This is a genomic window from Dactylosporangium thailandense (assembly GCF_059739745.1).
The window spans coordinates 3117520-3231013 of record NZ_AP029195.1 but is presented as its reverse complement, the minus strand read 5'-3'; the positions used below and the strand labels follow the sequence as shown (position 1 = coordinate 3231013).

106 protein-coding genes (2 of these 106 running past the window's edge) are annotated in these 113494 nt (G+C 71.8%); 44 read left to right on the top strand and 62 right to left on the bottom strand.

Annotation, left to right across the window (positions count from 1 at the left end; all coding sequences use genetic code 11):
* Both AC6JBM_RS14535 and AC6JBM_RS14530 read left to right on the top strand, forming a co-directional pair.
* On the top strand, positions 1 to 359 hold the final stretch of the coding sequence (locus tag AC6JBM_RS14535; protein ID WP_497984144.1) for an alpha/beta fold hydrolase. It extends 589 nt beyond the left edge of the window; the window shows 359 of its 948 coding nt (coding positions 590-948); its start codon lies off the left edge, out of view; its stop codon occupies positions 357 to 359.
* Positions 360 to 1079: 720 nt separating this feature from the next.
* Positions 1080 to 1718, top strand: coding sequence for a transglutaminase domain-containing protein (locus AC6JBM_RS14530; protein WP_497984143.1), 639 nt, complete (start codon positions 1080 to 1082; stop codon positions 1716 to 1718).
* A 239-nt stretch (positions 1719 to 1957) separates the two neighbouring features.
* On the opposite strand, the gene AC6JBM_RS14525 is transcribed toward AC6JBM_RS14530, so the two are convergent.
* Positions 1958 to 2191, bottom strand: a complete 234-nt coding sequence (locus AC6JBM_RS14525; RefSeq protein ID WP_497984142.1) for a hypothetical protein — start codon at positions 2189 to 2191, stop codon at positions 1958 to 1960.
* 181 nt (positions 2192 to 2372) lie between these two features.
* On the bottom strand, positions 2373 to 2639 hold the full coding sequence (locus AC6JBM_RS14520) for a hypothetical protein (protein ID WP_497984141.1): 267 nt from the start codon (positions 2637 to 2639) through the stop codon (positions 2373 to 2375).
* On the opposite strand from AC6JBM_RS14520, the gene AC6JBM_RS14515 reads away from it, so the two are divergent.
* Both AC6JBM_RS14515 and AC6JBM_RS14510 read left to right on the top strand, forming a co-directional pair.
* Positions 2632 to 2943, top strand: a complete 312-nt coding sequence (locus AC6JBM_RS14515; protein ID WP_497984140.1) for a hypothetical protein — start codon at positions 2632 to 2634, stop codon at positions 2941 to 2943. The two genes, AC6JBM_RS14520 and AC6JBM_RS14515, sit on opposite strands and share 8 nt — an antisense overlap.
* 25 nt (positions 2944 to 2968) lie before the next feature.
* Complete coding sequence (locus AC6JBM_RS14510; protein ID WP_497984139.1) at positions 2969 to 3322, top strand: hypothetical protein; 354 nt, start codon at positions 2969 to 2971, stop codon at positions 3320 to 3322.
* Here the strand turns inward: AC6JBM_RS14510 and AC6JBM_RS14505 are convergent.
* The 9 genes from AC6JBM_RS14505 to AC6JBM_RS14465 form a co-directional block, all read right to left on the bottom strand.
* Positions 3271 to 4080 (bottom strand): CoA-transferase subunit beta, encoded by an 810-nt coding sequence (locus AC6JBM_RS14505; RefSeq protein ID WP_497984138.1) that lies wholly within the window; start codon positions 4078 to 4080, stop codon positions 3271 to 3273. The genes AC6JBM_RS14510 and AC6JBM_RS14505 overlap by 52 nt on opposite strands.
* Positions 4077 to 4931 carry a CoA transferase subunit A gene (locus tag AC6JBM_RS14500; protein WP_497984137.1) on the bottom strand — a complete coding sequence of 285 codons (855 nt, stop codon included), beginning with the start codon at positions 4929 to 4931 and terminating at the stop codon, positions 4077 to 4079. The genes AC6JBM_RS14505 and AC6JBM_RS14500 overlap by 4 nt, the downstream gene beginning before the upstream one ends.
* Complete coding sequence (locus AC6JBM_RS14495) at positions 4932 to 5996, bottom strand: MBL fold metallo-hydrolase (RefSeq protein WP_497984136.1); 1065 nt, start codon at positions 5994 to 5996, stop codon at positions 4932 to 4934.
* The gene (locus AC6JBM_RS14490; RefSeq protein WP_497984135.1) at positions 5986 to 6750 is read right to left on the bottom strand and encodes an enoyl-CoA hydratase/isomerase family protein; all 765 of its coding nucleotides are present in this window, start codon (positions 6748 to 6750) and stop codon (positions 5986 to 5988) included. The genes AC6JBM_RS14495 and AC6JBM_RS14490 overlap by 11 nt, the downstream gene beginning before the upstream one ends.
* Positions 6747 to 7622, bottom strand: coding sequence for an enoyl-CoA hydratase ChsH3 (gene chsH3 / locus AC6JBM_RS14485; RefSeq protein ID WP_497984134.1), 876 nt, complete (start codon positions 7620 to 7622; stop codon positions 6747 to 6749). The genes AC6JBM_RS14490 and chsH3 overlap by 4 nt, the downstream gene beginning before the upstream one ends.
* A 21-nt stretch (positions 7623 to 7643) precedes the next feature.
* Entirely contained in the window at positions 7644 to 9266 is a 1623-nt protein-coding gene (locus AC6JBM_RS14480; protein ID WP_497984133.1) for a class I adenylate-forming enzyme family protein, read from the bottom strand.
* 106 nt (positions 9267 to 9372) lie between these two features.
* The gene (locus AC6JBM_RS14475; protein ID WP_497984132.1) at positions 9373 to 10257 is read right to left on the bottom strand and encodes an SDR family NAD(P)-dependent oxidoreductase; all 885 of its coding nucleotides are present in this window, start codon (positions 10255 to 10257) and stop codon (positions 9373 to 9375) included.
* A gap of 36 nt (positions 10258 to 10293) precedes the next feature.
* Complete coding sequence (locus AC6JBM_RS14470) at positions 10294 to 11439, bottom strand: acyl-CoA dehydrogenase family protein (RefSeq protein WP_497984131.1); 1146 nt, start codon at positions 11437 to 11439, stop codon at positions 10294 to 10296.
* Positions 11439 to 12545: an acyl-CoA dehydrogenase family protein gene (locus AC6JBM_RS14465; protein ID WP_497984130.1), complete on the bottom strand. Its 1107-nt coding sequence runs from the start codon at positions 12543 to 12545 to the stop codon at positions 11439 to 11441. The genes AC6JBM_RS14470 and AC6JBM_RS14465 overlap by 1 nt, the downstream gene beginning before the upstream one ends.
* Positions 12546 to 12722: 177 nt before the next feature.
* Here AC6JBM_RS14465 and AC6JBM_RS14460 point away from each other — a divergent pair, with 177 nt between their 5' ends.
* The 4 genes from AC6JBM_RS14460 (at position 12723) to AC6JBM_RS14445 (ending at position 16414) form a co-directional block, all read left to right on the top strand.
* Positions 12723 to 13415, top strand: a complete 693-nt coding sequence (locus tag AC6JBM_RS14460; protein WP_350611327.1) for a TetR/AcrR family transcriptional regulator — start codon at positions 12723 to 12725, stop codon at positions 13413 to 13415.
* 113 nt (positions 13416 to 13528) lie between these two features.
* Positions 13529 to 14674: a thiolase family protein gene (locus AC6JBM_RS14455; protein WP_497984129.1), complete on the top strand. Its 1146-nt coding sequence runs from the start codon at positions 13529 to 13531 to the stop codon at positions 14672 to 14674.
* Entirely contained in the window at positions 14671 to 15312 is a 642-nt protein-coding gene (locus AC6JBM_RS14450) for a PaaI family thioesterase (RefSeq protein ID WP_497984128.1), read from the top strand. The genes AC6JBM_RS14455 and AC6JBM_RS14450 overlap by 4 nt, the downstream gene beginning before the upstream one ends.
* 85 nt (positions 15313 to 15397) lie before the next feature.
* On the top strand, positions 15398 to 16414 hold the full coding sequence (locus AC6JBM_RS14445) for an aromatic ring-hydroxylating oxygenase subunit alpha (RefSeq protein ID WP_497984127.1): 1017 nt from the start codon (positions 15398 to 15400) through the stop codon (positions 16412 to 16414).
* Positions 16415 to 16495: 81 nt separating this feature from the next.
* Here AC6JBM_RS14445 and AC6JBM_RS14440 read toward each other — a convergent pair whose 3' ends face one another.
* The 12 genes from AC6JBM_RS14440 to AC6JBM_RS14385 all read right to left on the bottom strand — a co-directional run bounded on the left by AC6JBM_RS14440 (position 16496) and on the right by AC6JBM_RS14385 (position 32554).
* Positions 16496 to 17296, bottom strand: a complete 801-nt coding sequence (locus AC6JBM_RS14440; RefSeq protein WP_497984126.1) for a hypothetical protein — start codon at positions 17294 to 17296, stop codon at positions 16496 to 16498.
* Positions 17293 to 18081: an SDR family NAD(P)-dependent oxidoreductase gene (locus tag AC6JBM_RS14435; RefSeq protein ID WP_497984125.1), complete on the bottom strand. Its 789-nt coding sequence runs from the start codon at positions 18079 to 18081 to the stop codon at positions 17293 to 17295. The genes AC6JBM_RS14440 and AC6JBM_RS14435 overlap by 4 nt, the downstream gene beginning before the upstream one ends.
* 40 nt (positions 18082 to 18121) lie before the next feature.
* Positions 18122 to 19258, bottom strand: coding sequence for an acyl-CoA dehydrogenase family protein (locus AC6JBM_RS14430; protein WP_497984124.1), 1137 nt, complete (start codon positions 19256 to 19258; stop codon positions 18122 to 18124).
* Positions 19255 to 20424: an acyl-CoA dehydrogenase family protein gene (locus tag AC6JBM_RS14425; RefSeq protein ID WP_497984123.1), complete on the bottom strand. Its 1170-nt coding sequence runs from the start codon at positions 20422 to 20424 to the stop codon at positions 19255 to 19257. Before AC6JBM_RS14425 ends, AC6JBM_RS14430 begins: the two co-directional genes overlap by 4 nt.
* A 65-nt stretch (positions 20425 to 20489) precedes the next feature.
* Positions 20490 to 21335 carry an enoyl-CoA hydratase/isomerase family protein gene (locus AC6JBM_RS14420; protein WP_497984122.1) on the bottom strand — a complete coding sequence of 282 codons (846 nt, stop codon included), beginning with the start codon at positions 21333 to 21335 and terminating at the stop codon, positions 20490 to 20492.
* Positions 21332 to 22936: an AMP-binding protein gene (locus AC6JBM_RS14415; protein ID WP_497984121.1), complete on the bottom strand. Its 1605-nt coding sequence runs from the start codon at positions 22934 to 22936 to the stop codon at positions 21332 to 21334. Before AC6JBM_RS14415 ends, AC6JBM_RS14420 begins: the two co-directional genes overlap by 4 nt.
* 25 nt (positions 22937 to 22961) lie before the next feature.
* Positions 22962 to 24101 carry a CaiB/BaiF CoA transferase family protein gene (locus AC6JBM_RS14410; protein ID WP_497984120.1) on the bottom strand — a complete coding sequence of 380 codons (1140 nt, stop codon included), beginning with the start codon at positions 24099 to 24101 and terminating at the stop codon, positions 22962 to 22964.
* Positions 24098 to 25687: an AMP-binding protein gene (locus tag AC6JBM_RS14405; RefSeq protein ID WP_497984119.1), complete on the bottom strand. Its 1590-nt coding sequence runs from the start codon at positions 25685 to 25687 to the stop codon at positions 24098 to 24100. Before AC6JBM_RS14405 ends, AC6JBM_RS14410 begins: the two co-directional genes overlap by 4 nt.
* A 91-nt stretch (positions 25688 to 25778) precedes the next feature.
* Positions 25779 to 27878 (bottom strand): hydantoinase B/oxoprolinase family protein, encoded by a 2100-nt coding sequence (locus AC6JBM_RS14400; protein ID WP_497984118.1) that lies wholly within the window; start codon positions 27876 to 27878, stop codon positions 25779 to 25781.
* Entirely contained in the window at positions 27875 to 29950 is a 2076-nt protein-coding gene (locus tag AC6JBM_RS14395) for a hydantoinase/oxoprolinase family protein (protein WP_497984117.1), read from the bottom strand. The genes AC6JBM_RS14400 and AC6JBM_RS14395 overlap by 4 nt, the downstream gene beginning before the upstream one ends.
* An 85-nt stretch (positions 29951 to 30035) precedes the next feature.
* The gene (locus AC6JBM_RS14390) at positions 30036 to 30944 is read right to left on the bottom strand and encodes an alcohol dehydrogenase catalytic domain-containing protein (RefSeq protein WP_497984116.1); all 909 of its coding nucleotides are present in this window, start codon (positions 30942 to 30944) and stop codon (positions 30036 to 30038) included.
* Positions 30941 to 32554, bottom strand: a complete 1614-nt coding sequence (locus tag AC6JBM_RS14385; protein WP_497984115.1) for a class I adenylate-forming enzyme family protein — start codon at positions 32552 to 32554, stop codon at positions 30941 to 30943. The genes AC6JBM_RS14390 and AC6JBM_RS14385 overlap by 4 nt, the downstream gene beginning before the upstream one ends.
* Positions 32555 to 32686: 132 nt before the next feature.
* Here AC6JBM_RS14385 and AC6JBM_RS14380 point away from each other — a divergent pair, with 132 nt between their 5' ends.
* Positions 32687 to 33910 carry an acetyl-CoA C-acyltransferase gene (locus AC6JBM_RS14380; protein ID WP_497984114.1) on the top strand — a complete coding sequence of 408 codons (1224 nt, stop codon included), beginning with the start codon at positions 32687 to 32689 and terminating at the stop codon, positions 33908 to 33910.
* Positions 33903 to 34901 carry an NADPH:quinone oxidoreductase family protein gene (locus AC6JBM_RS14375; protein ID WP_497984113.1) on the top strand — a complete coding sequence of 333 codons (999 nt, stop codon included), beginning with the start codon at positions 33903 to 33905 and terminating at the stop codon, positions 34899 to 34901. Before AC6JBM_RS14380 ends, AC6JBM_RS14375 begins: the two co-directional genes overlap by 8 nt.
* Positions 34902 to 34968: 67 nt before the next feature.
* Here the strand turns inward: AC6JBM_RS14375 and AC6JBM_RS14370 are convergent, their stop codons facing one another.
* The 6 genes from AC6JBM_RS14370 to AC6JBM_RS14345 all read right to left on the bottom strand — a co-directional run bounded on the left by AC6JBM_RS14370 (position 34969) and on the right by AC6JBM_RS14345 (position 42345).
* On the bottom strand, positions 34969 to 36597 hold the full coding sequence (locus AC6JBM_RS14370) for an AMP-binding protein (RefSeq protein WP_497984112.1): 1629 nt from the start codon (positions 36595 to 36597) through the stop codon (positions 34969 to 34971).
* 170 nt (positions 36598 to 36767) lie between these two features.
* Positions 36768 to 37589 carry a FadR/GntR family transcriptional regulator gene (locus AC6JBM_RS14365; RefSeq protein WP_497984111.1) on the bottom strand — a complete coding sequence of 274 codons (822 nt, stop codon included), beginning with the start codon at positions 37587 to 37589 and terminating at the stop codon, positions 36768 to 36770.
* Between the two features lie 26 nt (positions 37590 to 37615).
* On the bottom strand, positions 37616 to 38353 hold the full coding sequence (locus AC6JBM_RS14360) for an ABC transporter ATP-binding protein (RefSeq protein ID WP_497984110.1): 738 nt from the start codon (positions 38351 to 38353) through the stop codon (positions 37616 to 37618).
* A complete protein-coding gene (locus AC6JBM_RS14355; RefSeq protein ID WP_497984109.1) occupies positions 38353 to 40197 on the bottom strand; it encodes a branched-chain amino acid ABC transporter ATP-binding protein/permease in 1845 nt (614 codons plus the stop codon). The genes AC6JBM_RS14360 and AC6JBM_RS14355 overlap by 1 nt, the downstream gene beginning before the upstream one ends.
* Before the next feature lie 2 nt (positions 40198 to 40199).
* Positions 40200 to 41066 (bottom strand): branched-chain amino acid ABC transporter permease, encoded by an 867-nt coding sequence (locus AC6JBM_RS14350; protein ID WP_497984108.1) that lies wholly within the window; start codon positions 41064 to 41066, stop codon positions 40200 to 40202.
* A 124-nt stretch (positions 41067 to 41190) separates the two neighbouring features.
* A complete protein-coding gene (locus AC6JBM_RS14345) occupies positions 41191 to 42345 on the bottom strand; it encodes an acyl-CoA dehydrogenase family protein (RefSeq protein ID WP_497984107.1) in 1155 nt (384 codons plus the stop codon).
* 159 nt (positions 42346 to 42504) lie between these two features.
* Here AC6JBM_RS14345 and AC6JBM_RS14340 point away from each other — a divergent pair, with 159 nt between their 5' ends.
* The 6 genes from AC6JBM_RS14340 to AC6JBM_RS14315 all read left to right on the top strand — a co-directional run bounded on the left by AC6JBM_RS14340 (position 42505) and on the right by AC6JBM_RS14315 (position 49217).
* Positions 42505 to 43554 carry a hypothetical protein gene (locus AC6JBM_RS14340; protein WP_497984106.1) on the top strand — a complete coding sequence of 350 codons (1050 nt, stop codon included), beginning with the start codon at positions 42505 to 42507 and terminating at the stop codon, positions 43552 to 43554.
* The gene (locus AC6JBM_RS14335; protein ID WP_497984105.1) at positions 43551 to 44354 is read left to right on the top strand and encodes an enoyl-CoA hydratase/isomerase family protein; all 804 of its coding nucleotides are present in this window, start codon (positions 43551 to 43553) and stop codon (positions 44352 to 44354) included. The genes AC6JBM_RS14340 and AC6JBM_RS14335 overlap by 4 nt, the downstream gene beginning before the upstream one ends.
* A 47-nt stretch (positions 44355 to 44401) precedes the next feature.
* Positions 44402 to 45607, top strand: coding sequence for an ABC transporter substrate-binding protein (locus tag AC6JBM_RS14330; RefSeq protein WP_497984104.1), 1206 nt, complete (start codon positions 44402 to 44404; stop codon positions 45605 to 45607).
* Positions 45608 to 45693: 86 nt separating this feature from the next.
* Complete coding sequence (locus AC6JBM_RS14325) at positions 45694 to 47082, top strand: MFS transporter (protein ID WP_497984103.1); 1389 nt, start codon at positions 45694 to 45696, stop codon at positions 47080 to 47082.
* 66 nt (positions 47083 to 47148) lie between these two features.
* Positions 47149 to 48186: a DUF7064 domain-containing protein gene (locus AC6JBM_RS14320; protein ID WP_497984102.1), complete on the top strand. Its 1038-nt coding sequence runs from the start codon at positions 47149 to 47151 to the stop codon at positions 48184 to 48186.
* The gene (locus AC6JBM_RS14315) at positions 48183 to 49217 is read left to right on the top strand and encodes a phosphotransferase family protein (protein WP_497984101.1); all 1035 of its coding nucleotides are present in this window, start codon (positions 48183 to 48185) and stop codon (positions 49215 to 49217) included. The genes AC6JBM_RS14320 and AC6JBM_RS14315 overlap by 4 nt, the downstream gene beginning before the upstream one ends.
* A gap of 3 nt (positions 49218 to 49220) precedes the next feature.
* Here AC6JBM_RS14315 and AC6JBM_RS14310 read toward each other — a convergent pair whose 3' ends face one another.
* The 3 genes from AC6JBM_RS14310 to AC6JBM_RS14300 are packed head-to-tail and all read right to left on the bottom strand — an operon-like array spanning position 49221 to position 51843.
* Positions 49221 to 50006, bottom strand: coding sequence for an enoyl-CoA hydratase/isomerase family protein (locus AC6JBM_RS14310; RefSeq protein WP_497984100.1), 786 nt, complete (start codon positions 50004 to 50006; stop codon positions 49221 to 49223).
* Positions 50003 to 50905 carry an LLM class flavin-dependent oxidoreductase gene (locus AC6JBM_RS14305; RefSeq protein WP_497984099.1) on the bottom strand — a complete coding sequence of 301 codons (903 nt, stop codon included), beginning with the start codon at positions 50903 to 50905 and terminating at the stop codon, positions 50003 to 50005. The genes AC6JBM_RS14310 and AC6JBM_RS14305 overlap by 4 nt, the downstream gene beginning before the upstream one ends.
* Positions 50902 to 51843 carry a TIGR03619 family F420-dependent LLM class oxidoreductase gene (locus AC6JBM_RS14300; RefSeq protein ID WP_497984098.1) on the bottom strand — a complete coding sequence of 314 codons (942 nt, stop codon included), beginning with the start codon at positions 51841 to 51843 and terminating at the stop codon, positions 50902 to 50904. The genes AC6JBM_RS14305 and AC6JBM_RS14300 overlap by 4 nt, the downstream gene beginning before the upstream one ends.
* A gap of 95 nt (positions 51844 to 51938) precedes the next feature.
* Between AC6JBM_RS14300 and AC6JBM_RS14295 the strand changes: the two genes are divergently transcribed.
* Entirely contained in the window at positions 51939 to 52697 is a 759-nt protein-coding gene (locus tag AC6JBM_RS14295; protein WP_497984097.1) for an SDR family oxidoreductase, read from the top strand.
* Positions 52694 to 53830, top strand: a complete 1137-nt coding sequence (locus AC6JBM_RS14290) for an NAD(P)H-dependent amine dehydrogenase family protein (RefSeq protein ID WP_497984096.1) — start codon at positions 52694 to 52696, stop codon at positions 53828 to 53830. Before AC6JBM_RS14295 ends, AC6JBM_RS14290 begins: the two co-directional genes overlap by 4 nt.
* 33 nt (positions 53831 to 53863) lie before the next feature.
* Here AC6JBM_RS14290 and AC6JBM_RS14285 read toward each other — a convergent pair whose 3' ends face one another.
* Positions 53864 to 54448, bottom strand: a complete 585-nt coding sequence (locus tag AC6JBM_RS14285) for a TetR/AcrR family transcriptional regulator (protein WP_350611291.1) — start codon at positions 54446 to 54448, stop codon at positions 53864 to 53866.
* A 230-nt stretch (positions 54449 to 54678) separates the two neighbouring features.
* On the opposite strand from AC6JBM_RS14285, the gene AC6JBM_RS14280 reads away from it, so the two are divergent.
* From AC6JBM_RS14280 to AC6JBM_RS14270, 3 genes are all read left to right on the top strand, one after another.
* Positions 54679 to 55425: an enoyl-CoA hydratase-related protein gene (locus AC6JBM_RS14280; protein WP_497984095.1), complete on the top strand. Its 747-nt coding sequence runs from the start codon at positions 54679 to 54681 to the stop codon at positions 55423 to 55425.
* On the top strand, positions 55422 to 55877 hold the full coding sequence (locus AC6JBM_RS14275; protein WP_497984094.1) for a pyridoxamine 5'-phosphate oxidase family protein: 456 nt from the start codon (positions 55422 to 55424) through the stop codon (positions 55875 to 55877). Before AC6JBM_RS14280 ends, AC6JBM_RS14275 begins: the two co-directional genes overlap by 4 nt.
* A gap of 71 nt (positions 55878 to 55948) precedes the next feature.
* Positions 55949 to 57112: a CaiB/BaiF CoA transferase family protein gene (locus AC6JBM_RS14270; RefSeq protein ID WP_497984093.1), complete on the top strand. Its 1164-nt coding sequence runs from the start codon at positions 55949 to 55951 to the stop codon at positions 57110 to 57112.
* A 97-nt stretch (positions 57113 to 57209) separates the two neighbouring features.
* On the opposite strand, the gene AC6JBM_RS14265 is transcribed toward AC6JBM_RS14270, so the two are convergent.
* Genes AC6JBM_RS14265 through AC6JBM_RS14255 form a run of 3 tightly spaced genes read right to left on the bottom strand, consistent with a single transcriptional unit; the run spans position 57210 to position 60323 of the window.
* Positions 57210 to 58355, bottom strand: coding sequence for a thiolase family protein (locus AC6JBM_RS14265; protein WP_497984092.1), 1146 nt, complete (start codon positions 58353 to 58355; stop codon positions 57210 to 57212).
* 31 nt (positions 58356 to 58386) lie between these two features.
* Positions 58387 to 59142 carry an SDR family NAD(P)-dependent oxidoreductase gene (locus AC6JBM_RS14260; RefSeq protein WP_497984091.1) on the bottom strand — a complete coding sequence of 252 codons (756 nt, stop codon included), beginning with the start codon at positions 59140 to 59142 and terminating at the stop codon, positions 58387 to 58389.
* Positions 59142 to 60323 (bottom strand): acyl-CoA dehydrogenase family protein, encoded by a 1182-nt coding sequence (locus AC6JBM_RS14255; RefSeq protein ID WP_497984090.1) that lies wholly within the window; start codon positions 60321 to 60323, stop codon positions 59142 to 59144. Before AC6JBM_RS14255 ends, AC6JBM_RS14260 begins: the two co-directional genes overlap by 1 nt.
* Before the next feature lie 44 nt (positions 60324 to 60367).
* Between AC6JBM_RS14255 and AC6JBM_RS14250 the strand changes: the two genes are divergently transcribed.
* Both AC6JBM_RS14250 and AC6JBM_RS14245 read left to right on the top strand, forming a co-directional pair.
* Complete coding sequence (locus AC6JBM_RS14250; protein ID WP_497984089.1) at positions 60368 to 61000, top strand: TetR/AcrR family transcriptional regulator; 633 nt, start codon at positions 60368 to 60370, stop codon at positions 60998 to 61000.
* 32 nt (positions 61001 to 61032) lie between these two features.
* Positions 61033 to 61788, top strand: a complete 756-nt coding sequence (locus AC6JBM_RS14245; RefSeq protein ID WP_497984088.1) for an enoyl-CoA hydratase/isomerase family protein — start codon at positions 61033 to 61035, stop codon at positions 61786 to 61788.
* Positions 61789 to 61813: 25 nt separating this feature from the next.
* Here AC6JBM_RS14245 and AC6JBM_RS14240 read toward each other — a convergent pair whose 3' ends face one another.
* Genes AC6JBM_RS14240 through AC6JBM_RS14225 form a run of 4 tightly spaced genes read right to left on the bottom strand, consistent with a single transcriptional unit; the run spans position 61814 to position 66184 of the window.
* Entirely contained in the window at positions 61814 to 62809 is a 996-nt protein-coding gene (locus AC6JBM_RS14240) for an NAD(P)H-dependent flavin oxidoreductase (protein WP_497984087.1), read from the bottom strand.
* A complete protein-coding gene (locus AC6JBM_RS14235) occupies positions 62806 to 63702 on the bottom strand; it encodes an SDR family NAD(P)-dependent oxidoreductase (RefSeq protein WP_497984086.1) in 897 nt (298 codons plus the stop codon). The genes AC6JBM_RS14240 and AC6JBM_RS14235 overlap by 4 nt, the downstream gene beginning before the upstream one ends.
* On the bottom strand, positions 63702 to 65324 hold the full coding sequence (locus AC6JBM_RS14230) for an AMP-binding protein (RefSeq protein WP_497984085.1): 1623 nt from the start codon (positions 65322 to 65324) through the stop codon (positions 63702 to 63704). Before AC6JBM_RS14230 ends, AC6JBM_RS14235 begins: the two co-directional genes overlap by 1 nt.
* Complete coding sequence (locus AC6JBM_RS14225) at positions 65324 to 66184, bottom strand: enoyl-CoA hydratase/isomerase family protein (protein ID WP_497984084.1); 861 nt, start codon at positions 66182 to 66184, stop codon at positions 65324 to 65326. Before AC6JBM_RS14225 ends, AC6JBM_RS14230 begins: the two co-directional genes overlap by 1 nt.
* A 63-nt stretch (positions 66185 to 66247) precedes the next feature.
* Between AC6JBM_RS14225 and AC6JBM_RS14220 the strand changes: the two genes are divergently transcribed.
* Genes AC6JBM_RS14220 through AC6JBM_RS14195 form a run of 6 tightly spaced genes read left to right on the top strand, consistent with a single transcriptional unit; the run spans position 66248 to position 73019 of the window.
* Complete coding sequence (locus AC6JBM_RS14220) at positions 66248 to 67126, top strand: branched-chain amino acid ABC transporter permease (protein ID WP_497984083.1); 879 nt, start codon at positions 66248 to 66250, stop codon at positions 67124 to 67126.
* Positions 67126 to 68961 carry a branched-chain amino acid ABC transporter ATP-binding protein/permease gene (locus tag AC6JBM_RS14215; RefSeq protein WP_497984082.1) on the top strand — a complete coding sequence of 612 codons (1836 nt, stop codon included), beginning with the start codon at positions 67126 to 67128 and terminating at the stop codon, positions 68959 to 68961. Before AC6JBM_RS14220 ends, AC6JBM_RS14215 begins: the two co-directional genes overlap by 1 nt.
* Positions 68958 to 69653, top strand: coding sequence for an ABC transporter ATP-binding protein (locus AC6JBM_RS14210; protein ID WP_350611276.1), 696 nt, complete (start codon positions 68958 to 68960; stop codon positions 69651 to 69653). Before AC6JBM_RS14215 ends, AC6JBM_RS14210 begins: the two co-directional genes overlap by 4 nt.
* A gap of 26 nt (positions 69654 to 69679) precedes the next feature.
* The gene (locus AC6JBM_RS14205; protein WP_497984081.1) at positions 69680 to 70909 is read left to right on the top strand and encodes an ABC transporter substrate-binding protein; all 1230 of its coding nucleotides are present in this window, start codon (positions 69680 to 69682) and stop codon (positions 70907 to 70909) included.
* A 30-nt stretch (positions 70910 to 70939) separates the two neighbouring features.
* Positions 70940 to 72076: an acyl-CoA dehydrogenase family protein gene (locus AC6JBM_RS14200; RefSeq protein ID WP_497984080.1), complete on the top strand. Its 1137-nt coding sequence runs from the start codon at positions 70940 to 70942 to the stop codon at positions 72074 to 72076.
* Positions 72066 to 73019, top strand: a complete 954-nt coding sequence (locus AC6JBM_RS14195) for an acyl-CoA dehydrogenase family protein (protein ID WP_497984079.1) — start codon at positions 72066 to 72068, stop codon at positions 73017 to 73019. The genes AC6JBM_RS14200 and AC6JBM_RS14195 overlap by 11 nt, the downstream gene beginning before the upstream one ends.
* 86 nt (positions 73020 to 73105) lie before the next feature.
* Here the strand turns inward: AC6JBM_RS14195 and AC6JBM_RS14190 are convergent, their stop codons facing one another.
* The 5 genes from AC6JBM_RS14190 to AC6JBM_RS14170 form a co-directional block, all read right to left on the bottom strand.
* Complete coding sequence (locus tag AC6JBM_RS14190) at positions 73106 to 73861, bottom strand: FadR/GntR family transcriptional regulator (RefSeq protein WP_497984078.1); 756 nt, start codon at positions 73859 to 73861, stop codon at positions 73106 to 73108.
* Positions 73862 to 73917: 56 nt separating this feature from the next.
* Complete coding sequence (locus AC6JBM_RS14185; RefSeq protein WP_497984077.1) at positions 73918 to 74703, bottom strand: SDR family NAD(P)-dependent oxidoreductase; 786 nt, start codon at positions 74701 to 74703, stop codon at positions 73918 to 73920.
* A 44-nt stretch (positions 74704 to 74747) separates the two neighbouring features.
* On the bottom strand, positions 74748 to 75854 hold the full coding sequence (locus AC6JBM_RS14180) for an acyl-CoA dehydrogenase family protein (protein WP_497984076.1): 1107 nt from the start codon (positions 75852 to 75854) through the stop codon (positions 74748 to 74750).
* Positions 75851 to 76813: an acyl-CoA dehydrogenase family protein gene (locus AC6JBM_RS14175; protein WP_497984075.1), complete on the bottom strand. Its 963-nt coding sequence runs from the start codon at positions 76811 to 76813 to the stop codon at positions 75851 to 75853. The genes AC6JBM_RS14180 and AC6JBM_RS14175 overlap by 4 nt, the downstream gene beginning before the upstream one ends.
* A gap of 478 nt (positions 76814 to 77291) precedes the next feature.
* Positions 77292 to 79283, bottom strand: a complete 1992-nt coding sequence (locus AC6JBM_RS14170) for an ATP-binding protein (RefSeq protein ID WP_497984074.1) — start codon at positions 79281 to 79283, stop codon at positions 77292 to 77294.
* Positions 79284 to 79388: 105 nt separating this feature from the next.
* Between AC6JBM_RS14170 and AC6JBM_RS14165 the strand changes: the two genes are divergently transcribed.
* Entirely contained in the window at positions 79389 to 80408 is a 1020-nt protein-coding gene (locus AC6JBM_RS14165) for an NAD-dependent epimerase/dehydratase family protein (protein ID WP_497984073.1), read from the top strand.
* On the top strand, positions 80405 to 81646 hold the full coding sequence (gntF, locus tag AC6JBM_RS14160; protein ID WP_497984072.1) for a guanitoxin biosynthesis pre-guanitoxin forming N-methyltransferase GntF: 1242 nt from the start codon (positions 80405 to 80407) through the stop codon (positions 81644 to 81646). Before AC6JBM_RS14165 ends, gntF begins: the two co-directional genes overlap by 4 nt.
* Before the next feature lie 40 nt (positions 81647 to 81686).
* Here gntF and AC6JBM_RS14155 read toward each other — a convergent pair whose 3' ends face one another.
* Positions 81687 to 81998 (bottom strand): hypothetical protein, encoded by a 312-nt coding sequence (locus AC6JBM_RS14155; protein ID WP_497984071.1) that lies wholly within the window; start codon positions 81996 to 81998, stop codon positions 81687 to 81689.
* Between the two features lie 314 nt (positions 81999 to 82312).
* On the opposite strand from AC6JBM_RS14155, the gene AC6JBM_RS14150 reads away from it, so the two are divergent.
* The gene (locus AC6JBM_RS14150) at positions 82313 to 82705 is read left to right on the top strand and encodes a hypothetical protein (protein WP_497984070.1); all 393 of its coding nucleotides are present in this window, start codon (positions 82313 to 82315) and stop codon (positions 82703 to 82705) included.
* A 24-nt stretch (positions 82706 to 82729) separates the two neighbouring features.
* Positions 82730 to 83203 carry a hypothetical protein gene (locus tag AC6JBM_RS14145; protein ID WP_497984069.1) on the top strand — a complete coding sequence of 158 codons (474 nt, stop codon included), beginning with the start codon at positions 82730 to 82732 and terminating at the stop codon, positions 83201 to 83203.
* Between the two features lie 314 nt (positions 83204 to 83517).
* Here AC6JBM_RS14145 and AC6JBM_RS14140 read toward each other — a convergent pair whose 3' ends face one another.
* The 3 genes from AC6JBM_RS14140 to AC6JBM_RS14130 form a co-directional block, all read right to left on the bottom strand.
* Positions 83518 to 83889: a hypothetical protein gene (locus AC6JBM_RS14140; protein WP_497984068.1), complete on the bottom strand. Its 372-nt coding sequence runs from the start codon at positions 83887 to 83889 to the stop codon at positions 83518 to 83520.
* 306 nt (positions 83890 to 84195) lie between these two features.
* A complete protein-coding gene (locus AC6JBM_RS14135; protein ID WP_497984067.1) occupies positions 84196 to 85224 on the bottom strand; it encodes a sensor histidine kinase in 1029 nt (342 codons plus the stop codon).
* Complete coding sequence (locus AC6JBM_RS14130) at positions 85221 to 85886, bottom strand: response regulator transcription factor (protein WP_497984066.1); 666 nt, start codon at positions 85884 to 85886, stop codon at positions 85221 to 85223. Before AC6JBM_RS14130 ends, AC6JBM_RS14135 begins: the two co-directional genes overlap by 4 nt.
* An 86-nt stretch (positions 85887 to 85972) precedes the next feature.
* On the opposite strand from AC6JBM_RS14130, the gene AC6JBM_RS14125 reads away from it, so the two are divergent.
* Positions 85973 to 87349, top strand: a complete 1377-nt coding sequence (locus AC6JBM_RS14125) for an ABC transporter permease (RefSeq protein ID WP_497984065.1) — start codon at positions 85973 to 85975, stop codon at positions 87347 to 87349.
* Positions 87346 to 88002 (top strand): ABC transporter ATP-binding protein, encoded by a 657-nt coding sequence (locus AC6JBM_RS14120; RefSeq protein ID WP_497984064.1) that lies wholly within the window; start codon positions 87346 to 87348, stop codon positions 88000 to 88002. The genes AC6JBM_RS14125 and AC6JBM_RS14120 overlap by 4 nt, the downstream gene beginning before the upstream one ends.
* A 32-nt stretch (positions 88003 to 88034) precedes the next feature.
* Here AC6JBM_RS14120 and AC6JBM_RS14115 read toward each other — a convergent pair whose 3' ends face one another.
* Complete coding sequence (locus tag AC6JBM_RS14115; protein ID WP_497984063.1) at positions 88035 to 89681, bottom strand: MFS transporter; 1647 nt, start codon at positions 89679 to 89681, stop codon at positions 88035 to 88037.
* Positions 89682 to 89951: 270 nt separating this feature from the next.
* On the opposite strand from AC6JBM_RS14115, the gene AC6JBM_RS14110 reads away from it, so the two are divergent.
* A complete protein-coding gene (locus tag AC6JBM_RS14110) occupies positions 89952 to 90548 on the top strand; it encodes a helix-turn-helix domain-containing protein (RefSeq protein WP_497984062.1) in 597 nt (198 codons plus the stop codon).
* 53 nt (positions 90549 to 90601) lie between these two features.
* Here the strand turns inward: AC6JBM_RS14110 and AC6JBM_RS14105 are convergent, their stop codons facing one another.
* Positions 90602 to 91567, bottom strand: a complete 966-nt coding sequence (locus tag AC6JBM_RS14105) for an NADP-dependent oxidoreductase (protein ID WP_497984061.1) — start codon at positions 91565 to 91567, stop codon at positions 90602 to 90604.
* Positions 91568 to 91750: 183 nt separating this feature from the next.
* On the opposite strand from AC6JBM_RS14105, the gene AC6JBM_RS14100 reads away from it, so the two are divergent.
* Positions 91751 to 92122 (top strand): ArsR/SmtB family transcription factor, encoded by a 372-nt coding sequence (locus AC6JBM_RS14100; RefSeq protein ID WP_497986453.1) that lies wholly within the window; start codon positions 91751 to 91753, stop codon positions 92120 to 92122.
* 45 nt (positions 92123 to 92167) lie between these two features.
* Here the strand turns inward: AC6JBM_RS14100 and AC6JBM_RS14095 are convergent, their stop codons facing one another.
* Positions 92168 to 93691, bottom strand: a complete 1524-nt coding sequence (locus AC6JBM_RS14095; RefSeq protein ID WP_497984060.1) for a tannase/feruloyl esterase family alpha/beta hydrolase — start codon at positions 93689 to 93691, stop codon at positions 92168 to 92170.
* Between the two features lie 283 nt (positions 93692 to 93974).
* Between AC6JBM_RS14095 and AC6JBM_RS14090 the strand changes: the two genes are divergently transcribed.
* The 3 genes from AC6JBM_RS14090 (at position 93975) to AC6JBM_RS14080 (ending at position 96349) form a co-directional block, all read left to right on the top strand.
* Complete coding sequence (locus tag AC6JBM_RS14090) at positions 93975 to 94520, top strand: dihydrofolate reductase family protein (RefSeq protein ID WP_497984059.1); 546 nt, start codon at positions 93975 to 93977, stop codon at positions 94518 to 94520.
* A 138-nt stretch (positions 94521 to 94658) separates the two neighbouring features.
* Positions 94659 to 95081 carry a YciI family protein gene (locus AC6JBM_RS14085; RefSeq protein WP_497984058.1) on the top strand — a complete coding sequence of 141 codons (423 nt, stop codon included), beginning with the start codon at positions 94659 to 94661 and terminating at the stop codon, positions 95079 to 95081.
* Between the two features lie 2 nt (positions 95082 to 95083).
* Positions 95084 to 96349, top strand: coding sequence for an RNA polymerase sigma factor (locus AC6JBM_RS14080; RefSeq protein WP_497984057.1), 1266 nt, complete (start codon positions 95084 to 95086; stop codon positions 96347 to 96349).
* 92 nt (positions 96350 to 96441) lie between these two features.
* On the opposite strand, the gene AC6JBM_RS14075 is transcribed toward AC6JBM_RS14080, so the two are convergent.
* Positions 96442 to 97407: a methyl-accepting chemotaxis protein gene (locus AC6JBM_RS14075; RefSeq protein WP_497984056.1), complete on the bottom strand. Its 966-nt coding sequence runs from the start codon at positions 97405 to 97407 to the stop codon at positions 96442 to 96444.
* Between the two features lie 164 nt (positions 97408 to 97571).
* On the bottom strand, positions 97572 to 99404 hold the full coding sequence (locus AC6JBM_RS14070) for a GAF domain-containing sensor histidine kinase (RefSeq protein ID WP_497984055.1): 1833 nt from the start codon (positions 99402 to 99404) through the stop codon (positions 97572 to 97574).
* 907 nt (positions 99405 to 100311) lie between these two features.
* Between AC6JBM_RS14070 and AC6JBM_RS14065 the strand changes: the two genes are divergently transcribed.
* Positions 100312 to 100764, top strand: coding sequence for a DUF6153 family protein (locus AC6JBM_RS14065; protein ID WP_497984054.1), 453 nt, complete (start codon positions 100312 to 100314; stop codon positions 100762 to 100764).
* Positions 100765 to 100851: 87 nt separating this feature from the next.
* The gene (locus AC6JBM_RS14060; RefSeq protein ID WP_497984053.1) at positions 100852 to 101484 is read left to right on the top strand and encodes a DUF305 domain-containing protein; all 633 of its coding nucleotides are present in this window, start codon (positions 100852 to 100854) and stop codon (positions 101482 to 101484) included.
* 168 nt (positions 101485 to 101652) lie between these two features.
* Here the strand turns inward: AC6JBM_RS14060 and AC6JBM_RS14055 are convergent, their stop codons facing one another.
* The 6 genes from AC6JBM_RS14055 to AC6JBM_RS14030 form a co-directional block, all read right to left on the bottom strand.
* Complete coding sequence (locus tag AC6JBM_RS14055) at positions 101653 to 101832, bottom strand: hypothetical protein (protein ID WP_497984052.1); 180 nt, start codon at positions 101830 to 101832, stop codon at positions 101653 to 101655.
* A 1202-nt stretch (positions 101833 to 103034) separates the two neighbouring features.
* Positions 103035 to 104063 (bottom strand): LacI family DNA-binding transcriptional regulator, encoded by a 1029-nt coding sequence (locus tag AC6JBM_RS14050; RefSeq protein ID WP_497984051.1) that lies wholly within the window; start codon positions 104061 to 104063, stop codon positions 103035 to 103037.
* Positions 104064 to 104101: 38 nt separating this feature from the next.
* Entirely contained in the window at positions 104102 to 105598 is a 1497-nt protein-coding gene (locus AC6JBM_RS14045; RefSeq protein WP_497984050.1) for a glycoside hydrolase family 13 protein, read from the bottom strand.
* Positions 105595 to 106410 carry a carbohydrate ABC transporter permease gene (locus AC6JBM_RS14040; protein WP_497984049.1) on the bottom strand — a complete coding sequence of 272 codons (816 nt, stop codon included), beginning with the start codon at positions 106408 to 106410 and terminating at the stop codon, positions 105595 to 105597. Before AC6JBM_RS14040 ends, AC6JBM_RS14045 begins: the two co-directional genes overlap by 4 nt.
* Complete coding sequence (locus tag AC6JBM_RS14035) at positions 106407 to 107336, bottom strand: carbohydrate ABC transporter permease (RefSeq protein WP_497984048.1); 930 nt, start codon at positions 107334 to 107336, stop codon at positions 106407 to 106409. Before AC6JBM_RS14035 ends, AC6JBM_RS14040 begins: the two co-directional genes overlap by 4 nt.
* A complete protein-coding gene (locus AC6JBM_RS14030) occupies positions 107333 to 108622 on the bottom strand; it encodes an ABC transporter substrate-binding protein (protein ID WP_497984047.1) in 1290 nt (429 codons plus the stop codon). The genes AC6JBM_RS14035 and AC6JBM_RS14030 overlap by 4 nt, the downstream gene beginning before the upstream one ends.
* 231 nt (positions 108623 to 108853) lie before the next feature.
* Here AC6JBM_RS14030 and AC6JBM_RS14025 point away from each other — a divergent pair, with 231 nt between their 5' ends.
* Complete coding sequence (locus AC6JBM_RS14025; RefSeq protein WP_497984046.1) at positions 108854 to 111466, top strand: ricin-type beta-trefoil lectin domain protein; 2613 nt, start codon at positions 108854 to 108856, stop codon at positions 111464 to 111466.
* A 70-nt stretch (positions 111467 to 111536) separates the two neighbouring features.
* Positions 111537 to 111875, top strand: coding sequence for a hypothetical protein (locus tag AC6JBM_RS14020; protein WP_497984045.1), 339 nt, complete (start codon positions 111537 to 111539; stop codon positions 111873 to 111875).
* A 47-nt stretch (positions 111876 to 111922) separates the two neighbouring features.
* Here AC6JBM_RS14020 and AC6JBM_RS14015 read toward each other — a convergent pair whose 3' ends face one another.
* Together AC6JBM_RS14015 and AC6JBM_RS14010 are read right to left on the bottom strand one after the other, a co-directional pair.
* A complete protein-coding gene (locus AC6JBM_RS14015) occupies positions 111923 to 112585 on the bottom strand; it encodes a response regulator (RefSeq protein WP_497984044.1) in 663 nt (220 codons plus the stop codon).
* A protein-coding gene (locus AC6JBM_RS14010) for a sensor histidine kinase (protein WP_497984043.1) crosses the window boundary here: on the bottom strand, positions 112582 to 113494 show its 3' portion. 266 nt of this gene lie beyond the right edge of the window; the window shows 913 of its 1179 coding nt (coding positions 267-1179); its start codon lies off the right edge, out of view; it ends in the stop codon at positions 112582 to 112584. The genes AC6JBM_RS14015 and AC6JBM_RS14010 overlap by 4 nt, the downstream gene beginning before the upstream one ends.

The following is a 113494-nucleotide window of genomic DNA, read 5'->3' as shown; positions in this document are numbered from 1 at the left end:
CCGCGATGACGGCCGTGCCGGACTCCATCACCAACGAGGACGTGGCCGAGTTCGTCCGCGTCTACGCCCGCCCCAACGGATGGCGTGGAGCGATCGGGCTGTACACCTCGATGCTCGCCGAGGGAGAACAGCTGCAGGCCCTCGCGGCATCGGCACCGCTGAGCGTGCCGGCCCTCGCGGTCGGTGGCTTCGGTGGACCGTTCACCGAAATCACCCTCAACCAGGTCTCCACCAAGCCGGCCAAAAGCGTTCTGCTCGAGGGCGTTGGGCACTACGTGGCGCTCGAGGCGCCGGAGGCTCTTGCGTCGGCGATCCTCGAGTTCGTCGGAGACGTCGACGGCAAGGAGATCGGGGTCTGAGAGGCATGACCGCCGGGCCCATCGTTCGGCCGCCTGGCGGCCGGACGATGGGCCCGGCGGTGCGGCAGGCGTCGCCCGTGTCAGGTTCGACGAGAACGCCCACCAACGCGCACTTCCTGTTCAAGGAGATATGTTCGCCGGACAGCGCACCCGATCAATGGAAGCCGGATGATCCAACTCCGATCCTGACGATGGCGTCGACGTGCGCCCTACTCAAGGCGTCGTTGAATGGCCCGCAACGCTGGCCGCCGGCGGGTCCCGACCCGACCCGCGCCACGATCGCCGCCCACGCCACTGCCGGCGCAACGAACAACCAGGGCCGAGACACGCCAAGAACAAGAGCAACCACTGGCCGCGCCACCGCAAGCACGACCGGGATCGAACCCTCCAACCCAGGCGCAGGAGTGATACGCTATCCCAAACTTGAACACGTTCAAATCGGAGGCTCGTCATGGTTGAACCGGATCCGAACCATGCGACATGGCAGCAACGGGAGCCGGTTCGGCCCGCCGGTGTCATGACCGCCACTGTTCTCCTGCTGGCCCTGTGCTCACCACTTCAGCTGGCTTTCCTCGCCGTGTCGACCGCGAGCGGTACCACTGGCGCGATCTTGTGACTAGCCGGATACTCACTCCCTGGTGGCAGGCTCGGACTGCGTCCGTTAACACCAGTGCCGGCAGTACCGCGGCGACGCGGATCCTCGACTGGGCCAGCGTCCCGGTGCTCAAGCTGATGTCCGATCTTGAACCCGGCGTCGATCCGTTGACTCGGCTGCGTTCGGCGCACAGCCTGATCGCGGCCCGGGTTCGGCCCGTCTACGCCGTCGACGATCAACAGCCGGTTTCAGACACGCTGGCTCGTCGTCGTGGATCGTGCAGCCAGCGACTCGCGGTGCTGGAAGCGGTTGCCCGGGCGATGGGGATCGCCACCCGCTGCCGGGCACTGTTGGTGGACGGGCGTTTCTGGTACCCGCGTTTCCCCCGGTTGCGCTATCTCGTCCCCACTGAGGTGCTGCTGGCCTGGCCCGAGTTCCGTCTCGGCTGCCGGTGGATCTCCACGACCGAGCTGTTCGGCTCGGTCGAGCAACTCAGTGCCAGCGGTGGCGGCTTCACCAACAGCGGCGGAGAGACGCTTTTTGACGCGGTGGCACGCACTGCCGTGGACTGGGACGGCGTAAGCAGCACGCCGGGCGCCTGCGTGGCTTGCGATCTGTCCGCGGCAGTCCTTGCCGACCTGGGCCATTTCGACTCCCGAGATCAACTATTCGCCACACACGGCCAGACCATGTGCTGGGGAGCTCGGACCCTCGCCGCGCCAATCCTGAACCGCTGGACAGCGGGTCGCCCTCATCGAGGCTGATTTCGACAGGTGGCCGATCGGTATCGGTTCGCACCAACACGACATCGCCGACCGAAGCGCCCCTGGGCACGAGATGACGCATCACAACTTCGGGCCGCTGCCACTCTCGGCCATCTCCGGCCATCTAGATCTAGCGACTGAACTCTCAAGATCACACATCCGGTCATAGCCGCGATGGGCGCTGGGTCCAGCCTCGGCCGGAAGGTGAGCGACGGTGCGGACGTGCAGGTACGGACGTCCTACGGTTCGACGGCGGTGAGCACGAGGTCGTGCGGCCACTCGTCGTGCAGGACCCGGTCGAGTTCGGGGTCGGAGGAGCTGTCACAGTAAGGCGTCTCGTCCGGGTTGCGAACGACCGCTTGGACGGGGACGGCGAGCAGACTCCACGGCGCTATGGCGTTCGCGAGCCAACCCGCCACCACGAGGTCCTGATACGCGGGACCGACTTGCGGGCATTCGAGCTTGTCATCCACGTGCCCGCAGTCCGCTCCTGTTCAGCCAGTTCCAGCACAGGGTCCGGCAGGGTGAAACGGACATGACGGTTGTGCAGGTCGACGGTCCGACCACAAGACGGGCACTCAGGCAGCACGGCTCGAGTGTCCCAGGCGACTCCCCGACAGGGTGGCACCGGACCTGGCCGGTGATGCAATCCGACTACGGCTCGGTAGCACCGCTCTCCAACGCCAACGGCATGGTCAGGTGCGCGCCCATGCCGTGACGGTCCAGCTGGCGGCTCGGCGCGCGGAAGATGCCGATGGGCGGATGGTGCTTGACTGTGCCTCCGGGCAGAATTCTGGTCATGCTGGGCAGACGGAAGCGGGCCAGTTCAAAGCCGGCCGCGGTGTCCGATGGGTCGCCGACTCCGCCTCCGGGCTTCTCCATCGCGCAGATCACCGCAACACTGAGGTCCAACATGGCCAACGCCGGAGACTTCAGCTTCGAGGCGATCAAGGCAATGGGCAATGCCGTGCCGCTTCTCGTGACCAATCGTGGGGAGACGATTCTGGAGCTGTGGCTTGAGCCTATCGGTCAGGACTACTGGCTGCTGCCCGGCGAGACCGTCACGGTCACCTCCTACGGAACCTGGAGCGGCCATCCGTTCGAGACGCTCCACGAGCCCGGTCGGCTGACGGTGTGGGCCACCTCATGCTTCGCCACAGTCTCCGACGAAATCGGCGCCGAGGTTCCCGGCGGGCGGAACCGACCGCCGACAACCAGCGATTAGCCGCGCCGCGCCCTCATATCGCCGTGTGCTCGCTGACCGCCGCACGGCGCGTTCGGCGCTGCTGTCGGCATGGCCGCAGCCGCGCAAGCCGCTCCCGCCGCGGCCCGCGAAGCTGGACGAGTTCAAGCCGGTCATCGACGGCATCCTGCTCGCGGACCTGGAGGCGCCCCGCAAGCAGTGGCACACCATGAAACGGATCTACGATCGGCTGATCGCCGAGCACGACATGCTCGACGTGTCCTACGCGGTGGTGCGCGCCTACGTCGCAGACGACACTCGGCACCGGGGAGCTTGCCCCTGCCGCCACATGGCAATGACACGCGCCGATCAAACCGGCATCGACCGGCCGGTCGATGGGCGGAAGCCGCGCTTGCGGTAGCCGTGCGGGTCGATCCTCTCGCGGATCAGGCCGACCTGCTCGGCCGTCGGCGGTGTGGTGCTCGCGACCCGGGGCGGGAGGACCGGCGCGAACCCGGTGGCCGACAGCACCTCGTCGACGCTGATGCCCGGATGTACCGACTTCAGGCGCATGCGCTGCGAGTCGGGCGCGAAGTCGAAGACCGCCAGGTTCGTCACCACGAGGGCCGGCCCGCCGCGCAGACCGAGCCGGGCCCGCTCGCCGTGCCCGCCGAGGTAGCCGGCGCCGGAGCGGAAGTCGACCCGTTCCACCAGCGTCCGCGGGCTGTGGTCGGTAACCCAGTAGATGAGCTGCTTGTCGAGCGCGCCCATGTCGCCCAGTCCGGCGGTGCCCGGCAGCCGCACCCGCGGGTGGTCGAACGTGCCGATGACGGAGTTGTTTGCGTTGCCGTACGCGTCGAGCTGGGCCGCGCCGACGCAGAACTTGCGCAGGAATCGGTCGCTGGCCACGTAGTCCCAGAACTCGGCGTAGTGCTCGAGGTACATGACGGCGTCGCGCCACAGTGGGGCCTCGAAGCTGGAGGCGGTGAGCTGCGGGTCGAGCGGGTCCACACCGGACGATCCAGCGATCCAGACGAGGTCGGGTGCGTGGGTCAAACGGGCCAGCTGGATCGCGCACACCGGCAGGACGGAGGACAGGCCGTTGCAGACCTGGTCGTCGTTGTCGAAGCACGCGGCCAGCGTCGCGATCATCAGCTCGTCGACCGAATAGTCGGTCACCGCTGGCCGACCAGTCCCAGGTACTCCCGCTGGGTCGCGGGGCCGCGCACGTACCGATCCAGGAACGCCCGGCACGCGTCGTCGTCGGCCGCGGCCTCGACCCACGCGGTGAAGAACCCGGCGTCGTAGTCGTACGCCGGGAACAGCGACGTCGGATGCGCGCCGAACGGCGCCTCCACCACGGCATCGACGGCGAAGCCGGGCAGGATCGTGCGGTCCGGCGCCCGCCGCAGCTCGGCCGAGCCGACGACCCGCTCGACCGACACGATGACCCGTCGCGACGCCCGGGGCAGCGTCGTCAGCGTGGGCAGGCGTACCCCCGGATCGATCCCGACGTTGCCGGAGCGATCGGCGCGATGGGCATGCAGCACGGCGACGTCCGGCCGCAGCGCGCGGCAGGCGACGACGGGCGGCCCGCCGAACGGGTCCGGGATGACCTTCAGCGCGTCGTTGCCGACATCGAGCAGGTCGGTGCCGATCAGCCCACGCGTCGGCAGGAACGGCAGCCCGCGGCTGGCGGCGCCGAGCCGGGCGTACAGCGCGGTCTCCGACAGCTCCTCGACGGCGATGGCGCCCGACTCGACACCGCGCCGGAACCGCTGGCACAGCCCGAAGTGCTCCATCGTGACGGCGGCGAACGTGCACCGGGCCAGCGATCCGGCGGCGGCGAGCCAGTCGACGGGCAGCCCGCCGCTGAGGCAGACCAGCGACAGGTCGCGACGCCCGGCGCGGATGATCTCGCGCACGAGCGTCATCGGGGCGCACTGGGTCGGGCCGGCCTGCAGGCCGACGACGTCGCCGTCCGAGATGAGCTCGACCGCCTGCTCGGCCGAGACGACCTTGTCGCGCACCTATCCGGCCCAGTACTGCCGGACCCCGTCGTCCTCGGTGCGCCGCAGCCGGCCGGTGCCGACCAGGACGTCGAGGTGCGCGGCGGTCTCGGTGACGGCCAGGCAGCGGCCGAGCACGTCGAGGTCGTCGAAGGCGCGGCCGCGGCGGGTCCACCGCAGTCGCTGCGCGACCTCCAGCGCGGTGGCCGCACCCGCGGCGACCACGGCGGCGGTCTGCTCCAGCCGGGTGTCGTGGTGGGCGACGAGCTCGTCGACGCGCGCGTGCACGCTGGGCCCCGGGTGGCCGTGGGCCGGCAGCATGGTGCGGTCGGGCAGGTCGCGGACCAGCCGTAGCGAGTCGAGGTAGTCGCGCAGCGGCGACGCGGCCGGGCTCGGCTCGAAGCCGATCGACGGGGTGATGTGCGGCAGGACGTGGTCGCCGCAGAACATCACGTCGCGGGCGGCGTCGACGAACACGACGTGGCCGCGGGTGTGCCCCGGGGTGGGGTACGCCTGCCACGTGGCGGTGTCCAGCGCGATGGCCGACGGCGGGTCGATCCACTCGTCGGGGAACGCCCAGTCGGCCGGGTCGTGCTCGACGGGCACGTCGGCGACGAGCTCCTTGGCCAGCGCGGGGGCGCCGCCGAGGCGCAGCTGCCCGCACAGGGCGGCCCAGGGTTCGGTGACCAGTGCCTGCGCGGCGCACAGCGTGCCCTCCTCGGCCAGGCCGAGGCCGATCCGCAGCCGCGGGTGGCGCTCCCGCAGCCGGACGGCGAGGTTGTAGTGGTCGCGGTGGGCGTGGGTGACGAGGATCCGGCTGATCCGGTCCTCGTCGGCGTCGAGGGCGCGCAGGGCCTGCCGCAGCCGGGCCTGCGCCTCCGGCAGCGCCCAGCCGGAGTCGACGAGGACGATCGCGTCGCCGTCGCGGACCGCGTAGACGTTGACCGCACGCAGGCCGTCCTGCGGCATCGGCAACGGGATGCGGTACAGCCCGGCGCCGAGCTCGTACACGCCGGGCTCGGTCCAGTCACGCCCGGGATCGTCGGGGCGGACCGGCAGCGGTGCCCCGTCGCGGTCAGCGGCCACGGAACACAGCCGGTCGCTTGGCGGCGAACGCCGCGAACGCCTCGGCGACGTCGTCGGTCGCGGTGTTGACCGCGGACGCGGCCGCCTCGGCGTCGAGGGCGTCGTCGAACGTCGAGGTGAAGGAGGCGTCGAGGAGCCGCTTGGTGAGGGCGAGTGCGATCGGCGGTCCGTCGGCGAGGCGACGGGCGAGCGTGCTGGCCGTGTCGAGCAGGTCGTCGGGGGCCGTCACCTCCGACACCAGACCGAGGTCGCGGGCCTGCTCGGCGGTGATCGTGTCGCCGAGCAGCGCGAGCCGCTTGGCGGTCTGCAGGCCGACCAGGCGGGGCAGCAGCCAGCTGCTGCCGAAGTCGGGCGACAGGCCGCGCTTGACGAAGACCTGGCAGAAGGTCGCGGCCGGCGAGGCGACGACGAGATCGCAGCCGAGGGCGAGGCTCATCCCGGCGCCGACCGCCGGTCCGCCGACGGCGGCGACGGTCGGTTGCGGCAGCCGGTGCAGGGCGCGGGCCGCGTCGTTGATCCGGTCCATGAGGCGCACCACGGACTCCTCGGGCACGCCGGCCGAGAGGTCCGCGCCGGCGCAGAACGCACCGCCGGCGCCGGTGATGAGCACGGCCCGGTCGGCCGGCGTCCGGGCGATCTCGCCGAGTACCCGGCCGAGTTCGGCGAACCCGTCGACGGTGAGGGCGTTGCGCCGCTCGGGACGGTCGAGGGTCAGCCGGACCACGCCGCTGTCGCGTTCCACGGCGATGCTCACGCGGGCAGTCCTTCCTCGACGGTCAGCTCGCCGCCGGCCAGGGCGGGGGCGTTGTCGCGCTCGTCGACGGTGGAGACGAAGAGCAGCCGGCCGTCCTCGCGCCAGACCGACGTGCGCAGCGTCTCACCGGGGTACACGACGCCCGCGAAGCGCGCCTCGATCGCCCGGACCCGCTCGGCGCGGCCGTCGAGCACAGCGTCGACGATCGCCCGGCAGGCGATGCCGTACGTGCAGAGCCCGTGCAGGATCGGCCGCGGGAATCCGGCGGCCTCGGCGACCGCGGGATCGGCGTGCAGCGGGTTTCGGTCGCCCAGCAGGCGGTACCACAGCGCCTGCTGCGGCAACGTCGGGGTGACGATCGTGTGGTCGGGCGCGCGCTGCGGCGGATCCGGCGGGCCGGCCGGGCCGCGGTGGCCGCCGAAGCCGCCCTCGCCGCGGGCGAACATCCGCATGCTGGAGGTCCACAGTGCGACACCGTCGATGCCGGTCGCCTCGGTGTCGACGACGATCACCGCCGCCGATCCCTTGTCATAGAGGTCCGCGACCCTGGTGCGGACCGCGGCCTTGCCGTCGCGCGGGATCGGGTTGTGCAGCTCGACCCGCTGGCTGCCGTGCAGGATCTTGCGCAGGTCGACCTCGACGCCGGGGTACGCCACCCGCGGCGGCCGGGTCGCCCGCAGCATCGGCGCGACGACGGCGAACGTCGGCACGACGACGGAGCCGGACTCGGTCGCGTAGCGCAGCTCGGCCGGGTCGACCGGGTCGGCGCCGGCGCCGAGCGCCAGGTGGTAGAGCAGCACGTCGGACGCGTCCCACCCGATCTCCTCGACCGTCGGGGGCGCCGCCAGGGCTACGCCGGGATCGATCGGCATCCGGTTCTCCTTCTCGTTGGCTTACTGTTCGGCCGGGCGCGCGGCGGCCAGCTCGGCGTTGGTGTCGTCGCGGACCACGAAGCGGCGGACCTTGCCCGACGCCGTCATCGGCAGCGCGTCGACGAACCGCCAGACCTCCGGGAGCTTGAAGCGGGCCACCTTGTCCCGCAGGTATTCGGTGAGTTCCGGCCCGGTCACGGCGCTGCCGGGGGCGCGGACCACGACGCCGGCGACGCGTTCGCCGAGCCGCTCGTCGTCGATGCCGACCAGGACCGCCGAGGCGATCCCCGGGTGCGCGGCGAGGCACTCCTCCACCTCGGCGGGGTACACGTTCTCGCCGCCGCGGATGATGACGTCGCGGACCCGGCCCTGGAACGTGACGTTGCCGAACTCGTCCATCGACGCCAGGTCGCCGGTGCGCAGGTAGCCGTCGGCCGGCAGGACCTCGGCAGTCTGCTCGGGCATGCCCCAGTACCCGCGCATCACGTACGGCGAGCGGGTCCGGATCTCGCCGACGGACCCGATCGGCACGGCCTCGCCGGTGGCCGGATCGACGATGCGGACCTCGACGTCGGCGACGGGCCGCCCGACGGTGCCCGCGATCGTCGCCGCGTCGTCGTCGATCTCGGTCGAGGTGATGGCCGGGCACTCGGACTGCGCGTAGGTGTTGATGACCGGCGCGCCGAGCGTCCGGCGGATCCGCTCGACCAGGTGCTGGGTCACCGTGGCCCCGCCGACCGCGACCGAGCGCAGGCCGGCCGTAGCAGCCCGGGCGCCGAGGTGGTCGAGGGCGTCGATCACCATCGTCGGGACGCCGCCGATCCGGTTGACCACGCCGTGGTCGAGCAGTCGCATCGTCTCGGCCGGCACGTACTTCTCGACGACGACGAACGCGCCGGCGTCGACGAGGCCACCGAGGACGACGAAGCAGGAGCCACCGATGTGGTGGTACGGCACGGGATTGAGCCAGGTGTCGGCCGGGCCGATGACGTCGCGGCGGTTGCGTTCGCGGGCGGCGTTGAGCACGGCCTGGTGGGTGAGGACGGCGCCCTTGGAGCGGCCGGTGGTGCCGGAGGTGAACTGGATGAGGAACGGGTCGCCGGTGGCGACGTCGGGCAGTTCGCCGGGCTCGGCGCCGGCCGCCCAGTCGCGCACGCCGGCGAGGTCGAGGACGATGCCGTCGCCGCACACGCCGGCCGCCCGGGGCACCAGGCTGTCGCCGGTCGGGCCGGTCCCGGCGAACACCAGCACCGGTGTGGTCAGCCGGTTGGCGTGGTCGACCTCGGCGTCGGTCCAGGCCGTGTTGAACGGGGTGAGGATCAGCCCGGCCATCGCGCAGCCGTACTCGAGCACGACCCACTCGACGCTGTTGCGCGACCAGACGGCCACCCGCTCGCCCGGCGCGGCCCGGCCGGCCAGCGCCCGGGCGACCGGGCCGGCCGCGGCGGCGAGCTCGGCGTAGGTGAGTTTGGCCAGGCCGCCGTGCTCGGGCCACCAGAGTGCCGGACGGTCGCCGTACCGGTCGGCCTGCCGGGCCAGCAGCCCCGGCACCGAGTCGGTCAGCAGCTCGTCACCGCCCTGGGCGGTCCACTCCGACCGCGGCCCGATCCGCCGCCCTGACCCGATCGTGGTTCCTGTCGACATGGCCTGCTCCACGGTGAGCGCCGTTACCAACCGGCTGGTTGATAATTCCTGCATCGTCGCCCAACCGGTCCCGGTTGCGCAACGCCTTCGCGTGCTCGTCCGGCGGTCAGCCCGGCGGGAGCTGCACCGCCTGCGCCGGCACGGTCCACGACGTGGTGTCCAGAATGTCCGGCAGATGCGCGGCGATGTCCTCCACGGTCGCATCGGGGTTTTCGTACCCGGCCGTCTCGATGATCAGGTTCCGGGCGTATCGTCCCGCGGCGGCGAACAGGATCTCGCCGGTCAGGCTGCACGACTCGTGGCAGAGGTAGGCGACCATCGGCGCGACGCGGTCCGGCGACATCCGCTCGTGCAGGTGCTCGGGCAGCATCGCGGACGTCATGGCCGTCGCGGCGCCCGGGGAGATGAGGTTGACCCGGATGCCGTGCCGGGCGCCCTCGACGGCGAGGGTGCGCCCGAGCCCGACCAGCCCGGCCTTGGCCGCGGAGTAGTTGGCCTGGCCCAGGTTGCCCCACAGCCCGGCGACCGACGTGGTCATGACGACCCGGCCGTACCGGCGTTCCCGCAGCACCTGCCACGCCGCGCGGGTCAGGCCGATGGTGCCGTGCAGGTGGACGTCCAGAACGTCCTTGATCTCCTGGTCCGACATCTTGCCGAACGAGCGGTCCCGGACGATCCCGGCGTTGTTGACGACGATGTCGACCCGGCCGAAGGCCTGCATCGCGGTGTCCACGACCGCCGGCCCGGCCGACGGTTCGGCGATGGACCCGTCGTGGGCGACCGCCGAACCGCCCAGCTCGGCGATCTCCGCGGCGACGGAGGCGGCCGGGGTACTGCCGGTGTCGTCCTTGCGGTCGATGTCGTTGACGACCACGTGCGCGCCGCGGGACGCCAGCAGCAGCGCGTAGGCCCGCCCGAGTCCGCCTCCCGCGCCGGTGACGATCGCCACCCGGTCGTCGAAGCGCAGCTGATGCAACGACTGATTGGTCAAGACGCTCTCCCTCGCGCAATCGTGTGTGGAATCGGTTCAGCCTCGGCGGCTGCGGGGCAGCCCCAGCCGGCGTTCGGCGATGACGCCGCGCAGGACCTCGCTGGTACCGCCGTAGAGCGTCGAGATCTGGGCTTCGCGGTACAGGTGCTGCAGTTCGGCCGCGGGTTCGCCCGGCCCGGCCGCGAGCCCGTCGGGTCCGGCCGCGTCCAGCAGCGCGCCCGCCCCGGCCAGCAGTGCCTCGGTGCCGTACACCTTGGCCATCGCGCCCTCCACGGCGCCGGCCTGGGCCGAGGAGCGCAGCCAGGTGGCCTGCGAGCCGAGCAGGCGGGCGACCTCGGTGGCGGCGGCGACCCGCCCCAGCCTCCGCAGCAGCCGGGCGTCGCCGGTGCGCCGCGCCGCGTGCGCCCACGTGACCGTCGCATGCACCAGGCGGCGCAGTTGGGCGGCGAACTCGCCGCCGCGTTCGAACGCGAGGGCCAGGCTGACGATCGGCCAGCCCTGACCGACATCGCCGATGCGGGCGTCGTCGCCGACCTGCACGCCGGAGTAGAAGGTGAGGTTCGTGCGTTCGCCGCTCAGCGTGTGCACGGGCGTCAGGGAGAAGCCTTCCGCCGACGTCGGCACCAGGAACATGGTCAAACCGGCGTGCTTGGGCGCCTGCGGATCGGTGCGCGCCAGCAGGAAGACGTAGTCGGCCTCGTGGGCATGGGTGGTGAAGTTCTTCTGCCCGTCGATGCGCCAGCCGTCGCCGTCGCGCACGGCGCGGGTGCGCGCCGAGGCGAGGTCGGATCCGGCGTCGGGCTCGGTGTAGCCGAGGCTCAACAGCAGCCGGCCTTCCCGCACCGGACCGAGGATCCGTTCCCTCTGCTCGGGCGTGCCGACCCGGCGGACGGTCTCGGCGATGATGAGCGTCACCGCCATGCCCTCGACGGGTGCGCCGGCCGCGGCCAGCTCCTCGTAGAGGATGTCGAGGTCCGCCCGGTCGCGGCCCTGCCCGCCGTCCGCGACCGGCCACCCCGCGCCGATCCAGCCCTGCCGGGCGACCGCGCGGTGGAACTCCCAGTCGTGGTAGGTGCCGGATGCGGCCACCCGGGCGCGGACCGCGTCGGTCAGGTGCTCGCGCAGGAACGCCTGCACCTCGGCGCGGAATGTCTCGGCCCGCTCGTCCAGCGCGAAGTCCATCAGTGTGCTCCCCCGGCCATCGTCGCTGCCCCGATCTCTTCCCAGAGCAGATCCGGGTCGCCGGCGCTCAGGCGGGTCGCCTTGGCCCGGCGCAGGTACAGCTGCGCGTCGTACTCCAGCGTGAACCCGTATCCGCCGTGCACGTGCAGGCACAGTTCGGCGGCGCGGACGGCGGTCTCGGCGGCGTGCGCGAACGCGACCGCCGCCGCGCCGACCCACGACTCCAGCCCGTGGTCGTGACGCCAGGCGGCTTCCCGCGCGACGAGCCGGGCGCCGTCGGCGGCCATCGCGACGTCGGCGAGGGGTTGCTGGAGCGCCTGGAACGAGCCGATGGGGGCGCCGAACTGGTGGCGCTCGGTCGCGTACCGCACGGCGATGTCGAGCGCCTCGGCGGCCAGCCCGGTGCATGCGGCGGCGGTGCCGAGCCGCCAGCGGTCGCGGGCCCGGCGCCACAGGTCGTGGGCCTGCACCCCGGCGGCGAGGACGTGCCGGTCGAGGCCGGTCCCCCGCAGTGGGCGGTCGGCGACGGCCTGGAACCCGAGATCGCGACCGGCCGCGACGCCGGGACCGCTGGGGCCGACGGAGTCGTTCTCCGGGCCTAGGCCCGTGCGCCCGCCCGGGCCGCCGCCGTGGTCGCCGGGGGCGCTCGGGCCGTACACGAGGACGAGTTCGTCGCCCTCGAGGGCGATGACGCCTTCGGCCACCGAACCGGCCGGGACCCGGCGGGCGACGCCCTGCTCGGCCGGGCGCGGCGCGAAGACGGTGATCCGTTCGCCGCTGACGGCCTCGGCGACGAGGTCGGCCGGGGCGCCGGCGTCGGCGAGCAGCCGGGCGGCGACCGCGGCCTCGATCAGGGGAACGCAGGCGAGCCGGCGTCCGGCCGCCTCGGCGATCAGCGCCAGCTCCACGAAGCCGCCGCCGCTGCCACCCGCGGTGGCCGGGACGGCGATGCCGATCGCGTCCATGCCGGCAAGCGTCTTCCACAGCGCGGGATCGAACCCCGCGGCTTGCGCGGCGCGGACGCGCTCGCTCGACGAGTCCCGGGCGAAGACGCGCGCGAATGCCTCGGCGACGTCACGCTCGTCGGGCGTCAGCTCCAGGTCCATCGGTCCTCCTTCGGGGACTCCGTTATAACCAACTAGCCGGTTGGTTGGCAAGCCAGCGCAGCTGTTTACCGTCCCGGAACGAAACCGACCCACCGGCCGGTTAAACTCGGATCAGCCCGGAGTGCAAAGGGTTGACACAACACAGTCGGAGGTCACGAGTGCGGACACGAGTGCGGCATGCCTAGGCCGTCCCGCCGGGATGAGGTCCGCGCGACAGCGGCCCGGATATTCCGCGAGCAGGGCTACCTCGCCGCGACGATGGACCTGATCGCCGACGAGGTCGGGCTCAACAAGGGCACCCTGTACCACTACTACCCGGCCAAGAGCGCGATCCTCAACGAGCTGCTCTCCGAACAGGTCGACGCGACGCTGGAGCTGCTCGCCCGGGTGCCGCTGACCGGCAGCGGGCTGGACCGGATGCGGTTCTTCGTCCGGGAGCAGGTCGCCCTGGTGGCGACCAAACACGACGAGCTCGTCGTCTTCTTCCAGGAGGTGCCGTGGATCGACCAGCGGCTGCCCGAGGAGCAGGCCCGGTCGATCCGCCAGCGGATCTACCGCTACGAGGAGTTCGTGAAGTCGCTGCTGGCGGAGGGCACCCGCACCGGGGAGTTCCGGCCCCTCTCCCCTTCGACGATCCTCTACTCCATCATCGGGCTGCTGGCCTACCTGCCGAACTGGTACCGCCGCCCGGCGAACGCCAGCACCGACGCCCGGCTCATCGACGAGGTGACCGAGTTCGTCATCAGCGGCATCCGCGCCGTCGAGCCGCCCGCCGCCACGAGCGCGGCGCCGGCCGGTTCCGGCAAAGTCACCGCTACCACCGCCGCGGCCACCCCGAAAGCCCCGCGCCGCCAGCGCGTCAAGGGCTGAGCCGCCCCTGACGCCGCTTGACGCACGCCGGACGGCGCCCATAGTTTAACCAACCATATGGTTGGTTGATTATATGGTCGCCGGCCAGCGTCGTCGAGGCAAGGGGGCAGGACGTGCGGGATGCCGTGATCGTCGAGGCAGTGCGGACACCGGTGGGCCGGCGCAACGGTGGCCTTTCCGGAGTACATCCGGTCGATCTCTCGGCCCATGTGCTCCAGGCGTTGATCGAGCGCAGCGGGATCGACCCCGCGCTCGTGGACGACGTCGTCTGGGGCTGCGTCGACCAGGTCAGCGAGCAGGCGTTCGACATCGCCCGCACCGCCGTGCTGGCGGCCGGCTGGCCGGACACGGTGACCGGTGTGACGATCGACCGCCAATGCGGCTCCAGCCAGCAGTCGGTGCACTTCGCGGCGGCCGGGCTGATCGCCGGGCACTACGACGTCGTGGTCGCCGGCGGTGTGGAGTCGATGTCACGGGTACCGATGGGCAGCGCCTCCGGCGACGCCGACCCGAACGGCTCGCGCTTCGCCGCGCGCTACGGCGGGGTCGCCCCGAACCAGGGCGTCGGCGCCGAGATGATCGCCGAGCGGTGGGGGTTCTCCCGCACCCGCTGCGACGAGTTCGCGCTCGCCAGTCACGAGCGCGCGGCCGCGGCACAGGACGAGGGGCGCTTCGACGCGCAGATCGCGCCGGTCGCACTTCCCGACGGCACTGTCGTCGCCCGCGACGAGGGCATCCGCCGCGGCGGCACCGTCGAGGGGCTGGCTCAGCTGCGCACCGCGTTCCGGCCCGACGGTGTCATCACCGCCGGCAACTCGTCGCAGATCTCCGACGGCTCGGCCGCGCTGCTGCTGACCACCAGCGAGCGAGCGCGCGAGCTCGGACTGACGCCGATCGCCCGGGTACACACGGCGGTGCTGGCCGGCAGCGATCCGGTCATCATGCTGACCGCGCCGATCCCGGCCACCCGAAAGGCGCTGGAGCGCTCCGGGCTGCGGCCGCAGGACATCGGCGCGTTCGAGGTCAACGAGGCGTTCGCGCCGGTGCCCCTGGCGTGGCTGGCCGACATCGGGGCCGACGCCAACGCCCTCAACCCCAATGGCGGCGCGATCGCGCTCGGGCACCCGCTCGGCGGCTCCGGCGCGCGCCTGATGACGACGCTGGTGCACCACATGCGCGAGCACGGCATCCGGTACGGGCTGCAGACGATGTGCGAGGGCGGCGGGCAGGCCAACGCCACCATCCTCGAGCTGCTGTGACGCCCTCGCCCGAGTCGGCGCACGACCGGGTACCGCTCGCGCCGTTCTGGCAGCAGTGGAGCGACCGCGCGGCGGCTCGCGCCCCGACCGGCTGGACGGGACTGATCGACGAGCTGCGCGATCTGCAGGACGCGGCCGCCGCGAGCGCGCCGCCGGCGGAGGCGGTGGCGCGGGTCAGCGCGCTGCTGGCCGATGCCCGCCGACTGCTTGCCGCGCACACTGTCGCCGACGACGAGCAGCTCTACGGCAAGCTCCTGCGCCTGCCGGGCCGCGGGCAGACGCTCAGCCCGCCGCTGCGGCTGGTCTCCTGGACGGCCACCGAGATTGTCGGTGAGGTCGTCTTCGGGCGGTTCCACTCCGGCAGCAACGACGCCGTCCACGGCGGCGCGGTTGCCCTGGTCTTCGACGAGGCGCTCGGCCGGCTGTCCGACCTCGACGACCGGCCACCGTCGCGGACCGTCTCGCTGCGGGTGGAGTTCCGCAGCCTGACGCCGATCGGGCGGCCGCTGACGGTCCGCGCACGGCTGCTCGGACAGGACGGCCGCAAGCGGCGGCTGACCGGGCTTCTGCACGACGGCGATCGGCTGTGCGCCGAGGCCGACGGCCTGTTCCTGGCCCTCCGGCCGGGCCAGCGCTGAGCCCCGCGCCGGTTGACGAACCACAGCGCGGGTGGTTTTATACCAACCAGATGGTTGGTTATCCTTCAGTGAATGGGAGAACGACATGAAGGACTGGCCCTACACGGTGTTCCCGACGGGCTGGTACCAGGTCGGGTACTCCTCCGAGTTGCAGCCCGGGGATGTTCGGCCCGCGAAGTACTTCGACCAGCATCTCGTGATGTTCCGCACCGAGAACGGCGAGGTGTCCCTGCTCGACGCGTACTGCCAGCACCTCGGCGCGCACCTCGGCTACGGCGGCACGGTCAAGGGCGAGTGCATCGAATGCCCGTTCCACGGCTGGCTGTGGCAGGCCGACGGCGAGCTCGCCGAGATCCCGTACGCGCCCGGTGAGCGCCGGCGGGTGAAGATCGCACGGTGGGTCACCCGCGAGGTCAACGGCCTGATCCTGGTCTGGTACGACGCTTTCGGCCGCGAGCCGTTCTGGGAGTGGCCGGGGATCCCCGAGTTCGCCGACGTCGAGCACAACTACCCGATCGTCCACGACCACGTCGGCATCCGGAAGATCATCCCGCAGTCTCCGGTGGAGAACACCCCCGACTACTACCACTTCATGTGGGTGCACGGCGCCGGCCAGCCGGGCAAACCGTTGCTGTGGAAGGAAGACCAGCACTACCTGCACACCCGGGTCGGCTTCTGGTACGGCCACGGCAAGAAGGCGACCTGGATGACGCCGAACGGACCGGTCTTCGGCGAGATCGAAACCGAGGCGTGGGGGCTGGGCCTGTCCAACGCGCGCTTCGTGCTCGACAGCTTCATCACCAACCAGCTCACGGCCGCCACCCCGGTCGACACGGAGCACTCCCAGCTGTTCGAGACCATCACCGTCAACCGTCAGCCGGACGGCGGGGCCGAGCCTACCGGCCGCGCGGCGCGGATGATCGAGTTCCAGAAGGGCCAGATCCGGCGCGACTTCGCGATCTGGGAGAACCAGCGCTACGTGGAGCACCCTCCGTTCGCCGGCGGCGAGGAGGAGCACTACGCGCGGTTCCGCCGGTGGTCGCGCCAGTTCTACTCCGACAAGCCCTACAACGCGAGCACCGAGGTCGCCGCCGCGAGCTGAGCGGCGCCCACGAAGAACGGCCAGGCCCGGATGGGCCTGGCCGTTCTTGTGTCTCGATCTGGGGCCAGGCGATGTTCTGGGTCAGTACGGATCGGGCAGGTCGTCGACGGGCGCCGACGGCTCGCTGGGTGCGTCCTTGCGGGTCGTGTGCTCGACGAGCCCCAGGCCCGTCATGCCGGACCGGACGAAGACGAACGGGGCGGCGCTCCACCACACCCAGCCGGTGCCGTCCGGGGCCGGCTCGACGAACGTAAGGTGGTGCGGCGTGTCGCGGATCTCGCCGGTCACCAGCCGGGGCGTGCGGCCACCCAGGACACAGCTCAGGCGGTGCACCGCAACCCCGTCCCGACCCCGCACCGCGAACTGCTCCACGGGCACCCGGCGGACCTCGGCATTGACCATGGCGGCGCCGGCGGTGCCGGCGTTGTGCCGCACGGCGAACATCGCCGAGCGGTCCTGGAAGACGGCCCGCGCCCGCTGCACCACGGGATCCGCCGGCGCCGAACTCAGCCAGCCGGTCCCCTCGACGCGGGAGATCACGCTGCCGACGGCGATCGATCCGGTGGCGTGCACGACGGCGACCCGCTCCGGCCGGTCGCCGGCCAGCGCCAGGTCGACGGCGGCCGGCTCCAGCGCCACGGCGATGCTCAGCGGTACCTGCCGCGCGGCGACCGGCTCGCCCGCCACGATGCGGGCCGGCGCGGTGAACAGCGCGGCCATCGCCGACACCCGCACCGCGTCCGGGCGCATCTGGGCACCACTGGCCCAGAACGTCTCGCCAGTCGGCAGGAACACCAGCACCCGCGCCGCCGCTCCCCCACCGCTCACGCAGACCACGGCGCCGGTGTCGGCGCACATGAACACCAGCTCACTGCCGGTCACAATGACTCACCCCCGTCAATTCCAACGGTCTCACCCGTGACGAACCCGGAGTCCTCACCGCACAGGTGGGCCACCAGCGCCGCGAACTCGCCGGCCTCGCCGGCGCGGCGGGCCGGCACCCGGCGCAGCAGGTGTTGCCGGGCCGCCTCGTTCTCGAACTGCGCCCGGGTCATCGCGGTCCGGAAATGTCCGGCGGCCACGGCGTTGACGGTGATCCCGTACGGTGCCCATTCACGCGCCAGTGACCGGGTCAGCTGGACCAGGGCGCCCTTCGCTGTGTCATACACGCTGCAGTACGCCATGCTGCGCCGGACCACGTTGGACACCACGTTGACGACCCGGCCGTAGCCGCGGGCCAGGAGGTCGGGGCCGAACGCGCGCAGCATCCGCACGGCGCCCCCGACGTGGACCGCCATGACGGCGTCCCACTCGTCGTCGCTCACCGGCCGATCGAACCCCGGATAGGCGTGTTCCTTGCCCGGCAGTGGGACGAACGGCCGGTACAGCAGCGTCCCGGCGTTGTTGACGACGATGTCGACCCGGCCGAAGCGGTCCAGGACTGCCTCCCGGGCCCGGTCGACGTCCGCCGTGGACGTGACGTCCACGGGCAGGCTCAGCGCCTGAACGCCGGCGGCCCGCAGCTCGCCGGCGACCGCGTCGATCTCACCGGCCGAACGGGCCAGGACCGCGACGTCGGCGCCCTCGGCGGCCAGGCGCAGTGCGGCGGCGCGACCCAGGCCGCGGCCTCCCCCGGTGACGACCGCGACGCGTCCGCGCGCGATCACCGCGGTGCCGCATCGAGGCGCGGGCCGACCGTCCGGCCGGTCACCACAGGCTGCCCTCCCGCCGCACGACCAGCGCGTGGTGGATCTCGCGGAGCCGGTTGGCGCGCTTGCCGCCGCGCAGCTGCATCGCCTTGGCTCGCAGGAAGTGGTGGTGTAGGACGTGCTCGGTGGTGGTGCCGACGCCGCCGTGGATCTGGGCCGCGGTGAGGACGATCTCGACGTAGGACCGGCCGGCGGCGAACAGCGCCACCGCGGCGATCGCGGACTCCTCGGCGCCGGGCTGGGCCCGCGTCAGGGCCTCGTTGCAGGCCAGCCGGGCCGCGTCCAGCGCGATCAGCATTCTCCCCAGATGATGGCGTACCGCCTGGAAGCCGCCGATCGGCTGGCCGAACTGCACCCGCTCGGTGGCGTACCGCACCGTGCGCTCCAGCACCGCCTCGCACCCGCCGACCATCGCACTGGCCCGCAGCAGGTTCGCCCGGGCGAGTGCATAGCGAGCCGTGCCGGCGTCGATGCCATCGAGGGCCACGTCGGCCGCCGCGAGGGTAAGGCCGTCGAGGTCGACCCGGGCGACGCGCTCGTTGTCGATGCTGGGCACCGCCTCGGCCCGCGCGCGCAGGTCGGCGCCGGGCAGCAGTGCGCACAGCCAAGTGTCGCCGCCGGCCGGCGGCCGATCGTCGCCGCCCGCCACCGGCAGCAGGAGCACGACGTCGTCGCTGTGCTCCAGCCACTCGACCGTGACGGCGGGGCCGGCGAGCCGGTACGCACCGTCGCCGGTCGCCTCGGCGCGCAGCGGACTGTCGGCGGGCGCCACGAGGGCGGCGGACGATCCGGCGGCGATCCGGGCGAGGAGGTCGTCGAAGACGCCGCGGCCGAGGGTGCCGAGCACGGTGCCCGCGCGCATCGTCGACAGCAACGGCGAAGCGATGGCCGCCCGCCCGGCTTCGCGCGCGACGACGCCGGCCTCCGCCAGCGTGCCGCCGGCCCCGCCGACCCGTTCGGGCAGGTTGATGCCGGTCCAGCCGAGCTCGCACATCTGTTGCCAGCGCCGGGTCTCGTAGCCGTCGGGCGACGCCTGCTGGGCGTTGAGGTAGGCGTTGTCGACGAAGTCGGCGAAGTAGGCGCGAGCCGTCTTGGCCAGCATCGCCTCGTCGTCGGTCAGATCTGTGTCGATCATCGTGGCATCCCCAGACCGCGCGTCGCGATAATGTCCAGCTGGATCTCGTTGGTGCCGCCGCCGAACCGCCACACCGGCGACGAGCGCAGGCCGTGCTCCAGGTGTCCGTGCGCCGGGGCGTGCGGCGAGCCGGTGGCGATCGTGCCGTCCTCGCCGATCAGGTCCAGCCCGGTGTCGCAGATGCGTTGCCGCAGCTCGCCCCACCAGATCTTGTTCACCGAAGCCTCGGCGTGCGGGACCCGGCCCTCGGCGAGCATCCGGGCCCCCCGCTGGGCGAACAGCCGGCAGATCTCCACGTCCACCGCGTGCTCGCCGACGACCGCCTGCAGCTCGTGCGCCTCGGCGCTGTCGCCCTCCAGCAGGCCCGCCGCGGCGGCCCAGTCGGTCAGCTGACGCAGCTCCCAGCGCGGCTCGTTGTGGTAGAACATCCGCTCGAAGTTCAGCGCGGTCACGAGCGCCGACCAGCCGTCGTTCTCGGCGCCGATGCGCGAGCTGACCGGGATCCGGACGTTGTCGAGGAAGACCGCGTTGGTCCGCTCGCCGCCCTGGGTGATGATCGGCGTGATCGTGATGCCGGGCGTGTCCATCGGGGTGATGAAGATGCTCACCCCCCGATGGCGGTCCTCCGGCGCGCCCGTGCGGACGGCGAGCCAGAAATGAGTCGCCACCGAGGCGCCGGTGGTCCAGATCTTCTGCCCGTTGACGACGTACTCGTCGCCGTCGCGCACGGCCCGGGTGCGCAGCGACGCGAGGTCGCTGCCGGCGTCCGGTTCGCTGTAGCCGATGGCGAACTCCAGCTCGCCGGCCCGGATCCGCGGCAGGAACTCGGCCTTCTGCTCGTCGGTGCCCACGATCATGAGCGTCGGCCCGATGGCGTTGAGCGTCAGCAGCCCGTTGGGCAGGCGGCGGCTGTAGAGCTCCTCGGCCAGCAGCCAGCTCTCGATCGCGGTACGGCCCTGCCCGCCGTACTCCCGGGGCCACGACACGCCGAGCCAGCCGTCGGCGCCGAGCCGGCGCAGGAACCGCCGCCCGTGCTCGCGCGGCTGCATCGGGTCCTCGATGTTCTCGATCCGGGTCGCCTCTACGAGCTGCGGATCCAGACCGTCGAGATACGTCCGCAGCTCGGTCAGGAACGTCAACTGCTCATCGCCCAAAACGGTCTTCACGAACCGACAGTATGCGGGCCGCGAGTCGTAGTCAACCGGTTGGTGGGGAAACCCGGAAGCCCGCGTCAGCCACGGCGACGCTGGACGCGCTGCGCCAGGCGGTCCATCGCGGCGCGGGTCTCCGGGTGGTCGAAGAGCGTGACCTGGGCGGTGTACTCCGCACGCAGCTGCGCCTCGAGTTCGGCCGCGGCGGACCGGCGCAGCAGGCGCTTGGTCAGCCGGGCGCCGAGCGGCGGACCGGACGCGATCCGCCCGGCCAGCTCCATTGCCCGCTCCAGCAGTTCCTCGTCCGGGACCACGCCGGACACGAGCTGGAGCTCGCGCGCCTCAGCGGCGTCGACCAGCCGGCCGGTCAGCATCAGCTCGGCCGCGGCGGCGAAGCCGGCCACGCGCGGCAGCAGGTGGCTGATGCCGAGCTCCGGCGCGAGGCCGGCGGCCGCGAAGCCGGTGCCCAGCCGCGCGGTCGACGCGGCCAGCCGGATGTCGTGCAGCAACGCGATGCCGAACCCGCCGCCGACCGCCGCGCCGTTCACCGCGGCGATCGTCGGCTTCTCCAGCGCCCACATCCGCAGCGCCCAGCGGCCGGCATTGCCCAGTTCCTCGGCCGGCACGTCGGCCGGTGACCGCGCCGGCAGGCCCTTCTCGCCGCCGATGAGGTCGCTGACCAGCAGCTCCCGGGCCGGTAGATGCCGGACCCGGTCGAAGTCCGCCACGTCGGCGCCGACGCAGAAGGCGGCGCCGACGCCGATCGTGACGACGACCCGGACGGTGTCGTCGCGGCCGGCCTCCTCGAACGCGGCGGCAAGGTCGCGCAGCATGGTGCCGCCGATGGCGTTGTGCCGCTGCGGCCGGTTCAGCCGCACGAGCAGGACCCCGTCGTGCCGTTCGGCCAGCACATCGCCGCCGGTCACTGAGCGGCCGCCGTGGTCGGGCGGCCGGTGCGGCGGGCGACGAGGCCCTGGCTCGGCAGGTCCCACGCGCCCGGCGGCACCCCTTCGTCCCGCAGCACGTGCTTCATCACCCGGCCCAGCGCGTTGGTGGGCAACCCGGCGCGGAGGTCGACGTAGCGCGGGACGGCGAAGTACGGCACCCGCTCCTCGACGAACGCGAAGAACTCCGCCGCGGTCAGCGACGCGCCGGCACTCAGTACGACGCACGCCTTGATGTCCTCGTCGCCGAGCTTCGACGGCAGGCCGCACACCGCGACGTCGGCGACCGCCGGATGCTGGCGGATCACGTTCTCCAGCGCCAGCGACGAGATGTTCTCGCCGCGCCGGCGCAGCACGTCCTTCTTGCGGTCGACGAACGTGATGATGCCGTCGGCGTCCATCCGGCCGAAGTCGCCGGTGTGGTGCCACAGGTCCTTCCACGCCTCGACGGTGCTCTCCGGCTTGTTCCAGTACCCGCTGTACATCGCGTTGGGCACCGTCGGGCGCACGACGATCTCGCCGGACTCGCCCGTCGGCACCTCGTTGCCGTCGTCGTCGACGATGCTGGCCTCCAGCAGCGGCGAGACCTGGCCGGACGACGAGCGCTTGCGGACGCCGTAGGGGTCGCTGTTGGTCACCGGCACGCACTCGGTCTGCCCGTAACCCTCGGACATGACCGGGGTGGCGAACCGCGTCTCGAACTCCCGCTGGCGCTCCTCGGGCAGCGGTACCCAGGAGGCCAGCCGGAACGGGTGAGCGCCGTCGTCCGCCGCGGGCGGCTGCTCCAGGATCATGCTGGCCATGACACCGACACCGACGAGCATCGTGGCGTCCATCTCCGCGGCCTCCCGCATGAAGCTCGACGCGTGAAACTCCGGCGCGATGCCGATCGACGCGCCGTTGACCAGCGCGCTCATGAACGCCACCATCTGGCCGCTGGTGTGGAACATCGGGAAGCCGGTGTACATCCGGTCGCCGGGCACGACCCAGTTGCGCAGCCCGTACGCCCGGCCGACCGCGACGAAGTAGCCGGTGCTGAGCATGCAGCCCTTCGCCGCCGCCGTCGTGCCCGAGGTGTACATGATGGTGAACAGGTCCGCCGGGCGCGCCGACGGCTCGAACGTCGAGCGCTCGGTCAGCAGGTCCGAATAGGCAACACCGCCCGGTTCGACGGCGTCGACGTACACGCGCTCGACGACGTCCGTGCGGTCGAGCAGCGGGCCGGCCGCCGCATAGCCGGGGCCGTCGGCGACGAAGACCTTCGCGCCGCAGTCGATCAGCTGGTACTCCAGGAAGTCGCCTTTGAGGAAGTAGTTCAGCGGAACCTGCACGGCGCCCAGCTTGGCCACGGCCAGCAGCAGTTCCACGGTCTCGATGCGGTTGGGCAACAGCGTGGCGATGTGGTCGCCGCACCGCACGCCGAGCCGGGCCAGACCGGTGGCCAACCGGTCGGTGCGTTCGTCAAGCTCGGCGAAGGTGAGCCAGCCGCCGCCGCAGGCGACGAACGGCCGGTCGGGTTCGGCGGCCAGCCGCTCGCGGAAGACACCGTCAACAGTGGTCGCGGTCGTGCTCGGGCTCGTCACGGTGCTTCCTTCCTCGGCGCCGCCGTCATGCGATGTCGCCCGCGGCGCGCAGCTTCTCGATGTCCTCGGCGGCGAAGCCCCATTCGGCCAGAACCTCGCCGGTGTGCTGGCCGGGCGTGGGCACAGGGCCGGCGATCCGGGCCGGGGTCCGGCCGAACCGCGGCGCCGGGGCCGGCTGGACCAGCCCGTTGTGGGCCACGAAGGTCTCGCGGACCGCGTTGTGCGGGTGCTCCGGCGCCTCCCACGGCGACAGCACCGGCGCGAAGCACGCCTCCGCCGCCTCCAGCGCGGCCGACCACTCGTCGCGGGTCCGCGTGCGGAACACCGCGGCGAACCGGGCCCGCAGCGCCGGCCAACCGTCCGGCCCGGGTTGCGTGCGGGGCAGGTCGTCGAGGCCGAGGGCATCGAGCAGGTTGCGGTAGAAGTGCGGTTCGAGCGCGCCGACCGCGATCCACTTGCCGTCGGCCGTCTCGTAGGTGTCGTAGTACGGCGCGCCGGTGTCGAGCATGTTCCGGCCGCGTTCCTCGCCCCACAGGCCCATCGCCCGCATGCCGTACAGGAAGCTGTTGAGCAGGGCCGCGCCGTCGACCATCGCGGCGTCCACGACCTGCCCGCGGCCGGACGACGCCCGCTCGGCCAGCGCCGCGCAGATGCCGACCGTCAGCAGCATGCCGCCGCCGCCGAAGTCGCCGACGTAGGTCAGCGGGGCCACCGGCGCCTCGCCGTCCCGGCCGATCGACCACAGGGCCCCCGACAACGCGAGGTAGTTGATGTCGTGCCCGGCGTACGGCGCGTAGGGGCCGGCCTGTCCCCAGCCGGTGATCCGGCCGTAGACCAGGCGCGGGTTGCGGGCCAGGCACACGTCCGGGCCGATCCCGAGCCGTTCGGTGACGCCGGGACGGAAGCCCTCGATGAGCACGTCGGCGCGCTCGACGAGGCGCAGCAGCGCGTCGATGCCCCCGGGCGTCTTCAGGTCGACGCCCACGGAACGGCGGCCGCGGGCGAGTACGTCGGGCGGCGGAGGGCCGGCCGCGGCCCGGACGGACGCGGTGCGCTCCACCCGGACGACGTCGGCGCCGTAGTCGCTGAGCAGCATGGCGCAGAACGGCCCCGGCCCCATGCCCTGCAGCTCGACGACCTTGATCCCAGCCAGAGGTCCGGTCATCGGCGGGCACTCCGCTCGATGACGAGGCCGAGCGCCTGGAAGTCCACGGTCTGCGGGGAGTTCCAATCGTCGCGCAGCCGGTGCTTGAGCACCCGGGCGACCGCGTTCTTCGGCAGCTCGCCGAGGAACTCCACGTACCGCGGCACCGCGTAGTAGGGCAGGTGCTGGCGGAAGTACTCGAACAGCTCCGCCGGGCCGAGCTCCGCGCCGGCGTTGAGCACGACGCACGCCTTGATCTCGTCCTCGCGTACCCCCGCGGGCACCGCGTGCACGGCGACCTCGGCGATCGCCGGGTGCTTGAGGATGGCCAGCTCGAGCTCGACCGACGAGACGTTCTCGCCCCGGCGCCGCAGTGCGTCCTTCTTGCGATCGACGAAGTACAGCGCGCCGTCGGTGTCGAAGAACCCGAGGTCGCCGGTGTGGTGCCACAGGTTCTTCCACGCCTCCAGGGTGGCCTGCTCCTTGCGCCAGTACCCGGCGTACATGGAGTACGGCTCCATCGGCCGCACCACGACCTCGCCGGTCGCCCCCTGCGGCAGCACCCGGTCGGCGTCGTCGACCACCCGCACGTCGAGCCACGGCAGCGCGCGCCCGGCGCTGGTGCGGTCGCCGTCGCCGGCCGACCGGCCGTCGCCCATCGTCGCGGGCAGCACCTCGGTCTGGCCGTACCCCTCGCCGATCGCCTGGATGCCGAAACGCTCCCGCAGCCGGCGACGGACCGGTGGGGCGAGCGGGATGAAGATGGCCCGCTCGATGCGGTGGTCGGTGTCGCCGGGCTGCTCCGGGGTGGCCAGCAGCGCGGCGGCCATCGCGCCGACGCCGAAGAACTGGGTGGCGCCGATGTCACGGGCCCGGCTGATGAGCGTCGAGGCACTGTAGACCGGGTCGAAGGCGACCCGGCAGCCGGCTACGACCGCGTCCATGAGGGCGCTGATCGCGAACCCGTGGTACAGCGGCAGCGGGCACAGCGACGTGTCGCCGGCGGTGAACCAGCCGTGCATCATGTGCGCCTTCGGCATGTGCAACAGGTAGCCATTGTTGATCATGCAGCCTTTGGGCATGCCGGTGGTCCCCGAGGTGTACAGCACACAGACCAGGTCGTCGGGCGCCGGGTCCGGCCACGCGCGGACCGGATCGGCGAAAAGGTCCTGGAACGCCAGCGCACCCGCGGCGGGCTCGTCGATCGCGACCAGCGTCGCGCCCGCCCGCTCCGGCGCGCCGAGCAGGTCGGCGAGCAGCGGCAGGGCCGCCCCGTCGGCGACGACCACCTTCGGGTCGGCGTCGCCGAGCTGGTACCGCAGGAACTCGCCCTTGAGGTAGACGTTGAGCGGCACCTGGATCGCACCGAGTGCGGCGCAGGCGAAGAACAGCTCGACCGCCTCGTCGCGGTTCGGCATCATCGACGCGACCCGGTCGCCCCGGCGCACGCCGAGCCGGTGCAGGCCCGCGGCGAGGCGCAGCGCCCGCTCGTGCACCGCACCGACGGTGCGCCAGTCCCCGCCGCACGCGGCGAGGTGGCGGTCCGGGTCGTCCTCGAGCCGAGCCGTCAGGTGCCCGAAGACCGTTGCCGGGTCGCCTGTGGACATGTTGCACCTCCTTGTTCATCGATTGGTTGGTAACGACAGGCCGAACATTCGTCCGGGGCATCCGTGCGCCGGGCAAGCCCCACGGTGGCGGTCAGGCCGGCGCCGCCTCGGTCCACCGGCGCGGGCTGCTCACCACCGAGCACGCCGCGCCGGCCGGCACCGCCTCCACGAGCAGCAGGCGCCCGGTGACGGGGTCCAGGTAGCTGCGCTCGACGACCGCGCCGCCCAGCGGCTGCTCCAGCACCGGGCAGCCGTCGGTCCACACGTCGGGCGCGTGGGCGAGCACCGCCCCGCTCGCCCGCGCGAACGCCGTGCCGCCACGCTGGTCGACGCCCGGGTAGATGGTCTGCGCCGGCCGTTCCCGGTCGCCCTCGTTCGCCGGCGCCGACCGGGGCCGGGACGGCGGACGCGCCGCGTCCAGGCGCTGCCGCAGCAGGGTCGCGCGGGTCCGGGCGGTGCGCTCGGCGTCGATCGCGCCGTCGACGATCGCAACGCCGTACACCGACAGCGCTTCGGCCTCGGTCAGCCGGGTCAGCCGGACGTCGCGGGCCACCGCGTCCGGGTCGCGATCGAACGGGTCGCCGTGCCCACCGGCCGAGCCGATCCGGAACTCGATGGACTCCCCCGCCGACACCACCACCGCACCGCTCTTGCCCGGCAGGGCGCGCTCCTCACCGGCGCCCGACCGCAGCACGAACTCGCTCACCGAGCCGGGCCGGCCCCCACCGGAGCCGTTCGGCGGCAGGTTCTCACGGACGGCGAGGAGCTGACCGACCACGGCGTCGACGCCGTACGGGCCGAACCGCATGTTGCAGCCCGATCCCCCGCGGAAACGGCCGGCGCCGAACGCCCCCGGACGGATCCGCTTGAAGTCGACCAGGACCGGGTACCACGCCTCGAGCATCTCGACGTCGATGGCCTCGAGGATCGGCTTGCGGGCCACGATGAAGTTGCACAGGTCCGTGCCGTCGCGGTCGTAGGCGGCCGCGGTGTCGGCCATCGCCCCGTCGAGCATCATCCACCCGTCGGGGTACCCCTGCGGCGTGGTGTAGGCCCAGGTCTGGATCGCCATCGCGCTGGGCGCCACCGGACCGGTCAGTAGCCGCGCCACGTCGCTGGACCCGGCGGCGACCGCCAGCATGATGCACTGGTGGGCCGCCATGCTCGCGGTCAGCGAGACGTCGATGTGCGCGGATGCGACCGGTGCCGGCGGATTGCTGTTGACGATCGAGTTGGCCGGGCAGTGCACCGTGACCGGGTTGAACATGCCCTGGCTGAGCGGGATGTCGTGGGTCAGCACGTCCGAGCCGTCGCCGACGATCTGCGCGGTGATGATGTGCGGCTTGGTGTTGAAGAAGTGGTTGGTCTGCCCGGGCGCGCCGGAGAAGTCGAAGTGCAGCGTGTCGCCGGCAACCGTCATCGTGCACGGGATCTCGTAGCGCTCGTCGTACCACTCGGTCCAGCCGGTGTAGCGGTATACGCCGTCGGCGAGCTGCGTGATGCGCCGGCGCATCTCGTGCTCGGCACGGCGGCGCAGTTCACCGATGCCGTCGAGCAGGTGCTCCCGGCCCGTGAGCCGCGCGATCCCGACCAGCTTGTCCCGCGCGACCTCGCACCCCGCCACCAGGCCGCGCAGGTCCATCTCGACCACGTCCGGCGTGCGGACGTTGGTGCGGATGATCTGCCAGACGTCGGTCTGCTCCTCGCCCTGCCGGAACAGCCGCACGGGCGGCAGGCGCAGCGCCTCCTGGTAGCAGTCGGTGGCGTCGGGCGACCACGACCCGAAGACCATGCCGCCCATGTCGAGCATGTGCCCGGAGTTGGCCACCCACGCCACCAGCTCGCCGTCGACGAACACCGGAAGCTGGACGACGACGTCCTGGGCGTGCAGGCCACCGCCGTTGTGCGGGTCGTTGCAGAAGAAGACGTCGCCGGGCGCCACCGAGTCGCCGTGCGTCGCCAGCGTCGCCCGCACCGCGTGGCCGCAGATGCCGAAGTGGTGGCTGATCGCGCCGCCGGCGACGATCAGGTCCCCGTTCGCCTCCAGCAGCGTGCAGGAGTAGTCGCGCGACTCGGAGATGATCGGGCTGATGGCGGTGCGCTCGATGGTGATGGCGCCCTCTTCGGCGACGGCCTGCAGGCGGGAGCGCAGGACCTGCAGTTCGATCGGGTCGAGGCCGGTGTTCGTCATGACAGCTCCATCTCCAGGGTGAGGAACTCGTCCAGGCGCGCACCGGCGCCCGGCGGGACCCAGCTCGTCGTGTCCGCGGCGTCGATCAGTGCGGGGCCGGTGATCTGCTGGCCGGGCCGAAGGTCCGCGCGGTCGTACACCGGCACCTTCACCGGCTCGGACGACCGGCCGAGATACACCGGCCGGCTGCCCAGGATGCGCGGCTCGCCGGTGGCGGGTGCCGTCGTCACCCGGGTCAGCCCGGCCCGGGCCGTCCGGCCGAGTCCGACCGCCCGCACGGTCACGAGCTCCACCGGAGCGCCGGCGACGATCGCGCCCTTGCCGTACCGCGCGGTGTAGTCGCCGAGGAACCGGTCACGCTGACGGAGCTGGGCCGCCTCGTCGAGCCCGTCGTCCCAGATGATCGGCAGCTCGAAGGTCTGGCGGTGGAACCGCAGGTCGGCGGCGAGCTCGACGGTGATGTCGCCGGGCGCCACGCCGTCGGCCGCGAGGTCGTCGCGGACGGCGCGGGTCAGCTCCTCGACGATGCCGCCGAGCAACCCCGGGTCGACCGGGAACAGCGCGCCGACCGAACGGCTGCGCTCGCGGCGCACCTGCGAGGCCGCGGCACCGAAGGCGGACAGCACCGACGCGAGATCGGGGACCAGGACCCGGCGGATGCCCAGATCCCGCGCCAGCGCGGCGCCGAACAGCGCACCGCACCCGCCCATGCTGAGCATCGCGAACGTCCGGGGGTCGACGCCGCGCTCGGCGAAGCGGGCGCGCAGGGCGCGCGCCATGCTGGCCAGTGCCACCTCCCAGATGCCCCAGGCCGCGTCGGTGCGATCCAGCCCGAGCTGTTCGCCGACGCGGGTGCAGGCGGCCCGGGCGGCCTCGGCGTCGAGCACCATCGTGCCGCCGAGGAAGTTGTCCGGGTCGATGTAGCCGAGCACGACCAGCGCGTCGGTCACCGTCGCCTCGGTGCCGCCGCGGCCGTAGCACGCCGGCCCCGGCTGCGCACCGGCCGAGCGCGGGCCGACCCGGAGGATCCCGAGGCTGTCGACCCAGGCGATCGAGCCGCCGCCGGCCCCGACCGAGTCGATGTCGACCATCGGCATGGCCGTCCAGATGCCCATCAGCTCGCCGTTGCTGCGGCGACCGGCCTCGCCGCCGGAGATGAAGGAGAGGTCGAACGACGTGCCGCCGACGTCACCGGTGACGGCGTCGGTGATGCCGGCCGAGCGGCAGACCTCCAGGGCGGCGACCACCCCGGCCGCCGGCCCCGACTCCGCCAGCAGCGCCGGCATCCGGCGTCCCTCGCCGACCGAGATCGATCCCGCGCCCGAGTGCACGAGTAGCGGAGGCCGGCGCAGGCCGAGCTTCTCGAGCTCGTCGGCGAGTTCGACCACGCCGTCGAGCGAGCCCGCTGTGTAGGCGTTGAGCAACGCGAACTGCGTGCGCTCGTACTCGCGGATGACGGGCAGCAGGTCCGCTCCCGACATGACGGGCACGCCGGGAAAGAGCTCCGCGAGCTGCGCCACGGCCGCGCGCTCGTTCGCGTCGTTGAGGAAGGACCACAGGAACGACACCGCCAGCGACCGGGCGCCCCGGTGCTCCACGAGCTCCCGGCCGGCCTCGCGCACGCGCTCGCGGTCGAGCTCGATCAGCATCGTGCCGTTCCGGTCCACCCGCTCGGCAACGCCGAGGATGCGCTCCCGGTCGACCAGCGCCACCGGCGGCAGCAACCAGCCGTCGCTCGGCACCCGCTTGCCGCGGGCGATCGGGACGAGGTCCTCGAAGCCGCGGGTCGTGATGAGCCCGACGTCCAGCCCGGTGCGGGCGGCGATCGTGTTCGTGACCGCGGTCGTGCCCAGCCCGAAGCGCGTGACCTTCGGCAGTAGCTCCTCCAGCGTCGTGCCGGCCCGCCCGGCGACGAGGCGGCAGGCGTCGAGCACGCCGCGGCCGAGCGCGCCCGGGGTCGTCGGCGCCTTGGCGCTCCAGACCTGGGACCCGGCGCTGAGCACCACGTCCGTGAAGGTGCCGCCGACGTCCACGCCGACGCACACCGATTCGTCTTCTGCAGCGATGCCCATGTGTCGCCCACCTCACATCGTCGGCCTGGAAGGTCTCCCACCGTAACGCCGCCGAAACGGGATATCAACCAACTGGTGGGTTGGTTTAAGCGCGGATCCGGATCACGGCATCCGGCTCGGGCCGCCCCCGGTCCAGGGCGGCCGGGGTCTCGTCGCCGAACGGCAGCACGCGGCCGGCGATCGGCGCGAGGGCCCCGCGGGCCAGTTCCCCGGCGATGGCCGACCACGCGCCGGCCAGGCGCCCGTCGTCGCCGCGCACCCAGTCCTCCCAGGCGGCGCCGACGACCTCGATGTTGTTCAGCAGCAGCCGGTTCACCCGGACCTCGCCGGGCGAGCCGCCGGCGAGCACGGCCCGGCCCTCGGCGGCCAGGCAGCGCAGCGCGTCGACGAACCCCTCGCCACCGGCGGCGTCCACGACCAGGTCCACGGCACCGGCCGAGCGCACCGCGTCGCGGAATCCGTCGACCGGCACCCATTCGACGCCGGCGTCCCCGGAAGGCTCACCGGCACCCACGAGCCGGTCGGCGCCCACCGCCCGCGCGACCCGCAGCGCGGCGGAACAGAAGCCGCCGACGCCCCGGACGAGGAGGGACTCGCCGGCCGCGAGTCGGCCGCGCTCCACCACGGCGAAGTACGCCGACAGGTACGGCACCAGCGAGGCCGCCCCCTGCTCGAAGGTCCATCGCGCCGGCAGCGCCACGGTATGGCCGGCGCGTGCGACCGCGACCTCCGCGGCACCCCCGGTCGAGCAGAACGCCAGCACCCGGTCCCCGGGCGCGCGGCCGCTCCCGGGCGGCACGGCGAGCACGGTCCCGGCCACCGCCGCCCCGAGCACGAACGGGGGTGCGGGCGGCACCTGCCCGCAGGCCACCCGCCCCACCCCCGCGGCGTGCACCAGGATGCTCACCTCGCCGGGGACGGGCACCGGCCGCGGCACGTCGCGCAGTGCCACCGCGCCCGGCCCGTCGAGCGATGCGACGACGAGGGCCCTCACGCCGGCGCCGCGGCGGCGATCTCGGCGTTGGTCTCGTCCCGTACGACGAACCGGCGGACCTTCCCCGAGGCCGTCATCGGCAGGGACGGCACGAACCGCCACGCGACCGGGATCTTGAACCGGGCCAACCGGCCGGTGAGGAACGCGGTCAGCTCCTCCCCGCCGACCGTGCTGCCCGGCGCGCGCACGACCACCCCGGCGACCCGCTCGCCCAGCCGCTCGTCGTCGAGGCCGACCAGGACCGCCGCGGCGACGCCGGGGTGTTCCAGGAGGATCTCCTCGACCTCGGCCGGGTACACGTTCTCGCCGCCGCGGATGATCACGTCCCGGGAGCGGCCGCGGAACGTCAGGTAGCCGGACTCGTCCATCTCGCCGAGGTCGCCGGTGCGCAGGAAGCCGTCCGCGGTCATCGCGGCGGCGGTCTGCTCCGGCATGCCCCAGTAGCCGGCCATCATGTACGGCGCGCGCACGAGAATCTCGCCGGGCGTGCCGATCGGCACCACCGCGCCGGTCTCCGGGTCGGCGATGCGCACGTCGGCGGCCGGGAGCGGACGGCCGAGGGTGCCGCCGATGGTGGCGGGGTCGTCGGCGATGTGCGTCGAGGTGATCAGCGGGCACTCGGACTGTCCGTAGCCGATGAGCACCGCAACGCCGAGGACGTCCCGCACGAGGTTCACCAGGTGCTGGGTGACGGTGGCACCGCCGAGCGAGACGGACTCCAGCCCCACGTCACGCGCGGCGTCGCCGAGCTTGGCCAGGATGTCCACGAGCATGGTCGGCACGCCGCCGATCCGCTTGATGACGCCGAGGCCGAGCAGGCGCAGCACGACCGCCGGGTCCCAGCGCTCCATCACGACGAAGGCGCCGGCATCGATGAGGCCGCCGAGGATCACGAAACAGGATCCGCCGATGTGGTGGTACGGCACGGGGTTGAGGTAGAGGTCGGGCTCGGGGCGCACGTCGTGCCGGTTGCGCTGGAGCGCGCCGTTGAGCGCGGCGCGGTGGGTGAGCACCGAGCCCTTCGACCGGCCGGTCGTGCCCGAGGTGAACTGGATGAGGAACGGGTCATCGCCGGACACGTCCGGCAGCGCGCCGGGCGCCCTGGTGGCCGCCCATCCGTCGAGGTCCCCGAGGTCGGCGACCGTCACCGCCGCCGCGTCGGCGCCGAGTGCGGACGCCCGCGCCGACAGCGGCGCGCCGGCGTGCGTCGCGCCCGCGAACAGCATCACCGGCCGGGTCAGCTCCACCGCGTGCCGGGCCTCCGCGTCGGTCCAGGCGGTGTTGAACGGCACCAGCACCAGGCCCGCCATGGCCGTGGCGTGCTCCAGGATCACGAACGGCAGCACGTTGCACGACCACACCGCGACCCGGTCGCCGGGCTTCGCCGCGCCGGCCAGCGCCCGCGCCAGCCGCTCGGCCGCCGCGCCCAGCTCGGCGTAGGTCAGGCCGGCCAGGCCGTCGCCGTCCGGCCAGTACACCGCCGGGCGATCGCCGTGCGTGGCGACCTGCCGCGCCAGCACCTGCGGCACCGACTCCTCGATGACCTCGCCCGCCGGTTCGGCCGTCCACTCCGACAGGGGACCGATCCGGCGCCCCGGCACACCCGCCATTGCTCCGCCTCCATTCACCAACCGCATGGTTGGGTATTGGGCATCGTCACCCAGCGGGCGGGCCGGCGCAATACCCGGGGTGCGCAACCGGCGCTATAGCCAACCATCTGGTTGGCTTGATACCGTCGGCGCGTGCGAGACGCAACGATCGTCGACATCGTCCGGACCCCGCGCGGCAAGGGCAAGCCCGGTGGCGCGCTGTCCGGGGTCCATCCGCAGGAACTGCTCGCCGGAGTGCTGGTCGAGCTCCAGAAACGGGTCGGGTTCTCACCCGGCGAGGTCGCCGACGTGCTGACCGGTTGCGCCAACGCGATCGGCGACCACGGCGACAACGTGGCCCGCCTGTCGGCGCTGGCCGCCGGATGGCCGCTGACGGTGCCCGGCCTGACGATGAACCGCGCCTGCGGCTCGGGCCAGCAGGCGGTCAACTCGGCCGCGATGATGGTCGCCTCGGGCCAGGCCGACGTCGTCGTCGCCTCCGGGGTGGAGCTGATGTCGCGCTACCCGGCCGCCACCCGCCCGACGCTCGACGCCGGCAACGAGCGGCTGCGGGAGCGCTATCCGCTGATCCCGCAGGGTATCTCGGCCGACCTCATCGCCACGCTCGGCGGGTTCAGCCGGGCCGACGTGGACGCCTACGCCGCCGAGTCGCAGCGCCGCGCGGCCGAGGCCATCGGCGAGGGCCGGTTCGCCGGCTCGATGGTCCCGGTCACCGGCCCCGGCGGTGCCACGCTGCTCGACCGTGAGGAGCTGCCGCGGGCCACGACCGTCGAGGCGCTGTCGGCGCTGAAGCCTTCGTTCGAGGCGCTGGGCACCCTGGTGCTCGACGGCTACGAGCGCAGCTTCGACGCGATGGCGCGTCAGGTGTACCCCCAGATCGACGCCGTCGCGCACGTCCACCACGCCGGCAACTCCTCCGGCCTGGCCGACGGCGCCGCGGCCGTCCTCGTCGCCCGGGCCGGCGTGGCCCGCGAGCGCGGCTGGCGAGCGCGGGCCAGGGTGGTCGCCACGGCGACGGCCGGCGCCGACCCGGTCATCATGCTCACCGCGCCGGGGCCGGCCGCCGAGCAGTGCGTCCGCCGGGCCGGCATGACGATGGGCGACATCGACCTGTTCGAGGTCAACGAGGCGTTCGCGGCCGTCGTGCTGCGCTTCGCCCAGGACACCGGCGTGAGCCTCGATCGGGTCAACGTCAACGGCGGGGCCATCGCGCTGGGCCACCCGATCGGGGCGAGCGGCCCGATCCTGCTCGCAACGCTGCTCGACGAGCTGGAGCGCCGCGACCTCAGCACCGGTCTGGTGACGATGTGCACCGGCGGCGGCATGGCCACCGCCACCATCATCGAGCGTGTCTGACCCGATTCGAGACCAGTCGATGATGCGCGCCGCGCGGGTAGTCCGACACACCGGTCCGTCCGGCATCGAGGTACAGCGGATCCCGGCGCCGACCGCCGCGGACGGCGAGGTCCTCGTGGAGGTCCGGGCGGCGGGCGTGACGTTCCCCGAACTGCTGCTGTCCTATGGCCGCTATCAGGAGCGCCCATCGCTGCCCTTCGTGCTGGGCGGGGAGTTCGCGGGTGTGGTGCGTCAGGCGCCGGTGGGATCGCCGTTCGCGCCGGGCGACCGGGTGGCGTGTGCCAGCGCCCAGCGGGGCTTCGCCGAGCTCGCCGCGGTGCCGGTGGGCCATGTGCTGCCGCTGCCCGGCCGCATCGGCTTCCCGGTGGCGGCGTGCCTGCCGGCCAACTACCTCACCATGACGTTCGGCCTGCTGCACCGGGGCCGGCTGCGCCCCGGCGAGACGGTGCTGGTGCACGGCGCGTCGGGTGGGCTGGGCGTGGCCGCGATGCAGCTGGCCTCCGCGTTCGGCGCGACCGTCATCGCGGTCACGTCGACACCGCTGGCCGAACTGCTGGCCCCGGTCGGGTACGCGCCGGACCACGTCGTGCCCGTCGACGGCTTCGCCGCCGCGGTCCTGGACCTGACCGGCGGGCGGGGCGTCGACCTCGTCGTCGACCCGGTGGGCAACGACCGGCTGGAGCAGTCGCTGGACTGCCTCGCGCCGCTCGGACGGGCACTCGTCCTCGGCTTCGCCGGCGGCACGATCCCGGTGCTGGCGACCGGCCGGTTGGCTGCACGCAACGCCGACATCGTCGGGGTCGGCTGGGGCGCGTTTCTGGCCGCCCGGCCCGAGCGGCTGCAAGCCGAGTGGCGCCGGCTGCTGCCGCTGGTCGAGCGCGGCCTGGCCCGGCCGCCGATCGGCCGCCTGCTGCCGCTGCACAGCGCCGCCGAGGCGCTCACCATGCTGGAGCACCGGACCGCCCGCGGCCGGATCGTGCTGCTGCCCTGACCCATCGCACGCATCCGGACGCTCCCATGGCCGGTCGCGCACCGCACGACCGGCCATGACCCCCGGCTCAGGCAACCGGCTGCCGCTGCGCCTCCGCCAATGCGCGGGCGGCCGGGTAGTCGGCCTTGCCGTTCGGGGAACGCGGCACGCTGTCCACGAACACGACGTGCTTGGGCGCCTTGTAGCCGGCGAGCCGCGCCTTGACGTGGCCGATCAGCTCGGCCGCCGTGGGCGCGGAGCCCGCCTCGACACTGACGACGGCGGCCACCGACTGGCCCCACTGCGGGTCGGGCACGCCGACGACGAGGACGTCCGTCACCGCCTCGTGGTCGAGCATGACGCCCTCGACCTCCTCGGTGAAGATCTTCTCGCCGCCGGAGGTGATGCACAGCGAGTCGCGGCCCATGAGCTGGATCGTGCCGTCGGGGTGGATGATGCCGTGGTCGCCGGGCACCGACGTCCGCACGCCGTTGATCTCGCGGAAGGTTTGCGCCGTCTTGCCGGGGTCCTTGTAGTAGCCCATCGGCAGGCGGTTGCGCACGACGAGCTTGCCGATCACGCCGGAGCCGGGCTCGACCGGTTGCCCGTGCTCGTCGAGCACCCAGACGTTCGGGCCGGGAGCGAAGCGGCCGGTCTCGGGGACGTTGTCCTTCGTCGCCAGCGACCAGCCCATGCCGAAGCCCTCCGACGACGAGAAGCCGTCGAGAATCGCCGCGGCCGGCCAGTGCTCCAGCAGGGCCCGCTTGCTCTGCTCGCCCAGCATGCCGCCGGACGTCAGGACGTTGCGGATCGTGGAGCTGTCCCAGCGCCCCGGTTCCGCGGCGAGGGCGTCGACGACGCGCTTGGCGAAGACCTCGCCGCTGATCGCGAGGCTGGCGACGCGGTAGCGGTCGATGCTGTCGAGCAACTCGGCCGCGTCGAACCCGGGCGCGGTCAGCGACACGACGCAGCCGCCGCCGTGCATCGCCATCGTCGCGCCGAAGTACCCGGTGCCGTGCATGTACGGGCTGCCGGAGATGTGCGCCTGCCCGGGTCCCCGCAGGTCGCGACGGATGCCCTCGGCACCGTCCTCGAGCGTGTAGTGGACGGTGGACACGTCGTTGACCTGCCGCAGCATGTCGACGGCGCGCCACATCACGCCCTTGGGCATGCCGGTCGTGCCGCCGGTGTAGAGCAGGAACAGGTCGTCACCGCCGCGGCCCCACGGCGCACGGACCCGCTCGGGCGACGCCGCGGCGGCCTGCTCGTAGGGGATCGCCCACTCGGGGCACGGCTCAGTACCGTCGTCGACGTGGATCCACTGCCGCACCCGGGGCACCCGGTCGCGCAGGGCGCCCACGGTCGCGGTGAAGGAGCCGTGGAAGACGACCGTGGTGACGTCGGCGTCCTCCCACAGGTAGCGCAGCTCCTCGTCGCGGTACCGGTAGTTCGAGTTGATCGCCGGAATGCCGATCTTGAACGCGGCGTGCGAGACCTCGAGGTACTCCGGGCTGTTGCGCAGGTACTGCGCGACCCGGTCGTCGCGGCTCGCCGGGCCGTCCAGCAGCGTGCGCGCGACGCCGTTGGCCCGCCGCTCGAAGTCGGCCCACGTGAAGGTGCGCTCGCCCTGGATCTGTGCCGGGGCATCCGGCAGCTCCTCCGCGATGGTCTCCCAGACGGTCGCCAGGTTCCAGTCGAACTCTGCTGTTGCACTCATGATGTACCTCTCGCGCCTATGCGAAGAATTCGTACGACTGGTCCGTGTCGCCGCGCCGGCCGCCGACGTAGCCGGCCCGCTCGGTCGTGCGCTCCCACTCCGGTCCGGCGAGATCGTCCTCCATAGCCTCATCTCCCAGGGGCGCAGAGGCGACTCGCGTCGCCCCGCACCTAGTTCGTTGGTTCCGAAGCAACCGGCGGCGGACGGCGGCTGCCGTACTCGTCGAGCACCCGGACCGAGCCGCCGGCGTCCGAGACGTAGCGCGACGTGACCCGCAGGTGCTCGCGGGTCAGCCGGGTCGCCTCGCCGTCGTCGCCCGCACCGATCGCCGCGCCGATGCGCAGGTGCGCGCGCAGGACCTCGCGCCGCCGGCTCTCGTCCGGGTACTGGCCCTCCGCCACCGCCGACCGGGCCCACGTGAGCTCCTGGGTGTCCCAGATGCTCTCGATGACCCCGGCGAGCAGCTGCAGCGTCTGTATCCCGGCCGCCTGCACCAGCTCGTGATGGAACCGGCCGGCCAGCCGGGTGAAGGCCAGCGCGTCGTCCGCACGCGACTCCGCCTCGGCGGTGAGCGCGGCGAGCCGCCGGCCGATCGCGCGGTGGTCGCCGCGGCGGGCGGCCTGCCCCGCGGCGAGCGGCTCGACGAGGTTGCGGGCGACCGCCAGGTCCTCGATCGAGATGTGCCGGGCGTGCAGCAGCAGTCCGACGTGGTACGCGGCCGAGTCCGGCGTCGGGTGCCGGATGATCGTCCCGCCGCGCTTGCCGCGCCGGACGGTGAGCAGGCCCTCGGTCTCCAGGATGCGGAACGCCTCCCGCAGGCTCGACCGGCCGGCCGGGAACTGGGCCAGCAGCGCCGTCTCCGGCGGCAGCTCGGAGCCGTCGAACAGGTCGCCGTCGAGGATCCGGGTCCGCAGCCGTGCGGCGACGGCCTCCGCCACACTCGGCGGGGTGAGCCGGGGCGGCGCCGGCGGTCCCCCACGCTCCTGCAGCATTGCCTCCCCCAACCTGCCGCGAAGGCCTACAGCGACGAGTAGATGCTCGCCGCGACGTCCTCGACCGCCAGGTTGGCGGCCCGGTCCCGCAGCGCGACCCGCCCGCGCTCCAGCACGATCACCTCGTCGGCGATGCCGCCGAGCACCTCGTCGACCAGCTGCTCGACGAGCAGGATCGCCAGTCCCTCGTCGCGCAGCGCGCTCAGCACCTCGAACACCAGGTCCACGAAGACCGGCGCGAGGCCGGACGACGGCTCGTCGACCAGCAGCACCCGCGGCTTCGTGGCGAGCGCGGTGGCGATGGCCAGCATCTGCTGCTGGCCCCCGGACAGGTCCGCGGCCCGCTGCCGGCGGCACTCGCCGAGAATCGGGAAGCGCTGGTAGAGCCTCGCCAGCTCGTCCTCGCGCTCGGCGCGCTTCACCCCGCCGCCACGCAGGCCGAGCACCAGGTTCTCCCGGACGGTGAGTTCGCGGAAGACCCGCTTGCCCTCCTGCACGACCGTCAGCCCGCGCGTCACCCGCGACCAGGCCGGCAGCGCGGTGACGTCCCGCCCGTCCAGCATGACCGTGCCGGCCTTCACCGGCAGCAGTCCGCACAGGCCGTTGATGAGCGTCGTCTTGCCGGCGCCGTTGCGCCCGACCAGGGCGGTGATGCTGCCGGCGTGCAGCCGCAGCGAGACCTCCCAGACGGCGACGAGGTCGCCGTAGGCCACGCGGACGCCGGTGGCGTCCAGCAGCGGGCCGGTTTCCGTGAGGTCCGCCATCAGGCCACCCCCGACTCGGAAGGGACGTCAGCGCGTGGTCCGGCGCCGGCTTCCGTTCGGCCACGCCGGCCGAGGTAGCTGTCGATGACCCGCTGGTCCCGGCGGACCACGTCCGGCGGCCCGGAGGCGATGACCCGGCCGAGCTCCATCGCGTGCACCCGGTCGGCGACGCTCATGACGAACGGCACGTTGTGCTCGACCAGCACCACGGTGCCGCCGGCCTGCCTGGTACGGCGCATCAGCATCTCCAGCTCCCGCAGTCCTTCGTCGTCCAGCCCGGCGGCCGGCTCGTCCAGCAGCAGCACGTGCGGCTTGCCCGCGACCGCGCGCACGACCTCCAGCAGCCGCCGGGTGCCCAGCGGCAACGATCCCGCCGGCTGGTGGGCCAGGTGTTCCAGCCCCGCGAACGACAGCGCGACGAGCGCCGCCGCGCGGTCCTCCCGGCGCACCCGGTAGTACCGTGGCAACCGGAGAATGGCCGGCAGCAGACCGACGGCGCCGCAGCGCAGGCGGCCCGACTCGACCACTTCGAGCACGGTCATCCGCGGCGGGATCAGCGGCGTCTGGAACGTCCGCCCGACGCCGAGGCGGCTGACCTGATGCGCGCGCAGCCCGGTGATCGGCCGGCCGGCGAGGGTCACCGTCCCGGCGTCGGCGCGCAGCACGCCCGAGATGAGGTTCAGCAGTGTGGTCTTGCCCGCCCCGTTGGCCCCGATGATGGCCGTGATGGTGCCCGGTTCCACCGTCAGGTCGACGCCGTTGAGCGCCTTGAGGCCGGCGAAGGCCTTCGCGACCCCGGCGACCTCCAGCCGCTCGCCCGGGATCGAGAGCTCGCCGAGCCCGTCGGCCGCCCTGGTGCCACCGGCGGCCCCGGCGCGCGCCAGGCGGCGCAGGAGCAGCCGGCGCCGGACGACGCGGGCCAGGCCGGCCAGCCCCATCGAGAAGACGACACCGACGAAGACGAGGAAGATGCCGTACACCGCGCTGGAGTACTTCTGGAAGGACGCCGCCTGCAGCGGTCCCAGCACCAGGATCGCCGCACCGACCGGCGCGCCCCAGACGCTGTCCGCGCCGCCGAGCACGGTGGCGGCGAGCACCGCGATGAGCAGGCTCAGGGTGAACGTCGTCGGGCTGATGAATCCCGTCATGTAGGTGAACAGCACGCCCGCGATACCGGCGGGCAGCGCCCCGATGACGTACGCCTGGATCTGCAGCAGGTGCACCGAGCCGCCCAGCGACTCCGCGAGCGTCGGGCTCTGTGCCAGCACCCGCAGGAAGGTGCCGAAGCGGGAGACCACCATGTTGCGCAGGACCAGCATCCACAGCAGGGTGGCGGCGATCGCGACGTAGTAGAAGTCCCGGCCGAACAGGGGCCGGCCGAACAGCGTCGGGCCGAGCACGCCGGGCAGGCCCGCGCTGCCACCGGTGTACTCGTCCAGAATGGACACCAGGCTCGGGATGAGCAGCACGAAGAAGAACGACACCAGGGCCAGTGACCAGTGGCTCAGCCGCAGCCCGGGTATCCCCGAGATCAGCCCGGCGACGCCGGCGAGCGCGGTCGCGACGAGCAACGCCAGGAGGATGTCGGTATGCCCGTGGTTGAACAGGATCGCGGCGACGTAGGCGCCGGAGGCGAACACCGCCACCTGGCCCAGCGCCAGCTCGCCGGCGTAGCCGAAGCTGAGGTTGAGCCCGCTGCACAGCAGCGTGTAGACGGCGATGAGCATGACCTGTCGCTGCCAGTAGAAGCCCAGCCCGAGCGACGGCAGGGCCGCCACGATGACGAAGCCGGCGATGACGAGCAGCGGGGTGTCGGTCAGGAGGGTACGCAGCCGGGCGGTCATCGTCACACCGCCCGCATGCCGTGCTTGCCGAACAGGCCGGTGGGTTTCAGCAGCAGCACCACGAGCAGCACGACGAACAGCAGCAGCGGCGGGTACTCGACGCCGAGGTAGCGGCTGCCGTAGGCCTGGATCAGCCCGATGAGCAGGCCGCCGACGACGCACCCGGCGAAGCTGCCGAAGCCGCCGACGGCGAGGGCGACGAAGCCGAAGATGGTCATGCTGACCGCGATGCCGACGCTGGCGCCGGTCTTCGGGGTGACGAACGGGCCGAGCAGCCCGGCGAGCGCGCCGGCGAGCGCGAACCCGCCGGCCCGCAGCGCGCCGACGTTGATGCCCCTGGCCTTGGCGGCGTCCGGGTCGCTGGTGGCGCCGCGGGCGGCGAGGCCCCACAGGCTGCGCCGGGAGAACACGTGCATGCCGGCGCCGGCCAGGACGGCGAGCACGACCAGCCACACGTCGACCGGCGCCATCCGCCCGCCGAGGAAGGTGAAGGCGTCCTCCCCGCCGAAGAAGCCGACCGACTTGGGCGTGGCGCCCCACGTCGCGGCGAGCACGCCCTCGATGACGACGAACGCGCCGACGGTGGTCACCAGCAGCGCGCGGGTGTCGCTGCGGCGTAACACCGGGCGTACTGCGACGAGCTCCTCGAGGCCGCCGAGCAGCGCACCGAGGACCGCGCCGAGCAGCGCCGCCGACCACCACGGCCAGCCGAGGTCGACCATGACGTACCAGGAGAAGAACGCACTGAGGATGACGAACGCGCCGTGGGCGAAGTTGAACACGCCGCCGAACGTCATCGTGATGTTGTAACCGATGGCGGTGAGCGCATAGACAGCACCGACCGACAGCCCAGCCCAGACAATCGTCACGACAGCCCCTACGCAGTCCTGCACGGCCCCGGGCCGTGATGTTCTACGAACCTATGAACCAAATGACGTACATGGCAGAAGAGACAGCACCGCCACAGCGACTCCCGCCGGCAGCGGGGGCGGTTCAGTACGAGCGCGGCAGGCCGAGCGAGTGCTGCGCGACGTAGTTGAGCACCATTTCCCGGCTCACCGGCGCCGACCGCATGAGCCGCGTCAGCCCCCACAGGTCGCCGATGCCGTACTCGGTGGCGAACGCGTTGCCGCCGTGCACCTGAACGGTCTGGTCGAAGGCGTGCAGCACCGCGTCGGCCGCGGCCAGTTTCGCCACCGCCGCCGCCTCACCCACGCCGGCGTCGCCGTTGTCGAACTGCCACGCCGCCCGGGCGGTCATCAGCCGGGCCAGTTCCAGCTCGATCTTCACCTCGGCCAGCGGATGGGCGACGCCCTGGTGGGAGCCGATCGGCACGCCCCACACCGCCCGGTCCTTGGCGTAGGCGACGGATTTGTTCAGGAAGTACCGCCCGAGACCGGTCGCCTGGGCCGCGACGTTGATCCGCTCCGGGTTGAGGCCGGAGAAGATCTGCCGCAACCCCTGGTCCGCCGTGCTACCCACCAACCGGTCGGCCGGGACCACGACGTCGTCGAAGAACACCGCGAACTGGCGGTCCGGCGCCTTGATCTCCATCGGGATCGGCCGGAACTCCAGCCCGGGGGTGCCGGTGTCCACGACGAACAGGGTCAGCAGGCCCCGGCCCCGCCGATCGGTTCCGGTGCGCGTCACGACGAGCACGGCGTCGGCCACGTCCATGCCGGTGATGTACTGCTTGGCGCCCTTGATGACCCAGCCGTCACCGGCGCGGGTGGCGGTGGTGGCGAGGTTCGGGGCGTTGGACCCGGCGCCGGACTCGGTGATCGCGAAGGCCATCTTCGTCCGGCCGGCGGCCAGCCCCGGCAACCACCGCTCCTTCTGCGCCGCGGAGCCGAACTCGTCGATGATCGGTCCGCACATGCCGGCGACGATCAGGAACAGCAGCGGGCAGCCCTGCGCGGCGAGCTCCTCGATGACGATCGCCATCTCCTGGATGCCGCCACCGCCGCCGCCGTACTCCTCCGGCAGGTTCACGCCGCCGAACCCGTTGTCGAAGATCGTCGACCAGAGCTCGTGGGTGAACCGCCCCTCCGCCGCACACCGGGCGAAGTACTCGTGGCCGAACTTGGCCCCGATCTCGCTCACCGCACCGCGAAGGGCAAGGTGCTCACTCGACTCGCTGAAGTTCACTCGACCCTCTCTTAACCGACCGGTGGGTTGACTACATGGGGACCAGTACAACAGAGTGACGCTCCAACGACAACAGCAACCGCACACCGACGTCGACCGGCTTGAACGAACCGAAGCCGGACGATCCCGGGCGAAGCCGATGCGAATCGAGGCGATCCGATGAGTGCCGTCCGAGCGTTCCGACCGATCACGGCGGCCGAGTTGGCCTGGCGCACCGAGCTGGGCGCCGACGACCCCGAGTACGTCGAGCTGTGGTGGCTCGACGCCGCCCTGGACAACGGGTGGCAGGTCGGCATCGGCCTGTACCGCTCACGCCCGTTCGACGGCGGCCGCCCGGCCATCACCGTCAACCTGCTGCGCCCCGGAGAGCCGTTCCTGGAGCTGCACCACGGCTTCGCGCCGGACGAGTTCGAGCCGTACCCGTTCGGCGGCCGGTGGGGTGAAGGCAACCAACTGGTCGGTGGACTATCCGAACGCGGCGACCCGGCCGCGTTCGACCTCACCCTGGACGTCGGCCGGTTGCGACTGGAACTGGCGGCAACGGTCGTCTGCGCCGGGGTCAAGTTCACCACCGCCTCCCCCGGCTTCACCCACCACCGCCCCGCTTCGGCCACCGCGATCGGCTGGTGGCCGGTCGCGCCGCGGGCCGACGTCTCCGGCTGGATCGCCCTCGACGGGGACCGCGTGCCGGTGCGCGGCCGGGTCCACGCCGAGAAGCAGCTGTCGTCGCTGCCGCTGGCCGGCCGGGAGAAGGCGCGGTCCGCCCAGTCGGTCTGGACCTGGGGACACTTCACGTGCGGCGACTACACGGGACTGTGGACCGACTCCGCGGCGTCCGAACAGCTCGGCTACCGGCACTTCACGCCGTTCGTGCTGTATCGGGAGGGCGAGCCGATCCTGAGCACGTTCGCCTTCGCCTCGTCCGTGGAGCGCTTCCGCATCGAGCCCGGCACCGGGCTGCCCCGCCCGGAGGTGGTCACGCTCAAGGCCGCGCAGGGCGAGCTGGAGTTCTTCGCCCGGCTCACCGACGGCCGGGTCAGCGACCAGTTCGAGCTCGACGGCAACGAGGGTGCCTACTACTGCCGGCAGATGGGGCGGATCGACGCCGAGCTGTACCACTGGGGGCGGGCCACCCGGCTGACCGGCGACGTCGTGCACGAGTGGGGTACCCAGGCCGGCAACTTCCCGTTCGCGGCGGTGCGCCCGTGAGCGCCGTCGAAGTGTCATGGCCCCGGCCCGGCGTGTACCGCATCGAGCTGCACCGGCCGGAGAAGCTCAACGCCGTCAACGCCGAGCTCGCGCAGGGCCTGCACGACGCGCTCGACGCGGCGGAGCGCGACCCGCACTGCCGGGTCGTCGTGGTCACCGGCGCCGGGCGGGGCTTCAGCGCCGGCCTGGACCTCGACGGCTACGGCGACGCCCCCGGCACGGCGGACATGGGCCAGGTCTACCGCGACCTGGCGTTCCAGCGCCTCGTCGCGACGCTGATCCAGCGGGTGCACCGGCTGCCGAAGCCGGTCGTCGCCGCCGTCAACGGGCCCGCCGCCGGCTTCGGCCTGGCGCTGGTGTGCGCGGCGGACATCCGCTTCGCCGCGTCGACGGCGGTCTTCACGACCGCGTTCATCCGCATCGGCGCCAGCGGCTGCGACCTCGGCATCAGCTGGCTGCTGCCGAGGCTGGTCGGCGCCGGCCGGGCTCACGAGCTGATGCTCACCGGGCGGCGGTTCGACGCCGCCGAGGCGCTGCGGATCGGGCTGCTCGCCGGCGTCGTCGAGCCCGGCGCGCTCGGCTCCACGGTGGACGCGACGATCGACGCCCTGCTCGGCGCGGCACCGATGGCGCTGGAGCTGACCAAGCAGGGCATGTGGCTGGGCCTGGAGCTGCCGTCCCTGGACGCGGCGATCGAGCTCGAGAACCGCCAACAGGTGCTCAGCGCCCGGACGACCGACAGCGCCGAGGCACGTACGGCGTTCCGGGAGCGCCGCACCCCATCTTTCACCTTCCAGTAGCGCAAGTCATCGCCATGGAATCGACAACAAGGAGTGGAGTGATCGCCATGAGAACTCGGCGAGCCGCGATCGCGGCAGCGCTTGCAGTGTCGTTACTGCTGGTCGCCGCGTGTGGCGACGACACCGGGGACGGCTCCGGACCGGGCAACGGGTCCGGCGGCGGCCCGATGAAGATCGACGCGCTGGTCGCGCTCAGCGGCCCGCTCGCCGTCATCGGCGGGGCCATGCAGCAGGGTATGGACGCCGCCGTCCAGGTCGTCAACGACAGCGGCGGCGTGCTCGGCCAGCCGCTCAACATCAACTACATCGACAACGCGGGCAGCGCCGACCAGTCGGCGGCGAAGCTGCAGGAGCTGCTGAGCGGCGGCAAGCCGCACGCCGTCATCCCCGGCGTCGCCTCCGAGATCCCGGCCGGCATCCCGATCCTCGCCCAGGCCGGCGTCTTCACCTCGCAGCACTTCACGGGGGCGACCTTCAACGACCCGAAGAAGTACCCGCTGGAGTTCGGCAACGCCCACACCATCCCCGACTACGTCGGCAGCCTGGCGAGCAAGGCGAAGGAGAGCGGGTACCAGAGCGTCGGCATCCTCGACATCGACGACGCCTCGGGCCAGGCGTTCGAGGCGGTTGCCGGCCCCGCCTTCAAGGCCGCCGGCATCGCCGTCACCTTCGCCCGTGTCCCGCCGGACTCGATCGACGCCACACCCCAGCTCCAGCAGGTCCTCGCCCCGAACCCGAACGCGCTGATCTTCGCCGGCTACAGCCCCGCCGCCGGCGCCATGGCCAAGGCCCGCGCCAAGCTCGCCGTCACCCTGCCGACGATCGCCGCGCAGACGTACTCCGCCAACAACCTCGCCGACCTCGCCCCGGTGAGCGCCTACGACGGCATCCTGTTCCAGCAGCTGGCGACGAGCGTCAAGGGCACCCCGCAGACCGAGAGCGCGGCGTTCAAGAAGTTCTACGACGCGGTGCTGGCCAAGTCCGGCGGCAAGCTGCCGTTCCCGATCAACACGTACCTCGTCGCCTACCACGACGTCATCCTGGCCGCCGCGGCCGCCAACCTCGCCGGCAGCCTCGACGCCAAGAAGATGGCGAAGGCCCTGGAGGGCGCCAAGCCGGCGGACATGCCGCTCTACGTCAGCCCGGTGACGTTCTCCGCCGACAACCACTTCCCGACGTTCGCCCCGGCCGACTTCGTCTTCACCAAGTACGGCCCGGTCGAGAAGGGGCTCAGCGTCCCGTCCGCCGGCTGATCGCGCCGCGATCGGACCGTGTCCCGGTCCGGGTGCCCCGCCCCTGGGGTGCCCGGACCGCTCCACCGCCTCGACAGGAGACGCCCATGTGGTACCTCCGCTCGCGCCAGGCCGCGACGTTCGGCGTGCTCGTCGTCGCCACCACCGCGTTCGCGCTGCTGCAGGCGATGGTGATCCCGGTGCTGCCGGAGATCCGGCGCGCGCTGCACACCGACGCGCGCAGCGTCACGTGGGTGGTCAGCGGATACCTCCTGTCGGCCGCGATCGCCACCCCGGTCCTCGGCCGGCTCGGCGACGCGGTCGGCAAGAAGCCGATGCTGTTGACCGCGCTCGCCATGCTGGCCGCCGGATCGCTCGGCGCGGCGGTCGCGCCCGGCATCGGTCTCATGACGGCGGCGCGGGTGCTGCAGGGCGCCGGCGGCGCGGTGATGCCGCTGGCCTTCGGCATCGTGCGCGACGAGTTCCCCTCCGCGCGGGTACCCCCGGCGATCGGCGTCCTGGCGGCGATCTCCGGGATCGGCGCGAGCGCCGGGCTCGTGCTGGCCGGGCCGATCGTCGACGCGCTGGGCTACCGGTGGCTGTTCCTCCTGCCGATGCTGTTGATCGCGGTCACCGCCGTCGCGGCCGCCTTCGTCGTGCGCCCCTCGGCCGGGCGGGCCGAGCCGATCTCCTGGGTGCCGGCGCCGTTCCTGGCCGGCGCCCTGGCCACCTTCGTGCTGGCCACCACCGAGGCCTCCCGCTGGGGCTGGGCCAGCGGGCGCACGCTCGGGCTCTACGCCGTCGCGGCGGTGCTCGCCGCCGGCTGGCTGCGGCTCGAGTCCCGTGCCCGGCATCCGCTCATCGACCTGAGGATGATGCGAATCCCGGCCATTCGGTCGGGCAACGCGGTCTCGTTCCTGCTCGGCTTCGCGATGTTCGCCGTCTACGCGTTCGTGCCGCAGCTGCTGCAGGCGCCGGCGTCGACCGGATACGGCGTCGGCGCCACCGTCACCGAGTCCGGCCTGCTGATGCTGCCGCTGGCCAGCGCGGTCTTCGCCGGCGGCCTGGTCACCGCGCGGCTCGTGCGGCGCAACGGCTCGCGGCGGGTCGTGGTCTCCTCGAGCGTGGTCATCGCCGGCTGCCTCGCGGTCGTCGCGTGGGGGTACGCGGCCACGTGGCAGTTGGTGACCACGCTCGGGGTCTACGGCGTCGCGCTCGGCGTGGCGCTGGCCTCGCTCGCCACGCTCGTGGTGGTCTCGGCGCCGCCGTCGCAGTCCGCGGTGGCCGGCGCGGTCAACCTCAACGCCCGCAACATCGGCGGCTCCGTGGGGACCGCCGTCATGGCCTCCGTCGTCACGGCGCGGCTGGACGCCTCGGGCGCGCCGGTCGGGTCCGGCTACACGGCGGGGTTCGTGCTCCTCGCCGTCGCGATGGCGCTCGCCACCGCGCTGGCCGTCGCCATACCGCGCCCGGGGGCGCAACCGGCCGGTGCTTGACGCGCGGCCGGGCACACAACTAGGTTCTCAACCAGGTGGTTGGTTAAACCGCCACGAGGAGGCGCCATGTCGATGTTCGCCGAAACGATCGCGCCCGCGCACGAGTATCGGCACGTTCCCGACGACCGGCCGGCCTACAACGAGAGCACCTACTACAACTTCCTGTGCCCCGAAGCCGGCGTCGTCGGCTGGGTTCGGGTGGCGATGCAGGCCAACCAGCCGGCGGGTCAGGCCAGCGTGCTGGTCTTCCTTCCCGACGGCGAGACGCTGTTCACCCACCAGCGCACCACGGACCTGACCGCCGACCGGCTCGCCGTCGGCGGCCTGGACTTCGAGATCGTCGAGCCGCACCGGCGGCAGCGGCTGCGGTACGACGGCCCGCTGTCGTCCTTCAGCGAACCCAAGGTGCTCGCATCGCCCGGCGAGGCGTTCCGCGCCGCCCCGAAGCGCTCGGCGCGGATTCAGCTGTCGGTCACCGGCCACGGCGCCTCGTTCGGCACCAACGGCGACGACCCGGCCAACATCCTCGAGGACACCATGGCCATCGGCCACTACGAGCAGTTCGTCCACGTCGAGGGCGACCTCGAGCTCGACGGGCGGCGCCTCGCGGTCCGCGGCGGTGGCCTGCGGGACCACTCGTGGGGGCCGCGCGACTGGGCCGGCCCGTTGTCGTACCGCTGGATCGTCGCCGCCTTCGAGGACGGCTCGGCCGTCATGACCCTCGACGTCGCCCGGCGCGACGGCGGGCGCACCTGCCGCGCGGCCGTGGTCGACGGCGGCGTCACGTCGCCGGCCGAGCTGACCGGCCAGACGGTGGAGTGGACCGCCGACGGCTTCTGCCGCAAGGCCGTGTCCGAGGTCGCGACCCCCGCCGGTCCCGTCACCCTGACCGGCACCGCCCGGACACCGGAACGCTTCGTGCCGCTGCGGCACCGGCGCACCGCCGCGGACGGCACCGAGCTGGTCACGCGGATCGGTTACTCCGCCTACGAGTTCGTGTCCAGCGACGGCCGGCGCGGGCTGGGCATCGTCGAGATGCTCGACCAGCTCGTCGACGGCCGGCCCGTCGGCATGACCGGCGCGACGGCGCCGCCTCAGTCGTGACCGCGCCGCTCGCCGAGGGGTTGCCGCCGGCCGTCCACGAGTGGCTGGCCCGCGGGCTGCCCGAGGCCGACCCGCCGTTCACCGCCGAGCGCATCTCCGGCGGGTACAGCATGCTGACCTACCGCGTGGCCGACCGCTCGGGGCGCGGGTGGGTGCTGCGCCACGCCCCGGCCGGACGCCACGAGGGCGGCGCGCACGACGTGGGCCGCGAGGCTCGGGCGATGGCCGCGCTGAGCGCCACGCCGGTGCCGGTGCCGCGGGTCCGCCTCACCGGGACCGCCGACGACCCGCTCGGCCTGCCGTGCCACGTCACCGACTTCGTCGACGGCCACGTGCTGGGCAACGCGGAGGCGGCGGCCGAGCTCCTCGACCCGCCGGCGCTGCGCCGGGCGTCGCTCGACGTCGTGGCCACGCTCGCGGCCCTGCACACCGTGGAGCCGGACGAGATCGGGCTGGGCGACCTCGGCCCGCGCCGCTCGTACCTGAGCCGCCAGCTGCACCGCTGGCGCTCGGTCATCGCCGGCGCCGCCGATGGGGCCGCGACCCAGGCCGCCGAGCTCGAACGGATCGCGCAGGACTTGGAGCGCCGGATGCCCCCCGAGGACCGGTGCCGCGTCGTGCACGGCGACTATCGGCTCGGCAACGCGATCGTCGGCGACGACGGCGCCATCCGGGCCGTGCTGGACTGGGAGCTCGTCACCCTCGGCGAGCCGCTGGCCGACCTTGGGCTGCTGGCCGCGTTCTGGGACCCGCCGGCCGAGGCGATGCTCGGCGTCCGGCTGGCGACGTCGGCACCCGGCGCCGCCGGCCTCGGCGAGGCGCTGGCCCACTACGCCGCCATCACCGGCGCCGGCCTCGACGACTTCGAGTACCACTACCGCATGGCGTGCTGGCGGGTGGCCGGCACGGCGCTGCGGGCCCTGCACCGGTACCGGTCCGGGGTGATGAACGACGCCGTCGACACGTCGAAGTTCGTCGCCGCGTGCGACGCCTGGATCCGGCTCGCCAACGCACCGGTGCTCGGGCGCTGAGCCTCACTCCCCGATGAAGTCGGGCTCGGCGCGCTCGGCGAACGCGGCCAGCCCGAGGCGCGGGTCCGCGGCGCGCATGTGCTCCACGGTCAGCCGCCGCTCGATCTCCAGCGCGGCGCCGAGGTCCGGCGCGGCCAGGCCCAGGCGGATCGCCTCCTTCATCCGCGCGGTCGCGACCGGACTGCGCCGGGCGAGCACGGCGGCCATCGCCCGGGCGTGGCCGAGCACCTCCGCCGCCGGCCGCACCGCGTTGACGAGCCCGGCGGCGAGGGCTTCGCGCGGTTCGACCGGCAGGCCGCTGAACATCAGCCACTTCGCCCGGCGCTCGCCGATCAGCCGCGGCAGCCGCTGGGTGCCGCCACCGCCGGGAATCAGCCCGTAGACGGCGTGCTGGTCGGCGAGGCGGGCGTCCTCGGCGACGACGGCGAGGTCGCACGCCTGCATCAGCTCGAACCCGCCCGCGTAGGCGACGCCGTGCACGGCCGCGATCGACGGCAGCGGCGAGGCGGCGAGGCGCCCGAAGACCTGGTGCCAGTACGCCATGAACTCGGCCAGCAGCCCGGAGTCTGCGACCTTGTCCTCGACCGCGCCGAGGTCCGCGCCGGCGCAGAACCCCCGGCCCTCGCCGCGCACGATGAGCACCCGCACGGCCCGGTCGCCCTCCGCGATCCGCACCGCCCGCTCGATCTCGCGCAGCATCTCGCGGTCGATCGCGTTGAGCTTCTCCGGCCGGCTCAGCACGAGCTCACCGACCCGGTCGTGCACGTCGAACCGGACCCGGTCGCTCACCGCAGCTCCGGCAGCACGTCGTGGGCGATCGTGTCCAGGACCCGGTCGCGGTCCTGCGGGGCCGCGGCGACCTGCAGGATCACCGTGTCCGCGCCGGCGGCGGCGAACTCGCGGATCCGGCGGGCGACCGCGCCCGGCGAGCCGAGCAGGAGATAGCGGTCAGCGAGCGGCGCGAAGTCCTGCCGGTAAGCGGCGCTGACGTATTCGACGCCGGCCCGCCGCGCCCAGCCGGCGTCCGGATCGGCGCAGGCGAAAGCGAACACGGCCGCTCCGACCCGGGACGGATCGCGCCCGTGCCCGGCGGCCGCGGCCCGGACCCGGTCCAGCCCGGCCCGCAGCTGCTCCGGCGTCACCATGTAGGGCAGCCAGGTGCTGGCGAACCGGCCGGCGCGGCGGACCGCGCCGTCCTTGCGGCCGCCGAGCCAGATCGGCGGCCCGCCGGGCTGCACCGGCGGCGGGTCGAGCGCGACGTCCAGAAGCCGCGTGTACGTTCCCTCGTACGACACGGGTCCTCCGCGGAACAGCAGGCGCAGCACCTCGAGCCCCTCGTCGAGCCGCCGGAACCGCTCCGCCGGGTCGACGCCGACGGCCGCGAACTCGGCCGGCGCCTCCCCGCCGGCACCGACGCCGAGCTCGAAGCGCCCCTGCGCGACCTGGTCGAGCGTCGCGGCCAGCTTGGCGGCGAGGGCGGCCGGGTAGAGCGGCAGCAGGCTCACCGTGCTGACCAGCCGGATCCGCGTGGTCACCGCGGCCGCCGCGGCGAGTTCGACGAACGGGTTCGGCGCGACCTGGAAGAACAGGTGCTCGCCGCAGGCCAGGTAGTCGAAGCCGAGCGCCTCGGCGCGCCGGGCGTCGGCGGGCACGGACCCGGCGGCCCCGAGCGCCAGGCCGGCCTTCACGCCGCCACGGCTTCCCGGAACCGCCCGTTGAGCTCGTCGAGCAGGTCGCGGGCGGCGGCCTCGGCGCGCGGCAGCCGCGCCAGGGTGCGGAAGTCGCAGACGCCGAGTGCCCGCAGCCGTGGCACGTCGGCCAGCACGCGCGAGAGGTCGAGGGTACCGCCGGCAACGACGGTCGGCAGCGCGGCCGAGATCCGCACGGTGGCGAAGTCGCGGCCGTGCCGCTCGACGAGCGGGCGCATCGCGTCCAGCGCCGCGGCGAGGTCCTCGGTCTTGACGCCCCACGGGATCCAGCCGGCGCCGTAGGTCGCCAGGCGCCGCGCCACGGCCGGGATCGCCCGGCCGCCCAGCCATACCGGCACCCCGGCGGGATCGGTGGGCTTGGGTCGCATGTGGACGGCGTCGAGCTCGAACCCGCGCCCCGACATCGAAACCTCGTCGGTGGTCCACAGCGCCCGGCACACCGCGAGAGTCTCGTCGAGCACCCGGCCCCGCTCGGCGAAGGGCACGCCGACCGCGCGGTACTCGGCCTGCTGCCAGCCGACGCCGACGCCGAGTTCGAGCCGCCCGTGGGACAGCACGTCGATGGTGGCGGCGATCTTCGCCAGGAAGACGGCCGGGCGCAGCGGCGCGACGAGGACGTTGGTGGCGAGCTTGACCCGCGTCGTGACGGCGGCCATCGCCGCCAGCGCGGTCAGCGGCTCCAGCCAGTCCCCGTCGGGGCCGGTGGGCTGCACGCCGCCGGTGACGCCGCCGGTGGCCGGCTGGCCGTACCCGGACAGGTCGCGGCCGAAGACGAGGTGGTCGACGACGAAGATCCGGTCGATGCCGGCCGCGTCGGCGGCGCGCGCCTGGTCGAGGATGTGCCGCCAGTCGCCCGGCGGCGCGGCGGCGAAGTTGCGTACGGCAACGGAAATTTCCGGCTCGGCAGGGCCTCCCATGGGTGCAGCATATGGCCGGCCGCATACCGTAGCCAACCCACCGGTTGGTTTGTTATGTTGCCGGTCGACGGACCCCGACCCCCGATGAGGTGACCGTGCCACGCGATCACGACGGCAGGACCGCGATCGTCACCGGCGGATCCCGCGGCATCGGCCGGGCGATCGCCGGCGAGCTCGTGCGCTGCGGCGCCCGAGTGCTGGTGACCGGCCGCAAGCAGCCCGCGCTCGAGGCGGCCGCGGCCGAGCTCGGACCGGCCTGCCACTGGCGCGTCGCGCACGCCGCCGACCCCGCGGCCGCCGCCGACTGCGTGGCGTTCGCGGTGCGCACGTTCGGCCGCGTCGACTACCTCGTGAACAACGCGGCGGTGAACCCGCAGTGGGGCCCGACCATCGACGTGGAGCCGTCGCTGGTCGCCAAGCTCACCGAGGTGAACCAGTGGGCGCCGCTGTACTGGACGCAGCTGGTCTGGCGGGCCGGTATGCGCGAGCACGGCGGCGCGGTGGTCAACATCAGCTCGATCGGCGCCCGCATGCCGACGCCCAGGACGGGCTTCTACAACGCGACGAAGGCGGCGCTGGACCACCTCACCCGGCAACTGGCCGCCGAGCTGGCACCGGCCGTACGGGTCAACGCGGTCGCACCCGGGCTGATCGACACCGACATGGCCGCGGGCATCCCCGGACCGGAACGGGCCCAGCTGCTCAGCGGCATCCCGATGGGCCGCTTCGGCGCACCCGAGGACATCGCCGTGATCACCTCGTTCCTGCTGTCCGACCGAGCCGGCTGGATGACCGGTCAGGTGGTCGCGGTCGACGGCGGCGCGTTGGTGGCACACGGAAAGGTAGTCCGATGACGATCCGCGAAACGCCGTACCGCGTCGTGGTCTGGGGCCCCGGATACACCGGCGCCCAGGCCCTGCGCGAGATCGCCCGGCGCCCCGAGCTCCAGCTCGTCGGCTGCCTCGCCTACAGCCCGGCGAAGGTCGGCCGCGACGCGATGGAGCTCATCGGCGAGGCGCCGATCGGCGTCGAGGTCGTCGCCGACCCGCAGGCGATCCACGACCTGGACGCCGACATCGTCCTCTACGCGGGCATCGCGCTGCCCGACGAGACGTCGCGGCACGCGGAGATCACCGCGCTGCTGCGCGGCGGCAAGAACGTCGTCACGTCGACCGCGTACTTCTTCCCGTGGCAGCGCGGCGAGGAGTACGTCGCGCCACTCGAGGCCGCCTGCGCGGAGGGTGGCACGACCCTGCACGGTACCGGCATCCACCCCGGCTGGTTCGCCGAGCGGTTCGCGCTCACCGCGACCAGCCTGTGCACCACCGTGCACGCGGTGCACCTGCGCGAGATCTGCGACCTGAGCCACCACGCCGGCGACACGATCGCCGCCATCGGCTTCGGCCGGCCGCCGGAACAGCTGGGCGCGAAGACCCGCAAGACGTTGCTGAGCCGGTACTACTTCGAGTGCGTCGCCGGGCTCGCCCACCATCTCGGCCTGCCGGTCGAGGAGCTGACGGCCGAGGTCCGGTACCTGCCGAGCACGCGGACGCTGCAGTGCGCCGGGGTGACGGTCGAGCGGGGTACCGTCGGCGCGCTCGACGGCGCGTGGAGCGGGCTCGTCGGCGGCGAACCCGTCATCACCATCCGCGAGCTGTGGTACCTGGACCCCGCGCTCGTCGACGACGGCGTCGAGCTGGTCTCCGGCGACATGTACGAGGTCGACGTGCGGGGCCTGCCCGTCGACGTGCGCACCCGCGCCGACCTGCGCACCTCGGACGCCCGCGACGTCTTCGGCATCGACGACCGGCAGTCCGCGGCCAACCTGGCGACCGCCGTGCAGCTGGTGCAGACGATCCCGGCGGTCGTGGCCGCGCCGCCCGGCATCCTGCTCGCGCCCGGCTTCGCCTATCCCGCGGCCGACCTGCGCACCATCCCCGACGTGCTCGGGCGCCGGCCGGCCGTCATCCCGGAGACGATCCACTGATCGGCGCGCCGACCGGCCGGTCGGTCGGGTGTGTCAGCGCCGCAGGATCCCGTTCATCACGAAGTCGGTGAGCTCGTCGACCAGCGTCTCCTGTGCCTTGCGTCCGCCGGCCCGGAACCAGTTCGGCACGTAGGCGAGGATGCCGATGATCGAGTACATGACCATGTTCAGGTTCAGCTCGCGGAACTCTCCCGCCCGCACGCCGGCGGACAGCAGCTGCCGGGTGAACCGCTCATAGCGCTCGATGCGCCGGCGCAGGTCGACCGCCTGCTCCTCGTCGAGGTGCTGCTCCACCCAGGGCAGCTCCTGGAAGAAGACCACCAGCTCGTCCTGCTTGGTCGCGACGTGCTCGACCTGCAGCCGGATCAGCGCCCGCATCCGGTCGGCGGCGTCGCCGGTGCGCGGCACCCGGCCGACGAGCTCGAGGGTCGCGTCGACCTGGTCGGACATCAGCTCGTAGAGGATGGCGCTCTTGGAGGGGTAGTAGTGATACAGCGTCCCCTTGTTGAGCCCGACCGTGTCGGCCAGCAGATCCATGGTGGCCGCGTCGTAACCGTGCTCGCGAATGAGGCGGGCTGCGGTGGTTCGGACTTCAGCGCGTCGCGATGGCCGAGGCACCCTGTTCCCTTCGCTGCGGATTCCTTCGCCAGGTTCGGAGGACGATGATAGGGGCAGACGACCGCGGACGCGATCCAGAGCGCTGGATCGTCACCGCCGCGGCGCGGAGCGTGACAGCATTGCGTCGCCGACGCGCCGCCGTGAGCAGACCGGCGATGCCGCGCCGCCGGAGCAGACCCTATTGTCTTAATCATATAGCTGATTTGACTGAACTTGGTTAGCATCGGCGCATGCCCAGCGGCCTCGTCCGGACGTCAGACGACGACGGAGTACGCACGGTGACACTCGATCGTCCCGGGAAGCGCAACGCGTTGTCCCGCGCCATGCAGGTCGACCTCTGTGACGTCCTCGCCGCGGCCGACCAGGACGCCGCGGTCCGCGCGGTGGTGCTCACCGGCACCGATCCGGCGTTCTGCGCCGGGCTCGACTTCACCGACCGGGACCAGTTCGCCGACCGGTACGGCAACCAGTTCCGGCACCACCCGGCCCGCGCCCTGCGGGCCATGCGCAAGCCGACCATCTGCGCCGTCAACGGGGCGTGCGTCTCCGGCGGGCTGGAGGTCGCGCTCAGCGCGTCGTTCATCGTCGCCTCCGACCGGGCCTCGTTCGCCGACACGCACGCCCGCCTCGGCGTGGTGCCCACCTGGGGCCTGACCGCCCTGCTGCCACGGGCTGTCGGCGTGCGCCGGGCCCGGGAGCTGTCGGTGACCGGGCGCACCGTCCACGCCGCCGAGGCGGTGGCGATCGGCCTGGCCAATGATGTGGTACCGCATGAGCAGTTGCTCGCCTTCACACAGGCGCTGGCCTGTCAGGTGCCGGCGACGACCGCCGTGCATGACGTCCTGCGCCTCTACGACCGGGCCGAGGCGGCCGCCGTCGCGGCGCCACTGGAGATGGAGTGGGTCGCCATGCTGGACCGTCCTTTCGACGCCGAGGCGTTCGCCGCCGCCGGGCGCGATGTGGCGCGCCGGTCGTGAGTATCCGCTTCACGCCGGACGAGGCCTGGGCCTTCGTCGAACGCGCGCACACCGGCATCCTGACCACGCTGCGCGCGGACGGGTGGCCGGTCACGCTCCCGGTCTGGTTCGTGGTACTGGACCGGACGATCTGTTGCACCACGCCGGCCGACGCGAAGAAGGTCGCCCGCGTCCGCCGCGATCCCCGCGCCGCCTTCCTGGTCGAGTCCGGCCACGCCTGGACCGAGCTGGCCGCCGTACACCTGACCGGATCCATCGCCGTCGTCGCCGACGAGCCGACCGAGTCGGCCGTGCGGCAGCTGTTCGAGGCCAAGTACGCTCCCTCGCGGGTGGCGTCCGAGCGCATGCCCCAGGCCGCGCAACGCGCCTACAGCGACCGGGTCACGCTGCGCTTCACGCCCGGCGACCGGATCCTCAGCTGGGACAACAGCCGCATCCCCCTGCGTGACTGACACCCGCACCGCAGCATGGCCGACAATCAGCTCACACCAGGTGCGGGCGTCCCGCGCGAGAGGAGTTCGCCATGGCTGGCCCGCTGCAGGGGTTGCGCGTCGTTGAACTGGCCGGCATCGGGCCAGGTCCGTTCGCCGCGATGCTACTCGCCGACCTCGGCGCGGACGTGGTCCGGGTCGACCGGGTCGGCGCCGTCTCGCCGATCGGCGCCGACCCCGCCGGTGACCTGCTCAACCGGGGCAAGCGCTCGATCGCAGTCGACCTCAAGCAGCCCGCCGGCGTCCGGACCGTGCTCGGCCTCGCCGCCTGCGCCCACGCGCTCATCGAGGGCTGGCGGCCCGGCGTCGCCGAGCGGCTCGGCGTCGGCCCGGACGCGGTCCTGGCCCGCAACCCCGCACTCGTCTACGGCCGGATGACCGGTTGGGGTCAGGATGGCCCGCTGGCCACCACCGCCGGTCACGATGTCGACTACATCGCCCTCGCCGGGGCGCTCGACCCGATCGGCACGGCTGGTGGCCCGCCGCAGATTCCCATCAACCTTGTCGGCGACTTCGGCGGCGGCTCGCTCTACCTGGTCGTCGGGCTCCTGGCCGCGCTGCGCGAGGCCGAGCGGACCGGCCGCGGACAGATCGTGGACGCCGCGATCGTCGACGGCACCGCGCACCTCACCACGATGATGCACGCCATGCGTGCGAGCGGGCTGTGGCAGGACCGGCGGGGCGCGAACCTGCTCGACGGGGGCGCCCCGTTCTACGCCGTGTACGAGACCGCGGACGCCCTGCACATGGCCGTCGGCGCGCTCGAGCCGCAGTTCTTCGCCGAGCTGGTGCGCCGCCTCGGCCTGGACGGCGACCCGGACCTGCCCGGCCAGTTCGATCGCGACCGCTGGCCGGAGCTGCGCCGTCGATTCGCCGAGCGGTTCGCCACCCGCACCCGCGACGAGTGGACGGCGCACTTCGCCGGTGGCGACGCCTGCGTCACGCCGGTCCTCGCCCCCGGCGAGGCCACCCGCGACCCGCACCTCAGCGCCCGGGGCACGTTCATCGAGCGGCACGGCACGGTCCAACCGGCGCCGGCGCCGCGATTCTCTGCCACCCCAGCCGAGCTGACCACCCCGCCGCCGCTGCCGGGCGAGCACAGCCGCCAGATCCTTGTCGACTGGGGCGTCGAGGACGCCGACGCCCTGCTCGCCTCCGCCGCGATCCACGAAGCCACCCCGGCGGAGGCGCGCTGATACGCACCGGGACCGGCCGTTCGCCGGCCGGCACACGAGGCGTCCAGTACGGCGAAGCCGCGCAGGCCGTCGATCACAAGGATGGAACTGCTCAGTCTCAGAGCAGCTCCAGCAGGGTCGCGTTGGCCTGTCCTCCGCCCTCGCACATCGTTTGCAGCCCGTACCTGATGTCGTTGTCGCGCATGTGGTGGAGCATGGTCGTCATCAGGCGGGCGCCGCTGCCACCGAGCGGATGCCCCAGCGCGATCGCGCCCCCGAGCGGGTTCACCCGCTCTGGCCGGGCGCCGAACTCGGCCATCCAGGCCAGGACAACCGACGCGAACGCCTCGTTGATCTCGACGACACCGATGTCCTCCAGTGACAGGCCTGAGCGCTTCAGCAGCCGCTGCGTCGCCGGGATGGGCCCGGTCAGCATGGGCATGGGTGCCGACCCGACCACGACGGAGGTGCGGATCCGGGCTACCGGCCGCAGGCCCAGCTCGGCGGCCCTGTCCGACGTGGTGATGAGCAGGGCGGCCGCCCCGTCGCTGATCTGCGACGCGTTGCCGGCGGTGACGACGCCGTCCTCCCGGAAGGCTGGGCGCAGCTGGCCCATCACCTCGATGCTCCCGCCGCGCCGGATGCCCTCGTCCCGGCCGAGCACGGTGCCGTCCTCGAGCGTCACCGGCACGATCTGGGCGGAGAACCGGCCCTTGTCGGTGGCGGCCGCGGCCCTGGCGTGCGACTCGAGGCTGAACTCGTCCAGCCGGGTGCGGGACAGCCCCCACTCCTGGGCGATTGTCTCCGCGCCGACGCCCTGGTTGGGGAACTCGGCGCCGTACCGTTCGACGTAGCGGCGCCCGAGCGGGGAGCCTCCGGCCTGGGAGGAGCCCATCGGGACCCGCGACATGACCTCCACGCCGCCGGCCACGGCCACATCGTAGTGGCCCGCGATCACGCCGGCGGCGGCGAACGAGACGGCCTGCTGGGACGATCCGCACTGCCGGTCGATGGTGACGCCGGGGATGTGCTCCGGCCATCCCGCGGACAGCACCGAGGTGCGCGCGATGTCGAAGGACTGCTCCCCGACCTGGCCGACGCATCCCCAGATCACGTCGTCGACGACGGCCGGGTCGATACCGGCCCGATCGCTCAGTGCCCGCAGTACCAGGGCGGAGAGGTCGGCGGGGTGGACGCTGGAAAGGCCGCCGCCGCGCTTACCGATCGGCGTGCGGACTGCTTCGACGATGACTGCGTCTCTCATGACGGTACGTCCTTCTCCTGGGGTCGGCGGATCAGCGCGGCGCCATCCGCAGGGCACCGTCCATGCGGATGACCTCGCCGTTGAGGTAGTCGTGGTGGACGATGGCCAGCGCGAGCTGGGCGTACTCGTCGGGCCGGGCGAGGCGCCGCGGGAACGGCACGCCGGCGGCGAGGCCCTGGCGGAACTCTTCGGAGACGGTGGCCAGCATCGGGGTCTCGACGATGCCCGGCGCGATGGTGTTGACCCGGATGCCGTACTGGGCGAGGTCGCGCGCCGCGGGCAAGGTCAGCCCGACGATGCCGCCCTTGGACGACGAGTACGCGGCCTGGCCGACCTGCCCCTCGTAGGCGGCGACGGAGGCGGTGTTGACGATGACGCCGCGCTGCCCGTGCTCGTCCGGCTCGGTCCCGGCGATCGTCTCGGCGGCCAGGGCGAGGACGTTGAAGGACCCGATGAGGTTGATCTGCACGACGCGTGCGTAGAGGTCGAGGTCGTGCACGCCGCCGCGGCCGAGGATCCGCATGGATGGGCCGATACCGGCGCAGTTGACGACCGTGCGCAGCGGCAGGCCGGCGCCGGCGGTTGCGACGGCGGCGCGGACCTCCTCGTGGTTGGTGACGTCGGTGGCGAGGTACTCGACTCCGGGCAGTCGAGCCGCCTTGTCGATGCTCTGCTGGAGGTCGAGCGCGAAGACTCGGGCGCCCTCGCCCGCCAGCGCGGCGGCGGTCGCGGCGCCCAAGCCGGAGGCTCCGCCGGTGACGATGGCTGCCGTGTCAGCGACCTGCATCAGTCCTTCTCCTTCGGGGCAATGGTGATTGTCGCGGTGCCGTTCTTCGCGAGTGCGCGGCCGACGACCATCCGTTGGATCTGGTTGGTTCCCTCGAAGATCTGCATGACCTTCGCTTCGCGCATGTAGCGCTCGACCGGGAAGTCCCGGGTGTAGCCGTAGCCGCCGAAGACCTGCACAGCGTCGGTGGTGACCTTCATGGCGTTGTCGGTGGCGACCAGTTTGGCAATCGATGCCTCGCGGCTGAACGGCAGACCCTGGTCCTTCAGGCGTGCCGCATGCAGGGTCATCGCGCGGGCGGTCTGGACCGCCGCCTCCATGTCGGCAAGCAGGAAGGCGAGGCCCTGATGCTCGATGATCGGCTTGCCGAACGTGTTGCGCTCCTTCGCATACGCCACGGCCAGGTCCAGGGCGCCTTGGGCGAGGCCCGTGGCGACGGCCGCGATGCCGAGCCGGCCGGAGTCGAGGGCGGCGAACGCGATCCTGAGGCCATCCCCCTCAGCGCCGATCCTGCGACTGGCGGGAACCCGCACGTGGTCCAGGCGCAGCGTGGCGGTCGGGGAGCCGGTGAGGCCCATCTTGCGTTCGGGCTGGTCGGCGCTCAGCCCCCCGGCGTCGGCCGGGACCAGGAAGCACGAGATGCCTCTGCGCTCGTCCGAAGTCCGCGCCATTACCTGGTAGAAGTCGGCGTGCCCGCCGTGGGTGGTCCAGGCCTTCGCGCCGTTGAGCACGTAGTCGTCGCCGTCACGGACGGCGCGCGTCGTCAGGGCGGCCGGGTCGGAGCCCGCGTTCGGCTCGCTGAGGCAATAGGCTCCGAGGAGGCCCCCGCCGAGCATGTCCGGCAGCCATTGCTGCCGTTGCTCCGGGGTGCCGAAGTTGACGAGCCCGAAGCAGGACAGTGCGTGCACGCTCGTGCCCACGCCGACGCTGGACCAGACTCTGGCGACCTCCTCGAGCACCTGCAGGTAGACCTCGTAGGGCTGGCCCCCGCCGCCGTACTGCTCCGGGTACGGCAGGCCGAGAACGCCGATCGTGCCGAGCGTCCGGAACACGTCGCGCGGGAACTCCTCGTCTGCCTCGGCCCTCGCGACCCTCGGCGCCAGTTCCTTGTCGGCCAGGTCACGGACGACCTTGATCAGGTCAGCACTCTCGCTGCTGGGCATGACACGTGATGCGGGCATCGAATATCCCCTGGAGTACGAAAACAAGTACTAGAGTATCGGATATGGTACTCGACATGATGCCCTGCCGTAGGGTCTGTGCCATGCCGTCGTCTGCGAAACCTCGCGCCCGTCGCGAGGAGATGTTGGTCCAGATCCGCGAGTTGTTCCTGGCCGAAGGCTTCGCGTCGTTCAGCGTCGGCGACCTGGCGGAGCGGCTGCACTGCTCGAGGACCACGTTGTACGCCGTGGCGCCCAGCAAGGAGCAGATCGTGGTTGCGGCTGTTCGCTCGTTCTTCAAGACGGCGGCGGAGCGCATCGAGGCCAGGGTCGGCGCCTCGGACGATCCCGCACGGCAACTGGCGATCTATATGGAGGCCGTGGCGTCGGAGCTCCAGCCGGCCTCGCCCGCGTTCTTCGCGGACGTGGCGGAGTTCGGCCCGGCCAATGAGGTGTACCAGGAGAACACGCAGTACGCGGCACGGCGGGTCCAGGATCTCGTGACCGACGGCGTCAAGCTCGGGGCGCTGCGGCCGGTCCACGCCTCGTTCGTGGGCGCCGCGGTGGCCGAGGTGATGAGCTCCATTCAGCGCGGCGCGATACAGGCGGCGACCGGGCTCGACGCGGCGGAGGCCTACCGTCATCTTGCCGACCTGGTCATCAGCGGCCTGACGGAGCGAACGGAGAGGACGGTCTGATGCGCGAGGCCATCGATACATCGGCGGCCGCGGTGCGAAGTGACATCGCGGAGGGGGTGGCGACGATCGAGCTCAACCGGCCGGAGTCCGCCAATGCGCTGGATCTTCCCATGGCGGCGGCGCTCCACGACGCCGTGCAAGCGGTATCGCGCGACCCCGGCGTCCGCTGCGTGCTGCTGCTCGGCCGGGGCCGGAACTTCTGCGCCGGCGGTGACGTCGCGGCGATGAGCGGCGCCGCGGATCGGCACGCCTACGTGCTGAAGCTGGCCACGACGGCACACCGCAGCGTGCTGGCCCTCACCGAGCTGGACGTTCCCGTGGTCGCCGCTGTCCAGGGCGCCGCCGCCGGCGCCGGGCTGGCGCTCAGCCTGGTCGCCGACGTGGTCCTCGCCGGCGAGTCGGCGAGGTTCCTGACGGCGTACGCGCAGGCGGGGCTGACACCGGACTGCGGAACATCTTGGCTCCTGCCACAGGTTGTGGGCCTGCGCCGGGCGCTCGCCCTCACGCTGACCGACCGCCGCCTGACCGCGCAGGAGGCCGCCGACTGGGGGCTGGTCACCGGCGTCTGCCCCGACGATCAGGTTACGGAGTCGGCCCGCCGGATCGCGCTGCGCATGGCGTTGGGACCGGTCCCCGCGCTCGGCCGGACCCGGCGCCTGCTGCGTGACGCGTCGGGGCGTTCGCTGGCCGAGCAGCTGGACGTCGAGGCGGCGTCGATCGCCGAGGCCAGCATGTCCCCCGCCGCCGACGCCCGGCTCGCCGCCTTCGCCGGCAAGAGCGGGAAGTAGGTTCAGCACTACCGGCGTCCGGGGGTCAGACCGCGCCGGCCGCCGGCGCCAGGAGGCGCGGCAGGCGATCGCGGATGATCTTCTCGGCGTCGGCGATGATGCTGTTCACCACGTTCTCACAGCTGTCGACGTCCTCGATGAGGCCCTGCGCCTGGCTGGCCCACCACATCCCGTCCTGCATGGCACCCGCCGTCAGGACGCGCTCGCGGCCCCGCGCCCCCGAGGCGAGATGGGCCACGTCGGCGAAGGCGGCGCCGGGCTGGCGTGAAATCTGGGCGATCTCCTCCGACACGACGTTGCGCGCCACGCGGGCGGAGTTGCCGAACTCGCGGAAGACGACGGTGGTGTCACGCTCGGAGTTCGCGACAATCTGCCGCTTGACGTTGTCGTGGATGGGCGCCTCCGTCGTCGCCATGAAGCGCGTCCCCATGTTCGCCGCGCACGCCCCGAGCGACAGCGCGGCCACGAGGCCGGCGCCGGTGGCGATGCCGCCGCTGGCGATGACCGGGATGCTGAGCGCGCGGCTCGCGGCCGCGATCAGCACGAGACCCCCGATGTCGTCCTCGCCCGGGTGACCAGCGCACTCAAATCCGTCGATGCTCACCGCGTCGACCCCGAGCGCCTGCGCCTTCACGGCGTGACGCACCGAGACCGCCTTGTGAATGACCTTCACGCCCGCCGCCTTGAAGTGCTCTACGTGCGGCTTCGGGTTGCTGCCGGCCGTTTCGACCACGCCGACGCCCGACTCGATGATCACCGCCCGGTAGTCCTCGTAGGGAACCGGGCGGATCGTCGGCAGGATGGTGAGGTTGACGCCGAACGGCTGGTCCGTCAGCTTGCGCGTGCGCTCGATCTCCAGCGCGAGCGCTTCGGGGGTCGGCTGGGTCAGCGCGGTCAGGAACCCCAGGGCGCCGGCCTCGGCGACGGCCGAGATCAGGCCGGCCGTACCGAGTCCGGTCATGCCCCCGCACAGCAGCGGATGCCGCACGCCGAAGGTCTCCGTGAAGCCAGTTCTGATCATGTTGAGGACGGCTTTCGCTCTGAGGGCTGTGATACCAGAGACGGTACTACAGTACTCGTTTCAGTATCAACGACGGCGCCGGCGAGGAGTGTCAGCGTCCTCGCGATCGACGCCGCCCGGCCCGCGGCAGCACGCAGCTCCTCGTCGGCGGCCGTGGACAGGGTCTCCGGCGCGTACAGGCCGAGCCGTGTCCCGTCGAAGCGGAAGATCCTGCCGGTCACGCCGCGCGTGGCCTCGCTCAGCAGGGCCACGACGGCCGGCGCCACGTCTTCGGGCGCTCCCAGCGCGGGGCGGTCGGGCCGGGCGTCGATCGCCGCCATCCCGGTCTCCGCCAGCGGCGAGATGGCGTTGACCCGGATGCCGGCGGGCGCGCACTCGAGCGCCCAGCCAGCGGTCATGGCGGCCACCGCCCCCTTGGTGGCGCCGTAGGCGCTCATGCCGGGGATGCCGAACCGGGAACCCGAGACGACGGTGACGATGGAGCCGCCCGTGCCCTGCTGGAGCATGGCGCGCATGGCGTGGGTCGCGCAGAACTGCACGCCGAGCACGTTGATCTCCACGATGCGCCGGAGCCACGCCTCGTCCTCCTCCCAGGGCGCGGCGTGATGGGTGACCCCGGCGTTGGCCACCAGCCCGTCGAGGCGACCGAACCGCCGCTGCGCCGTGTCGACCAGCCTGGCGGCCGTCGACCACGAGCCGACCGAGCCGGGCTCCGCGACCGCGTGGCCACCGGCGGCGGCGACCTCCTCGACCACGGCGAGCGCGGCTTGCTCGTCCACGTCGTTGACGACGACGCTCGCCCCATGGGCCGCGCAGGCGTGGGCGTACGCGCGGCCCAGGCCCCTTCCGGCGCCGGTGACGACGACGCAGCGCCCGTCCAGGAGACGGGCCATCAGCCGGCGTCCGTGCCGAACAGGTCGACGAGCGCCGCCTTGTTGATCTTTCCGGTCGGGTTCGTCGGCAGTGCCCGCACGACCCGCAACAGCTCCGGCTGCTTCTGGCGGGCCAGGCCCTGACCGGTCACGGCACGGCCGATCTCCTCGATGGTCCAGTCGTCGCGCCGCGAGACGATGGCGGCGCCGATGCGCTCACCGAGCCGGCCGCCGGGCACCGCGACGATCGCGACGGCGTCGATCTCGGGATGCTTGCCGATGGCTTCCTCGATCTCGCGGGTGCTGAACTTCTCCCCGCCGCGGTTGATGATGTCCTTGATGCGCCCCGAGATCCGAACCTGCCCGTCACGCGCCAGCGAACCGAGGTCCCCGGTCCGGAACCATCCCCCGGGCGCGAACGCGTGCGCGTTCAGCTCTTCCCGCACGTAGCCGAGCATCATCTCGGGCCCGCGCAGCAGCAGCTCCCCGACCTCGCCCGGCTCGACGGCCTCTCCCGCGGGGTCCACGACCCGCAGCTGCACGCCCGGGGCGAGGTGGCCGTCGGTCTCCGCCCGGTACTCGAGCGGATCCAGCTCGTTGGCCAGCGTCGCCGTCGGCAGTTCGGTCATGCCCCAGGCCCGGTACGCCGCGATGCCGAGCTCCCCCGCCCGCGCGATGAGCGCGGGCGGGACGGAAGCTCCTCCGCAGCAGTACTGGCGCAGCGACGACCGATCGTGCCCCGCCGCGGCGTAGGCGTCGAGCAGCTCCCGCAGGAACGGCGTGGCGCCGGCCATGTAGGTCGCGCGCGTACGGTCGACCAGCTCGACGCAGGCGCCGGGGTCCCAGCGCTCCATCAGTACCGCGGCGCCTCCCACCCGGGCGGGGATCATGAACCCTTGCAGCAGGCCCGTGATGTGCGTCATCGGCGAGGCCATCACCATGCGGTCCCGGAACGTCAGCCCCCACTCCGCGATGGTCGTGCGCAGCTCGTGCTGCAGGCCCGCCACGGAGTGGACCACGCCCTTGGGCTCGGACTCGGTGCCGGAGGTGAACAGCACGAGGCACGGATCCGCCGGGCCGGCGGGCTCGACGCCCGAGGGCAGGGAGCCGGTGCCGGCCGAGTCCGCGGACCGCCAGCCGGCCGCGCGGCCACCGACGATCAGCCGCGCGGCGGGCTCGTGGCCGATCGTGCTGAGCGCCTCGTCGAACTCGTCGGGATAGTCGCGGCGGGCATCGGCGGCGTGGGCGATGACGGCCGCCGGTCGCACCTGGTCGAGGGCGCTGAGGATCTCGCGCGGGCCGTAGAGCGGCACGATCGGGCTGCTGATCGCGCCGATGCGCCAGATCGCGGCCGCGGCGGCGACGGCCTCGACGCCGGTCGGCAGCATCCAGGAAACCGCGTCGCCCGGCCGCACGCCGCCGTCGAGGAGGGTTCGGGCGATCGCGGCGGATCTGGCGGCCAGCTCGGCGAAGCTCGTCTCCCCCGCGGCCGTGATGACCGCCGGCCGGCCCGGCCAACGCGCCGCCCCCTGCTCCAGGAGGTGCCCGATCCGCTCGTCGGTGAGGAAGCCCTGCCGGCACCACGCCTCCGCGACGTCGGGTGCGACGATGCGCCGCCGGCCGCTCCAGTCAGCCACCCTCATTACTGCGTCCACTCCGCCGGGCGCTTCTCCAGGAACGCCGCCGGCCCTTCGATCGCGTCCGGATGGGAACGGTGCCGCCGGATCAGCTCCCAGCCGAGGTCGAGCTCGGTGGCGATGCGGCGCTCCTCGAACGTGCGCAGGACGCGCCGGCTGAGCCGCACGGCCTCCGGCGAGTTCTTCGCGATCATCCCGGCGAGCTCCAGGCCCCGGTCCCGCAGCGTCGCGGGGTCGACCACCTCGGACACGAGGCCGGCCCGCTCGGCCTGCTCGGCGGAGAGCGACTCGTACCGCCCCAGCAGCACCATGCGCGTCAGGATGTCCGGGCGCATCCTCAGGCGCAGCTGCAGCGGCTCGAGCGCCGAGACCTGCCCGACGCTCACGTGCGGGTCCAGGAAGCGGGCCGCGGACGAGGCGACGCAGATGTCGGCGTCGGCGACGAAGTGCAGGCCGCCACCGGCGCAGGCCCCGTTCACGGCCGTGATCACCGGGATCTCCACGTGCGCCCCCGGCAGGAAGTCGAGCTCGGCCGCCGCGGTGTCACCCACCCGGGTACGTGGCGCGGCGAGCATGCCCGCGTCGGCGCCGCCGCAGAAGGCCTTGCCGACGCCCGTGAGCACGATTGAACGCAGCCCCGGCGCACCGGCCGCGGCGCGCCACAGGCTCGCCAGCGCATCCATCAGTTCGTCATTGAGAGCGTTGGCCGCCTGCGGGCGGTTGAGGGTCACCAGCAAGGTGCCATCGATAACCGTGCTGAGCAGCACTCCCTCCGCGCGTTCCAAGTCTGCTCTGTCGCGCTGGCTCGACACCGGCGCCTCCTCACGGCGCTTCCCGCGCCCTCCCTTGACTATCGTCCAAATCATATATACGTTTCTGCGCCATGCGGAAGAGGGATGTCACGTCAAGCGCCTGGAGGGACGCCCCGTATGCATGACTTTCTCCAGTCGGTCCTCGTGCCGGGCCTGTCCGACGGCGCGATCTATGGATTAGTTGCGGTGGGTTTCGCCACGCTGTTCTCGACGACCGGGGTGATCAACTTCGCACACGGCCAGATGGTCATGTTGATGCCCATGTCTGTGCTCGTGGCGATGCAGGCCGGCCTGCCCACATGGCTCGCATACGTCGTTGCGCTGGTGGTGGTGGTCGGGGTCGCCCTCACGGTCGAGTGGTCGGCGGTACGACCGTTCGTGCAGTCGGGCCAGTCCGTCACGTGGCTGCTCTCGACACTGGCAGTGAGCGTGATCTTGGCCGAGCTGCTGGCCATCCCGTACAACGGGGAGTCGCGCAATTTCAAACACGGCGTCAGCGCACGCCGGTTCGACCTGGCGGGCATCGGCATATCGCCGGCCGAGCTCGCGTCGATCGCCGCGCTGTTCGTCGTGACCGGGCTGCTCGTCGCCTTCTACCGGTACACCCGAATCGGGCTCGAGCTGCGCGCCATCGCCGACGATCTCGACGGTGCGGAGGCGGTCGGGATCTCCCGCGCCCGCGCCTCGCAGATCGCCATGACGCTTGCCGCGCTGGTCGCCGCGGTCACCGGGGTGCTGGTCGCCTCGACCCAGCTCGTCACGCCGTCGCTCGGACTGTCGTACACGTTCTACGGCTTCGTGGCCACGGCGATCGGCGGCATGGGCAGCATCGGCGGAGCCCTGGTCGGCGGCCTCATCGTCGGCGTCCTGAGCCAGGCGATCGGCGTGTACGTCGGCAGCCTCGTCGTGAACCTCGCGGTGTTCGCCCTGCTGCTGGTCGTCTACGTGATCCGCCCACACGGCCTCTTCGGCGCCGCGCCCGTGCGGGCGGTCTGATGGTGCACAAGCTGCTCGAGAAGCCGGCACGGGCGATGGCTCCCGTGTCGCGAGCGCTGCGCGGCGGCCTGGAGCGAACTCGCGAGGCCGTGCCGCCCCCCGTCCGCGGCGTGCTCGCGGCGCCGGGCCTGCACAGCCTGCTGATGACGGCCGTGGCGCTGGTCCTGCTCGTCGCGTGGGGCCCGCAGTCGTACAACGGCTACGTCCTGCAGCTGATCTGCCTGTACGCCGTCGCCACCCTGGGCCTCAACATCACCACCGGCTACGCGGGCGCGCTCTCGCTGGGCCAGGGCGCTTCGTTCGCCATCGGTGCGTACATCACCGCCATCCTGGTGGCATCGCACGGATGGCCGTTCTGGATCGCCATCCCCCTCGCCGTCCTGGGCGGGCTCGTCGCCGGCGCGGCGATCGGCTTCCCGGCCGGGCGCTTCGGCGCGATCGGCCTGGCCATGTTGTCGCTCGGCCTGATGCTCGTCGTCAACGACATGCTCATCCAGTTCCAGAACGTCACCGGAGGCAACTCCGGACTGTCCGGCATCGACCCCCGCCTCTGGTTCGACCACGACCCGGTGGTAACGCCGTGGGTCGTCCCTACCGTCATCGTCGTCGTCGCCGCCCTCTGCTACTGGCTGCACGCCCGGTACCGGGTGTCACGGCTCGGCCGATCCACCGTCGCGGTTCGCGACGAGCCCATCGGCGCGTCGGCCCTCGGCATCTCGGGCTACATCACGAAGGTTGCGGGCTTCGCGGTCGGGTCCGCGCTGGGCGCGCTCAGCGGAGGGCTCTTCGCGATCCTCTCCGCCTACATCTCCCCGGATGCCTTCTCGCCGAACCTCTCCATCCTGTTCCTGGTGATGGTCGTCCTCGGCGGCAGCGGCTCCCGGCTCGGACCGGTGGTCGGCGCGGCGCTGCTGATCCTGATCCCGCTCCGCCTCGACGCGTACCCGCACGTCAACAACCTCCTCTACGGCCTGCTGCTCATCGTCCTCATGCGGCTGCGCCCCCGCGGCCTCTTCAGCCGTACCGCCGCGCCGGCCAAACAAGCGCTGCGGGAGATCGCCGGCACGCCGCCCATCGAGGTGCCCGAGCGCGCGCCCGGCGCGCCGATCCTGCGGCTGACGGACCTGCGGCGCACCTTCGGGGGCGTCAACGCCCTACGCGGCGTGTCGTTCGACCTGGCGCGCGGGGAGATCGTGGGCCTCATCGGCCCGAACGGTTCCGGCAAGACGACACTGCTCAACGTCGTGTGCGGGCACTACCCCCCGACGGCCGGTCAGATCGAGCTGGACGGGGCGGAGATCGGCGGGCAGAGCCCGGCCGCCATCGCCCGGCGCGGCGTCGCCCGCACGTTCCAGACCCCGAAGACGTTCCCCGGCATGAGCATCGAGGAGCATCTCGCACTCGCGGCCGCTCGCGGCGACCGCGAACCGGAACTGCTCCAGGCCTGCCGCCGCGGCGCCCTCGCGCTGCTCGAGCTGGGCGGCTTCGACCCGCACGACGCGGCCGCCGTCACCCGGGAAAGCAGGGTCATGAGCCACGGTCAGTTACGTTTCCTGGAAGCCGCCACCGCCATCAGCGCCTGTCCGCAGGTCCTCCTCCTGGACGAACCGGCGGCGGGACTCTCGGCCTCGGAGATCGAGGGATTCGAGCGCGTCGTGAGCGACGTCGCGGCGGCTGGGATCGCCGTCATCATCGTCGAGCACCACCTGGAGATGATCAGCCGCCTGGTCGACCGGGTCGTCGTCCTGGACCTCGGTACCCTCCTCTGGGAGGGCCGGCCCGAGGATCTCCACACCGTCGATGCCGTCCGCGCCGCCTACATGGGTGTCGCATGAACGGCGGGCGCCTGAAGGTGGACGGCCTTCGCGTACGGTACGGCGGCGTCACCGCCGTCGAGGACCTCTCGCTCACGGTGGAACCCGGGACGTGCCTGGCCCTGCTGGGCGCGAACGGCGCCGGGAAGACCTCCACATTGCGTGGCATCGGCGGTCTCGCCGCGGCCGGCGGCGGCATCTGGCTGGACGACCGTCGCCTCGACACGCTCTCGGCGAGCAAACGGGCCCGTGCGGGCCTGGGCCACGTGCTCGAGGGCAGGCACGTCTTCAAAAGCCTGTCCGTGGCGGAGAACCTCCGCGTGGCGGCGGGCCGGGCATCCCGGCCCTCCGAGGTCGACCCGCTCGACCTGCTGCCCGAGCTGCGTGAGCTGATGCCCCGCCTGGCCGGCGGCCTGAGCGGGGGCCAGCAGCAGATGCTGGCCATCGCGCGAGCGGTCGCGGGCGCTCCCCGCGCCATCATGCTCGACGAGCCGACGAACGGGCTCTCGCCGAAGCTGGTCGGACGGACGATCGAGATCCTTGCCGATCTGCGGGACGCCGGCTTCTCGGTGCTGCTGGTGGAGCAACGGCTCGAAGTCGCCCAGAAGCTCGAAGCCGACGTCGTGGTGCTGCGGCACGGGCGCGTGGAGCACCGCCTGCACGGGACCGACCCCAGCCTCCCGGACCTGCTCCACGCCGCCTATCTCTCCTGATAACTCACAGAAAGCACGAGGAACACATGGCCACCTTCATCAAGAGAGGCGTTGCCGCCGCAACGCTGTGTACGGCGCTCGTCGCCCTCGCCGCATGTGGCGGCGGCGAGTCCTCCGGCGACAAGGGCGAGAGTTCCGGCTCCACCATCAAGATCGGGTTCGTCGGGGCGCTGACCGGCTCCCTCGCGCCGAGCGGCCAGGTGTCACTCGCGGGGCTCAAGGCCGGCGCCGAGTACGTGGAGCAGCACAACCCCGGCACAAAGATCGAGATCATGCAGAAGGACACCAAGGGCGAGCCGACCGCGGCGGTCGCCGCGACGCGGTCGCTCGCGCAGGAGGGTGTCTCCGCCTTCTACTTCACCACCGAGGCGTTTCCCCCGGTTCAGGACATCCTGAACCAGGTGAAGGTGCCCGGCGACACGGCGGGCGGCATCGGCTCGATCCTGGCGGACGTCGGCGACTCGAAGCGGTACAAGTACGCGTTCAGCACCGGCGCGGGCACCTCGGGCGACACCTCGATCGTGCCCCTGCTCTCGTACGCGGCCTCGGCCGGCAACACGGTGGCGATGCTGGACGACTCCTCGGCGTACGGCACATCGCAGTCGAAGGAAACCCTGGCCGTCGCCAAGAGCCAGTTCCCCAACGTGAAGATCGTGCAGGAAAGCTTCCCCTCCACCGCCTCGGACGTCACCGCGCAGCTGTCCAAGCTGCGGGACTCGGGCGCGCAATCGCTCATCGTCTGGTCGTACGGCGCCCCGCTGGTCGCGGCCATGTCGAGCCTGGACAAGATCGGCTGGAACCCGCAGATGTCCGGCGTGCTGGGCATCGGCGATCCCGCGACGTCGGAGCTCATCCCGAACGGCATGAAGAGCACCCTCGCCGCCGGCCCCATGGCCAAGACGTTCCTGTCGGCCACGCAGGGCGAGTCCCCCACCGGCATCACCGCGGACTTCGTGAAGCTCTACCTGAAGGCCAAGGGAAAGGACTCCTTCAACGCGCTGGACACGGTGGGCGCCATCTCCTTCGACTGGGTGCTGCTGGTGACCCAGGCGTCCCAGAAGGTCAAGTCGACCAACGCCGACAAGATCAAGCAGCAGCTGGTCTCCGGCGAGGCGCTGCAGGGCGCCAACGGCACGTACAAGTTCGGTGCCGACAAGCGCATCGGGCTGGACGCCGATCAGCTGGGCGTGTTCGTGCCCGCCAAGCCGTGCCCGAACGGCAAGTGCGTCGAAGCCTCCGTCGGCGCGGGGCGCTGAATGCCTGAGGAGACCACAGTCGATCTCCGGATGGGATCGCAGGCGGACGATTTGCGCGTCCGCCTGCGGGCCCTGCTCGCCGAGCTCCTCCCCGAGGACTGGACGACATCCTTCGCACGCGACCCGGCGGTGCAGTCGGTCGTGGCCGGGGTCACCGAACGCCTCGCGAGCGAAAAGCTCCTCACGCTCAGCTGGCCCAGGGAGTACGGCGGCGCGGAGGCCGACGTCTGGCAGCAGACCGTGCTACGGGAGGAGCTGTGGGCGCACTTCGAGCCGCGCGGCCCGCAGTACATGGGCTTGAACTGGGTCGGGCCGGTGATCATGGAGGTCGGCACGGCGGAACAGCGGGCTACCCACCTGCCCGCCATCTCGGCCGGGCAGGCCGTGTGGTGCCAGGGCTTCAGCGAGCCCGGGGCCGGATCGGACCTCGGCGCGCTGCAGCTCAGTGCCCGCCTCGACAACGGCGAGTGGGTGCTGAACGGCCAGAAGATCTGGACCTCCTACGCGGGTCTGGCGCAGTGGTGCTTCCTGGCGGCGAAGACCGACAAGGCGGCCGGGAAGCGCGAGGGCATCACCATCTTCCTGGTCCCCATGGACCTGCCGGGCATCACCGTCGTCCCCATCGAGTCGATCATGGGCGAGCAGCACCTCAACGAGGTGTTCTTCGATGACGTGCGGATCGGCGGCGACGCGATCCTGGGTGGCGTCGGCAACGGGTGGGACGTCATCAAGCTGGTGCTGAAGCACGAACGCATCGGCATTCCGCGTTACGCCCGGGACGAGCGGGTGCTCGCCGCGCTGGCGGGGCACGGGTCACTCGACGAGCCGACGGCACTGCATTCCTACGCCCGCGCGCTGGTCCACGCCCGCGTGGCCCGTCTGCTCAACTACCGCGCCGTCGCGTTGAACGACGCCGGGCGGCTGACGGACCGCGAGGCCTCCATCGCGCGGCTGGCCTCGATCCAGCTCGACCAGGAGGTGGCGCAGCTGGCGCTGGACCTCGCCGGCGCCGACGCCCTCGCCCCCGACCTGTCGGCCGGCCTGCTCGGACGCGTCGAGGACGTGTTCCGCTACGCACGGTCGGCGACCATCGCGTCCGGGACCATCGAGGTCCAGCGGATGCTGGTCGCCCGATCGTCGATCGAAGGAGCTCGGCATGCGTCGTGAGTGGCCGCAGGCGGCGATCGCCTACCAGCAGAGCGTCGCCAAGGCGCTCGGGGCGCTGGGCGGCGTCAACATTGCGCGCGACGCGGAGACGGACCCGGGCCGGCGGCGGGCAGTCGTGGCGCCGGCCCTGGACCAGCTCGACCTCCGGACCCTGGATCCCTGGGGCGAGCAGGACGAGTCGGCGGCCGCCGTACTCGGGATCAAGGCGGCCGGCGCCGTCGTGCTTCCGTGGCCGCTGGTCCACGAGCTGGCCGTGGCCCCGCACCTGCGCCGGGAGATCAACGGCGTCTACCTGTCCGCCGGCGCACCCGGGCGACTCGACCATGCCGACCTGTTCGAGCGCGCCGTCGCCGTCGACCTGGTCCGGGGCGGCGCCTCCTCGGTCACGGCGAGCCCGCTGCGGCCGGCGCCGCTGGACCCGTTCGCCGCGGGCGTCGTCCTCGGCGCCACCGAGCTGGACATCGACGTGCCGCGGGCCGTCTCGATGCACCTGCTGCTCGACGCATTCTGGGTGCTCGGCGCGCTCGGCACGGCCGTCGAGCTCGCGGTCGTCCACGCGCGGGAGCGGCAGCAGTTCGGCAAGCCGATCGGGAGCTTCGGTGAGATCCGGTGGCGCATCGCGGACATCGCGCTTGCCCTCGACGGGCTCGAGGAACTGACATTGCACGGGTGGTGGCTGGTTCGGCAGGCCGCGGCAAGGCCTGCGGACCTGCTCGCCCTCCGGGTGCAAATGCTGGAGTCGGCGAACGTCGTGCTGTCCAATGCGCACCAGGTGCTTGGCGCGATGGGCCTGTGCGAAGAGCACGATCTCACCGTGATCGACCGTCACCTCCAGAGCGTCCTGCACCGCCCGGCCGGGCTGATCGCCTCGACGGATCTCCTGGCGCAGGCGGTCGCCAGGGAGGGCTTCGACGGCATCTACCCGGTTGCGGCCCGGCGCTAGACGCCGGCGCGACAGCGAACAAACGCCCGGCCGGGTTTCGACCCGGCCGGGCGTTGCGCATCGAACTGACCGCGGTCAGGCGACGGTCATTCCTGGGCGTTCATGCGGGGGTTGCCGTACTCGTCCAGCACCCGCACGGGCGGAGCGTTCTCCGAGGCGACATACAGCTGCGACGCCTGCAGATGGGCCCGCATCAACCGTCCGGCCTGATCGGCGTCGCCCGCCTCGATGGCATCCACGATGGAGTCGTGCGCCCGCAGGACCGCGCGACGCAGGTCCACCGTGGGGTAGCTCTCCTCCTCGGCCGCCTGGCGGGCCCAGCCCCGCTCCTGGATGCTCCAGACGCTCTCCAGCATGCCGACGAGGATCCGCAGCGTCTGGTTACCGGCCGCGTCGACCAGCTCTTCGTGGAACTTGCCGGCCGCGCCCGTGAAGGCGGGCCCGTCCTCCACGACCTGCAAGGCCTCGTCGCCGAACTGCCGGAGCCGGGCACCGATGGCGGCGTGGTCCTCGCGAAGCGCCGCATGCTCGGCGCACAACGGCTCCAGCAGGTTGCGGGCGGCCGCCAGGTCCGGCATGGGCAGTGCACGCGAGTGCATCAGCAGTCCCATGTGATACGCGGCGGAGTCCAGTGTGGGGCTCTTGATGACGGTGCCGCCCCGCTTGCCGCGGCGGACGCTCACCAGCCCCTCCGTCTCCAGGATGCGGAACGCCTCGCGAAGGCTCGGACGGCTGACCGGATAGTTCTGGAGCATCACCGGTTCCGTCGGCAGCTCCGATCCGTCGACGAGATCGCCTTCCATGATGCGAAGCCGCAGCTGAGCCGCCATCGCCTCGGCCACCCTTGGTGTCCGCAACGGCACCCGGCGAGGGCGCGCGGAATTCTCGGGTTCGGGCATCAGAGAGTTTCACCGCCGTCGACAAAGATCGTCTGGCCCGTGATGAACGAAGCGAGATCGCCCGCCAGATGGACGGCCAACGCCCCCAGCTCTGCGGCGTCGCCCGTGCGTCGCATCGGAATGCGCTCCTTCAGCCAGGCCTGACCTTCGGGACTGTCGTGCAGGGCCTGGGTCATGCTGGTGCGGAAGTGCCCCGGCGCGATGGTGTTCACCGTGACGCCGAACGCCGCCCACTCTTTGGCGAGCGCTCGCGTGAGCTGGCCCAGGGCGCCCTTGGCGACCTGGTAGCTCACGGTCAGGTTGGCCGACCTGGCGACGCTGCTCGACGCAATGTTGATCACCCGGCCTCGCTGCTGCTCCAGCATCCCCGGCACGAACGACCTGATCAGATGCAGCGATCCGCGCACGTGCGTGTCCAGCACCGAGTCCCAGTCCTCATCGGACATGGCGACATCGGCAGGCCCGGATCCCGGCTGCCCGACCTTCTGGCCGGACGACTCGTCCACCGGCAGCGCAACGACAGGCTTCTTGACCAGATTACCGGCGTTGTTCACGAGGATATCGATGGCCTTGACCTCATTGAGCACGGCGTCCCGTAGGCGATCCAGATCACCAGGTTGCCGAATGTCCGCCGGAAAGGCAAGCGCCCGGCCTCCCGCGGCATCGATCTGCTCCACGAGGCTGTCGAGCTCTTCGGCCTTACGGGACACGACGCACACGACGGCGCCCGCCTCCGCCAGGGATGTCGCGATCGCGCGCCCCAGCCCGCGGCCAGCCCCGGACACGAGGGCAGACCGTCCGGCGAGTGAGCCCGCGACGTGGGTGGCTGTCATAGTCTGCCTTTCGGAAGTCCGAGCGTTCGCTCCGCAATGATGTTCCGTTGCACTTCGGACGTGCCGCCATAGATCGTGGCGCCCAGCGAGTCGAGCCGCTCGTCGAAGAGCGCCGGGTCGTCGAATGCCTTCTCGCCAGCCACTTCCAGCGACAGCAGGGCGGCGCGCTGCACCGACTCGGAGCCGAGCAGCTTGAGGATCGACGCCGCGGGGGATGGCAGGTCCGCGAACCGCTGGGCGGCCGTGCGCAGGCCGGTCAGGCGAACACTCTCCGCGTCCGCCAGCGCGCGGCCGAGCTTGACGAGCTGGTGCTGCGCCAGGTCGGGGGCGCGCAGCGCGGGGCCCATGGCCCGGTTGGTCTCCAGCCACGTGTTGATCCAGATCATGTCCCGCTCGTGCTCGAGGCTGGCCATGGCCACCGTCCAGCCGCCATTGAGCTCGCCGAGCAGCGCGTCCTGCGGCACCTTCACGTCGTCGAGGAAGACCTCGCAGAAGGACTCGACCGCGGGGCCAGCGGTGCGGATCGGGCGGACCACCACCCCAGGGCTTCGCATGTCGAGGATCAGGCACGAGATGCCGTGGTGCGGCTTGCCGCCGGTGGCGGTGCGGACGTAGAGCGTGCACCACCGCGCCTCGTCCCCCTGTGTCGTCCAGATCTTCTGACCGTTGACCGTGAACACCCCGTCGGCAAGGGTCGCGGTCGTGCGCAGAGACGCCAGGTCCGAGCCGGCGCCGGGCTCGGACATGCCGAGGGCCCACCATTCGTCGCCGCGGGCGGCCGGGCGCAAAAGCCGGTCCCGCTGGGCGGCGGTCCCGAAGGCCCGGATGGCCGGTGCCGCGACCCCGACGCCCTGGATGTTCATCAACCGGGGAACCCGGCGACGCGCGCCGACAAGCTTGACGGCCAGGGCATCGGCACCGTTCAGGTCGCGCCCGCCCTCATCCCGGCCCCACTCGGGGATCAGCCAGCCCTCGTCGAATGCGGCCGCCTGATAGGCCTTGCGAAGCTCGGCATCGCCGCGGTACCGCTGATAGTTCTCGACGTAGTCGGCCGGCAGGAAGTCATCCAGGAACGCGTCGAACACAGCCCCCAGGTCCGTCATCGCGCTTCCCCCCTTTCGATCCGTGCCGCCGCCATGAAGAGGTCGTCGGGGGCGCCGAGCAGGCCGGCGCTCTGATGGGCGCGGCGCAGGAACAGGTGGCAGTCCGCCTCGAACGTCACGCCCATGGCGCCCATCAGCTGCGTGAACCGTGCCGCGACCTGGACGGCCGCCTCGGCCGCCACCGCGTTGGCCAGCAGGCAGTCGCGGGTCGGTACGCCATCGAGGACTCCCGCAACGAGGCGCAGGGCCGCGCCGAGCGTTAGGCTACGAGCCTTCTCGACTGACACGTAGGCGTCCGCGAGCTGGTGCTTGACCGCCTGGAACGCTCCGATCGCCTGACCGAACTGCCGGCGCTGCAGCACATGCTCGATCGCCGCGTCCAGGGCACCCGCAGCGGTACCGACAAGGTCGGCGGCAAGGCAGACGCGAGCGCTCGCCATGATCCGCTCCAGATCGTCGAGTGCGATCGCGCGGGATTCGACGGCGGCCGCACCCTGGAACCGCAATGCGGGGACGGGCCGGGAAGGATCGATCACCGTCGCGCGCTCGAGCACCTCGACCCCGTCCGCGTCCCGGTCGACCACCGCGATCCAGGCGCGGTCCGGCCCTTGCACAACCAAGGTGAAGGTGGCCGCGTCGAGACCGCCGAGCACGTGCGCCCGCTCGACGAAGCACCGGCCGTCCTCGACGAAACCCTCAGCGGTGGAGAAGCCCGCGGGCGACCGCCGGTAGTCCTCACGGTGCACCCCGGCCGCGATCTGCGTCTGGGACGCCAGCACCGCCGGCAGGAGCGGCACCGCCAACAAGCTGCGCCCGGCCTCCTCGAGCATGACGACCAGGTCGATGATCCGGCCAAGCCCGCCGACGGCCTCGGGAACGCCGATGTCCAGGTAGCCGCCCTTCGAGAGGGTTGCCCAGCCGTCGGGCGCAAGCGCGGCGCCGTCGATGGCGGCGCGCATGTCCGCCGGACCGTTGAGTGATCGGAACTGAGCGCAGGCCGTCTCAGCGAGAGCACGCGCATCCTCGTCCGGGGCCAGAAGAGACCAGTCCGCCATCGTATCCAGGAACTCCTCAGCATCGTCCGGCCTCCGACGCTCGCGATGCTACCCGAGTTTTCATCATTCGAGTAATATGATTTAGATGTTTAACCCCTCACACATCACCGCCGGCATGCCTTTTGCTCGGATCACCGAATTGCTGGAAACTATCGAAACCCGACGGCCTGATCGAGCGGCAATGCTGCGGCCGGAGGCTCTGGTCACTGGTGCCGCGCCGGCGTATGCCTTGCGTGCTCGCGCGTTGTGTCGACAGCGTGGCGGATGTCGGCCGCGCTCAGCGCCCGCTCCGTGCGCTGGGCGAGCAACCGGGCCGCCCCGATGCTGCCGATGAGCAGAGGTTGCGATCTCACGTCCGGAGGCGGAGGTCGTGCCGGCACGCCTAACCGGTGCGCCCCCCGCCGACCTCGATCGCCCACAGGATGTCGGTCAGGTGTTCGACGGCCTTGGCCAGATGTCGACGATACGTGCTCAACGGCAGGTCGAGCACCTCCGCCGCCGCCTCCTGCGTAGGAGCCGGCCGCACATAGGTGCGGTGGAGGACCGCCTGGAGTTGCTGACCCTTCGGAAGGTTGCCGAGCTGGGCGACGGCGTCCTCGATCGTTGCGCGCAATTGGGTGGCGTCCGCGGCGAGGGTGGAGCCGATCAGCGGGTTGGCCGCGAGCTGCTCGGGACGGTGCAGGGATTGCAAGGCGGCACGGACGGAAGCGTCGAAGCGGCCGCGGTTCAGTGGCGGTGGGCGCAGCAGCGCGGCCGGGGCCGGGCCGGTGCCGCCCGTGTGGCCGCGTTCGTACATCAGGTCCAGCCAGGCGCCAACCGGCAGGCGGCGCCAGTCGATGCCGAACGCGACGTGGGGCAGGCCGCCGACCTCGACGCGGACCAGGGGCGCGAAGGCGATGTAGTCGAACTTCGGCGCCCAGAACGCGTCGTCGACCACGACCACGAATGACCAGGCCAGTGGGCGGGTGAGCCATTCGATGATGCTGGACACCGGGCCGGCCACCACCATGTACGGGTCGCGCTGGTGTTCGCGGACCCCGGCGGCGAAGCGGCTGATCAGCACGTGCTCACCGGGGCGGATCGGGCCCTCCCGCGCGACGTGGTCGAGCACGGCGCGGACGACAGGGTCGCGGTCCTCCAGCGGGGAGCCGTTCGGGCACAGGACGTGGTGGGCGAAGCCGGCGACGCGATCGCCGGTGCGCACCACGGACAGCCGCTCGGGCTGCTCGGACAGCCAGGCGCGGGCGAGCTCGGCGCTGGCCGGCCCCTCGAACCGTTCGATGGTGGCGCATACCTGGTCGTGCTCGTCGGCTCGGGCCGGTACCACTGCCGCCGAACCCTGTGCCCGCAGCGCCGCGATCACGCCGCCGAACGGGCCGTGGCGGTGGATGAAGAGGAGCTGGTGCGCCTCGGGCTGCCGGTGCTGGCCGCCGGCGGCGCGCAGGGCGGCGACCGCGTGGTCGAAGACGAGGCGCTCATGGGTGCGGTACTGCTCGGGGACGCGGCGCCGGAACTCGGCGTTGAGCACGTCGCGGGCCAGGTCGTGGACGGCCAGTCCGCCGGGGCCGCTGGTGACGAACGGGAGCCGGGCGAGCCACTGCCACACCGCGGGGGCGTCGGCGCCGACCGTCCGGGCGAGCAGGTCCTCGGTGGTCGACCACGCGATCGCGCAGGTGGCCAGGCCGGTCAGCTGGGGCTGGGTCGGGACGTCGCCGACGAACGACTGCAGCAGGGTCGAGATCAGGTCCGGCGCGTCGGCGAGGGTGTCGGGCACCTGCCCGCGGGCCGCGAGGTCGGCCAGCAGCGCCATGGTCAGCGGGTGCCCGGCGCCGAGCGCGGCCAGGTGGGGCCGCACGGACGCCTCGACGCCGGCGTGGGCCAGCAGCCGCGCGGTCTCGTCGGGGCCGAAGAGGTCGAGACGGTACACCGTCATCACCTCGCGCCATCCGGCGTCGCAGCGCCACGGCGCGGCCGGCGGCTCACGGCCGGCCAGGACGACCACGGTGTCGGCGCTCAGGCTCGGCACGCACTGCTCGCGCAGCCACCCGTCGATCGGGGTGAGCTGCTCGTAGCCGTCCACGAGCAGGACCGCGCCGGCGGGAAGGGGCCACCCGACGGCCGCTCGCAGCCCGTCCGGGGAGGGATCGACATCGCGCCCGTCGACCTGGATCACGGTCCGGCCGGCCGCGCGCGCCCGGGCGCCCAGCTCCGCCAGCAGCGTGGTCTTGCCGATGCCGCCCTGGCCGTGGACGAACAGCACGCGCCGCGGCGAACGCCCGCCGACGGCGGCGTCGAACCCCGCGAGCTCGGCCCGGCGTCCCACGAACCGTTGCCGCCGGGCGGTCTCGAGCACGTCGCCGAGAGACGTCGACACGTCGTCACCTCCACCTGCACTCTCCACCGCCGCGGTGCGGTTTGGACAGCGATTGACAACTGTCCGACCTGGCAACTGAGCACCACCCCGCCCGATCCTCACGGCATGAGGATCCTTGTCACCGGGGGTACCGGTTTCGTCGGCTCGCACAGCGTGGCGGCGCTCGTCGCCGCGGGCCACGACGTCCGGCTCCTCGTCCGCTCGCCCGGCCGCGTCGGCCCGGCCCTGGAACCGCTCGGTGTGCGCGCGACGGTGGATCACCTGGTCGGCGATGTCACCGACCCCGGCTCGGTCGCACGCGCGCTGCGCGGCTGCGACGCGGTCCTGCACGCCGCCGCCGTGTACGACCTGGACGCCCGCGCCCGGCCGGCGATCGCGCGGACGAACGTCGCCGGCGCGGAAACGGTGCTGCGGGCCGCCGTCGAGGCCGGCTGCGACCCGGTCGTGCACGTCTCCAGCACCGCCGCGCTGCTGCGGCGGCGGGCCACCGTCACCCCGGACTCCGCGCTGTCGGGCACACCGGGGACGTACATCCAATCGAAGGCCGCGTCCGAGGCCGTCGCCCGCGGGCTGCAGGACGCCGGCGCGCCGGTGGTGATCGTGCAACCCGGCGCCGCCCTCGGCCCGGACGACCCGCACTGCGGCGACCAGGCCCGCCGGCTGCGGGACATCCTGCGCGGGCGGTACCCGGTGTGGCCCGGCGGCGGCCTCCACGTCGTCGATGTCCGCGATGTCGCCGCCGTGCACGCCGCCGTCCTCACGAGCCGATCCAAGCCGCGCCGCTACCTGGTCCCCGGCCACTTCGTCGACGGCGACACCATGTTCGCCACCTTGCGCGCGCTGACCGGCCGCCGTCTGCCGTCCCTCGTCGTCCCGGCCGCCGCCATGCTGCCGCTGAGCTGGACCATGTCCGCCCTCCAGCGCGTGACCCCGTTCCATCTTCCGGCCGACCATGAAGGGGTCGTCTTCATCGGTACCGCGACCCGCTGCGACGACTCCCGCACCCGCGACGAGCTCGGCATCGAGCCGCACCCGCTGGTCGAGACGTACGGCGACACGATCCGCTGGCTGCACCGCACGGGACGGCTCACCGACCGCGAGGCCGGCACCGCGGTGTCCCGATGAGCGGATGGACGGCCAGCATCGCCGCGACCGCGGTGTCGAGCTACGCGCTGGACGCCTGGGCGGCGGCGGCCGGCGTCGCCCTGGTCGCGTCGGGTCTGCTCGCCGACGTCGCTCAGCCCTGGGCGGTGACCCTGCTCGTGGGCACCTATGTGGCCTGGGGGCTCGGACTGCGCACCAACCTGCGGGCGAACTGGTCCCTGCTGGCGAGCACCAGGACGAGTACCAATGTCATCTCCAAGGCCGCCCACGACCTCACCCGGCGCATCACGACCAACGCCCGCGCACCGCGGCTGGCGGCGGCGATCGGCTACGCCGGCACACAGGTCGCGGCGGAGGTGCCCTACTACGCGGGCGCGTTCGGCACCGCCGCGCTCAGCGACACGGTCGGCACCGACGACGCCGTGGTCTTCCTCGCGGGCGCGAACCTCGCCGCCGGGCTGTACGAATACGGCCTCGCCCGCCTCACACGCGCCTTCCTCGGCCGCCGCCGGTACGCGTCCTTCGAGGCCGACTGGGTGCCGGCGCAGTACCTGACCGGCTATTACCGGACCGTGGAGCCGGACGAGGTCGCCACCATCGCCTTCTTCGTCGCCGCGATCCGCCACGCCGAACGCGACCGCCCGGTGCTGTTCTTCGGCATCGGCCCCACCCTCCACCACGTGTTCGCCGCGGCCGAGATCGCCTCGGAGATCCACCTGGGCGACTACCTCCCGGCCAACCTGACCGAGATCCGGCGCTGGATCGATCGCGACCCCGGCGCCCACGACTGGCGCCCGTTCGTCCGCTACACCCTGCAGTGCGAGGGCATCGCGCACCCGTCCGACGAGGAGCTCGCCGCACGAGAAGAGCTGACCAGAAGCAAAATCACGGATTTGGTACTCGTAGATGCCCGCCATCCCCGCCCGCTCGACCGCGCGTACGCCACCGTGATCAGCCCCTACTGCGCGGACTCCGCCACGGGCGACCGGGCCACCTGGCAGTTGTTCATGCGCCACATCACCGGCCTGGTCGAGCCCGGGGGCCTGTTCGTCACGGCCGCCCTGCGACGATGCCGCGGCTACACCGTGGCGGGCAAGACCTTCCCCGGCGCCGACATCGACGAACACGACATCCACGCGGTGCTCCAGCCCGAGTTCGCCCCGTTCGACGGCACGATCGAGGTCCGCCAGACGGGCCAGGACACCGCCCACGGCTACTCGGCGATCGTGCTCTGCCGGGCCCGCCGACCGCCTGCTTGAGCAGGGGTGTCCGGCCACGGCCGGTGGGACGCCGCGATCGTCAGACGCTGGGCCGGCTGCGGTACCGCCGCGGCGTCCAGCGGTGACCCAGCCCGGCGAGCAGGACGCCGATGATGACGGCGATGCTGCCGAGCTGGGCGAGGCCGGTGACGGCGGCGCCGGTGACCGGCAGGGGGCCGGTGGTGACGGCGGCGGGCACGACCGTGACGGCGGCGGTGAGGTACCGCACCGTGTTGTCGGGCGCGAGCCCGGCCGCGACGAGGGTGTGGCTGCCGGGGTCGAGGCCGGCGGGGACGGTGACGGTGGCGCTGAACGCGCCGGTGCCGTCGGTCGTGACGGTGCCGACCGTCACCGGCGTGGAGTAGATGGCGACGGTGATCGCGGTGTTGGGCTTGTACCCGGATCCGGTGATCGTGATCGTCTGGCCGGGCTGCGGGGTGGTGTCGGTGGCGCCGGTCAGGGCACCGTCGGGCGCTGGCGGCGCGGTGGCCGGCAGCGTGACGGGGGGCCGGGGCCTGCAGCACGGCGAAGCCGGCGGTGGCCTGCGGCGCGGCGGCGTAGTTCGCGTTGCCGGGCTGGTCGGCCGTGATGGTGCAGGTGCCGACCGTCAGCAGGGTGGCCTGGGCGCCGGACACGGTGCGGACCGCCGGGGTGGTGCTGGCGTAGGTGATCGGCAGCCCGGACGAGGCGGTCGCGGCCAGCGTGACCGGGCCCTCGTTGACGGCGGTGGCGTTCGGTGCGGTGAACGCGATCGTCTGGCTGCCCTGGGTGACCTGGAAGCTCACCGTCACCTGCGGTGCGGCGGCCCAGTCGGCGTCGCCGGCCTGGTCGGCGGTCAGCGTGCAGGTGCCGACGTGCACGAGCGCGACCGTACCGCCGCTGACCGTGCACACGCCCAACGTGGTGCTGGCGACGGTGACGGTCAGGCCGGACGTCGCGGTCGGGGCCACCGTCACCGTGCTGGCGGACAGCGCTTTGGCCGACGGCTGGCCGAAGGTGATCGTCTGGGCGTCCTTGGTGACCTCGAACGCGTCGGTCTCCGTCTGCGCCGGGTCGTAGGTGCCGTCGCCGGCCTGGTCCGCGGTGACCGTGCAGGTGCCCAGCGAGATCAGGGTGACCGTGGCGCCGGAGACCGTGCAGACCCCGGTGCTGCTGCTGCCGAACGTCACCGTCAGCCCGGACGACGCGGTCGCGACCAGGGTGACCGTATTGGCTGACAGCGGGGTGTCCGGCGTCGGCGTGAACGTGATCGTCTGGCTGGTGCCCTCGATGACGAACGGCTTGCGCGCCTCGAGGCCGGCGCGGCCGGCCGCGTTGGCCGCGCTCCTCGCGCGCCCGTCGGTCGCCGGCCGTCCGGAGGGCGCGGCGCTGGCCGCCGTGGTGGTCTTGGGCGACGCCGTCGCGGTACGGCCGCTCGCGCTGGGCGATGCCGTGGCCGCACGACCGCTCGCGCTGGGCGATGCCGCGGCCGCACGGCCGCTCGCGCTGGGACGCGGCGACGGCTTCCGCTTGCCGTGCGTGCCGGTGCCATCGGCCGCCTTACCGCCGCGCCGGTGACAGGCCGGGGTGCGCGTGCCTGGCCCGGTACCGCGGTTCGCACCGGTCGAAGCGGTGCCTACCGAAGGCAGTGGCACTTCCGAAGCGCAGCATGTCGCATCCCCCGTGACACCGGCATCAGCGCGCAGTGCGCCGATGCTCTACGGCGCAACGTAGACGCAGGAACCGCTCACGAGGGCCGAACCACACAATCCGCAACTCTTGCCTCACATTGTGTGAGAGGTGGCGCATGCAAAGACGTCTCTGCGGCACGCGCTCGGCGAGCACCCGGGAGCCGCCCCGCTGAACGCGCGGGGCGGCTCGGCGCGGTGGGGTCAGCCGCAGTTGGCGGTGAACTGATACCAGGTGTAGCCGCTCGTGCCCGGGGTGAAGATCGGGCCGACGTGGTACGTCGTGGGCGTGGTGCCGTTGCAGAAGTAGGTCAGGGAGCCGGTGCTCGACGCGACGAAGCCCCACGGGTAGCCGGACGCGCCGTTGTAGCGCTCCAGGACCAGGTAGGCGCTGGCCGACGCACCGGGGCAGGCGTTGGTCGTGGTCACCCGGATCGCGGTGCTGTCGATCGAGTACGAGTAGTTGAAGCCGTAGCAGGAGTCGGCCGGGCCGGCGGCGGCCGGCTGGGCGGGCGACACCGCGGGCACGAGGGCGGCGGTGGCGATGGCGGTCGCGGCGATGGCGCGAAGCTTCATGGGTCAACCATTCGTGCGCTCGGAACTCGGAACGAGCATGACCGGGCCCGGGTGGGTCGACCCTGTGATCGACAGGGATCGTCCGTGGTAAATCTGGTGCGATGATCGTAGCTTCGGCCTCAGGATCGCGCAATAACGCGACGAGTTGACGAAATTACCTACGGTTTGCCGGTCGCGGGCGGCAGTACGTGGCCAGCCCGGACGCCTTCGCCGCCGCGGTGACGCGAGCGTGACCAGCCCGTCGACGAAACCGCCGCCATCGAGGAACGAGACCGCCTCCTCGATGGCGGCGCACGTCCGGTCGTGTCAGACCGGGCCGTCGCGGAAGGTGACGATGATGGCGAGGCCGCCGGTAGGGTTGGCGGTGGCGGTAAGGGTGGCCCGGTGGGCGTCGGCGACGGCGCGGACGATGGCGAGCCCGAGCCCGTGGCCGCCCCGGATGCGGCCGGCCCCGCGGTAGAACGGCTCGAAGAGCTGGTCCACGTTGGACACCACAGGGCCGGTGTTGGTGATCGCCAGCGTCTCGTCGCGCAGGGTGACCTCGATCCGCCCACGGCTGTCGTTGTGACGCACGGCGTTGTCGATGAGGTTGGCGACCAGGCGGCGTAGCAGGACGGGGTCTCCGTCCACTGAGACCGGTTCGAGCTGGACGGCCATGCCGGAGCGGGTCTCGTCGGCGACGATGGCGGTGAGGTCGACGACTTCGGGGGCGAGCGGCGCGTGGGTGGCGTTGGCCAGGGTGAGCAGCGCTTCCGTGGTGTCGATGCTGCGCTGGTTGGCGGCAAGCAGCTGCTCGACGAGCGTGGAGACGTCGTGGGCGGCCGGATTGGCCTGCGCGACCTGCAGCAGGGTGCGTGAACTGGCGAGCGGGGTGCGCAGTTCGTGGGCGGCGTTGGCGGCGAAGCGCTGGTGGGCTTGGAACTCGGCCTCCAGCCGGGCCAGCATGCCGTCGAGGGTGTCGGCCAGCCGTTTGAGCTCGTCATCGGGTCCGGACAGCGCGATGCGTTCGTGCAGGGTGCCGGTCCTGGCCGCGTTCGCGGCCGCGGTGATCCGGCTCAACGGGCTGAGTATCCGGCCCGCGATGATCCAGGCGGCGATCAGGCCGAAGGCGGTGACGACGACGAACCCGCCGACGCAGGCCCAGAGCAGCACGTCGAGGAAGTTGGACCGGGAGACCTCGACGGCCCGGAAGCCTTCGGTGTCCGGCGGGTCGACGGGAAACACCCTGTAGGGCGGGACGATCCGTACCACCAGGTACACCATGGCGAGCAGCAGGGCCGCGGCCAGGGACAGAAACGCCCCGTAGATCAGGGTCAGACGGGCTCGGACGGTCACTGCGGCGCCCGCAGGTAGTAGCCGGCCCCGATGCTGGTGTGCAGGACGCCCGGCTGACCCAGTTTGCGGCGCAGGGTCGAGATGGTGATGCGGACGGCGTTGGTGAACGGGTCGGCGTGCTCGTCCCACGCCTTCTCCAGCAGCTGCTCGGCGCTCACGACGCCCCCGTCGGCCTGCACGAGCAGGAGCAGGACGGCGAACTCCTTGCGGGTCAGGTCGAGATAGTGCCCGGCCCGGTAGGCGTGCCTGCGATGCGGATCGACGGTGACGTCAGCGTACTGAAGGATGGGCGGAAGCGCCGGGGTGAGCCGGCGCCCGAGCGCACGCAACCGGGCGACCAGTTCGGGGAAGTCGAAGGGTTTCACCAGGTAGTCGTCGGCGCCGAGGGACAGGCCGGTCACCTTTTCGCGCAGTGTCCCGGAGGCGGTGAGCATGAGCACCCGGCACTGCGGATGGTCGGCGGCGATGCGCCGGCACACCTCGTCACCGTGGATGACCGGCAGGTCCCGGTCGAGCACGACCACGTCATAGTCGTTGACTCCGAGCCGGTCGAGCGCCTCACGACCGTCGGCGGCGACGTCGGCGGCCATCGCCTCGTGGCGCAGCCCGGTCTGGATCGCCCGCGCCATCATCGGCTCGTCCTCCACGATCAACACCCGCACGCCGCCAGTTCAGCACAACTGGCTTATGGCGGGCATATGGAATCCACCAGACGCCTGCCGTAAGCCGGCCTCGCCAGGGTGGGGTCATGAGCTTTGTCAAGAGGGCGGGCCTGAGCCTGGTCGCCCGCAAGGGCCGAACCCTGATCATGCTGGCGTTGCTCGCCGTGATCTGCACGCTGGTGCTCGGCGGTTTCCTTGTGCGGCGGGCCGCCGGCGCCGCGGCCGACGGTGCCAAGCAGCAGGTCGGTACGGAAGCGACCCTGCAATGGGACATGGAGAAGGCGTTCGCGCAGGGTGGCGGCGGGCCGGTGCTGCCGGACAACGCGCGGCTGAGCACCGTCGCGGCGGACAAGCTGGGCCGGTCCGGCCTGGTCAGCGGCTACAACTACACGCTGGAGGGCGGAACGGTACCGGTGGGTGCCAAACCGGTAGCCGCCGCGCCGCCACCGGCCGGGCTGCCGGACCAGATGCGCGACGACGGGATGCTGCCGCTGCTCGGGGTGCTCGACTCCGAACAGTTGCGAGACTTCCGCGACGGTCACTTCACGATGCTGTCGGGCCGTGGCATCAGCGCCCGGGATCGGGACCGGGACGTGGTCCTGGTCGAGGAGCGGTTCGCCGCCGCCAACGCCCTGAACGTCGGCGGCAGGATCACCCTGACCTCCGCCGACGGCAAGAACCCGCGGGAGTTCGAGGTCGCCGGAATCTACCGCGACCCTGCGCAGTCGCCCAGGTCGTGGGTCTCGCCGCAGATGGAACCGGGCAACAGGCTCATCGTTGCGCTCGATGCGATCGGCCGCCTCAGCCCGGACGAACGGCTCGACGGAGGCATGCGGATCAACGAGGCGAAGTACCTGCTGAAGGATCCGTCGACGCTGGAGGAGTTTCGCGGGCAGGCGCGGGCCGCCGGGCTGGACATGAACGTCTTCGCGCTCGATGTCAACGACAAGCAGTACCGCCAGCTGGTGGGTCCGATCCAGAACGTCGCCTCGTTCGCCACCGGCACGGTGTGGATGGTCGGGCTGGCCGGAGCCGCCGTGCTCAGCTTGCTCATCGCACTCTGGACCCGGGAGCGCCGCCGCGAACTCGGCATCCTGCTCGCCATCGGGGAGCGGCGCTGGCAGTTGATCGCTCAGCAGATCGTCGAGGTCACCGCCGTCGCCGTGCTGGCGCTCGGCTTCGCCGCCGCGGCCGCCCAGGCGATCTCGCCCGCGGTGGCGAACTCGCTGGTGGGCAGAGAGGCCGCCGCGGTGCCCAGTTCGGCCCCGCTCGCGCCCGGCCGCACCGGCCCCGATCAGACACCGGCCCTCGCCCCCATCGACCACCTGAACATCGAGCTCCAGTCCGGCGACCTCATGAGGATCAGCCTCGTCGGACTCGGCATCGCACTGGCCGCCGTGGCCGTCCCGACCGGCCGGATCGTCCGCATGCAACCCCGCGCCATCCTCACGAAGGGCGAATGATGGTCCTGGAAATCGACTCGGTCAGCCACGCCTACCTGGGCCGGCGCAAACCGAAGTGGGTCCTGAAGAAGGCGAGCCACACCTTCGAGGCCGGAACGTTCACCAGCATCCTCGGCCCGTCCGGCAGCGGGAAAACGACGCTGCTCAGCCTCGCCAGCGGCCTGGACACGCCTACCGAAGGAGCGGTCCTCTACCGTGGTCAGGACCTGCGCGACATTGGCCTCTCCCGCTATCGGCGACGCCATGCCGCCACGGTCTTCCAGTCGTACAACCTGCTGACCTACATGACAGGCATCCAGAACGTCCGGGCGGCGATGGAGATCACCGGAATCCGTGGCGGCCGTACACGAGCCCTGGAGTGGCTGGAGCGGGTGGGCATACCCGCCGAAGAGGCGCGTCGCAACGTGCTGCAACTCAGCGGCGGCCAGCAGCAACGGGTCGCCATAGCCCGCGCGCTGGCATGTGACGTCGACATCCTGCTGGCCGACGAGCCGACCGGCAACCTCGATACCGACACCGCCGAGCAGATCATCGAGATCTTCCGGGAGCTGGCCCACCAGCGCGGCACCTGCGTGATCGTCGTTACCCACTCCCACCACCTCGCCAAGCAGTCCGACCAGATCCTGACCCTCGCGAAAGGGCGGATCGCCTGAACGGCCGGCCCGGCCCGGCCATTGGCGTCTTGTCAACCGTGCCGGGCTTCGACGCCGACCTCGGCGGGCGAGTCGACATCCACCTCGGTGGGTGAGTCGCTGGTCGTACGCCTCTGCGGTCCGCGGACCAGGACGACGACCAGCAGGACGGCCATGACGCCGACACCGACCCACATGCCCTGCCGCCAGCCGTCGACGAAGGACTCCTTTGCGGCGCTCACCAGCGCCGCAGCCTGGGGGCCGGCCGTGTCGGCCACCGCGAGGGCGTTGGACACACCTTCGCGGGCGGTCTCCGCGGTGCCGGCAGGGATCCCCTCGAGGCGAGGGCCGATCGCTGTGCGGTACCCCGCCGACAGGACCGCGCCCAGCAGTGCCACGCCGAGCGCGGTGCCGAACTCGCGCGTGACGTCGTTGAGCGCGGACGCCACGCCCTGCTGCGAACGAGGCAGCGACGAGGTGATGGCCTCGGTGGAGGGCGTCATCGCCAGACCCATGCCCAGCCCCATCGCGACGATGCCCGGCAGCACCGACAGGTAGCCGCCCTCGACGGACACCAACCCGGCCATCAGCGCCAGCCCCACCGCGCCCAGCGCGATACCGAGCGCCATCGTCGCGCGAGCGCCGACACCAGCGGCGATCTTGGGCGCGAGCCAGGAGGTGAGCATCATGAGCATCGCCATCGGCAGGATCGCGACGGTGGCCAGCAACCCGGACCAGCCCAGCACCGCCTGAAGGTACGGATAGAGCACGACCGCGACACCGGCCTGCACCCCGAAGACCGCCAGCAACGTCACCGAGCCGCTGGCCAGCCCACGCTGCCGGAACAGGCTGACATCCAGCAGCGGGCCTTCCCGCCGCAACTGCCCGGCCACGAACACCACGGCACCGAGGACCCCGACGATCAGGCTCACCAGCGTGACCGGGTCGGTCCATCCCCGTTCGGGACCCTCGTGCAGCACGAGGATCAGCCCGACCACCGTGACGATGGACGTGAACGCACCAAACGTGTCGAACGGGTGCGTGGACGTCTCCCGGGAGTCCGGGATCGACCGCACCGCCACCACGACCGCCGCGAGGACGAGGACCACCGGCAGGACGAACAACCACCGCCAGCTCGCGACATCGACCAGCAACGCCGACAGGAACATGCCGAGCAGCCCACCGGCACCGGCGACCCCGGTCCACACCCCGATGGCCTGCGAGCGAGCCTCCGCCGGGAAACTCGACGTGATGACCGCCAGGGTCACCGGCATGATCATCGCCGCGCCGACCCCGGCGAGCACCCGCGAGGCCAGCAGGATCCCCGACGACCCGGCCAAACCCCCGGCGGCACTGGCGATCCCGAAGATGACCAGACCGGCCAACAGCACCGGTTTGCGGCCCCACCGGTCGCCAACCGCACCCAGCGGCAGCAGCAGTGCGGCGAGGGCGATGGTGTAGATGTTGATGACCCACAACACGGTGCTCTGCGAGATGCCGAACTCGACGGCGATGTCCGGCTGAGCCACGTTCAGCCCCGACACCGAGGCGATGACCGCCATCAGTGCCAGGCACACGCCGAGCATGACCGCGCGTCGCCGCCGCGGATCGTCGATCGTAGCCGCACCGGCGCCGGCCGGCTGCGGCAAGGAGTTATTGCTCACGGTTGTCCTTCGAGTCGATGCGTAGGGTCGTGGCACAGGCAGGCGCCGGCCACGGCATGGAAGCGTTCAGCGGCGCGTGGCCCGCGCCACGACGTCGTTCAGCACGACCGGCTGCCCGGCCGGCCCCCGGCCAGGTCCCAGTGGTCTTGGCAGTACCGCTCGTCGAGGTCGTGTGTCATCGCCACTCTCCTGGGTGCGCACAGCATCGCCGCATCCCCGGTGTTTCCCAGGTCGCGGGCTGTACCGGAATAGTCGGCCGCACGAGCCGGATCGGCAAGGAACGTTGCCAAATGGCAAAATGGGGGTATGGACGAGGACTTCGATCGCACGCTCGACGCCGTGGGGCCGCGGCTCAAACGCCTGCGCATGCGCACCGACATGACGCTCAGCTCCCTGGCAGCACGGACCGGCATCTCCGTGAGCACGCTGTCACGGCTCGAGGCCGGCCTGCGTCGCCCCACGCTCGAACAACTGCTACCTCTCGCCCGAGCACACGGCGTCACCCTCGACGAACTCGTCGACGCCCCTCCGACCGGAGACCCACGCATCCACCTGCGCCCGGTCGCCTGCACGGACGGGTCGGTCATCATCCCGCTCACCCGCCGCCCGGGCGGCATTCAGGCATATAAGTTCGTGCTTCCCGCCAGCAGCGGAGACACCCCACCCCAGCTGCGGACCCACGAAGGCCACGACTGGGTCTACGTCCTCAACGGCACACTGCGCCTCATACTGGGCGAACACGACCTGCTGCTCCGCGCCGGCGAGGCGGCCGAGTTCGACACCCGCACGCCGCACTGGTTCGGCGCCACCGAATCCGGCCCCCTCGAGTTCCTCAGCCTCGTCGGCCGGCAAGGCGAACGCGCACACGTCCGCGCCGCACCAAGAACAGACTCCCCCGAGTGAGCGTCGGACGATCTGACAGTCCTCAGCCGGAGCGCCGCCCGGCGTCCGGCGACTTACGGTTCCGCGACGTGGATGACGACCTTGCCGCGCCTGTGCTCGGTCTGCAGCGCCTCGTAGGCGGCGCGCGTGTCGGGCAGCGCGACGACGCGGTCCACCACCGGGGCGAGCCGGCCCGTCTCGATGAGCTGCCCGACGGTCTTGAGCTGGTCGCCGTTCGGCTCGACGACGAAGAACACCCCACGGGATCCGTGCGCGGCGGCCTGCCGGGCGTCCGGCGGGGTCGCGGCACTCACCAGCACACCGCCCGGCCGCAGGACGTCCCACGAACGGGCCTGCGTCTCACCTCCCACCAGGTCGAGTACCACATCGACGCCGTTGACGCGGTCCTCGAAGCGCTCGTCGGCGTAGTCGACGACCTCATGGGCGCCCAGCTCGGTCACGAAGTCCCTGTCGCGTCCCCCGGCGGTCGCGGTAACCCGCGCACCCAGGCCGGCGGCGATCTGCACGGCGAGGGAGCCGACACCCCCGGCCGCGCCGTGGATCAGAACGTGCTGCCCGTCGCGGAGGGAGGCGTGGTCCACCAGCGCCTGCCAGCCCGTCAGCGCGGCCATGGGCACGGCTGCGGCCCCATCGTGGTCCACGGTGGCGGGCTTCGGAGCCAGGATGTCCACCGGTACCGTGACGTACTCGGCGGCGGCTCCGTCGCGCAGGAACGGGATGAGCCCGTAAACCTCGTCGCCGACCTGGGTCCCGGTGACTGCGGGACCGAGCGCGGCGACCACGCCTGACACCTCATGCGAGGGGATGATCGGTGTCCGGTCGCGGCCCCCCGGTACGAAACTGTCGGTCCAGGTGGCGTCCCAGGTGAGCTCCCCTGCGGTGATCGAGGCGGCGCGCACGGCCACGAGCACCTCACCCGGGGCCGGCACGGGCCGCGGCGCCTGCTCGTACACCAGCCGCTCGGGCCCTCCGCGGTGGTGTGCTCGCACCGCGCTCATCGTGTACATCTGCGCTCCCATCGGCACCACGGCACGCGGGTGGCTGCGCCTTCCCGTAGCCGGCGAGCCGAGCTGTCGCGTGCCAACCGTACCGTCGGTTCAGCGCTCACCGTGGATGAGGACTCGGGGGACCAATACCGGGCTGGTCTCGACACCCGCCCACTGTTCCTATTCCACCGGCCTATCGATGGCGTTGGTGGAACGATGGAAGGCGTGGGAACCGCGAAAACTGCTATGCCTGCTATCTCGCCGCTTGCTGGCGAGCCGATCGAACGTGCCGACGCGGAACAGCTCGCAGGGGTGCTGAAGGCAATCGCCGACCCGGCCCGGCTGCAACTGCTCAGCCTGATCCAATCCGCTCCCGAGGGCGAGGCGTCCGTGACTGACCTCACCGCGCCGCTTGGCCTCTCCCAGCCGACCGTCAGTCATCACCTTCGGATCCTCACCGAGGCCGGCCTGCTCGAGCGCGAGAAGCGCGGCGTCTGGGCGTACTACCGCCTGGTGCCGTCGGTCATCGCGACGATAGCCGAGCTGTTGACGCCGCCTCGCAAGCGGGCGACGAAGAGGGCCCGCTGAGCCGGCCAGTTGAACGCATCGCCGTCAGCCGCTCGGGTCCACCCGTCAGTGACATGTGCGGTCGGCGGCTGGCCGCTGCGGGTAGCGGCACAGGACGCCGCCGATGTTCGGATGCGCGCCGGTGGTGGCGGCCGGCAGCATGTCGGGCGCGCGGCCGCGTTCGACCCAGTCCACGAGCGCCGCGAGCGGGTCGACGGGTGCGGGTCCGGCCCCGCCGGAGCAGTGCCCAACACCCGGGGCGAGGAAGACACGGTAGAACTGGTCGGTGGCCTCGGCGCCACCCATGGCGGATTCGACGCGGCGGCGGTAGCCGACCGTACCCTGCGGGAAGATCACCGGGTCGGCCAGGCCGTGCCAGGTGATCATTTTGCCGCCGGCCGCGCGGAAGGCGGACAGGTCGGGATCGTCGGAGCCGATCACGGCGCCGTACCGGGCCCTGGACACGTCGAACAGGCGCTCGAACTCGGCGTAGCCGATGGTGGAGACGTCGAGGTGAGGCTGGCGTAGCAGAAAGTACCGAATCCAGTCCGCGGCGACGGGGAACGGCGCGCCGTGCCGCGGGCCGAACAGCGGCTTGGCCGTGCCGGCCAGCCACTTGAAGGACGCTCCGCGCGGCAGGCCATACCATTGCCGCTCGCCGGCACGGGTTGTCGGGCCGTCCCAGATCCTGCGGACGATGTCGGCGTCGGCCGAGGTTATCCGGATCGTCCGGCCGTGACAGCGCACGCTCGTGCCGACGAGTCGGCCGGGGTCGAACCGGCAGGTGTCGGGCCGCCCGATGATCCCGTCGAGGCGCCCGTCGTCGCTGTCGCACGCGGCAACCGCGGCGCGGTTGAAGGCGGCGAACTCGCATGCGGTCGGGTGGACGCCGGCCTCGTTCATGACCACCTGTGGCCAGAGCTGGGCCAGGGTGAGGCGGTTCCAGGCGATGGCGGGCGCGTCGGCGAGGATGCCGTCGAAGTCGCCGGGGTACCGCTGCGCCTCGATCAGGCCCTGGCGGCCGCCAGTTGAGCAGCCGGTGAAGTAGGAGTAGGCGGCCGGCCGGCCGTAGAACCCGGCAACCACCTGTTTCCCGACCTGGCTCATGTCGTGCACTGAGCGGTACGCGAAGTTGACGAGCAGCCCGTCGTTGATCGTCCCGTCATGCCGCAGCGCCCAGACGGGTGGGCTCTTCGGGGTGCCCGGCACTCCGGCGTCGGTGGACGCCGCCGCATAGCCCTGCCGGACCGCCGGGACGAGGGCGCGCTCGAACTCGCCCGCGGCAAGTGCTCCGCCACCGGTGGCCTGGAAGCGGCCGTTCCACGCCGATCGTGGCAGCCACAGCTCGATGCGCACCCGGTCACGAAGCGGCGGGTGCGTCAAGACGATCGTCACGTCGCACAACGCCGGGACCCCGCCGGCACCGAGCCGGCCGACCGCGGACATCGCGAGGATCCGCGCGCCGGGCAGGTACGGCCGCGACGGGCGCGGGCAGCCGCCGGAGCCGGTGAGCAACACGGCGCCGACGACGGACATCATCAGCGCCACTGGCAGCAGGAGCGCGCCGAGGTTGAGCGCAGGTCTTCGCATCGCAGCTTCCGCGGGGACGGCCACGCCGGGATGTGCACCGAACGTCCGCGACTACCCGCTGCGGCCCGCGGCACACTCCGGCCCGGGAAACCGGGCGCCGGGTGGCTCTCCCTGCCCGGCCGGCGACATCGTCACCCCAGAAGCCCTCACCCCGACTGGCGCGGCGGAGCTCACACGGTTCCTGAAAAAACTTGGCGGCCGGTTGTCGAAGCCGCCCTGTCCCGTTCGAAGTCTGTACGGAAGCGAGCCCGCGACCCCAGCCAGATACCCGCAGGAGAGTTCCGTGCGCAAGATCATCGCCTCGACCTACGCCACCCTCGACGGCTACATCGACAACCCCCACGAGTGGACGTTCCAGTACTCGGATGAGCGCTCCCAGCGGCACGCGTTCACGATGACGCTCGAGGCGGACTCCCTGCTGCTCGGCCGGGTGACCTACGAGGGCATGGCGCAGGCGTGGCCGAGCATGGGCGGCAACCCCTACGCCGACCACGTCAACTCCATCGCGAAGTACGTGGTCGCCAACGGGCCGGTGGACACCGCCGCGTGGGGACCCGCGACGGTCATCGCCGGGGACGATCTCATCGCCGAGGTCACGCAACTCAAGGAGCGCGACGGCGGGGACATCCTCATCTGGGGGAACGGCCGCCTGACCGACGCCCTCGCCGCGGCAGGGCTGCTCGACGAGTACCGGGTCTGGATCTACCCGGTGATCAAGGGGAAGGGCGAGCCCTTGTTCCGGCCGCAGAGCGCCACCGCACTGCAGCTCGTCGACTGCACCACCTTCGACAACGGCGTGGTCGTGCTCGCCTACCGCCCGGTCAGCTGATCCGACGAGTCGTACCGAGGAGATCGACATGGACGAGGACGTAGCGACCTACATCTGTCTCGCCGACGTCCTGGCCAGGACCAGCGCCGGTTAGTGTTGCGCGGACCAGGCGGAAGCGCGCAGACAGGAGGAGACGACATGCGAGTTCTGGTGATGACGAAGGGCGCCGGCGCCGACGAGGAGAAGGCCACGCCGACGGCGGAGATGTTCGAGCAGATGAGGGTGTACAACGAGCAGCTGGTCAACGCCGGCATCATGCTCGGCGGCGAGGGGCTGCAGCCCAGCGCCAAGGGCGCGCAGGTGGTCTTCACCGAGACCGGCACGTCGGTCGTCGACGGGCCGTTCGCGGAGTCGAAGGAGCTCATCGCCGGCTACTGGATCTGGGAGGTCCGCTCACTGGAGGAGGCCGTCGAGTGGGCCAAGAGGTGTCCGTACGACCCGCGGTACGGCGCGGATCAGGTGCTCGAGATCCGGCCGTTCTATGAAATGGCCGACTTCGATGCCACGCTCGCCGCCGCCAGCGCCGACGAGGAGGGCCCGGCGCCCCGGGAAGAAGCATGACGATGGACGTGCGGCGTACGATCGAGGCGCTCTGGCGGATGGAGGCACCCCGGCTGATCGCCACCCTCGCCCGCCAGATCGGGGACGTGGGGGTCGCCGAGGACCTCGCCTCCGAGGCGTTCGTCGCCGCACTGGAGCAGTGGCCGGGCGAGGGCATCCCGCCCAGGCCCGGCGCCTGGCTGATGGCCACGGCCCGGCACAAGGCGATCGACCGGGCGCGCCGCGAGGAAGCGGGCCGTCGCAAGGCCGCACTGATCGCGGTGGAAGCGCAGCCGTACACGCCCGACGTCGCCGACGACCTGCCCGACCCGATCTCCGACGACGTCCTGACGCTGATCTTCATAGCGTGTCATCCGATCCTGCCCCGGGAGGCGCGGGTCGCGCTGACCCTGCGGCTCATCGGCGGTCTGAGCACCGACGAGATCGCCCGGGCGTTCCTCGTTCCCTCGGCGACGCTCGGCCAACGGATCTCGCGGGCCAAACGCACCCTCAGCGAGGCGCAGGTTCCGTTCGAGCCACCCGGCGCCGACACGCTGCCGGCCCGGGTCGGTGCCGTACTCGAGGTTGTCTATCTCATCTTCAACGAGGGCTACTCCGCGTCCTCCGGCGACGGCTGGGTCCGCCGCGACCTGGCCCAGGAGGCGATGCGGCTCGGCCGGGTGCTGGCGGGCCTGCTGCCGACGGAGCCGGAGGTGTTCGGGCTGCTGGCGCTGATGGAGCTGCATGCGTCGCGATTCGCCACCCGCGCCGAGCCGGACGGAACACCGGTCCTGCTGGACCACCAGGACCGGTCGCGCTGGGACCGCATCCTCATCGCCCACGGGCTGTCGATGCTCGACCGCGCGGCCAAGCTCGGCCGGCCGCTCGGGCCCTACGCCATCCAGGCCGCGATCGCCGCCCGTCACGCCCGCGCGAGGACCTTCGCCGAGACCGACTGGGCCGCGGTCGTCGCGTTGTACGACGCACTCGCCCAGGTCGCCCCCTCCCCCATCGTCGACCTGAACCGTGCGGTCGCGCTGCTCTACGCGGACGGGCCGGAGGCGGCCCTCGCGGCGATCGACGCGATCCGGGACGACAAGCGCCTGGCCCGCTACCACCTGCTGGGCGCCGTCCGCGCCGACATCCTGATCCGCCTGGGCCGGGCGGCCGAGGCCGCGGAAGAGCTCGAACACGCCGCCGACCTCGCGCCCACGCGCCACGAGCGGCAACTGCTCCGCCGGCGGATGGCCGACGCCCTCGCCGGCAAGGCCGCCGACACCGCGTATTGACTAGTGTGGAACTCGTTCCCGGTCGCGGCGCGTGGCGGTCCGGGCGGCGTGGCATGCTGCGGCCTGATGCCGCCGGCGTCACCGCCGACTGATCATCGGCGACTCGGCGCTGACAGCTTCTGTTCGCGGACCAGCGAGTCGACGGCCTCTCGCGTCGAGCGAAGTGCCTGCATCGTAGCGTTGATCTGCTGGATGCTCTTGACCGCCTCGCCGGTCCGGATGCGGATCTCCTTGATCTGCACCTCGATCTGTTCGGTAGCCTGACCGGTCTCGGTCGACAGTTCCTTGACCTCACCGGCGACGACGGCGAACCCCTTACCCGCGCTTCCGGCCCGCGCCGCCTCAATGGTGGCATTGAGGGCCAGCAGATTCGTCTGGGCCGCGATGCTCGTGATCAGCTTGCCCACGTTTCCGATCTCGATGCTGCTGGCGTCCAGCTTGCTGATCGTCGCCGCCGCCTCATCGGCCCGGGCGGCGGCCGCGCTCACAGCCTGCCCGAGGTCGTGACTGACCTGGTCGAGTTTCGCAGCGGACGCGGTCAACTGGTCAAGCTGACCCTCGGCCGTGGCCATGAGATTCTTTTCGCGGTCGATGTCGAAGAGCGCACCGGCGACACGCAACGGCACACCGTTGCGGTCGCGCTTCGTCGCCCCGGTCGCGCGAAACCACCGATAGCTGCCATCCTTCAGAGCCAACCGGTACTCGATGTCGTACGGGATCCGTCCGGTTCGATCGTTGAGGTGGTTCATGAACGCTGCGACCACACGGTCCACGTCCTCGGGGTGCAGGCGGGACGACCAGCTCGACAGGATGTTCGGAAAGTCCCGGTCGTCGGTAAAGCCGAGCATATGGCGAAAATCCTGAGACCAGTTGAAGACGTTGTTCGGGTTCACCGGATCATCAGCGACAACGTCCATGTCCCACAGGCCGATCCCGGCCGCATCGGTCATCAGTTCGAACCGCTCGAGGGCTGCCGCCTGCCGCTCACGTAGCGATTCGACCTCCGCCCTGAGCGCGTCACGTTCGGAAGATGCCGCGACCTGCCGCGTGCCGTCCACCATTGAAGGTTGGACTGCGGCCGAAGCCTCTCGTCCCCGTCGCCAAACCATACGCGTTCCCCCAGCTCGCGGAACCTCTCTGCTCCTCAATCGGCTGCCCAACGCCAACCTGAGGGTTTCGCCGCAGGCGGCCCGGACCGATCGAGATTCCGGTCGCGAGACGCTCAGCTGCCGTTGAGCGGAACGCTGAACAGCAGTGTCGTGCCGCCGCCGGGCGGGCTGATGACCTCCATCGTGCCGCGGAGTGCCTCAATGCGGTCTTGCAGGCCGATCAGCCCTGACCCTTTGCTGGTGCTTGCACCACCGACGCCGTTGTCCCGGATGGTGAGCCCGAAGGTTGTGTCACCGGCTTCAGCCTCGACGCACACCAGCGTCGCCCGGGCGTGTTTGGCGGCGTTGGTGAGTGCCTCGGAGACGATGTAGTACGCGGTGACCTCGACTCGTTCGGGCAGCCGCCGGTCGATGTCCACCGTGAGTTTGACCGGAACCGTGCTGCGGCGGGCAAGGGTCTTGAGCGCCGGGCCCAGCCCACCCTTGGACAGGATCGCGGGATGGATTCCCCGAGACAGTTCCCGCAGGTCCTCGCAGACGCCGATGAGACCGTTCACGGCTGACGACAGCTCCTCCTTGACGGTGTCCTGGCCGGGTGGGATCGACGCCTCCACGGTGCGCAGTTGGAGGGCCAGCGAGATGAGGCGTTGCTGCGTGCCGTCGTGCAGGTCGCGTTCGAGCTGGCGACGGGTGTTGTCCGCGGCGGTGACGATACGAGCGCGGGAGGCGGTGAGCTGCCTATGGCTGTGGGCGTTGGCGATCGCGGTGGCCAGCAACTCGATGAACTCGACCAGGCGTGCCTCGGTGGCCTGCGGTATCGGTGTGGTCGACGTGGTCGTGAGGACAGCCGCGCCCCAGAGCCGGCCCTCGACGATCACCGGTACGCCGATCCCCGAGCGGATGCCCAGACCGCGCAACATCTCGGCGGTGGCGCCTCCGGCATGGTCGTAGGTTGCGCGAGCCGAGCGGCCCGTGCGCTTGATGATCCCGGACAGGCAGTCTCCCTCGAGCTGGATGCACGTCCCGGTCGGCGTCTCGGCGATGCCGGGCTCGTTCCGGCCCGAGACAAGCGTGCCGGTGCCGTCCGGCTCGTAGCAGACGAGGCCGGTGTTCTGGGGTCCGCAGATCCTGCACAGCTCCGCGGTGACGGCGTCGAAGACCTCGGCCGGTTCGGATCCGTGTGCGACCAGGGTCGCCACCCGGCGCAACGCGGCCTGTTCCGCCGTCAGCCTGCTGGCCTCTTCACGACTTGCCTGCAGTGAATTGGTACGGCCGCAAGTCGCACTCAGCAGCGACTCCAGCGACGGTACGACCCGTTGCCGCAGCCGTTCCAACGTCCGTGCGGGCAGCCCGGCCGGGACCAGCAGGGTGCCCAGGCGAGCCGCACCATCCCACAACGCCACAGCGTCGCGCCGCTCGTCCCCGGTAACTGCCCCGAGCTCGATGGCCGCGGACGGCAGCGCGAACACCTCGGCGATCCGCTGTGATGCCGAACCGACGACCGAACGCGGATCGCCGGCACGCACCATCTGGCACGCGAGGTCGGCGACGAGTTCGGCCTCCCGACGTCGCTGCGATGCCTCGGAGGCGCGGAATCGGGACAGGTCCGCGAGGAAGGCGGCCAGAAGCCCGGCCGCGATGAACGCGACGACGATCTGCAGGTCCCGCTGTGCAGTGTGGCTGAACTCCCGGTAGGCAGGAGCGTCGAAATAGAGGAATGCGGCGGCGCTGGCCACCGAGGCCACCACGGCCAGTCTGGCGCCCCACACGCTTGCCACGACCAGGACGCCGCACAGATAGACAATGCTCCGCACGCCTTCGTGCAGACCCTGGAAGGGGAACATCACGGCGGTCACCGCGCCGATGAGCACCGTGGCGACCAGAAACCCGAGCGCGAGGGGTGGCGGCTTCGGACGAAGCACCAATGTCGTCAGACGCGCCCGCATCAGCGACGCCCTCCACCCCTTACAGCACAACTGCGGCGGATGCATCCAGACGATGACCGGGACAACCCATCCTCGGGTTCGCGGCTGGGTTGGCGTGGCCATCCCGTCGGTCATCCAATGGTAGCCCGCAAGCGGCGACACGGTTGGTGACGAAATCGCAGGCGGACCCCGCCCGGAAGCTCCGCGCGGCACCACCTGGGCCTCGCGCGTGGCCTCCCCGCGCCAGGCGCCGGGCGCGGTACCGGCCTCGCCGCGATTCGTGGACGGCGGACGCCACCGCGGCAGGCCGCGAGATCGATGACACGACCTATGCCTTCTGCTCGGCACACTGTCCGGCCGACTTCGATGCCGGATCCGTGGCGCTACACCACGGCAGCAGCCCAGCGGTGAGCCGCACGACGCATGGCGGCGGTTCGCCAGGCATCACACCAGGGTGGTGCGACAGGGACTTTCGGCGATGCTGGTACGCCGTTTCGACCGGCGCACGCCGCCGAACCACGCTACACGCTCCGGCCCCGGACAGCGGCCCACATGCGCGCCAAATCCTCGACGGGCAACCCACCGCCGACCCGTCCCGGCAGTGAGCAGCTGGAGTTCACGATGCCGGAGGCGAGGCCGCCCTCCCTCGGGTCGGCGGCACCGATCGCGGTCCCCAGGACGGGATGAACGCCAGGACATGCCCAGCGAAGCTGCCGGCGGGGCGGCCGAAGGCCAGCCAGCCCAGCCCGGCCGCAAAGCAGCGGGAGCCAGGCGACGACCATCGGCTTCGCGCCGGAACCTGGCCATCGCCCGCGCGGCCGGCTCGTCACCGTGGCCCTCGCCGCGCTGCAGCCCGGATGACAGGCAGCCCCGGCGCCACTCGCGCCCGGCGCGCCGCAGGCAGCACGCGGCCGGTACCGTGAACCGCGTGGCGCATGCGGTCAACGGAGGTCTCGGGCGGACGGCCCGGATCGCGCTGCTGCTGGCCACCCTGCTCGGCCTGACCGCCATGCACACGCTCGGGCATGCCGGACCGCATCTGCCCAACGGTCACCAGCACGCGCCGGCCGCCGAGCATGCCGCGACGATGCCAATGCTGTCCGCCGTGAATACGGCCGCCCTCACGGGCTGCGCCGGCGACGGCTGCGCCGTGCTGCTGACCGGATCTGGGCACGATCACGGCGGCATGGACGGCTGGGCCATCTGCCTGGCCGTCCTGGTCGCCTTCGCCGTCATCGTCCTGGTCGCCATGCTGCTCACCCGCCGGCGCGCGAACGCCAGCCCGTCGCGCCACCGCGCCACGCGGCGTGCCGGCCCCCGAGCTCCGCCACCCCGGCCGTTCGGCCTCACCCTCGCCACGGTGTCGGTCCTGCGCACATAGGACGCCCCGCACGACGCCGGCCCCCGCGCCGGTGCCGTGCTGCCGCGTCCCGCGCAAGTACCGTCCGACACCGAAAGGCCACCACCAATGAAGCGCACCCTCGTGCGCCGTGCCGTCCTGGCCGGCGCCGCCCTCACCACCGCCCTGCTGCTGGCCGCCTGCGGGGGCAGCGGAGGCCACGACCAGATGCCGGGCATGCACCCGGCCGGCACCACTACGGCCGGCGGCAGCGCATCGGGCGCCGCCGCATCCAACGACGCCGACGTGATGTTCGCCCAGATGATGATCCCGCACCACCAGCAGGCCGTGGAGATGGCCGCGCTCGTCGACACCCGCGCCACCGACCCCGAGGTCAAGACCCTCGCCGGACAGATCAAAGCCGCCCAGGATCCGGAGATCCAGACCATGCGGGGCTGGCTGACCGCCTGGGGCAAGCCCGCCCCGGCGATGAGCGACGGCATGGGCACGAGCGGCATGGACCACGGCATGCCGGGGATGATGTCCGACGCCGACATGACCAAGCTCAAGGCGGCCACGGGCAAGGACTTCGACAAGCAGTTCTGCACGATGATGATCGCCCACCATCAGGGCGCGATCACCATGGCCAAAGACGAACTGGCCAACGGCGCCAACCGCGACGCGAAGGCACTCGCCCAGAAGATCATCACCGCGCAACAGGCCGAGATCGACACGATGAACACGATCGTCGCCCGGCTGTAGTGAGGATGGCGGGTGCTCGGGCGCCCAGCGCGCCTGGGCACCCGCACCCAACCCACTCGCCACCGCCGTCGACCCCGAGGGTCGCGCCAGATGGCGCAGTCCGCCGCCAAGGCCAGCGCCGCACCGCTCAGGCAGTGCCGGCCCTGTTGTCGTCCACGACCGCCGCGATCACGAGCTGAGCGCCCTCCCGCGGTCCATGGTGTGCAGGACGTGGACACCGTCGTCTGGGCCGAGCCGGTCAAGCCCAACGATCGGCGGGATGGCCGGGGCGGCGCCGGTGCCGATGACGAGCCGGTCGTAGCCGACGTCCGCGCCGCCCTCGATGCACTGCGCCGCGAGGCCGACCACGGGACGTCGCGCCAGCGTCCTAGCGCTCGCCCAACGCCTCGGCCTACCCAACACCAGCCTGTGCCGCAGGTTTCCCGCCCTCTGCGCCGAGCTCGCACCTGGGCGCACCGCACCGGCGGCGCCATCCGAACGCAACGGCGCCACCGTCACGCACCTGCACCAGGCGGATTCTGAAGTGAGCGTCCCACCCCGCGGGGCGACGCCATCTACGCGGCTCGGGAGCAACGCATGAATCCGCACAGAACCATCCGCTCATCGCCGAGGCCGCTGAACCAACCGGCTGCACATCCTGGCGCAGTTCTCATGTCCCGCAGGATTCGCGAGTGCGTGGTCGAGCGGAACACCCGGGACCTGCGTGACCTGGCCCGGGGCATGCGTGTCTGCCGACCGCGGCTGACCAACGTCAGGCTCTCGCCGAGCCGTTCGAGGTTGCTCGCACGCGCGGCCATGCCGCCATCGGCTCGCCAGTACCAGAGGGCCAGGGGGTGTGACCGAGTCTTCGGCAACATCTGGACCGAGCCGCAGGCTGCTATCGGCGCCCTTCCCGTCGACCAGGTCGCTTGGGGCTTTCCCCAGGCCGGTGGCGGCTTCGGCGAGAACGGCGTGCTCCGCGTTGCCGGTAGTCATCTTCGGCACCCTCGGCCAGCCCCCGACCGACCGGGAGCGGGCCGCGCGCAGGGTGTTTCGCGAGCCCGGGTTCCGGCCGCGGGAGCGACCCGACTTCCGCGGCGGGCTGTGGATACATTTCGTGTCGGACGCGGGCCTGCAGTCGCAGGGCGTGCGGCTGGGGTCGTTGGCCAAGCTGGCCGGGTCGACGGGCGCGTTCCGCGAGGCGCTGCTGGCCGGCCGTGAACTTTTGCCGCTTCTCGAAGCGCGAGGCCTTGACCTGCGACGTCACCGGGGCGGCGGGCTGCTGTTCCGTACGCCCACCTGGCTCCGATGTCGTCGGTCCCGGTGGTCGACTACGGTTCCCTGGTCCGTCGCATCCGGAGCCGAACCCGGTCGCGCCGGTCGACCAACTGCCGTTCACGCACGGCTTTTCGCCGTCCAGCCAACTGGCCACGGAGCCCGGCGTCCCGCCACAGCAGGTAGTCCTCGTCGGACGTTGACGACGACACGGGCGTGGGTACCGTGCGCCGTGCTGGCCCGCGTCGCCCAGTCCGCGCTACACGTGCGTCCGGCGCCGGACGACCGCGCCGTGGCTACGGGCGGGCCGATCGCGAGGAGGCGCGGACCACGAGCCGGGGAGCGAGGAGCCGGCCGTGGACCGCGTGCCGGTCCGGTTTGGCAACAGTGTCCACGAGCAGCTCCATGATGGCGCGCGCAGCCTCGGTGACCGGCTGGCCGATGCTGGTGAGGCCGAACGCGAGCGCTGTCGGAGTGTCGTCGAAGCCGACGATCGCCAGGTCGGCTCCGGGGCGCAGGCCGCGCGTCGTGGCCTCATGGTGGATGCCGACGGCGATGGTATCGGTGGCGGCGACGATGGCGGTTGGGGGGTGCGGGTCGTCGAGGAGCCGGCCGGCCGCCTGGCTGCCGGCGGGCATCGTGTCCTCGGCGCGGGCGTCAAGGTCGGTCGGCAGGCCGTGGCGGGTCATGGCGTCGTGCCAGCCGCGGGCGCGGCGCACTCCGACCGAGAAGTCCTCCGGCCATCCGATGTAGCCGATGCGGCGGTGGCCGCGCTCGACCAGGTGGTCGACGGCGTCGGAGACGCCGGTCTCGTCGTCGACGTCGACCCAGGAGTACTCGCCGGTGCCGGACACGGTCCGGCCGAAGGACACGAACGGCACCCGGCCGGCGAGCAGGAGACCGGGCCGCGGGTCCTGGGCACGGACGTCGTAGAGGACGACACCGTCGGCGGCGCCGGCCCGGATCAGCGTGCGGGCGGTCTCCGCCTCGGCGGCGGCGTCGTCGGCGGTGAAGAGCTGGATGTGGTACCCGCTGGGCCGCCCGGCCTCGGCAAGCGCGTGCAAGAACCGGTCGTGGATCGAGCCGACGACGTCGGTGGAGGTCGGCTCGATCCGCAGCCCGATGACGTGGGAGGTGCTGGCGCGCAGGGCGCGGGCCGCGTAGTTGGGGTGGTAGCCGAGCTGCTCGATCGCGGCCTCTACCTTGCGCCGGGTCTTGGGCAGCACGCGCTCCGGGCGGCGCAACACGTTGGATACGGTCTGGGCGGAGACCTTCGCCACCGCCGCGACGTCGGCCAGCGTGACTGGCTGATCGTTGACTGGCACTGTGACGTTTCCTCCGAGACCGGCGTGGTCCCGCCAGTTTAGTGCCACCAGGCGGTGGCGCCGGGCGGCAGGCACACCGCGCCGGTCGGCCGGGCCGCGGCGAGCGCGGTGCTGGCGAGCAGCAGGGTGCCGGGCGGGACGACGTCGACGTCGCGGTCCGTGAGGTTCGTCGTGCACGTGAGCGCCGAGCGGGTGAAGGCCAGCACGCCGTCCGGGGCGTCCTGCCAGTGCAGCGGACCGGTCATGCGGCGGCGGATGTGCAGTGCGCGCCGGTACATGGTGAGCGTCGAGTCGGGCGTCTGCTGCGCCTGGACGCTCAGCGGCCGCCAGTCCGGGGGGATCGGCAGCCAGGTCGCGCCCGATGCGCTGAACCCGAACGCGGGTGCCTCTCCGGTCCAGGGCAGCGGCACCCGGCAGCCGTCCCGGCCGGGTTCGCGACCCTGGGACCGCCACCAAGTGGGGTCCTGCCGGGCGGCGTCGGGCAGGTCGAGGACCTCGGGCAGGCCGAGCTCCTCGCCCTGGTAGAGGTAGGCGGAGCCGGGCAGCGCGAGCATGAGCAATGTGGCGCCGCGGGCCCGGTCGAGCGAGCCGAGCCTGGTGACGTGGCGTTGCACATCGTGGTTGGACAGCACCCAGGTGGGTGCGGGGTTGGTGCGCATGGTCTGGTCGATGACGGCCCGGACCGCGTCGGCCCGCCAGGGGCTGAGCAGGAACGGGAAGTTGAACGCCTGGTGCAGCTCGTCCGGGCGGGTGTAGTTGGCGAGGCGGTCGGCGGTGGGCGCCCAGGCCTCGGCGATGCCGATGCGGTCCCCGGGGTAGGAGTCGAGGATCTTGCGCCAGTCGCGGTACACCTCGTGGACGTCGTCCTGGTCGAAGTACGGCAGGATGCCGCCGCGGTGGTCCTGGCCGGCGTGACCGGCGTCGGGCAGGCCGGGGGCCTTGACGAGCCCGTGGGCGACGTCGATGCGGACGCCGTCGACGCCGCGGTCGAGCCAGAACCGCAGGACCGCGGCGTATTCCTGCCGCACGGCCGGGTCGTCCCAGTCGAGGTCGGGCTGGGACGCGTCGAACAGGTGCAGGTACCAGTCGTCGCTGTGCGGGTCTTTGCTCCAGGCGGGGCCGCCGAACACCGACTCCCAGTCGTTGGGCGGCCCGTCGCCGCGGCCAGGCCGGAAGATGTACCGCTCGCGGCGGTGCGGTGAGGAGAACCACGGGTGCGTGTCGGAGGTGTGGTTGGGGACCATGTCGACGATGAGCCGCAGGCCGAGCGCGTGGGTCTCGGCTAGCAGGGCGTCGAAGTCGGCGAGCGTGCCGAACATCGGGTCGACGTCGCGGTGGTCGGTGATGTCGTAGCCGCCGTCGCGCATCGGCGATCGGTAGAACGGGGTGAGCCACACGCCGTCCACGCCGAGCTCGCGCAGGTACGGCAGCCGGCTCCGGACGCCGCCGAGGTCGCCCACGCCGTCGCCATTGGTGTCGGCGAAGCTGCGGACGTAGATCTGGTAGATGACGGCGGACTGCCACCACGGGTTCATTTGACGCCTCCCGCGGTGAGGCCGTCGACGATGCGGCGCTGGCAGACGAGCACGAGCACGACCAGCGGGACGGTGACGACGGTGCCGGCCGCCATCTGGGTGCCGAACGGCTGATCGAAGCCGTACTGGCCGGTGAACAGCGACAGGATGACGTTCGCGGTCATGGTGTCCTTGCGGTTGACGACGCTGGCGGCCACCATGAACTCGTTCCAGGAGGCGATGAAGGCCAGGATCGCCGTGGTGAACACGCCCGGTGCGGCGAGCGGGAGCATGATGCGGTAGAACGCTTCCAGGGGTCCGCAGCCGTCGACCTGGGCGGCCTGCTCGAGCTCGACCGGCAGCTGCCGGAAGTATGCGGTCAGCGCCCACACCGCCAGCGGCAGGGCGAAGCTGATCGTGGGCAGGACCATCGCCTGGTACGTGTTGATCCAGTCGAGTTTGATGATGACCTCGAGCATCGGGACCAGGATGGTGATGCCGGGGAACATCGCCGTGGCGATGATGAAGCCCAGGATGACGCCTTTGAACGGGAACTCCAGCCGGGCGATGGCGTAGGCCATCAGCGCCGCGACGGCCACCACGACGACGGTGGTGACGCCGGCCACGACGAGGCTGTTGACCAGTGCCTTGGCGAACCCGTTGGCCGGGTCGAAGGCCGCGCGGTAGTTGTCCAGCGACGGCGGCAGGGGCAGCGGATCGTTGGAGAACTGGTCGGCCGGGCGGCGCAGGCTGGAGATGACCATCCAGGCGAATGGCAGCAGGCAGTAGGCGATCAGGCCGCCGGTCGCGGCGAACTGTGGTATCCGTTTCACGAGGCACCCCGGTTGGTGACGTCCGCGCCGAAGATCCGGACGAAGACGAACGCGATGGTCATGACGTAGAGGAACAGGACGGTCGCGTAGGCGGCGGCGGGCCCGAATCGCAGGTTGGTCATCTCGTCGTAGGCAAGCATCGACAGGGTCTCCACCGAGCCCTTGTGCGGCCCGACCAGCACATAGGGCAGGTCGAACATTCGCAGCACGTCCAGCAGCCGGAACAGCACCGCGACGACGAGGACCGGGCGGACCAGCGGCAGGGTGATCCGCCAGAAGGTCGAGACCGCAGAGCTGCCGTCGACGCGTGCCGCCTCGTAGACCTCTCGGGGAATGGCCTGCAGACCGGCCAGGGTGAGCAGGCCGATGAACGGCGCGGTTTTCCACGTGTCGGCCACGACGACGGCGGTCCAGGAGGAGATGCCGTCGCCGGTCCACACGACGTCGGCGGACAGGACCGCGTTCGCCACCCCGGACGGTGCGAAGATCCACCGCCACAGCAGGGCGGACACGACGGTCGGGATCGCCCAGGGCACCAGGATCGACGAGCGGACCATGCCCCGACCGCGCAGGCCGCGGTTCATGATCAGCGCCATTGCGACGCCGATGACGACCTCGATGGCGACCGACACCACGGTGAACGTCGTGGTGTTCCACAGCGCGGTGACGAACCGGCCGTTGGTGATCGCGTAGTTGGCCAGGCCGGTCGTGGTGCCGGTGACCTTGAAGCCGGTCTGCGGGTCGATGTGGTCGCTGGACACCTGGAACGACATGCGCACGGCGGCGAGGATCGGGTAGCCGACGACGAGCGCCAGCACCAGCAGAGCCGGTGAGACGAGCAGCGCGGCGAGGCGCCGGGTTCGCGCCCGGTGCCGCCGGCCGATGGTCGGCGGCACCGGGCGGGACAGTGACAGGGTCGACGTCACTTGGTGGCAACCGCCTTGTCGAGGCCGGCCTGCATGTCGGCCAGGGCGGTGTCGACGGGCTTGGCGCCGGTGATGGCGGCGTAGGCGTTCTCCTGGATCACCGCGGTGACATCGCCGTAGGAAACGACCTTGGGCCGCGGCGCGGCGTTGAGGATCGACTGCCGCAGCGTGTCCAGGTACGGGTATTTCTGCTGCAGCCCGGTGTCCTGGTAGAGGGAGGCGTAGGCGGGCGCGTTCGACGTCGCCTCCAGGTTCTTGCGGGCGTTGTCTTCGCCGGCGAAGAAGCTGATGAAGTCCAGCGCGGTCGCCTTGTGCTTGCCGAAGGCGCTGATGGCCAGGTCAAGGCCGCCGAGGCTCGACTTGCCCGGGCCGCTCAGGCCCGGCAGCGGGGCCACGGCGAACTTGCCGGCGACCTTGCTGGAGCCGTCGGTCTTGTTGGCCAGGTCCCACTCGTACGGCCACTGCCGGTGGAAGATGAGCTTCCCGGCCTGGAACTCCCGCCGGCCGTCCTCCTCCTTGAACGAGATCGCCGACTTGGCGATCGTGCCGTCCTTGAACGAGTCGGCGAGAAACCCGAGGCCCTGCTTGGCCTCGCTGGTGTTGACCGTCGGCTTGCCGTTGGCGTCGACGATCGCGCCGCCCGCCGAGTCGACCGCCTCGGCGAAGTTGACGGTGAGGCCCTCGTATTTGTCGAACTGTCCCGCGTAGCAGGACAGGTCCTTGCCCTCCGGTAGCGCCTTGACCTTGGCGCAGGCGTCCTTCAGCTGCGCCCACGTCGTCGGCGCCGCAGCGCCCGCGGCGTCGAGGAGGTCCTTGCGGTAGAACAGCAGGCCGCCGTTGGTCGTATAGGGCACGGCGTAGAGCTTGTTGAAGTATTTGGCGGTATCCACGACCGCGGGAATCATCTTGTCGACGGGCACCTTGTCGGCGGGCAACTCGTCGATCCACCGGTTGGCGGCGAACTCGGCCACCCACACCACGTCCAGGTTGACCACCGTGTACGCGTCCGACTTCGTCCGGGCGTTCTGGATGAACTGCTGGCGCTGCTGGTCGGCACTTTCCGGCAGCTCGACCAGGGTCACCTTCTCGTTCGGGTGCTCGGCGTTCCACCGGTCCAGCTGCGCCTGCATCGTGCCGGTGGTGTCCTTGCCCGTGGCCAGGGTGATCGGGCCACGGTCGGCCGCCGCCGGTGGGGCTTCATTGCCGCCCTCCGCGCTGCAGCCACCGATGCCCAGCACTCCTATGGCGACGACGGCGACCGCCCGGCGACTCGCGTATCGATGCATCCTGCACTCCTTCGACGGCTGGTTTTAACGCTAAAACCGTGTACGCGTCTCGCCCGTCTGTCAATCCAGTGTTACCAACATGTGATCCGTCCGCACATGGCATGAATCCACAGCAGGTGAGGGTTGACAGCGCAACGCGGCGGCAATCACGATGACGTCCATCCGTAACATCGAGCGCTTTAACGCTAAACTCCCAGCCGACTGCGGCGCCTTGCCGGAGAGGACGTCAAGATGAGGAAGCATCGATCACGAGGCTGGCTGGCGGTGGTGCTGTCCGCAGCGCTCGCCGCCGTCGGCCTCGGCGTGCAGATCGCGCGCTCGGCTCCGGCCGTGGCCAGCACCACCCAGGTCGACAGCGGAGTCATCGGCTGGGACGGCGACCTGGATGCCGCCATCGCACACCGCGACGGCAGCTTCGACATCCGGGCCGGCAAGAACATCACCGTCGGCTTCGGGATCTACAACAACCCCTCCCGCCTCCAGTGGTTCAACGCCGGGGGCTACTACCCGGCGCTGACCACGCAGTTCGAGCGGGACAACTGCACGGTCACCATCACCAACTTCGCAGATGAGGTGACCATCGGCGGCAACCGCTTCGTCGCCGCCTACTCCCGGGTGACGATCGCCAACCACGACTCGGTCTCACACGCGGAGAACCCGGCCCCGTCCTCGGCGCTGCTGCCCCTGAACAGCCCGCCGACGACCGTCGCGGCCGGACGGACCGTCAACTTCGACTACGTGATCGCGATCGACAAGTTCGGCGGCAGCTACGCCTGGCCCTCAAACACCGCGCTGACCGGGGCCGGTGGGTACGACACGCACTACGCCCACATGACGTCCTACTGGGACGGCAAACTCGCGCAGATCGCCCAGATATCGGCGCCGGATCCGCAGATCGCCAACGCCTACAAGGCCGGCTACATCTACACCAACATCATCAAGGACGGGAACAACCTCAACGTCGGCGAGAACGGCTACGACCGGCTGTACGACCACGACCTCGTCGGGATCATGACCAACCTGTTCGACCAGGGCGACCTTTCCAACGCCACGAGCTACCTGCAGACCCTGCTCTACAACGAGTACCCCGACGCGCTGTACAAGTACAGCTGGCCCTGGGCCGTCTACCTGGAGAAGACCGGCAACACAGCCTTCGTCCAGCAGAGCTTCGCCAAAATCCAGCAGAACGCGCACGCCATTGCCGCCAACGCCACCGGCCCCGGCGGCATCATGAAGCTCTCCAACGCCATCGACTCCGACGGCTACTGGACCCTCGACAACGAATCCGCGCTGATGGGCCTGCTGACCTACAAGTACATCGCCACCAGGCTGGGCAACACCGCCGAGGCCAACTGGGCGGCGAGCCAGTACCAGACGCTGCTGGCCGCCGTGAACGCCAAGCTCAACGCCACCATCTCCGCCAACCACCTGTCCTACCTGCCCTGCGCGATGGACGTCCCCAACTCCGCCAACGCCTGCGGCCAGCCGGGCAACGCCAACTGGGCCTCGACGTTCCTGTTCGGTCGCTGGTCCTGGGACGGCCAGCTGTGGGGCGGCAGCCCGAGCGGGCCCATGACGAGCATGATCGACGCAACCTACGACTACGGGTTCGCCTACAACTCCGGACTGCCGGCGCACACCTACGGCGGATACAACGGCTACAGCACCGCCTACAACGCCGGCTACGGTTCGGCCGGACTGAGCTCGACCCGCTACCGGGCCGAGGGCATCTACGACTACCTCTTCATGATCCAAAATGCGCAGAGCGCGCCGTACTCGTGGTGGGAGGGCATCCCGTCGGCCGCCACCACCAACTGGTCGCCCGGAACCCACGCCACATCCGGCACCGGCTCCGGCCCGCACATGTGGGGCCAGGCCAACAACTCCAAGGTGCTCCTGGACTCGCTGATCGCCGAGAAGTCCAACGGATCGGTCATCGTCGGCCGCGGCGTGCCCACCGAGTGGCTGCGAAGCGGCCGGTCGGTGAGCGTCAGCAACTACCCGATCGCCGGCGGCCGCGCCGGCGCGACGATCAGCGCCTCAGGGTCCAGCGTCACCCTGACCATGTCCGGAAACGCCCCCTCCGGCGGTGTCCAGTTCAGCGTGCCGGAGTTCATCGGCAACATCGCCTCCGCCAGCGCCGGCACCGTCGACAACGCCAACGGCGTCGTCGCCCTGCCCGCCGGCACCACCTCCGTCACCGTCACACTGAACACGGCGCCGGCCTACACCCAGCTCGGCGGAGTCGACCTGCAGGGATACTGCCAGTCGATCGGTCACGCGGGGGCCAGCCTCGACGGCACGACGAGCAGCGACTGGCGCTGCGTCACCTACACCGGTTCGCACATCTCCATCAACATGGACGACGCGTGCCAGCGGCAGTACCCCCACAACGCGGCCGCCTTCAGCGCGAGTTCGGGCTCCGGGCCCTACACCTGGGGCTGCCAGGCCACGTCGCCGAAGGCCCACACCGGCCTGATCACCGGCTACCAGGGCCTGTGCGTAGATGTCCGCAACGGCACCAACGCCGACAGCACCCCGATCCAACTCTACACCTGCAACGGCACACTGTCCCAGCAGTGGGCGGTCATCACGGACGGCACTTTGCACGCCATGGGCAAGTGCCTGGATGTCAGCGGAGGCTCCACAGCCAACGGCACCCCGGTGCAGCTGTACACCTGCAACCAGACCGGTGCCCAGCAATGGCGGGGACAGTCCGACGGTTCGCTGGTCAACCCGCAATCCGGCAGATGCCTGGACGACAACGGGGGCGGCGGTTCCGGCACCCAGCTGCAGATCAGGGACTGCAACAGCGGCGCGACCCAGAAGTGGAACCTGCCTTGACATGCGGCTGAACCAGTCATGGTCGTAACCGCCGGGGTCCTGCCCATGCGGGACCCCGGCGTCCCCACCGATGCGCGATCTGTCCGAGCCCGCCTTCATTGCTCAGCTTCAATGCATATCCTTGGTGCTGGCCGTTCTCGTCGCCGCTCCGACCGTCGCCGCTCCTGCGCGGCCTGCCCTCGCGGCGGCCGACGGCACGCTCGCCGCGTCGACCTCCACCGTCGGGTCCGAGCACGTCCTGTACTACCTCTCCAACGACGGCTACACCTGGCTCGCCCAGCCCGTACGGATACAGCTGATCGCCGCGCCGGGAACCCTCCCGCTCGCCTCGGCCACGGTCGCCGCCGGCACACCGATCCAGGTCACGTGCACGTGCAGCGACATGGGACCGAGCTTATGCAGCCGATGATCGAGACTTGAGGGGCCAATCAACAGCTGGCCTCTGGCCGGAGCCCATCAGCAGCGGGGCACGACGATCCCGGCGTCGTAGGCGCGGATGATGGCCGCGGCGCGGTCGCGGACCCCGAGCTTGAGGAAGATGGCCGAGATGTGGCCCTTGACGGTGCGCTCGGCCAGGAAGAGCCCTTCCGCGATTTCGGCGTTGTTGGCCCCGGAGGCCACCAGGCGGAGCACCTCCAGTTCGCGGTCGCTCAACGGCTCGACCGAGCGGGTCGGGCCGGGAGCGCCAGGCCGCCGCCGGAGGGTGCCCATGACTCGGTTGGCGACGCGGGGATCGAGCCACACGCCGCCGCGGGCGGTGATGCCGACGGCGCTGACGAGGTCGTTGGCTGGGGCGTCCTTCAGCACGAATCCGGCCGCCCCGGCCTCGAGGATGCCCCACAGGGCCTCGTCGTCCTCGAACGTGGTGAGCGCCAGTACCCTTGGACCGCGATCATCGGCCGCTCCGCCTACCAGTTCGCGGGTCGCCTCGATGCCGTCGAGCACCGGCATGCGGACGTCCATCAGTACGACGTCCGGGCTCAACGACTCGGCCGCCTCGACACCCGCCCGCCCGTTGGACGCCTCGCCGACGATCTCGAGGTGCTCCTCGGCTGAGAAGATCAGGCGCAGGCCGGCCCGTACGAGCTCTTGGTCGTCGACGAGCAGGAGCCGGATCATCGGCCGTCCTCAGTGGTGGCCGGTCGTAGGTGTTGCAGAGGAATCGCCCCCTCGACCAGCCAGCCGTCGTCGTCGGGTCCCGCCGAGAACGCGCCGCCGAGGGCCGCGAGGCGCTGGCGCAGGCCGTCCAAACCCGTCCCGCCGCGCTCGTTCCGGCCGCCGCGGCCCAGTGGCACCGGCGACGGCCCGTTGCGGACCGAAACGACCAGGTTCTCTGCGTCATCAGCCGCCACCCGCACGACGACGTCGGCGCCAGGGGCATGGTGTTCGGCGTTGCTGAGCGCTTCCTGTACCAACCGGTAGGCAGCGAGGCCGGCATAGGGACCAATGGCCGCGAGGTCGCCGGTCACCGCGGCCCGCACGGGCAGCCCGGCCGTGGCCGCGGTCTGTACCAGAGCGGCGATGTCGGCGGCACGCGGCTGTGGCGACTCGGTCCCACTTTCGCCCGGTGCCCGCAGGAGCCCGACGATGGCCCGCACGTTCTGCAGACTGCTGCGGCCGGCCTGCTCGGCTCGCTCGAGCGCCTCGGCCGCAGCGGCTGGATTCCTGGAGAGCACCCGCTGGGCCCCGGCGACATTCAGGAGCATCACCGTCAGACTGTGACCGACCACGTCGTGGACATCGCGGGCGATCCGCTGGCGCTCCCGAGCCGCGGCCGCGTCGTCCAGGCGGCCCTGCGCCTCCCGCAGGGCGGCGGTGAGCTGCCGCTCGCGCCGCAGCACGCGGCCGAAACACCATGCGATCAGTCCGCCGGTGGCGAAGAAACCGATCACCTCGCGCTCTTCGCTCCAGTCGGCGCCCTCCACGATCGGGATGAGGACCGGAAGAACCACCACCGCGATGACGGTCGCCATGATCTCCGCGCCCACCGACTCGCCGGTCGCGGCCAGCCACCCCATCCCCAGCAGT

What these genes read in the sequence shown, in the direction of transcription:
- AC6JBM_RS14515 (WP_497984140.1), top strand. Translation starts at nt 2,632, where the DNA reads ATGGCCAACGCCGGAGACTTCAGCTTCGAGGCGATCAAGGCAATGGGC.
- chsH3 (WP_497984134.1), bottom strand. Translation starts at nt 7,622, where the DNA reads ATGCCGATCGATCCCGGCGTAGCCCTGGCGGCGCCCCCGACGGTCGAG.
- AC6JBM_RS14480 (WP_497984133.1), bottom strand. Translation starts at nt 9,266, where the DNA reads ATGTCGACAGGAACCACGATCGGGTCAGGGCGGCGGATCGGGCCGCGG.
- AC6JBM_RS14470 (WP_497984131.1), bottom strand. Translation starts at nt 11,439, where the DNA reads ATGGACTTCGCGCTGGACGAGCGGGCCGAGACATTCCGCGCCGAGGTG.
- AC6JBM_RS14465 (WP_497984130.1), bottom strand. Translation starts at nt 12,545, where the DNA reads ATGGACCTGGAGCTGACGCCCGACGAGCGTGACGTCGCCGAGGCATTC.
- AC6JBM_RS14460 (WP_350611327.1), top strand. Translation starts at nt 12,723, where the DNA reads ATGCCTAGGCCGTCCCGCCGGGATGAGGTCCGCGCGACAGCGGCCCGG.
- AC6JBM_RS14445 (WP_497984127.1), top strand. Translation starts at nt 15,398, where the DNA reads ATGAAGGACTGGCCCTACACGGTGTTCCCGACGGGCTGGTACCAGGTC.
- AC6JBM_RS14430 (WP_497984124.1), bottom strand. Translation starts at nt 19,258, where the DNA reads ATGATCGACACAGATCTGACCGACGACGAGGCGATGCTGGCCAAGACG.
- AC6JBM_RS14410 (WP_497984120.1), bottom strand. Translation starts at nt 24,101, where the DNA reads ATGACCGGACCTCTGGCTGGGATCAAGGTCGTCGAGCTGCAGGGCATG.
- AC6JBM_RS14405 (WP_497984119.1), bottom strand. Translation starts at nt 25,687, where the DNA reads ATGTCCACAGGCGACCCGGCAACGGTCTTCGGGCACCTGACGGCTCGG.
- AC6JBM_RS14400 (WP_497984118.1), bottom strand. Translation starts at nt 27,878, where the DNA reads ATGACGAACACCGGCCTCGACCCGATCGAACTGCAGGTCCTGCGCTCC.
- AC6JBM_RS14395 (WP_497984117.1), bottom strand. Translation starts at nt 29,950, where the DNA reads ATGGGCATCGCTGCAGAAGACGAATCGGTGTGCGTCGGCGTGGACGTC.
- AC6JBM_RS14385 (WP_497984115.1), bottom strand. Translation starts at nt 32,554, where the DNA reads ATGGCGGGTGTGCCGGGGCGCCGGATCGGTCCCCTGTCGGAGTGGACG.
- AC6JBM_RS14370 (WP_497984112.1), bottom strand. Translation starts at nt 36,597, where the DNA reads ATGAGTGCAACAGCAGAGTTCGACTGGAACCTGGCGACCGTCTGGGAG.
- AC6JBM_RS14365 (WP_497984111.1), bottom strand. Translation starts at nt 37,589, where the DNA reads ATGCTGCAGGAGCGTGGGGGACCGCCGGCGCCGCCCCGGCTCACCCCG.
- AC6JBM_RS14360 (WP_497984110.1), bottom strand. Translation starts at nt 38,353, where the DNA reads ATGGCGGACCTCACGGAAACCGGCCCGCTGCTGGACGCCACCGGCGTC.
- AC6JBM_RS14355 (WP_497984109.1), bottom strand. Translation starts at nt 40,197, where the DNA reads ATGACCGCCCGGCTGCGTACCCTCCTGACCGACACCCCGCTGCTCGTC.
- AC6JBM_RS14340 (WP_497984106.1), top strand. Translation starts at nt 42,505, where the DNA reads ATGAGTGCCGTCCGAGCGTTCCGACCGATCACGGCGGCCGAGTTGGCC.
- AC6JBM_RS14330 (WP_497984104.1), top strand. Translation starts at nt 44,402, where the DNA reads ATGAGAACTCGGCGAGCCGCGATCGCGGCAGCGCTTGCAGTGTCGTTA.
- AC6JBM_RS14325 (WP_497984103.1), top strand. Translation starts at nt 45,694, where the DNA reads ATGTGGTACCTCCGCTCGCGCCAGGCCGCGACGTTCGGCGTGCTCGTC.
- AC6JBM_RS14320 (WP_497984102.1), top strand. Translation starts at nt 47,149, where the DNA reads ATGTCGATGTTCGCCGAAACGATCGCGCCCGCGCACGAGTATCGGCAC.
- AC6JBM_RS14300 (WP_497984098.1), bottom strand. Translation starts at nt 51,843, where the DNA reads ATGGGAGGCCCTGCCGAGCCGGAAATTTCCGTTGCCGTACGCAACTTC.
- AC6JBM_RS14290 (WP_497984096.1), top strand. Translation starts at nt 52,694, where the DNA reads ATGACGATCCGCGAAACGCCGTACCGCGTCGTGGTCTGGGGCCCCGGA.
- AC6JBM_RS14280 (WP_497984095.1), top strand. Translation starts at nt 54,679, where the DNA reads ATGCCCAGCGGCCTCGTCCGGACGTCAGACGACGACGGAGTACGCACG.
- AC6JBM_RS14270 (WP_497984093.1), top strand. Translation starts at nt 55,949, where the DNA reads ATGGCTGGCCCGCTGCAGGGGTTGCGCGTCGTTGAACTGGCCGGCATC.
- AC6JBM_RS14265 (WP_497984092.1), bottom strand. Translation starts at nt 58,355, where the DNA reads ATGAGAGACGCAGTCATCGTCGAAGCAGTCCGCACGCCGATCGGTAAG.
- AC6JBM_RS14260 (WP_497984091.1), bottom strand. Translation starts at nt 59,142, where the DNA reads ATGCAGGTCGCTGACACGGCAGCCATCGTCACCGGCGGAGCCTCCGGC.
- AC6JBM_RS14255 (WP_497984090.1), bottom strand. Translation starts at nt 60,323, where the DNA reads ATGCCCGCATCACGTGTCATGCCCAGCAGCGAGAGTGCTGACCTGATC.
- AC6JBM_RS14250 (WP_497984089.1), top strand. Translation starts at nt 60,368, where the DNA reads ATGGTACTCGACATGATGCCCTGCCGTAGGGTCTGTGCCATGCCGTCG.
- AC6JBM_RS14240 (WP_497984087.1), bottom strand. Translation starts at nt 62,809, where the DNA reads ATGATCAGAACTGGCTTCACGGAGACCTTCGGCGTGCGGCATCCGCTG.
- AC6JBM_RS14235 (WP_497984086.1), bottom strand. Translation starts at nt 63,702, where the DNA reads ATGGCCCGTCTCCTGGACGGGCGCTGCGTCGTCGTCACCGGCGCCGGA.
- AC6JBM_RS14230 (WP_497984085.1), bottom strand. Translation starts at nt 65,324, where the DNA reads ATGAGGGTGGCTGACTGGAGCGGCCGGCGGCGCATCGTCGCACCCGAC.
- AC6JBM_RS14225 (WP_497984084.1), bottom strand. Translation starts at nt 66,184, where the DNA reads ATGATTTGGACGATAGTCAAGGGAGGGCGCGGGAAGCGCCGTGAGGAG.
- AC6JBM_RS14220 (WP_497984083.1), top strand. Translation starts at nt 66,248, where the DNA reads ATGCATGACTTTCTCCAGTCGGTCCTCGTGCCGGGCCTGTCCGACGGC.
- AC6JBM_RS14215 (WP_497984082.1), top strand. Translation starts at nt 67,126, where the DNA reads ATGGTGCACAAGCTGCTCGAGAAGCCGGCACGGGCGATGGCTCCCGTG.
- AC6JBM_RS14210 (WP_350611276.1), top strand. Translation starts at nt 68,958, where the DNA reads ATGAACGGCGGGCGCCTGAAGGTGGACGGCCTTCGCGTACGGTACGGC.
- AC6JBM_RS14205 (WP_497984081.1), top strand. Translation starts at nt 69,680, where the DNA reads ATGGCCACCTTCATCAAGAGAGGCGTTGCCGCCGCAACGCTGTGTACG.
- AC6JBM_RS14200 (WP_497984080.1), top strand. Translation starts at nt 70,940, where the DNA reads ATGGGATCGCAGGCGGACGATTTGCGCGTCCGCCTGCGGGCCCTGCTC.
- AC6JBM_RS14195 (WP_497984079.1), top strand. Translation starts at nt 72,066, where the DNA reads ATGCGTCGTGAGTGGCCGCAGGCGGCGATCGCCTACCAGCAGAGCGTC.
- AC6JBM_RS14180 (WP_497984076.1), bottom strand. Translation starts at nt 75,854, where the DNA reads ATGACGGACCTGGGGGCTGTGTTCGACGCGTTCCTGGATGACTTCCTG.
- AC6JBM_RS14175 (WP_497984075.1), bottom strand. Translation starts at nt 76,813, where the DNA reads ATGCGCGCCGCCATCGACGGCGCCGCGCTTGCGCCCGACGGCTGGGCA.
- AC6JBM_RS14165 (WP_497984073.1), top strand. Translation starts at nt 79,389, where the DNA reads ATGAGGATCCTTGTCACCGGGGGTACCGGTTTCGTCGGCTCGCACAGC.
- gntF (WP_497984072.1), top strand. Translation starts at nt 80,405, where the DNA reads ATGAGCGGATGGACGGCCAGCATCGCCGCGACCGCGGTGTCGAGCTAC.
- AC6JBM_RS14140 (WP_497984068.1), bottom strand. Translation starts at nt 83,889, where the DNA reads ATGAAGCTTCGCGCCATCGCCGCGACCGCCATCGCCACCGCCGCCCTC.
- AC6JBM_RS14125 (WP_497984065.1), top strand. Translation starts at nt 85,973, where the DNA reads ATGAGCTTTGTCAAGAGGGCGGGCCTGAGCCTGGTCGCCCGCAAGGGC.
- AC6JBM_RS14120 (WP_497984064.1), top strand. Translation starts at nt 87,346, where the DNA reads ATGATGGTCCTGGAAATCGACTCGGTCAGCCACGCCTACCTGGGCCGG.
- AC6JBM_RS14110 (WP_497984062.1), top strand. Translation starts at nt 89,952, where the DNA reads ATGGACGAGGACTTCGATCGCACGCTCGACGCCGTGGGGCCGCGGCTC.
- AC6JBM_RS14105 (WP_497984061.1), bottom strand. Translation starts at nt 91,567, where the DNA reads ATGGGAGCGCAGATGTACACGATGAGCGCGGTGCGAGCACACCACCGC.
- AC6JBM_RS14100 (WP_497986453.1), top strand. Translation starts at nt 91,751, where the DNA reads ATGGAAGGCGTGGGAACCGCGAAAACTGCTATGCCTGCTATCTCGCCG.
- AC6JBM_RS14095 (WP_497984060.1), bottom strand. Translation starts at nt 93,691, where the DNA reads ATGCGAAGACCTGCGCTCAACCTCGGCGCGCTCCTGCTGCCAGTGGCG.
- AC6JBM_RS14085 (WP_497984058.1), top strand. Translation starts at nt 94,659, where the DNA reads ATGCGAGTTCTGGTGATGACGAAGGGCGCCGGCGCCGACGAGGAGAAG.
- AC6JBM_RS14080 (WP_497984057.1), top strand. Translation starts at nt 95,084, where the DNA reads ATGGACGTGCGGCGTACGATCGAGGCGCTCTGGCGGATGGAGGCACCC.
- AC6JBM_RS14070 (WP_497984055.1), bottom strand. Translation starts at nt 99,404, where the DNA reads ATGCGGGCGCGTCTGACGACATTGGTGCTTCGTCCGAAGCCGCCACCC.
- AC6JBM_RS14060 (WP_497984053.1), top strand. Translation starts at nt 100,852, where the DNA reads ATGAAGCGCACCCTCGTGCGCCGTGCCGTCCTGGCCGGCGCCGCCCTC.
- AC6JBM_RS14045 (WP_497984050.1), bottom strand. Translation starts at nt 105,598, where the DNA reads ATGAACCCGTGGTGGCAGTCCGCCGTCATCTACCAGATCTACGTCCGC.
- AC6JBM_RS14030 (WP_497984047.1), bottom strand. Translation starts at nt 108,622, where the DNA reads ATGCATCGATACGCGAGTCGCCGGGCGGTCGCCGTCGTCGCCATAGGA.
- AC6JBM_RS14025 (WP_497984046.1), top strand. Translation starts at nt 108,854, where the DNA reads ATGAGGAAGCATCGATCACGAGGCTGGCTGGCGGTGGTGCTGTCCGCA.
- AC6JBM_RS14020 (WP_497984045.1), top strand. Translation starts at nt 111,537, where the DNA reads ATGCGCGATCTGTCCGAGCCCGCCTTCATTGCTCAGCTTCAATGCATA.
- AC6JBM_RS14015 (WP_497984044.1), bottom strand. Translation starts at nt 112,585, where the DNA reads ATGATCCGGCTCCTGCTCGTCGACGACCAAGAGCTCGTACGGGCCGGC.